General features: G+C 42.2%; 91 protein-coding genes and 1 pseudogene (1 of these 92 cut by a window edge). 37 read left to right on the top strand and 55 right to left on the bottom strand.

From position 1 onward, the window contains the following. Positions 1–119: 119 nt before the first annotated feature. From R7P74_RS13300 to R7P74_RS13255, 10 genes are all read right to left on the bottom strand, one after another. Positions 120–875 (bottom strand): glycosyltransferase family 2 protein, encoded by a 756-nt coding sequence (locus tag R7P74_RS13300; RefSeq protein ID WP_225473546.1) that lies wholly within the window; start codon positions 873–875, stop codon positions 120–122. Between the two features lie 44 nt (positions 876–919). Beyond that, the gene (locus tag R7P74_RS13295; RefSeq protein WP_187568384.1) at positions 920–1675 is read right to left on the bottom strand and encodes a hypothetical protein; all 756 of its coding nucleotides are present in this window, start codon (positions 1673–1675) and stop codon (positions 920–922) included. Further along, on the bottom strand, positions 1672–2790 hold the full coding sequence (locus tag R7P74_RS13290) for a glycosyltransferase (protein WP_225473543.1): 1119 nt from the start codon (positions 2788–2790) through the stop codon (positions 1672–1674). The genes R7P74_RS13295 and R7P74_RS13290 overlap by 4 nt, the downstream gene beginning before the upstream one ends. After that, complete coding sequence (locus R7P74_RS13285) at positions 2791–3933, bottom strand: EpsG family protein (protein WP_225473541.1); 1143 nt, start codon at positions 3931–3933, stop codon at positions 2791–2793. A 2-nt stretch (positions 3934–3935) separates the two neighbouring features. Continuing rightward, complete coding sequence (locus R7P74_RS13280; RefSeq protein WP_318122905.1) at positions 3936–5162, bottom strand: lipopolysaccharide biosynthesis protein; 1227 nt, start codon at positions 5160–5162, stop codon at positions 3936–3938. A gap of 11 nt (positions 5163–5173) precedes the next feature. Continuing rightward, positions 5174–6256, bottom strand: a complete 1083-nt coding sequence (locus tag R7P74_RS13275; RefSeq protein ID WP_225473539.1) for a glycosyltransferase — start codon at positions 6254–6256, stop codon at positions 5174–5176. Next, the gene (locus R7P74_RS13270; RefSeq protein WP_225473538.1) at positions 6253–7131 is read right to left on the bottom strand and encodes a glycosyltransferase family 2 protein; all 879 of its coding nucleotides are present in this window, start codon (positions 7129–7131) and stop codon (positions 6253–6255) included. The genes R7P74_RS13275 and R7P74_RS13270 overlap by 4 nt, the downstream gene beginning before the upstream one ends. Before the next feature lie 22 nt (positions 7132–7153). Next, positions 7154–8116, bottom strand: coding sequence for a Wzz/FepE/Etk N-terminal domain-containing protein (locus R7P74_RS13265; RefSeq protein WP_225473536.1), 963 nt, complete (start codon positions 8114–8116; stop codon positions 7154–7156). Positions 8117–8417: 301 nt separating this feature from the next. Next, on the bottom strand, positions 8418–11120 hold the full coding sequence (locus R7P74_RS13260; RefSeq protein WP_318122904.1) for an SLBB domain-containing protein: 2703 nt from the start codon (positions 11118–11120) through the stop codon (positions 8418–8420). Between the two features lie 64 nt (positions 11121–11184). Continuing rightward, positions 11185–11703 carry a porin family protein gene (locus tag R7P74_RS13255; protein ID WP_225473534.1) on the bottom strand — a complete coding sequence of 173 codons (519 nt, stop codon included), beginning with the start codon at positions 11701–11703 and terminating at the stop codon, positions 11185–11187. 405 nt (positions 11704–12108) lie between these two features. On the opposite strand from R7P74_RS13255, the gene R7P74_RS13250 reads away from it, so the two are divergent. The 9 genes from R7P74_RS13250 to waaA all read left to right on the top strand — a co-directional run bounded on the left by R7P74_RS13250 (position 12109) and on the right by waaA (position 21257). Then, on the top strand, positions 12109–12327 hold the full coding sequence (locus R7P74_RS13250) for a hypothetical protein (RefSeq protein ID WP_225473533.1): 219 nt from the start codon (positions 12109–12111) through the stop codon (positions 12325–12327). A 69-nt stretch (positions 12328–12396) separates the two neighbouring features. Beyond that, positions 12397–13077, top strand: coding sequence for a YjbF family lipoprotein (locus R7P74_RS13245; RefSeq protein ID WP_064368922.1), 681 nt, complete (start codon positions 12397–12399; stop codon positions 13075–13077). Continuing rightward, a complete protein-coding gene (locus tag R7P74_RS13240) occupies positions 13074–13832 on the top strand; it encodes a capsule biosynthesis GfcC family protein (RefSeq protein WP_225473531.1) in 759 nt (252 codons plus the stop codon). Before R7P74_RS13245 ends, R7P74_RS13240 begins: the two co-directional genes overlap by 4 nt. After that, positions 13829–16021: a YjbH domain-containing protein gene (locus R7P74_RS13235; protein ID WP_225473528.1), complete on the top strand. Its 2193-nt coding sequence runs from the start codon at positions 13829–13831 to the stop codon at positions 16019–16021. The genes R7P74_RS13240 and R7P74_RS13235 overlap by 4 nt, the downstream gene beginning before the upstream one ends. Positions 16022–16169: 148 nt before the next feature. Then, on the top strand, positions 16170–17111 hold the full coding sequence (gene rfaD / locus R7P74_RS13230) for an ADP-glyceromanno-heptose 6-epimerase (RefSeq protein ID WP_017634969.1): 942 nt from the start codon (positions 16170–16172) through the stop codon (positions 17109–17111). Positions 17112–17237: 126 nt separating this feature from the next. Continuing rightward, on the top strand, positions 17238–18224 hold the full coding sequence (gene lpxM / locus R7P74_RS13225) for a lauroyl-Kdo(2)-lipid IV(A) myristoyltransferase (protein ID WP_132936695.1): 987 nt from the start codon (positions 17238–17240) through the stop codon (positions 18222–18224). After that, positions 18221–18943: a glycosyltransferase family 25 protein gene (locus R7P74_RS13220; protein ID WP_186584527.1), complete on the top strand. Its 723-nt coding sequence runs from the start codon at positions 18221–18223 to the stop codon at positions 18941–18943. Before lpxM ends, R7P74_RS13220 begins: the two co-directional genes overlap by 4 nt. Continuing rightward, entirely contained in the window at positions 18940–19995 is a 1056-nt protein-coding gene (waaF, locus tag R7P74_RS13215; protein ID WP_225473527.1) for a lipopolysaccharide heptosyltransferase II, read from the top strand. Before R7P74_RS13220 ends, waaF begins: the two co-directional genes overlap by 4 nt. Beyond that, positions 19989–21257: a lipid IV(A) 3-deoxy-D-manno-octulosonic acid transferase gene (gene waaA, locus R7P74_RS13210; RefSeq protein ID WP_318122903.1), complete on the top strand. Its 1269-nt coding sequence runs from the start codon at positions 19989–19991 to the stop codon at positions 21255–21257. The genes waaF and waaA overlap by 7 nt, the downstream gene beginning before the upstream one ends. A gap of 28 nt (positions 21258–21285) precedes the next feature. Here waaA and R7P74_RS13205 read toward each other — a convergent pair whose 3' ends face one another. From R7P74_RS13205 to R7P74_RS13145, 13 genes are all read right to left on the bottom strand, one after another. Next, the gene (locus tag R7P74_RS13205; protein WP_225473525.1) at positions 21286–22146 is read right to left on the bottom strand and encodes a glycosyltransferase family 2 protein; all 861 of its coding nucleotides are present in this window, start codon (positions 22144–22146) and stop codon (positions 21286–21288) included. A gap of 39 nt (positions 22147–22185) precedes the next feature. Beyond that, positions 22186–22815, bottom strand: coding sequence for a NeuD/PglB/VioB family sugar acetyltransferase (locus tag R7P74_RS13200; protein WP_033905966.1), 630 nt, complete (start codon positions 22813–22815; stop codon positions 22186–22188). Positions 22816–22818: 3 nt separating this feature from the next. After that, positions 22819–23694, bottom strand: a complete 876-nt coding sequence (locus tag R7P74_RS13195) for a formyltransferase family protein (RefSeq protein ID WP_198556783.1) — start codon at positions 23692–23694, stop codon at positions 22819–22821. Beyond that, positions 23687–24427 carry an SDR family NAD(P)-dependent oxidoreductase gene (locus R7P74_RS13190; protein ID WP_033905964.1) on the bottom strand — a complete coding sequence of 247 codons (741 nt, stop codon included), beginning with the start codon at positions 24425–24427 and terminating at the stop codon, positions 23687–23689. The genes R7P74_RS13195 and R7P74_RS13190 overlap by 8 nt, the downstream gene beginning before the upstream one ends. 5 nt (positions 24428–24432) lie before the next feature. Beyond that, on the bottom strand, positions 24433–24648 hold the full coding sequence (locus R7P74_RS13185) for a phosphopantetheine-binding protein (RefSeq protein WP_021453150.1): 216 nt from the start codon (positions 24646–24648) through the stop codon (positions 24433–24435). Beyond that, complete coding sequence (locus R7P74_RS13180; RefSeq protein ID WP_136976548.1) at positions 24649–25716, bottom strand: ketoacyl-ACP synthase III; 1068 nt, start codon at positions 25714–25716, stop codon at positions 24649–24651. Positions 25717–25719: 3 nt separating this feature from the next. After that, positions 25720–25914, bottom strand: coding sequence for a phosphopantetheine-binding protein (locus R7P74_RS13175; RefSeq protein WP_161782023.1), 195 nt, complete (start codon positions 25912–25914; stop codon positions 25720–25722). 37 nt (positions 25915–25951) lie between these two features. Beyond that, entirely contained in the window at positions 25952–27448 is a 1497-nt protein-coding gene (locus R7P74_RS13170) for an amino acid adenylation domain-containing protein (protein WP_198556784.1), read from the bottom strand. A gap of 63 nt (positions 27449–27511) precedes the next feature. Next, positions 27512–28600 (bottom strand): DegT/DnrJ/EryC1/StrS family aminotransferase, encoded by a 1089-nt coding sequence (locus R7P74_RS13165; RefSeq protein WP_206170716.1) that lies wholly within the window; start codon positions 28598–28600, stop codon positions 27512–27514. Between the two features lie 30 nt (positions 28601–28630). Further along, the gene (rfbA, locus tag R7P74_RS13160; RefSeq protein WP_136976546.1) at positions 28631–29503 is read right to left on the bottom strand and encodes a glucose-1-phosphate thymidylyltransferase RfbA; all 873 of its coding nucleotides are present in this window, start codon (positions 29501–29503) and stop codon (positions 28631–28633) included. Beyond that, complete coding sequence (gene rfbB, locus R7P74_RS13155) at positions 29503–30567, bottom strand: dTDP-glucose 4,6-dehydratase (RefSeq protein ID WP_213896270.1); 1065 nt, start codon at positions 30565–30567, stop codon at positions 29503–29505. Before rfbB ends, rfbA begins: the two co-directional genes overlap by 1 nt. 144 nt (positions 30568–30711) lie before the next feature. Next, positions 30712–31422 (bottom strand): 3-deoxy-D-manno-octulosonic acid kinase, encoded by a 711-nt coding sequence (locus R7P74_RS13150; RefSeq protein WP_132936687.1) that lies wholly within the window; start codon positions 31420–31422, stop codon positions 30712–30714. 11 nt (positions 31423–31433) lie between these two features. Then, complete coding sequence (locus tag R7P74_RS13145; protein WP_005395798.1) at positions 31434–31841, bottom strand: diacylglycerol kinase; 408 nt, start codon at positions 31839–31841, stop codon at positions 31434–31436. 107 nt (positions 31842–31948) lie between these two features. On the opposite strand from R7P74_RS13145, the gene R7P74_RS13140 reads away from it, so the two are divergent. Genes R7P74_RS13140 through R7P74_RS13130 form a run of 3 tightly spaced genes read left to right on the top strand, consistent with a single transcriptional unit; the run spans position 31949 to position 34592 of the window. Then, positions 31949–33004, top strand: coding sequence for a glycosyltransferase family 9 protein (locus R7P74_RS13140; RefSeq protein ID WP_017820712.1), 1056 nt, complete (start codon positions 31949–31951; stop codon positions 33002–33004). Positions 33005–33039: 35 nt separating this feature from the next. Then, positions 33040–33807: a glycosyltransferase family 2 protein gene (locus R7P74_RS13135; RefSeq protein WP_005395793.1), complete on the top strand. Its 768-nt coding sequence runs from the start codon at positions 33040–33042 to the stop codon at positions 33805–33807. Continuing rightward, positions 33804–34592: a glycosyltransferase family 2 protein gene (locus tag R7P74_RS13130; RefSeq protein ID WP_005379421.1), complete on the top strand. Its 789-nt coding sequence runs from the start codon at positions 33804–33806 to the stop codon at positions 34590–34592. The genes R7P74_RS13135 and R7P74_RS13130 overlap by 4 nt, the downstream gene beginning before the upstream one ends. A gap of 30 nt (positions 34593–34622) precedes the next feature. Here the strand turns inward: R7P74_RS13130 and R7P74_RS13125 are convergent, their stop codons facing one another. The 8 genes from R7P74_RS13125 to R7P74_RS13090 all read right to left on the bottom strand — a co-directional run bounded on the left by R7P74_RS13125 (position 34623) and on the right by R7P74_RS13090 (position 40963). After that, complete coding sequence (locus R7P74_RS13125; protein ID WP_136976544.1) at positions 34623–35558, bottom strand: glycosyl transferase family 90; 936 nt, start codon at positions 35556–35558, stop codon at positions 34623–34625. Beyond that, a complete protein-coding gene (gene coaD, locus R7P74_RS13120; protein ID WP_005379411.1) occupies positions 35545–36027 on the bottom strand; it encodes a pantetheine-phosphate adenylyltransferase in 483 nt (160 codons plus the stop codon). The genes R7P74_RS13125 and coaD overlap by 14 nt, the downstream gene beginning before the upstream one ends. An 86-nt stretch (positions 36028–36113) precedes the next feature. Next, entirely contained in the window at positions 36114–36923 is an 810-nt protein-coding gene (mutM, locus tag R7P74_RS13115) for a bifunctional DNA-formamidopyrimidine glycosylase/DNA-(apurinic or apyrimidinic site) lyase (RefSeq protein ID WP_053349744.1), read from the bottom strand. Positions 36924–37025: 102 nt separating this feature from the next. Then, the gene (locus R7P74_RS13110; RefSeq protein WP_031780919.1) at positions 37026–37502 is read right to left on the bottom strand and encodes a hypothetical protein; all 477 of its coding nucleotides are present in this window, start codon (positions 37500–37502) and stop codon (positions 37026–37028) included. 275 nt (positions 37503–37777) lie between these two features. After that, positions 37778–37948 (bottom strand): 50S ribosomal protein L33, encoded by a 171-nt coding sequence (gene rpmG / locus R7P74_RS13105; protein WP_004410866.1) that lies wholly within the window; start codon positions 37946–37948, stop codon positions 37778–37780. Between the two features lie 13 nt (positions 37949–37961). After that, complete coding sequence (gene rpmB, locus R7P74_RS13100; RefSeq protein WP_005384783.1) at positions 37962–38198, bottom strand: 50S ribosomal protein L28; 237 nt, start codon at positions 38196–38198, stop codon at positions 37962–37964. A gap of 302 nt (positions 38199–38500) precedes the next feature. Beyond that, positions 38501–39175, bottom strand: a complete 675-nt coding sequence (radC, locus tag R7P74_RS13095) for a RadC family protein (protein ID WP_025768320.1) — start codon at positions 39173–39175, stop codon at positions 38501–38503. A 114-nt stretch (positions 39176–39289) separates the two neighbouring features. Then, entirely contained in the window at positions 39290–40963 is a 1674-nt protein-coding gene (locus R7P74_RS13090; RefSeq protein ID WP_017820706.1) for a methyl-accepting chemotaxis protein, read from the bottom strand. A 193-nt stretch (positions 40964–41156) separates the two neighbouring features. Here R7P74_RS13090 and coaBC point away from each other — a divergent pair, with 193 nt between their 5' ends. The 3 genes from coaBC to R7P74_RS13075 all read left to right on the top strand — a co-directional run bounded on the left by coaBC (position 41157) and on the right by R7P74_RS13075 (position 44075). After that, on the top strand, positions 41157–42356 hold the full coding sequence (gene coaBC, locus R7P74_RS13085) for a bifunctional phosphopantothenoylcysteine decarboxylase/phosphopantothenate--cysteine ligase CoaBC (RefSeq protein WP_225473524.1): 1200 nt from the start codon (positions 41157–41159) through the stop codon (positions 42354–42356). A 171-nt stretch (positions 42357–42527) separates the two neighbouring features. Then, positions 42528–43118: a nucleoid occlusion factor SlmA gene (gene slmA / locus R7P74_RS13080; RefSeq protein ID WP_005379386.1), complete on the top strand. Its 591-nt coding sequence runs from the start codon at positions 42528–42530 to the stop codon at positions 43116–43118. 6 nt (positions 43119–43124) lie between these two features. Further along, positions 43125–44075 (top strand): Kdo(2)-lipid IV(A) acyltransferase, encoded by a 951-nt coding sequence (locus R7P74_RS13075; protein ID WP_033905948.1) that lies wholly within the window; start codon positions 43125–43127, stop codon positions 44073–44075. Between the two features lie 84 nt (positions 44076–44159). Here the strand turns inward: R7P74_RS13075 and pyrE are convergent, their stop codons facing one another. Then, entirely contained in the window at positions 44160–44801 is a 642-nt protein-coding gene (gene pyrE, locus R7P74_RS13070; protein WP_026000307.1) for an orotate phosphoribosyltransferase, read from the bottom strand. Positions 44802–44905: 104 nt separating this feature from the next. Then, positions 44906–45622 (bottom strand): ribonuclease PH, encoded by a 717-nt coding sequence (gene rph / locus R7P74_RS13065; protein ID WP_017634994.1) that lies wholly within the window; start codon positions 45620–45622, stop codon positions 44906–44908. A 184-nt stretch (positions 45623–45806) separates the two neighbouring features. On the opposite strand from rph, the gene R7P74_RS13060 reads away from it, so the two are divergent. Further along, the gene (locus tag R7P74_RS13060) at positions 45807–46673 is read left to right on the top strand and encodes a YicC/YloC family endoribonuclease (protein ID WP_225473523.1); all 867 of its coding nucleotides are present in this window, start codon (positions 45807–45809) and stop codon (positions 46671–46673) included. 170 nt (positions 46674–46843) lie between these two features. Next, the gene (locus R7P74_RS13055) at positions 46844–48061 is read left to right on the top strand and encodes a tyrosine-type recombinase/integrase (RefSeq protein ID WP_017789005.1); all 1218 of its coding nucleotides are present in this window, start codon (positions 46844–46846) and stop codon (positions 48059–48061) included. A 145-nt stretch (positions 48062–48206) separates the two neighbouring features. Here R7P74_RS13055 and R7P74_RS13050 read toward each other — a convergent pair whose 3' ends face one another. Continuing rightward, positions 48207–49013, bottom strand: a complete 807-nt coding sequence (locus R7P74_RS13050) for a hypothetical protein (protein ID WP_017789006.1) — start codon at positions 49011–49013, stop codon at positions 48207–48209. Between the two features lie 489 nt (positions 49014–49502). On the opposite strand from R7P74_RS13050, the gene R7P74_RS13045 reads away from it, so the two are divergent. The 5 genes from R7P74_RS13045 (at position 49503) to R7P74_RS13025 (ending at position 52626) form a co-directional block, all read left to right on the top strand. Then, on the top strand, positions 49503–49889 hold the full coding sequence (locus tag R7P74_RS13045) for a hypothetical protein (protein WP_017789008.1): 387 nt from the start codon (positions 49503–49505) through the stop codon (positions 49887–49889). Then, a complete protein-coding gene (locus tag R7P74_RS13040) occupies positions 49879–50514 on the top strand; it encodes a hypothetical protein (protein WP_318122902.1) in 636 nt (211 codons plus the stop codon). Before R7P74_RS13045 ends, R7P74_RS13040 begins: the two co-directional genes overlap by 11 nt. A 171-nt stretch (positions 50515–50685) precedes the next feature. After that, a complete protein-coding gene (locus tag R7P74_RS13035) occupies positions 50686–51852 on the top strand; it encodes a hypothetical protein (protein WP_017789010.1) in 1167 nt (388 codons plus the stop codon). A gap of 2 nt (positions 51853–51854) precedes the next feature. Continuing rightward, positions 51855–52232 (top strand): hypothetical protein, encoded by a 378-nt coding sequence (locus R7P74_RS13030; protein ID WP_318122901.1) that lies wholly within the window; start codon positions 51855–51857, stop codon positions 52230–52232. A 94-nt stretch (positions 52233–52326) separates the two neighbouring features. Beyond that, on the top strand, positions 52327–52626 hold the full coding sequence (locus R7P74_RS13025) for a hypothetical protein (protein WP_017789012.1): 300 nt from the start codon (positions 52327–52329) through the stop codon (positions 52624–52626). A gap of 237 nt (positions 52627–52863) precedes the next feature. Here R7P74_RS13025 and R7P74_RS13020 read toward each other — a convergent pair. The 11 genes and pseudogenes from R7P74_RS13020 to R7P74_RS12970 form a co-directional block, all read right to left on the bottom strand. Further along, a pseudogene (locus R7P74_RS13020) lies at positions 52864–53361 on the bottom strand (IS3 family transposase); the annotation flags it as partial. Between the two features lie 114 nt (positions 53362–53475). Next, positions 53476–54021, bottom strand: a complete 546-nt coding sequence (locus tag R7P74_RS13015; RefSeq protein WP_017789014.1) for a hypothetical protein — start codon at positions 54019–54021, stop codon at positions 53476–53478. Position 54022: 1 nt separating this feature from the next. Next, entirely contained in the window at positions 54023–54406 is a 384-nt protein-coding gene (locus R7P74_RS13010) for an STAS-like domain-containing protein (protein ID WP_017789015.1), read from the bottom strand. 13 nt (positions 54407–54419) lie between these two features. Next, complete coding sequence (locus R7P74_RS13005) at positions 54420–55403, bottom strand: hypothetical protein (protein ID WP_318122900.1); 984 nt, start codon at positions 55401–55403, stop codon at positions 54420–54422. An 800-nt stretch (positions 55404–56203) separates the two neighbouring features. After that, positions 56204–57019 carry a hypothetical protein gene (locus R7P74_RS13000; protein ID WP_065870253.1) on the bottom strand — a complete coding sequence of 272 codons (816 nt, stop codon included), beginning with the start codon at positions 57017–57019 and terminating at the stop codon, positions 56204–56206. Positions 57020–57030: 11 nt separating this feature from the next. Next, complete coding sequence (locus tag R7P74_RS12995) at positions 57031–57258, bottom strand: hypothetical protein (RefSeq protein ID WP_017789510.1); 228 nt, start codon at positions 57256–57258, stop codon at positions 57031–57033. A 125-nt stretch (positions 57259–57383) separates the two neighbouring features. Then, a complete protein-coding gene (locus R7P74_RS12990; RefSeq protein WP_237283196.1) occupies positions 57384–58916 on the bottom strand; it encodes a hypothetical protein in 1533 nt (510 codons plus the stop codon). A gap of 99 nt (positions 58917–59015) precedes the next feature. Next, on the bottom strand, positions 59016–62129 hold the full coding sequence (gene mobF / locus R7P74_RS12985) for a MobF family relaxase (RefSeq protein WP_318122898.1): 3114 nt from the start codon (positions 62127–62129) through the stop codon (positions 59016–59018). Further along, complete coding sequence (locus tag R7P74_RS12980; protein ID WP_318122897.1) at positions 62126–64102, bottom strand: type IV secretion system DNA-binding domain-containing protein; 1977 nt, start codon at positions 64100–64102, stop codon at positions 62126–62128. The genes mobF and R7P74_RS12980 overlap by 4 nt, the downstream gene beginning before the upstream one ends. Beyond that, positions 64089–64445 (bottom strand): hypothetical protein, encoded by a 357-nt coding sequence (locus tag R7P74_RS12975; RefSeq protein WP_025550503.1) that lies wholly within the window; start codon positions 64443–64445, stop codon positions 64089–64091. Before R7P74_RS12975 ends, R7P74_RS12980 begins: the two co-directional genes overlap by 14 nt. Positions 64446–64456: 11 nt before the next feature. Then, the gene (locus R7P74_RS12970) at positions 64457–64678 is read right to left on the bottom strand and encodes a hypothetical protein (RefSeq protein ID WP_258457972.1); all 222 of its coding nucleotides are present in this window, start codon (positions 64676–64678) and stop codon (positions 64457–64459) included. A 639-nt stretch (positions 64679–65317) separates the two neighbouring features. Here R7P74_RS12970 and R7P74_RS12965 point away from each other — a divergent pair. Both R7P74_RS12965 and R7P74_RS12960 read left to right on the top strand, forming a co-directional pair. Then, the gene (locus R7P74_RS12965) at positions 65318–66715 is read left to right on the top strand and encodes an SIR2 family protein (protein ID WP_318122896.1); all 1398 of its coding nucleotides are present in this window, start codon (positions 65318–65320) and stop codon (positions 66713–66715) included. Then, positions 66712–68775 carry an ATP-binding protein gene (locus tag R7P74_RS12960; RefSeq protein ID WP_318122895.1) on the top strand — a complete coding sequence of 688 codons (2064 nt, stop codon included), beginning with the start codon at positions 66712–66714 and terminating at the stop codon, positions 68773–68775. Before R7P74_RS12965 ends, R7P74_RS12960 begins: the two co-directional genes overlap by 4 nt. Positions 68776–68890: 115 nt before the next feature. On the opposite strand, the gene R7P74_RS12955 is transcribed toward R7P74_RS12960, so the two are convergent. The 4 genes from R7P74_RS12955 to R7P74_RS12940 all read right to left on the bottom strand — a co-directional run bounded on the left by R7P74_RS12955 (position 68891) and on the right by R7P74_RS12940 (position 71562). After that, complete coding sequence (locus tag R7P74_RS12955) at positions 68891–69604, bottom strand: replication protein P (RefSeq protein ID WP_318122894.1); 714 nt, start codon at positions 69602–69604, stop codon at positions 68891–68893. Next, entirely contained in the window at positions 69604–70350 is a 747-nt protein-coding gene (locus R7P74_RS12950) for a hypothetical protein (RefSeq protein ID WP_318122893.1), read from the bottom strand. The genes R7P74_RS12955 and R7P74_RS12950 overlap by 1 nt, the downstream gene beginning before the upstream one ends. Beyond that, complete coding sequence (locus R7P74_RS12945; RefSeq protein ID WP_318122892.1) at positions 70347–70580, bottom strand: hypothetical protein; 234 nt, start codon at positions 70578–70580, stop codon at positions 70347–70349. Before R7P74_RS12945 ends, R7P74_RS12950 begins: the two co-directional genes overlap by 4 nt. Before the next feature lie 412 nt (positions 70581–70992). Beyond that, positions 70993–71562: a hypothetical protein gene (locus R7P74_RS12940; protein ID WP_318122891.1), complete on the bottom strand. Its 570-nt coding sequence runs from the start codon at positions 71560–71562 to the stop codon at positions 70993–70995. A 378-nt stretch (positions 71563–71940) separates the two neighbouring features. On the opposite strand from R7P74_RS12940, the gene R7P74_RS12935 reads away from it, so the two are divergent. From R7P74_RS12935 to R7P74_RS12910, 6 genes are all read left to right on the top strand, one after another. Next, positions 71941–72525, top strand: a complete 585-nt coding sequence (locus tag R7P74_RS12935; RefSeq protein WP_318122890.1) for a hypothetical protein — start codon at positions 71941–71943, stop codon at positions 72523–72525. Positions 72526–72587: 62 nt separating this feature from the next. After that, positions 72588–72965 (top strand): hypothetical protein, encoded by a 378-nt coding sequence (locus R7P74_RS12930; protein WP_025550518.1) that lies wholly within the window; start codon positions 72588–72590, stop codon positions 72963–72965. After that, on the top strand, positions 72962–75073 hold the full coding sequence (locus tag R7P74_RS12925) for a hypothetical protein (protein ID WP_318122889.1): 2112 nt from the start codon (positions 72962–72964) through the stop codon (positions 75071–75073). Before R7P74_RS12930 ends, R7P74_RS12925 begins: the two co-directional genes overlap by 4 nt. Positions 75074–75227: 154 nt before the next feature. After that, entirely contained in the window at positions 75228–75479 is a 252-nt protein-coding gene (locus R7P74_RS12920) for a helix-turn-helix transcriptional regulator (RefSeq protein ID WP_318122888.1), read from the top strand. Next, a complete protein-coding gene (locus R7P74_RS12915) occupies positions 75463–75696 on the top strand; it encodes a helix-turn-helix transcriptional regulator (protein WP_140071257.1) in 234 nt (77 codons plus the stop codon). The genes R7P74_RS12920 and R7P74_RS12915 overlap by 17 nt, the downstream gene beginning before the upstream one ends. 52 nt (positions 75697–75748) lie before the next feature. After that, entirely contained in the window at positions 75749–76492 is a 744-nt protein-coding gene (locus tag R7P74_RS12910; RefSeq protein ID WP_318122887.1) for a hypothetical protein, read from the top strand. A gap of 230 nt (positions 76493–76722) precedes the next feature. Here R7P74_RS12910 and R7P74_RS12905 read toward each other — a convergent pair whose 3' ends face one another. From R7P74_RS12905 to R7P74_RS12880, 6 genes are all read right to left on the bottom strand, one after another. Then, entirely contained in the window at positions 76723–77148 is a 426-nt protein-coding gene (locus R7P74_RS12905; RefSeq protein WP_025768316.1) for a phosphate-starvation-inducible protein PsiE, read from the bottom strand. 168 nt (positions 77149–77316) lie between these two features. Continuing rightward, positions 77317–78156, bottom strand: coding sequence for an ABC transporter ATP-binding protein (locus tag R7P74_RS12900; RefSeq protein ID WP_005379372.1), 840 nt, complete (start codon positions 78154–78156; stop codon positions 77317–77319). Between the two features lie 35 nt (positions 78157–78191). Next, complete coding sequence (locus R7P74_RS12895) at positions 78192–79049, bottom strand: ABC transporter ATP-binding protein (RefSeq protein ID WP_005379371.1); 858 nt, start codon at positions 79047–79049, stop codon at positions 78192–78194. Positions 79050–79058: 9 nt separating this feature from the next. Beyond that, positions 79059–80885: an extracellular solute-binding protein gene (locus R7P74_RS12890; RefSeq protein WP_225473522.1), complete on the bottom strand. Its 1827-nt coding sequence runs from the start codon at positions 80883–80885 to the stop codon at positions 79059–79061. Between the two features lie 38 nt (positions 80886–80923). Continuing rightward, positions 80924–81967, bottom strand: a complete 1044-nt coding sequence (locus tag R7P74_RS12885) for an ABC transporter permease (RefSeq protein WP_225473521.1) — start codon at positions 81965–81967, stop codon at positions 80924–80926. A 1-nt stretch (position 81968) separates the two neighbouring features. Beyond that, positions 81969–82994 carry an ABC transporter permease subunit gene (locus R7P74_RS12880; RefSeq protein WP_005384771.1) on the bottom strand — a complete coding sequence of 342 codons (1026 nt, stop codon included), beginning with the start codon at positions 82992–82994 and terminating at the stop codon, positions 81969–81971. An 820-nt stretch (positions 82995–83814) separates the two neighbouring features. On the opposite strand from R7P74_RS12880, the gene R7P74_RS12875 reads away from it, so the two are divergent. The 7 genes from R7P74_RS12875 to R7P74_RS12845 form a co-directional block, all read left to right on the top strand. After that, positions 83815–86415 carry a TonB-dependent receptor plug domain-containing protein gene (locus R7P74_RS12875; RefSeq protein WP_213893906.1) on the top strand — a complete coding sequence of 867 codons (2601 nt, stop codon included), beginning with the start codon at positions 83815–83817 and terminating at the stop codon, positions 86413–86415. 65 nt (positions 86416–86480) lie between these two features. Further along, the gene (locus R7P74_RS12870; RefSeq protein ID WP_005379365.1) at positions 86481–87245 is read left to right on the top strand and encodes a DUF3450 domain-containing protein; all 765 of its coding nucleotides are present in this window, start codon (positions 86481–86483) and stop codon (positions 87243–87245) included. Between the two features lie 3 nt (positions 87246–87248). Then, positions 87249–88610, top strand: coding sequence for a MotA/TolQ/ExbB proton channel family protein (locus tag R7P74_RS12865; protein WP_005384750.1), 1362 nt, complete (start codon positions 87249–87251; stop codon positions 88608–88610). A gap of 9 nt (positions 88611–88619) precedes the next feature. Beyond that, positions 88620–89147 carry a MotA/TolQ/ExbB proton channel family protein gene (locus tag R7P74_RS12860; RefSeq protein ID WP_005379363.1) on the top strand — a complete coding sequence of 176 codons (528 nt, stop codon included), beginning with the start codon at positions 88620–88622 and terminating at the stop codon, positions 89145–89147. 25 nt (positions 89148–89172) lie between these two features. Continuing rightward, a complete protein-coding gene (locus R7P74_RS12855; RefSeq protein WP_005379359.1) occupies positions 89173–89580 on the top strand; it encodes an ExbD/TolR family protein in 408 nt (135 codons plus the stop codon). Positions 89581–89584: 4 nt separating this feature from the next. Continuing rightward, positions 89585–90217, top strand: a complete 633-nt coding sequence (locus tag R7P74_RS12850; protein ID WP_005379353.1) for an energy transducer TonB — start codon at positions 89585–89587, stop codon at positions 90215–90217. A 9-nt stretch (positions 90218–90226) separates the two neighbouring features. Further along, positions 90227–90940, top strand: the 5' portion of a protein-coding gene (locus R7P74_RS12845; protein WP_005379348.1) for a tetratricopeptide repeat protein. The gene runs 510 nt beyond the window's last position; the window shows 714 of its 1224 coding nt (coding positions 1–714); it begins with the start codon at positions 90227–90229; its stop codon lies beyond the right edge, outside the window.

Raw genomic sequence — 90940 nt, 5'->3', positions numbered from 1 at the left:
CTTTAAAATACAAAACGCCCGATGAAGTACATCGAGCGTTTTAGTTAAAAAGTGTCAACCCATATCAGGACGGGTCAGTCATTTTATGATGATCGGCAACTTACTCGTCATATAGTTCACTATGACTTTCTTTTCGAGCGATGTTTCATCGTGCCTTTTACGGCATAGACTGAAAAGGTAAACATGCTTCTCGGTATGTTCAATCCCACAACGTCTCTGTAGAAGCGCCATTGATATGACAATACACTGAATTTATTTGATGTCATGCCAGTATCCATACGGTACTTCGCTAACGTCTTAGGTAAGCAATAAGCTTTTGGAGTATCTTTTAAGATTTCCAGCCATAGCCCCATATCCTGACGCTTTCGAATCAAGGGCATATAACGCTTACCTAATACCTTAGTATCATAAACCGCCGTCAGGCAGCCAATGACATTACTGTACATCAACTTCTTATAAGTCGTATACTCAGGTGCAGTGACGACATTCAATTCTTCGTCACTATTAAAACGACTATAGTGCGTGTAGGTCAGCGGATAATCATTTTCGAGCATGAACGCGATTTGCTCTGACAGTTTATCTTCTGTCCAGAGGTCATCCGAATCCAAAAAGGCAATAAAGCGGCCTTTTGCCTTTTCTATCGCGAAATTACGACTTGCGCCAGCCCCTTGGTTTTTTTCATTCTGGTAAACATGGATATTGTCGTATTGCGCTGCAAAGCCAGTGATCACTTCCCAAGTTTTATCCGATGATCGGTCATCTACGATTATCAACTCCCAATTTTTATACGCCTGAGCCAATACACTTTCGATACTTTCTTCAATCGTTGTTGACGAATTAAAGCTGGGCATAATCACAGATACTAAGGGTTGCATTTAGCCACTCCTTCTTTAAAGTTAGTACAGAAAGATTTTATAATTTAAAGTGACTTATCAAACTGTTCCAACTCTTCATTACTTCCATGTTGGAAATACATATACTGGCTTGAGAAGTCAATTGGTCGAGTTCTCCCATAACCGAAAGGAACGATATTAAAGCTAGGCCAATATCTAAGAACTTTACCTATACCTCGCAACTTAAAAATAAACTCAGGCAAAAGTGAAAGGAATCGACTTGAAGCAATTGCAAATTTATTTTCTGGTGCAATTTTATTACAGCTACTCTTTATTTTGCTCATTCGATTTATAAATGGGATATAACCATCTTTTCTAATTACGAAAAAAGACTGCTGGGTTGCATAAGGAGTGCCTTTTCCAGTGCCAAACATATACGGCTTGGTCATTTTGCTAATCGCGTACTCTACAATGCCATCCCCTTTTATTACTGCATCCTGCTCTATATATACGCAATAGTCTGCATCACATAAGTACGCGTAGTAAACTCCCATGAGATGAGCTCGAGTTACACCACACATCAACCCAGTATGATTAGTTGAATGTCCATAGTTTTTGTCTAGCGATAAAAACTCAATACCTTTGCCTTCATAGTTCGGCTTGACTGGTGATGCAGAGTCAATTATCAGCACTTTTTCTGGATTAGTGTAAGTGTCGATACATTGAAACCACTTATCATGAAATGCACTGGTTCGTAGAGTATCATCACCGAGATAAACATCTCTTTGGTCAGTTCGCGAACTCTCATCACACCACCACCCAGAATAAATAATATATTTCACCTTTCCCTCTCAATTACATTAATGATTTTTTCTATGGCAATCTCTCTACCATATACTTCAATAACCTTGTTCTTCAATTCATTTATATCGTTTAACTGCTTTTTATGTTCAGACTTTAAAATAATCTCAGATAACTCTTCTACAGCAATTTCCCGATTAAGGCTAGGATCAGAAAATGAGTTATCATCAGTCATTTCATTAAAATGACTAATTATCTCCGAAGGGCCATACTTGCATTTCGAGACACGGACCTGACAGCCATAAATCAACCCTTCTAAAACGACTAATCCAAACCCCTCTAAATAAGAAGGAACTATAAGATAGTCGGAATAATAGAAATACCTATCAACATCTTCTTTCTCCCCCCAAAACTCAACTAAATGGCTAACTTCTAACTCATGAGCTAATAACTCAAGATTTCTTCGTTCTTTTCCATCGCCGACAACCCAAAACTTCTTGTTTACTAATTTAGATTTTCTATTTGCAAGACCAATAGCATCAATGAAAACGTCTGCACCTTTAATTTTATTCAATCTACCAACAAAAGAGATTATTACCTTTGAGTCTAGGCTTAACATATCATCGTCGCCATACTCAACAACTTCCCTATCATTAATGTAGTTTTCAACTAAATGTACATTATTTAATTTATAGTGTTCCTCAAGCTCGTTTTTTACACCTTTAGAAACACAAATATATGGCAATTGCCTCATTTTTGAAATTAGCATTGAGATCTTTATTAGAAGTCTTGCGATAAAGCTTCTTGTTTTGTATGCTTCAGATGGAACCGTATGGATAGAGCAATATATATCCCATGTTCCAAAAAAAGATGATATTATATTAATAAAGTTCGCTCTCTCCATATAAGACAAAACCACATCTGGTCTTATCATTCTTAACTTTCGCAAACAGAATAGCACATCCGCAATAAGGTTCGAACAACTCCCAGTGATAAGCCGAACAGAAGGGTTAACTGTTTGCTTTATAATTTTCCCTTTAGGAACGATAAGGTAAACCTCATATCCGGCCGATGATAAATCATTAGCATTTTCAACTGCTACTTTCTCCCCCCCTCCGACTGTCAAGGTAGGTATAATTATCGATATCTTTTTCATTTAATAACCAATATTCAAAGGATTTAAATACATTAAACCTATTTTTTCAGGAGGTAAAGAATAGAAACAAAAAATTAAATAGCTAATTACCAAATATAGAGACAACATAAAGTATAGTTTTTTACTTGAGTAAATCATCACAAAGTATAGATACACTGTAAATATAAATGATGTTGCTAAATAAAATCTATAACTAAAAGCCACTCCAATCGTCAATGAGTAAATAAACACAGACAAAATATAAGCACGACGCCAGAAACTCACTACGTTATGTTTATTTAAATGTAATTTAGATAAAAAGAAGAAAACAAAGAACTGAATGAATATTTCAAGCGAAACTCTTGAGGTTTGTAACAAGTACACTGAGTCACTATTATTAAACTCAGTAACATCTGCCGTAAAATACCTTAGTGGTCTAGCCATAGCTTCTGGAATAAATGGCTTCAAGTAATCAACTACTAGAACTCTAATGATAGACTTGAAAAGATGAAAATCAAAAACAAACGATATAAGAATACTAACAGCACAAATTAAAATGAGTACTTTTTCTAACTTAACTTCCTTTTTAAAGATAGATAGATAAATCAAGACAGGATAGTAAATAATAGCAGAAGTATGAAACAAACAAGCAATTGTCACGGATGTAAATGACAATAATACATTTCTATTTGAAAGGGCATAAAAAGCTAAGATTAAAAATGGAATGCTAATTCCATTTTTGTAAATACCACTCCAAGTAAGCAATGCGAAAGAGTTGAATAGCAACAACATGAATGCCAGCAGTCTATTTTCTTTGCAGACATATGAGAATGTAAGAAGTTGAAGAATAAAGCAACTGAAAGATAAAATACTAACATAGGCGCTTGGAGAAAAGCCTAAAAATTTAATAAACTCAGTATACAAACCGAACAATGGTTCTAATCGATAGTAGTCAACTTGACTTAGATATCGATTAAAGTACTCTAATATGTCACCACCTGTAATTGGCTTATTAAATAAAAACACTAAAATAGCGAATAAATAAAACAGAACGTATAATAGTGAAAAAATCCTAAAATTTCTAATATTGATACAAAAAAACATTAAAAAATAAGGAACAATAAAGATCATCACATTATAAAAAGGCATCGCTAGATATGACATCGTTAAGCCCCGAACTGGCAAGTAACTTTAAGTCTATATGCAATTAAAACACCAACTTGCAAAAATAATGATAATGATGTGGCTAATATTAGGCTCTGTGTAAGATAACTCAACAGAGATAACATTATAAAAAATACAAAATTAGCCAATAGTACAGCCTTTCCATTTGTAACATTTTTACCAAAAGATACTAAAAGATAGTTCAATATACTGAATGTTAGAGCTAAGACCTCAATACCTAAAATAGACAAAAAGTAAAACTCAATGTTATTAAAGTCTGAATCTCTAATACTACTAAAGAAATCAAGATTAAAGCTGAATATACTAAGATATATAGAAATGCCAAGAGATACACATATCAAAAACGTTGCTAACATACATTTCAAAACAATATTTATTTTTCTATCAGACTTTACATTGACTATTTCAGGAAACATGACTTGATTAAGAGGAGAGACGACTCGTCCCAGTATTGATACGTACTTTCTTATCAACTTATATATCCCAACCGATTCTGCACCAAAGAAATAGTTTACAACATATGTATCTAACGTACTGACAGGTAGATCAAAAACAGTTGTTAAATTAATTTCAGCTCCCTTTTTAATTGTAGAGCTATCAAATTTAAACAATGAAATATAACCTCCAGAAAGATAGCTAGAATATAAATTGAGGAAAATAAAATATATCATTTCACTTATAACAAAAACACAGACAACATCTATAAACTTCATGTCAAGATAACTATTCATTAAATAAATAGCCAATAACCTTGAAGCTGATAGAGCCACATTAAACATAGATAGCGTGCCATACATGTCTCGTTGTCTTAACACAACATATGCTGAGTCATAATTTCTAAATAGAATTAAAGAGAGATATATAATGATACCGACGTATAACTCAAAGTCTAACCCCACCGATAAGTAGCTTATATAAGCAAGGCTAGTAGAAAATAAAAATGCGATAATATTAATCGAATTGTTAATTCCGTAAAGTTTTTTTATGTCATTAACTTCATATTTAGACTGCGAAATATAATATTGCCATCCTCTTATATTAAAAACTTGTTCAACTAACAAATAGGCAGTTTGACATAAAATAAAATAACCAAACCCTTCTAGACCAATATATCGAGATATGATGGACAAATTAACCAGAGATAATATTGATGCTAGTGTATTACCACTCAAAAATTTAGTGAAACTTTTTAGTACTTTAAAATTCATTAGTTTAAGATCTATCTAAGCTTGTCAAAATAAACGCTTATACCGGAAGCTATAGATTTAACTCTTTTTTTTACCACTCCCTTATTGCCGAAGTAGATATGATCCATCCATTCATCGAATATGTTATCAATCGATAGTTCTTGTCTTTTTTTGTGGTTATCAAAGATATGTGCTTCAAGTTTTGTTACATTAGGAAAAGACTTCGACCCATCAATGAATAATGATTCGCTTTGTCCCCCTCGATTTAGAGTTAAAACTGGTGTTTTTACACTCTGCGCTTCCAGAAACGCAATAGAAAAGCATTCAGCTGCGCCTTTTTCGTTCAAACCGGAAATAAAGTAATCACATTTTTCTATAACTGGGAGCATTTTGCTTTTTTCAGTTAAACCATAAAATTTAACTTTTTTATCTATATTGCCATTTTCATCCAAAATACAATCAATAAAACTAGCCTCGTATTCTTTATCTACAACCTTAGTGATACCAATATCATTTGACTCTTTCCCATAAATGTTACCACTTCCAAAAATATGCAAATTAATATCAAGTCCCTTATCTGATAACCGCTTCCACATATATATTAGATTATGTAATCCTTTTTCTTTTTTTAACGCACCAGAGAATGCTACATTTAATTCATTTGAAAAGTTAAAAGGATTATGAATATATGTTGAATTAAAAAATGTATTAGACTTCAGCATAGTAAACATTTGATAGGCAGAAACACAAACAATACCATTTAATTTTTTTTCTTTAATTAGCTCCAACATATTATTCGTTCTTTCGTAGTTATGAAGCCAATAATAACTCTTTGAAAATTTCATCGCATTAGATTTAATCAACTTCCCGGCCGCACCGACAAATATTGACACACAGTCTCTAAAGTCAACTTTATTCAGTTCTTGAATGTTTTCATAGTTCACATTATCTCTGCAGTCAGCATTTCCTTTGTGATACACCGTGACTTTATGAGAATTGTTAAATTTATCAACTAGCTTTAATGCTGAGTATAATGTACCAGAGCATGGTTTTTTTAAAACTTCATCATGGAATACAACATTATCTTCATTTAAAATAAATGCAATCTCTCTCATTTCAATACCTTAATTATAGATGCTACAAGTCTTTTAGGTGTTGCGTAAACTAACATTGGTAACTCTTTGACTATAGATAAGATAGCTTTTGTTTTATTCCCCGAGTTAAACACATCGTTGATAGCACCAATTCTAGCATTAGCTAAATATCGTTTTTGAGAAATAGGACTTTTATGATTAAAACGTCTTTTTATGAACTTTAATTCTTGAAATCTTTTATAGTTATCACAGACTCTTTCGGTTTCATCTAAAATATATAAAGCACAAACTTTATTTGAAAATGCTACAACAACATCTTTTGAGAATATACGGTACCAATAGTCTTGATCAGCCCCTAATTTATCGCCAAAATAAAACAACCCAACTTTAGATATCGCACTTTTTTTTATACAAACAGATGATGAAGTTAAAATCATATCACCTAATGTCTCATTCACTTGTTCAAAATAATTATCAATCAAGCCATGACGTTCATTCCAAATTGAGTGTACGGGTTCGTCATAATGATTCTCTTTTACTCTAGCATACTTCGTACAAAAAACTTCAGCAGCTGGATATTTGGTTGATAGGTTATACACCGTAGATAAGAAGTCGCTCTTCCACAAATCATCTGCATCTAAAAAAGCAACACTCTCATATCTAGAGTTTAAAATACCTATATTTCGTGCATCTGATTCGCCGCCATTTTTTTTCCTAATTAATCTAACTCTATCATCTTGTACTTCTAGAACACGTTGGACACTATCATCGGTGGAACCATCATCTACAACCACAACTTCAAAAGGAAACTTATAGTCCTGATCCAGTATGCTTGATATTGTTTTATTTATTGATTGTTCTTTATTGTACATTGGAATTACAACAGAGATATTCAAACTACACCACCTAAACTCAGATTTACTTTTTAAAAATAAAAGGAACTGTCAAAAATAATATCGAAAACAAAATACCAAGCATAGTTCCTAGTATACAAATTATCGCTCTCTTAGGCTTTGCTTTATTTTCTGGCACAACTGAAGGATCTATAATTTTAAAAACATATTCTTCTTGAGCCTCAGCTAACATCAAACTTTTCATTTGCTCTTCGATTAGTTTATAAAATGTACTTTTCATTTCAGAATATGAAGTCCGATTTAGCTGCTCGTTTAGGTATTTTAAGTTTCTTGACGACTCGTCGATTGCTCTTTTTCTCATATCAATATTAATATCTTCAATCAACCAATCCACCCATTCCTTTGCTATATTAGGCGAATAATGCATTACTGATATCTGATATAAACCACTATCTTTATCCTGCTTTATTTCTAGAACGTGCTCAATAAAGTAGTCATAAGCTTCAAGATATGATGGTTTAGACTTGCGTAGTCCTGTTGGTTTTCTTAACCATTCTTTTGATTGAACATTATAAATTTCTTCATCGTAAATTAGCTCATCATTAGATATATCCCATGCTTTCGTTGCCATCAAAGTTATAAGTAAGTCATGTTTAATGATAAAATTTTCAATGAATTTTCTTGACTTTAGTACTTGAACAGCAATGTCAGTTTGAGACAACTCTGATGCCCCTAAATTAACTCCTGCTAAATTTGCAAGCCCTCCTAATTGACTTGCCATACTAGATAATCCACCGCCATTTGAACTTTCTGCAGGCGCTAACAAAGCATCGGCTTTGTAAATATTTGGCAAACTTAGTGCGTATAGTACAGAGCCAATAGCAAAAACAAATGTAGTGACAATGATGATCCACTTGCCTTTCCATAAGACTTTAAAGAGCTCACGCAAGTCGATTTCATCACTTACGTTTTGCGGTTGGAGTGGATATGGTAAGGTGTTTGGGTTGGGTTCTTTTTGTGGTTCCATGGAAGTTCTGGGTCCTAGGATCCTAGGTTCTAGGTTAGACGTTTAATCTAGAGCCAAGAGTAGGATCGGTGAAAATGTGTATGGATTAATGAATACTGAATATTAATTCGATTGCAGACACGCGAATCTTCCGCTTTTGCTTTCAAACGCAGTCGACGTTTTATGAGAACAAATTCCTAGTCTCGCTTCTTTTCGTGGAATGAGGTTTTAAGCTCTCGTCATCGGTAAGTGAAGCGCTCCATAATCAGTATTCTCAAAATACTAGGTCCTAGGAGCTATTATTCCCTAGGACCTTTTACCTTTACTTCAACGCGTTTATCGCTACACCTGTTTGATAAAGAATCTGAGTGGCTGCAGTCCAAGTACTTAGTGCATCGCGGTAGTCGGTATCAATCGGTACAACAATTGTGTCGCCCGCTTTTAGCTCTTCATGATTGTTGCCGAACCAATAGCCTGATGTTGGCTTATAAACCGAACCGTCTGCGCGAACGACAAAGATACGGTCTTCGTCCGCTTGCTTCTTAGCGCCTCCGGCTTTATTTAGGTAGTCGTTCACATCTAACTTATTATCTAGTAAGTAAGTAATTGGAACCTGAACTTCACCCATAATTGAAACAGTGTTTCGGAAAGTTGGAACGAAGAGGAAATCACCGTCCTCAAGCATAAAGTCTGCTGAGCGCTCGCCTTTTAAAATACGGTTTAACTGTACTACCATACGGCCAAGTGCTTTGCTTCGACTTGCTTCCTCTACAAACGCTAAAGTTTTCTCTGGGTCTGAAATTACAGAGCCCATATTACTATCGGCTCGGAACGTCTTCTTCGCGGTTTCTTTGCGCATATCTGCTGCATATTGGTTTAAAAGCTTCTGCTCTTGTAAACGCAATGCTTCACGCGTAAATATCGCTCCTTGAGGATGAGCAAACTCTGTGAGACCACCTGCTCGGTCCAATAACTCACTTAAGGTTTCACCTTGACGCACGGTATAGGTTCCTGGGAAACGAACTTCACCCTGTAAAGTGACTGTGCTTTGTAGCTTCACATTTGGCTTTTCTAAGATGTTCAAACGATCTCGCCCCACGATAACTGCATCGTCTGAAGCACTGCCTTGAATTGCTTTACGCAGATCAATACGTTCAACATCAATATAAGCACGTTCATCCGCACTATTAATCGCAGTTCGTGCTAGTTCTGCATTAATTGTAAATGCGTTGTAAGTCAAACCACCAGCTGCTTCAATAAGCGTTGATACCGTCATTCTTGGAGTAATCGGATAACGCCCTGGGTGCTTGACTTCACCAAAGACTTCAGCAATTTGAGGGGCTAGTCCCAAACGAGACTGTTGCTGAAGTTGTAACAACACAGGGGCAAGTAAAGTGCGACGAGTATTTTGCTTCAGCTTTTCAAAGTCTTCCTCTGTAATCTCTTTACCACGGAAAATGATTTTAGCTGGTTTCGCCTGCTCTGTGGTGCTCGGGTTGTTCAGCGTACCGTTTGCTGAATGCGAAACGGCAACAGAAGAGCTCATCACTTCTTGCTCTTGCTGTTGTTCCAGCTCAGCTTGCTCTTGCGCTTGCTCCAATGTTTTTGCTTTTGAAACAGCCTCTTGTGTTGCCAATGTATCCAAGTCTTCGTTATTAAAGCGGTTGAAAACCAATATACGATCTCGTGATTGTAACTGGAGGTTGTCTTGGCTACCTGGTGATAGAATTGCGTTGGCTAAGCTTAGTTGGAACACTTCAATATCACGTTGCGGATTAATCTCTCTAACCACAACCGCATAGTTAACATCAGCTGTAGAATTAAAAGCTGAGTCAACAGATTTGAAAAGATCAGCAACACGAAGACCATTGCGCCATTCCACATAGCTAGGATGACGAACATCTCCCTCTATCTGTACGTAACGAGTAAGCTCTTCGCTTTTTTTCAAGATCTTGATGGCATCGCCATTTTTAACTTTACTCTGTCGATCTTGCGTTTTATTGAAATCAAGCGTCAGAGCCTCACGAGCGCCATGTGAAGCGTAGCGTTTTATCTCCAATTGCTCGACATGGGCATTCGCAGTAAAACCACCAGCCATCTGAATAAGTTGCTGGTATGTTTCACCTTGCTTGACTTCATAAATTGCAGGGCGGTTGATTTCGCCTTCTATAGACACTGTATCGTTAACAGAACCAATTAAAACAACATCATCCGGTAGCAAGCGCACATCATTACTTGCATCACCTTTTAGTAAAAGGTCATACATATCCAACTTACGAATGATTTTACCATCACGCTTTAGCTGGATATCTCTCAGCGCCCCACTTTCACCAAAACCGCCGCTGTAATAAATAGCTTGTGAAATTGTCGTTAATGCGCTAACCGTGTAGGCACCAGGCTTATATGCATCCCCCATTACAAACACTTGCATGGTGCGTAATTCACCCAATGAGATATCACTGCGCACACCAATCATTTGCTCTTTTACACGTTGCGTTAGAGAGTCACGAACATCAGAAAAGTGCATGCCAGCAACATTTACCGGCCCAAGTGAGGGGAAGTTGATTGTGCCCGCACGATTTACGCGTAAACGATGCGTTTCATTCTCCTTACCAAACAACTGCACAATGATTTCATCACCTGCACCCACGGTGTAATTTGCTGGCACAGGAACATCACTGATCGGAGCAAAGGTGCTTGGAGAACCAGCAAAAAGATCTAAACCAAAGCGTTTAAGCTCTCCCTGCTCACCTTTTTTGAGCCATTGTTCTTCGATATTGGAAGATACAGCGCTACTAGCTTCAGTTCTAGGTTGGATTACTTGCGGATTTTCGTAAGGAGACTTGTTTGAAGATGAACTAGAAGGAATGGAGAAACCATACTTACTCGCCAAGGCCTTTTGTTGGTCGGCGGGTAGGTTTTGAAACATTTTCATTTGTTCTGGAGTGGGTGTTTGTGCCATTGAATAAGACGCAAACGTACTTGCCAATATAAAAGCGGCAATAGAGAAATATCCTTTAAACATGGTATGTCACTATAATAATTGAATAAAAGACCCTAGCCCCAAGTTTGAGCTCTAGGTATTTAAATTAGAATCGGTGCTGAAAACCCAGTGTAATCGAGTTAAGGCGAACTTGGTCTTCAGAGACGTTATCAACGAACTCAAATATCACCGCGCTTTGGTTATTTAAAGCGTAGTGCATACCTAACCCAAAACTAAATCCTTGTTCTTTGTGAGAACCTACATTTTGTAGATCAAGCTGAACGCTTGAATATCCAGCTAAACCATAAAGTGCAACTCGCTCTGAAACTGGCATATTCAGCTTAACAAAGCCGCTCAAAGCGCTATCAACAGCAAGACCACTGTCACGTTGAACTGATGTCCCGTAACGCCCTTCTAAACCAATGTAGTCATTAAAGAAGTATCCTGCTTGAGCACTAAGAAGAAAGGGGCTTCCCTCTTTCACGGACTCAGAAGGTGAGCTTTTCAATTCTGCATTTGAGTAGCTCACTAGAGCGCCTGCGTAAAAATCGGCTGACGCTGAAAAAGAACTCAGGCTCAAGCCCAGTGCACCAAGTATTCCCAAACAATGCTGCTTTCTTATCACGTAAAAGTTCCTAGTACTGGTAATAATATTGCCTGACAAGGCAAAGTTAAATTTTGCTATGCAGATCATTAAATACTGAAAAGCTTGCACGCTACCGCCCTGAGGCATGGAGCGTAAGCCACTGTATCGCTTTCTATATGGTCTAAGTAAAAACGACCTATTGACTTCAAGCCTCTAGTGCTGAAGGAAATAGGCAGACAAATTATGCACTCTTGATAGTTTATCAGCAAGCAAGGGAGCAAGATAACCGTGCAATGTCACGCTGGTGTTAGAAATGAGATCGAAAGCCATGGCAAAATAAGAAACTATTTACATGCTAAGGCTTTTTTATCTAGAATATAATTTGGAGCATTTTTTATGCTACCAAACATCGATGTTTTTATACCGGATACACAAGGATTAATAATGAAGAATACAGCTCTAGCTATTCTTATGGCTCTAAGCGCAACATCTGCATTTGCAGCAGAAGAAGCAGGCTCAACAGGCGCAGCTTCTGCGTCAGCAACTGGCACGACAGCTGTAGGTGTAGGCGCAGCAGCAGCAGTAACTGTAGTAGCAGTTGCAGCGTCAGATAGCGACTCAACATCTACTTCAACATCTACTTCTACTTCTACTTCTAACTAATTTCGTTTTGTAGAACAGAAGCCAATCGCCCTGATTAAGTCAGGGCGATTTTATTTGTAAGAGGGATCAATGAATATCTTCCGAATACCTAAATGGATACGCCAACTCCTCATTCTTCCATTACTCCTTGTACTCTTTGGCTGCACACAGAAATTCAATGATGTTTCAGCAACCGTCCAAGAAGCCTACGGTAACTACATTGATGTAGAGATGACACCAGAAGAAATCAATGCTATTCCATATGCCAGTGCCTATTTGAAACTTGGAAATCAGAAGCAGGTGTTTGTCGTTTTAGCTTTCGCGGAACGAAATCCGCAAAATGGAAAAACACAATTGAAATGGGTAAGCGCCGATAAAGCCATGATCGTTACAGAAAATGGGCACATCGTCAAAACGATTGGACTACAGAGTGGCGACTTAGCGGGTGTTTACGGTGACGTTCCAGATTTTTCTTTAGACTCAACCTCTGTCAACTACGCACTCTCATACGATTGGGCAACACAATACCGTTATGGCTTTCCTGCAAACATAACGCGTTCTTACTCAGGCCAAGAAACGTTAACAACACCTATTTCTAGCACTATGACCAACGTATATAAAGAAGCTGTTGAGTTTAGAAGTCTTTCTCAATCGGTCGAAAACTACTATTGGGTCAATGAACAGGGTCAGGTCGTTAAAACCTTGCAACACCTAGGGCCAAATATGATTCCGGTTGAGTTAACTATTTTGAAGGGATATAGCAAATCATGAGCAAGCAACTACTCACATTATTCGGTTTGGTCATGCCGCTTTTGAGCATGCCTAGCTTCGCTCAAACAGAAACCTCTGCTATGCAACCATTAAATGTTGAATTGCTAGAAGCAGGCAAACGGCTACAATTTCAAGGGACGGCTCGTTTAGAAAGTGTGTTAGCACTTGCTAGGGAGCAAAGCGTCTCTCTGCAATATTCTCTTGGTACCACTTTGTTTGATAAATCGGAACACGCCGAGAAAACCTCTACCGCTTTAAAGAACTCGGTGCTCAATCAAATGATTCAACACAATTTGGTCGCACATCCATTCTACAAGTTCATTCAGAAGCAAAGCTTTGCACCACGCTTACTGTCTGCGATCGATGTTGATAAAATTCGACTAGATAAAATCGACAACCCACTGTTGAGCGGCGATTACCTGCTCGCTAGCCCTCTACGCGAAGAAAAAGTGTATTACTTAGGAAACCTAAGTAGCGTGTATTCCGTTAAGGCGCAAGCAGGCATCCCTTTGCAAAGACAAATAGAGAATTTGAAAAATAACATTGGTGCGTTATCAACACAGCCAGTGTTGATCTACCCAGATGGTCACGTAGTTAAGCCGCATCACGGAGCTTGGTTAACGACACAATATTACTTACCACCTCTGACATTGGTATATATTCCGTTTGGTAATCTTGAATACTCCGAAATGGACCAAGATATTGTCCGTCTACTCACTCAATTGATACCAAATTCCACAAAGAGACCACAATGATGCCAATTAGAAAAAGCTTAACCCTTTCTTTAATGGGCCCAGCATTGGTTTGGGCTCAAGACATGCCCTTTGAGGCCCCCTCTTTACAACCTTCTCAATCTGACTTTGGTGGTGTTGGCTTAATGCAGATGCCAACCGGACGTATGGCTCCTGAAGGGGAATTCAACTTTTCGGTAACAGGTAGTGATGAGTACCTTTTTTACAATGTAACTCTGCAACTCATGCCTTGGTTAGAAACAACCATCCGTTACACTCAAGTTAAGGACCTGCCTTACTCATCATCCTTCCCCGATGTTGATAATGAATACACAGACAAAGGGATAGATTTTAAATTTAGATTATGGGAAGAATCTGAATACATACCAGAAATCGCCCTGGGAGTACGAGACTTTGCTGGTACCGGCCTTTTTGATGCTGAGTTTATTGCAGCGACAAAACGATATTCTAATTCGAAATTAGGTACTTTTGATTTTACTTTGGGTATGGGTTGGGGCTACTTGGGAACCAGAGACAATATAACCAATCCATTTTGCAAAGCATCAGACAAATTCTGTGAACGTTCTGAAGAGTTTCTTGATTCTGGAGGAACAACTAATTTTGACAGAGCTTTCAAAGGGCCCGCGGCTTTATTTGGTGGTATAGAGTTCCAGACGTTGCACGCTCCTTTACGATTTAAAGTTGAGTACGACAGCAATGATTATTCTACAGACTATGCAGTTGTGGGGGCAGATGTTGATATGAAGCCCCACACACCATGGAACTTTGGTGTCCTCTACCGTCTAGGCATGGCCGATTTTCGTTTAAGTTATGAACGCGGCGATACTTTAGTAGCAGGCTTAACGCTAAACACTAATTTCAATGACATGCCATCATTCTGGCGAGATACACCAACACCAGAAATCGAAGATAGCCAGCCTGAAGAACTGTCTGATGTTGATTGGGAACGTGTAACAGAAGATTTAGACAAAATTGCTGGTTACCAAAACACGCGTATTTATGTTGATGACAATACAGTAACTGTCGTTGGTGAGCAGAAAAAGTATCGTGATCGCAATGAAGCTCATGAAAAAGCAGCGGCAGTCCTTTACAACGAAGTGCCAGACAACATTGATACCTTTACTATCAATGAACGCAGTCGTGGTCTGATCGGCGATCAAACGGTTATCTCCAAAGAGAAATATCGCGACTTTGCCCAAGTTAATTACATCAATCCGAAAATAGAAGATGCAACCTCAAGGGCTACTACTCAGCCAATGGGAGAATCTGTCTACGATGGTTTTGAACGTTTTGATTGGGGCTTTGCACCTAAACTAGTTCAAACTCTCGGAAACGCTGAAGATTTCTATCTCTTTAGTGTAGGGCTAAGCGGTAATGCCTCATATTGGCTGACGGACAACCTTGAAATTGGCGGTTCGTTATACTGGGATTGGTATAACAACTACGATAAGTTTATTTATGTCACTCCACCTGATGGCACTACTGTTCCTCGTGTTCGCACCATGTTCCGCGCTTACCAAAATGAACATGCTGTAACCATGTCAAACTTACAATTGACTTGGTTCCAAGAGTATTCCGATACGATGGATCAGCAATTCTACGCGGGCTATCTGGAGAGTATGTTTGCTGGAGTCGGTACCGAGTTTCTTTACCGTCCACAAGGAGCTAACTGGGCGATTGGCGCTGACGTCAACGTAATTTCTCAACGTGATCCACAAAGTTACTTCGGTGTTTACGATGAGAAATGGCAAAACGTGCCAGAATATGGACGTCCGTTCCAAGTTATTGATAAAGGCTTCACTGGTTTTGTATCTGGTTACTACTACCCTCAATGGGAATTCCTACAAGATTTGATGATCCAATTCGATGTTGGTCAGTTCCTAGCTGGTGATGTTGGTACACAAATCAACGTTTCTAAGCAGTTCAAGAGTGGCGTAATTGCTGGTGCCTTTGCGTCATTTACAGACTTGTCTGCGGATGAATTTGGTGAAGGTAGCTTTACCAAAGGTTTCTACTTGTCGATTCCATTTGACATCATGACCGTTAAGCCAAGCAACAATCGTGCGAACTTTAGTTGGCAGCCTCTTACTCGTGACGGAGGACAGAAACTCGGACGTAAATACAGCTTGATTGAGTTGACCGATGAGCGAAATCCTTGGTATCAAAGGCCTAACCGTTCGGATGTGGAATAATAAAGTAATCAAGGGAGCTGCGGCTCCCTTTTTCATATCTAGATACAGAGTCATAGAAGACTCAAACCTATCTTCCTGCTTCCAATAGCGCTACTTTTCGTTTCTTGCTAGAATTCCTGAGAAAATTTTAATCTATGGTGGAAGTTCTATGATCATCGTAACTGGTGGCGCTGGCATGATCGGCAGCAACATTGTTAAAGCACTAAACGAAGCTGGTATTAACGATATCCTGGTTGTCGACAACCTAAAAAATGGCAAAAAGTTTAAGAACTTAGTTGATCTGGACATCACAGATTACATGGATCGTGACGACTTTCTGACCCAAATTATGGCGGGCGATGATTTTGGTCCGATTGAGGCAATTTTCCACGAAGGTGCTTGCTCTGCAACGACTGAGTGGGATGGTAAGTACATGATGCTAAACAATTACGAGTACTCTAAAGAGCTGCTGCATTACTGTTTAGATCGCGAGATTCCATTCCTATACGCTTCTTCCGCAGCCACTTACGGCGATACCGATACTTTCGTTGAAGAACGCGAATACGAAGGCGCACTGAATGTATACGGTTACTCGAAACAGCAGTTTGATAACTACGTTCGTCGCCTATGGCAAGACGCTGAAGAGCATGGTGAGACCCTTTCTCAAATCACCGGCTTCCGCTACTTCAACGTCTATGGCCCACGTGAAGACCACAAAGGTAGCATGGCATCAGTTGCGTTCCACCTAAACAACCAACTTAACGCAGGTGAAAATCCTAAATTGTTCGCGGGCAGCGAATCATTCAAACGCGACTTCGTTTACGTTGGTGATGTATGTAAAGTAAACCTGTGGTTCTTAGAAAACGGCGTATCAGGTATTTTTAACTGTGGTACTGGCCGTGCTGAATCTTTTGAAGAGGTAGCAAAAGCAGTTATCAAGCATCATGGCAAAGGCCAAATTGAAACCATCCCATTCCCTGAACACCTAAAAGGCGCTTACCAAGAATTCACACAAGCGGATCTGACCAAACTGCGCACCGCAGGTTGTGATGTTGAATTCAAGACAGTTGCAGAAGGCGTTGCCGAATACTTGACTATCCAAAACAGTTAAGCACCACAAGGTGGTAGAACCATAACCTGCCACCTTTACTCAAGTGCAATAGCCTGTATCATTCCTAACTATCTTTTTCTCATTTAAACCACTTCGCCCACACACGAATAGGTAACTAGACACGCCATGACCATAAAACGTGATGACTTCGACCCTAAAGCATATAACCCTGAGTTTAAGCGCCACTTTCTGTCGCCTAAGTACTGGGGCACGTGGTTAGGTGTTATCTTATTTTTACCGTTATCATTAATGCCTCTGGGTTTACAAAAGTGGTTAGCGAAAACCATAGCCAAAAAACTGTGTAAATCCCACAAAGGTCCAGCTCACCGAGCGAGGGTTAACTTTGAGCTGTGTTTTCCGGAAAAGTCGTTCCAAGAACGTGAAACTTTGATAGAAAAAACACTCTACACAGCAGCCATGTTCTTTTTTCGCTTCGGGTTACTAAGTTTACGCTCACCAAAATGGCTTCAGAACCGTTGCCAAATTCGCGGCCTAGACATTTTACGACAGCACATTGATAACAACGAAAATGTGATTTTAATGGTTCCCCACTCTTGGGCAATTGATGTGCCTGCTATCTTGCTCGCTTCAATGGGAATGCCAGTTTCTGCAATGGCGAAGAAACAAAAGAATGATGTTGCTGACTGGCTGATGCACAAGCAAAGAGTCCAATACGGTGGCCGTGTTTATGAACGCTCAGGTGGCATTAAGCCTTTTCTGAAATCCATTCGAGATGGCTATGTAGGGTATTATCTACCTGATCAAGATCACGGCCCAGAGCATAGTGTGTTTGTGGATTTTTTTGCAACACGTAAAGCAACGCTACCTGGTTTAGGCAAAATTGCGAAACTATCACGCTCAAAAGTACTGCCTCTATTTGCGTCGATGAACACTGAAGATGGTACGTTTGATATTGAGATTTTACCAGCGTTTGAGCTGGATAAAGGCGAAGAGCAAGACGCTCGTACCTGTAATGAAGCCATTGAATATTTTGTCGGTGATAAACCCGAACAATATATGTGGGTACTACAGTTGCTGCACTCTCAAGAAGACGGCAATAACTATTACAATTTGTTTAAACCAAGATATAACAGCGACTGGAAAGTGCAGTGAAAGTATTTGTCGTAAGCTTGGCTCGATCACTAGATCGCCGAGAACGTATTGAAGAAAAGTTAAAACAACAAGGCATTACGTTTGAATTTTTTGATGCAGTAGATGGCTCTGTTGACCGTTTTCTTCATTCAGAAAAAAGTCGTCCAACCATTACTCTACGCCGCAAAGGGTATCAATTAAAAACCAGTGAAGTCGCCTGTTTTGCAAGCCATTACGAGTTGTGGGTTCGATGTGTTGAGCTTGATGAACCGATCGTCATCTTAGAAGACAACGTCGACCCCGTAGAAGGGCTGAAGCAAGTACTCGAACATACCCTTCCATTGACTTCTAATTATGACTACATCAAATTGTCTGCCACTCAGAAGCGTGTATTCACCCCAATCGTACCTATTGATGATAATCATATGCTAGGGGGATACTCAGCAGGCACTTGTGGTACCACCGCTTATATCGTCACACCTAAAGCAGCATCAAAGTTTGTTATGCATGCTCAAAAGTTTATTGAACCAGTCGATGACTACATGGAAAAACCATGGAGACATGGTGTTCAAGTTTACAGCGTGTCTCCAGATCTCTTTACTAGAGCAGAGATTGCTTCGACGATTGGTGGTAAAAGAAAAGATAAATCCAAAATGACTCTTGCGAATAAAATATACGCTGAACTTTTTAGAACTTATGAGTCAATTTTGAAATTCCTATACTGGAAAAACAAAGCATGAAGATTTTAGTCATTGGCCCTGCATGGGTCGGCGATATGGTAATGTCGCAATCGTTATATATCGTATTAAAGCAACGCCATCCAGATAGCCAAATTGACGTTATCGCTCCAGGATGGTGTAAACCGATTCTTGAGCGTATGCCAGAAATCCATCAAGCGATTGAAATGCCTATCGGTCATGGTGAGTTTAACTTATTAGGCCGCAGGGAAATTGGCAAATCGTTACGTGAAAAGCAATATGACCACGCCTATATCTTGCCTAAATCAGCGAAATCGGCACTGATCCCATGGTTTGCCAACATTCCTCTTCGTACTGGCTGGAAAGGAGAAATGCGCTATGGTTTATTGAATGATTTACGCCCTAACATGAAGTCTTTTCAGTACATGGTAGAGCGCTATGTAGCGTTAGCTTATCCAAAAGCAGAAATGGTGGATTCTAACTCTCTCGGCGGGCTTGAAACCTTGCCTCGCCCACGCCTTGAAATCAACGCGGCAGAGCAACAAGCCACGATCAAAAAGTTCAACTTAGCCCAAGACCTACCAATTATCGGACTGTGCCCAGGAGCAGAGTTTGGTCCTGCCAAAAAATGGCCCGAAACACACTACGCTGAAGTTGCGACACAAATGGCTCGTTCTGGGCATCAAATCTGGTTGTTTGGTTCTCAAAAGGACTTAGAGACTTGTAACAATATTCGCGCACTTGTTCCGACGCAATTCCATGAGCACATTCATGTTCTGGCAGGCCAAACCAGCTTAATTGAAGCGGTCGACCTACTTGCTGCATGTAAGACTGTTGTCGCGAATGACTCAGGCTTAATGCATGTGGCAGCTGCGGTTGGTTGTAATGTTGTTGCAGTGTATGGCTCAACTTCACCGAAGTACACCCCCCCACTCGCAGAAAAAGTGGAGATTGTTCATACCGATATTGATTGTCGCCCTTGTTTCCAGCGTGAATGTCAATACAAACACCTTAAGTGTTTGACAGAACTTTCGCCTAAGCAAGTGCTAGATAGTATCCAAAAACTTGACGCCATTACGATAAGCTCATGTTAGTTCGTATTGTTTATACCTTACTACTCGCCCTAGCGTCACCGCTGCTTTTATTTGGTTTGTACAAGAGCAAACCAAATAAGCCTCAGTTTGGCTCTCGCTGGAAAGAGCACTTTGGCATAACTCCCAAGCTAAAAAGCAACGACAAACCTATTTGGATACATGCCGTATCTGTTGGTGAAAGCATAGCAGCAACACCTTTAATTAAAGCCCTTAAGGAACAAAACCCCGAACAATCTATTCTAGTTACTACAACAACAAGTACCGGAGCTGAACAGATTGCTAAGTTGGGTGATTTAATTGAACACCGCTATATGCCAATTGACTTTGGTTTTGCTATCAAAGGTTTTCTTAAATCAGTACAACCAAAACAAATGTTGATCATTGAGACTGAGCTGTGGCCAAACACGCTTCACCATGTTTACAAAGCGGGTATCCCTATAACAGTCGTGAATGCTCGCCTATCTGAAAAATCGTGTCAGAACTACGCCAAAATACAGCGGCTTTTTAACCAGCTTCATCCATGCCTAACTCAAGTACTCTGCCAAACGGATTCAGATGCAGAGCGCTTCGAACGCTTAGGCGTTGAGAAAAAGAAACTATCCGTTACTGGCTCGATTAAGTTCGATATTCAAATATCAGAGCAAGTGAAACAGCAAGGACAGCAGCTTCGAGCCCAACTTGGAAACGATCGTCCGATTTGGATTGCAGCTAGCACCCACAAAGGCGAGGACGAACAGGTATTAGATGCACATAGACAAGTTTTAAAATCTCATCCAAATGCTTTACTCGTTTTGGTTCCTCGCCATCCAGAACGATTTGATGATGTATTCACGCTTTGCCAACAGCAAGGCTTTAACACTGTGCGTCGCACTTCAACTCATGCAGTAGAGACGAATACTCAAGTATATCTCGGCGATACTATGGGTGAGATGCTAACGTTGATGGGTGCAGCGGACATCTGCTTTATGGGCGGTAGCCTAATTGGAGATAAGGTTGGTGGGCACAATGTATTGGAGCCTGCTGCTTTGGGCGTCCCTATTATAAATGGTCCAAGCTTCTTTAACTTCAAAGAAATCGTACATGAAATGAAGCAGAACAACCTCATCAAAATTGTGAAAAATGAGGATGAACTGGCAAGAGCTATCGTGGCTCTAATTAAAGACGTCGCAGCTCATGAGCGCATCACGTCAGAGCTTGCTCATTTTATGTTAGCAAACTCAGGCTCCTTACAACGTACCACCACAGCCACCTCTTCTATCTAAAAAAGCCGAGTATTAACTCGGCTTTATTTTAAGCTTTAGTTTTAAACCAACGCTTTATTTTCTTTAGGTAATGTTTTTTCGATTTTTTCAGATATATACTTAAAAAGCATATCCAATACTTATAGCGATAGATCTTGTTCAAACCAAGAATACGGATTTTATATTGCTCAAACTCTCGGTCTTCTGCCGTTGGGTCTTTTGCTTGCTGGAGACTCCAAGAGCCCTCATGCATGCTACGATAAACCGACATTTTTTCAGGGAGGTACCAGGCGCCTTGCTCGATACTATTGATAATCTGCAACACAGAGTGCTCGCCATAAAGCTTGAAAAAGTCTTCATGTTGATAAATTAGGTCAAAAAACGGCTCTTTTCTAATAAACATCGATGCCATAGGCATAGTGTCTCCGCCCTTCTTAATGACGTACTGATAAGGTATTTTCTTTTCTAAATCGCCTTGGTATCCGTATTTCTTGTCAACCAACTGGTCTTTTAGCAAAGTCAAAGAAGGATGAAAACAAGCATTAATATCCTTATGGTTTGCCAAAGCTTCAAGCTGTTTTTGAAGCTTGTTGTCATCAACCCAATAGTCATCACCTTCACAAAAAGCGATGAACTCCCCATCAACATGAGGCAACATGTTAAAAAGTACAGCTGATGACCCTTTAGAGTATATATTCTCCTCTGGATAAATTCTCTTTATTTGGCATTTCCCAGAATACTCATTAAAAACTCTATCGATAATTTTTCGACTATTGTCAGGAGAACAATCATCATGTATAAGCAACTCGTATTCAAAGTCTACTGTCTGATTAAGTATAGATAAAAGTGTCTGCTCAATATATTTTTCGTGATTATAGCAAGTACAAATAACCGAGACTTTGGTGGACATTTTATTCCTCTGTCTTCTATTTTATTTAATTAAGAAGAGTTATATCTTTTTAGCAGGATTACCTAGAACGGTGGTATTTGACCTCACTTTGGTAAATACGACAGCTCCCATGCCAACTGTCGCATCATCTGCTACTTTAACTTTAGGGTGGATAGTTGCTCCGGAGCCAATCAATACTCTCTCACCAATTTCTACATGACCATTGATGGTATTGCTTCCTAGTAAAGAGGTATAGCGACCAATTTTGACATCATGTCCAATAGCACAATTACAGTTGATGAGCGAAAAGTCACCAATAGCTGCACCAGGAGAGATGCTGCAGTTTGGGTTAATAATTACACCTTCACCTATTAAAGAGAATGGGCTCAACACAACACTAGGGTGAATAAATGAGATAGCATTACCGCCTTTATCTTTTAGCATTTCGGCAATACTAGCGCGAGCATAACCTTCCCCTCCAAATGCCAAAATAAAATCAAACTGTTCAAGATCATCTAGCATGGAGATTGATTTTACTTCGTGGCCATAAAATGTTGTTCCTGATACAAAATATTCGTCAGTCACACAAAAACACAAGAAACGTTCACGAATATCATTTACATCTTGTATCCAGCTGTACACTTCCGCAGCTAGACCACTAGCTCCAAATATAATAATTGGATTAGACATTATTTACCCCTGCTCAATCTCGGTTTTTTCAACGTGTATTTTTAATAAGCCAAACTCATCATTTATCACGATGCTATTTTCGCTACTATTTACAGATTTATCGCTTGGTTCATCAATAAACTGATAAGCACGTACAGAGTATCTATCACCATCATTATCAATTAGAGCCTTAGGAAAAACTTTAAATGGTCCATAATCTAATGCTCTCAATATGCGATAGTTCTCAAGCGTTGATTGTTTTATATCTAGCCAGCCATTTCCGGGGATATCTTTGGACAGATACAGATAGTCGTATCTCAATGGCTGTTTAGTCAAGCAAGGAGTACTGCCTGTTTGCAACAATTCATCAATTACGTTTGAAAAGGCTTCTAATCCGGCATGCATACATTTATGAGCGACCTGATATGCTTTGTCATGCTTATCAACTAATACGTCGGAAAAAGCAATAGCCTCACCAGTGTCTACACCTTCATCAACATAATGCCAAGTGACACCGGTTTTTTCTAATTGATGAAAAATAGCCCAACTAGGTGCGTTTCTTCCTCGTAAATTTGGTAAAAGTGCATTATGAAAATTGATAATAGTTACATTCTTTAAAGTCAGTAACTTCCCTTTAAAAAGGTAGTTATTATTCGCACTGATGATTAATGTATTACCAGACAGCCACCTGAGTAACGAAGACTCGATATCTTCTTTCGTATGCTTAAATTGATATGCGACGTCGTGTTTTTGAGCAAATGACTCAAGAGTAGAAAAAGGTTGCATCTCTGTCTGTAACAATTTCAGCGTCACATCATATTGAAGAAGCTTGGAAGCAACGTCTTGAGCTATCTTACCAAAACCGATCACGATTACGGTTTCAAACTTTAATTTAGACACTGCGCCCTCCATCAATCACAAGATCTAAACCAGTCACCCAGCGAGACGCTCTGCTACTCAAAAAATAACAGGCCTCTGCAACATCTTCAGGTTTGCCTAAACCTAAAGGATATAGGTTATGTAACTTTTCAAGTGCTGCTTCGCCCAAATCAACCGCTACATCTTTTGTGTGCTTGGTCTCAACCCATCCAGGCGAAACGGTATTTACTCTGATTTTACGCGGAGCTAATTCTCTAGCCATTGATTTACTTGCAGAAATCAAAGCCCCTTTTGCTGCAGAATAAGCAACTAATCCTGGCTCACCAACGAAATGGGCAATGCTAGAAATCAGTGTAATACTTCTATCCTGAGACTTATCTGAATATAAAGCGTTCGAAAAAAGCTGGCAAAGGATCAAGTGACTATTTACGTTCGTTTGCATAGTCAAAAGAAGCTCTTCATCCGATACTAACTTCAACGGCAAGATTTTATGGTAGCCCGCAGCACAGATAAGATCTGTAACTTTACCTTGCTCAGTAACGATCTTTTTCAGCAGCGGTTTTAATGATGAAGGAGACTTCAAATCCCAAACATAAGCGGCTGAGGAATCTTTTCCTAAAGATTCCTCAGCGGTTTTAAGGCTCTCTTCATTACGTCCAAGAAGGATCACAAAGTTTCCCTTTTGAACATGTTTGTGAGCAATACTCAAGCCAATGTCTGAAGTCGCTCCTGTGATAAGAACTTTTCTTTTCATCGAAATTACTGAGGAAGTAGCTCGAGCAATTGACCCACAGTTTTTCGTTCGATTAAATCACCGTGTCCAATTTCTACTTGATATTCATCTGCGAATAAAGTGATAAGAGATAATTGGGCTAAAGAGTCCCACTCTTCCGTTTCTTGATATTCAAAATCAGGAGTTAGCTCTTCTACTTCCAACTCTAGGATCTCAGCTAGTTCTTCCAAAAAAACAGTCATTTATACATCCAACTTAATTAGTTTACATAGTGTAAGTTCATTGACATCAATCAAGGTCGCCCCCCAACTCAGACCTACACCAAAGCCTGATAATAGTGCTTTTTTACCCTCAAAGCCCGAATTCTTCATCCAAGATGATAAAATCGACATTGGGACAGTTGCGGACGAAGAGTTACCATAAATAGTCACTACCTCTGAAGGTAACTGCTCTTCCGTTACCTTCAGTGCTGAACGGAAACGATCCAAGATAAACTTATTTGCTTGATGAAAGAAAAAGTAGTCAATCTCTTCTGGTTTTGTGTTCGTTTCAATAAACTCTTTAATAAAATTGATTACCGTTGTTTGAGTAAACGTAAAAACATCTCTACCTTGCATGACCAAATGCTCAGAACAACGCCAATTTCCTTCTTCGTCCTCAGCAAGAGCGGCAGTATCAGAGGTACAAGGGTTTACCATACCACCTGATGGGATCATTAAAGCTTTTGCTCCTTTACCATCATGTTTGATCTCAAGAGGGGCCTTCACATTTTCCGCTCTTCTTTCTATTAAAGTGATAGTAACTGCATCCCCAATAAGAGGGTATGAGTTACGATCTTTTAAAGAAACCTTACGGCTTAAAACATCACCAGCAATTAGCAACACTTTTTGCGCATCACTATTACGAACTAGGCTCGAAGCTTCAAACAAACCTCGAATATAGCCATTGCAACCATCGTTGATGTCCATGCAATAACAATCGGTTTTAAAGTCAAAAGCGCCATGTACTATCGAAGCCGTTGACGGAATTGGGTAATCAGGAGTTTGAGTTACCACCAAAATTCCATCCACATCCTGATAGTCGCACCCAAGAGTGGTTGACAGGTCCTCAAGCAAAGGAAAAATCATATCAGTGAGCGCCGTTTCTTTTGAAACAACATGATGTTGATTGTATCCCATTAGCTTCTTCAGCTTTTTAGAACTCTGCTCTGTGTGTGAGTAGTTTTTTATCTCATCATCAAAGTAAGAAATATGCTTTGGAACGGCTGCGACTATCCCTTTCAGCGAGATATTGCCAATATCACTTTTCATAAATTAACCTTGAATCGTTTTAAGATACTCACCAATAACATGCGGCGAAACAAAATTCTCAGGAACCAAACCTTCACCAGGAATTGAAATAGCTAGCTGAGCTTCGATCTCACTTACTAGGACTAACAAATCAAAAGAGTCCAACAGACCTGATTCAAAAAGTTCAGTATCTTTAGCAAACTCATGTTCTGGTTTCATTGTGGTTAAGATTGCTATAATTTTTTCACACATACTACTATTTAACCTTTACAAATTCTTGTAGTGCTTTCTCTGAAAAAGCTTTTCTATTTAACTTACCATTTGGCGTAAAAAGCATTTCTTGTACAAAGCCAATCTTGCTTGGAATCATGTACTTTGGTAAACGTTTCGTCAGTGCAACTTTAAGCTCAACTTCACTCATCGAACTACTGCATTGAACAAAAGAATAAAGCACTTTATCTTCTGATAAATAACCAACAACACACTGTTCGACAGCATCTAGCTCCATGATCTGAGACTCAATTTCACCAAGTTCTATACGATAGCCATTGTGCTTAATCTGGAAGTCTTTTCTACCAATATAATAAATTAAACCATCAACAAGTCTAACCAAGTCTCCGGTACGATAGATCATATCAATGTATTTATCTTGAAGTGGGTTTTGACAAAATACCTCTTCTGTTTTTTCTGAGTTAGCCCAATACCCAAGCGCTAAGCTAGAGCCTCGAACGCACAATTCACCTTCATCATTACGTTGGTCGTTTTCATCTAGGATTAGAATTCCTGAGTTATGGCAAGGGATCCCTATAGGTAAGCTATCCCCATCCCAGTCTGACGGCACATCATAGTAGGTGCAATCAACGGTAATTTCTGTTGGTCCGTACAAGTTAGAGTAATGAGCATTAGGATGCTTATCTAACCAGTACTTAATCGTCTTCGCTGGCATTACTTCCCCAGCAAACAATACATTCTTCAAGCATGGCAATTGAAACTGATCAAGTAACTTAAGGTTCGCAATATTTACAAGCAATGAAGGAACCCAGAAGATCGTTGTTATTGCTTTTTCTTTCAGGTATTCAAGTGTTTTCTGAGGAAAAATAAACACGCTTTCAGGAATAACATGCAATTCTGCCGCATTAGACAACGCCAAATAGATGTCTAAAGTCGAGTTATCAAAGAATAGTGGTGCTTGACTACCAATAATATCAGCCTTGCTCACTTCATAGGCTGAATTAGCCCAATCAATATAATCAATAACACTAGAATGGCAAATAGTGACACCTTTTGGTGTGCCTGTAGAGCCTGAAGTAAAAATTATATAACATGGATCTTTATCAATAACGGTTTGATTAAACTTTTCGATATCAGCCCAAATATCTTGCATAGGTAGCTTAGATGTTGGTATTTCATCGATATTAATAGTTGAAATTGGACTATCTAATTCTAATGAATTTAATAAATTTCGAGACGTTTCATCATAAAGAACAAGACAATCTTGAAGGTTAGATAAGATCTTTAATAGTCGTTCTTTAGGTGAGTTAATGTCTACGGGGCAGTAAATCCCTCCAGCCATTGTCGCAGAAAAGATCATGGAGAGTGCATTTACAGATTTTTTCGCAAACACAACAATCGGCTTGTTTAAACTTCCCTGCTGTCTTAGTTGCAATGAGATAGCATATGACTTTGCTGTACTTTCTGCATAAGTCAAAGAGTGGATCGAATCCGAAACACAAATATTTTCTGGATGTTTCATCGACGATGCTTGTAGATATTTCAGGATGCTGTTTCTCATCTTATACTCTCTTTTTGCAACCAATCATGATTTTTTAAGTATTTGTTTTATCTTGTTTACCATTGATTCACACAAATCAAAATATATAGGCAAGCATAAGATCCTTTTACTAGTCGAGCGACTAACTTCACATGGAGTTCCTTCATGACCATAACTATCGACAAGATCTAAACTTGGATAAAAGTACCTTCTTGGAAAAATGTTATTCGCTTCCAAGTTAGCCTTAGCTCTAAGTAATGACTGCTCCGAGTCAAACACGATTGGTACGTACGCACCATTAGGTTTTGAGCTATCCGACCAATATTGCATTTGGAAAACATCAGAAAGGTGGGTTTGATAACTTTGCCATAAGCCTCTTCGCTTGGTCATGATACTTTCTATATCATCTAGAACACAGTGACCCATAGCGGCTTCAAACTCATTCATCTTGGCATTGGTTCCAACACCTTCTATTGAATCCGGTCCTGTTATTCCAAAGTTAATCATAGAGCGTACTTTAGCTGCTAGCTCATCACATTGTGTAATCACAGCTCCACCCTCTATCGTGTGGAATAACTTTGTGGCATGGAAACTTAATGTACTTATATCACCGTACGTTAATACACTTTTTTTATTTAGGTCCACACCAAAAGCATGAGCGGCATCATAGATAACTTTTAGACCGTGCTTGTTTGCTATAGCTTGAATCTCATTTACTTTACATGGGTTACCAAACACGTGCACCGGTACTATTGCAGACGTTTTTTCTGTAATAAGATCTTCAATTAAATCAGGATTGATATTAAAGGTATCACTTTCAATATCACAAAAAACAGGGGTTAAATTTTCCCAATTAAGCGTGCTTGTGGTCGCAGCGAAAGAGAAAGGTGTTGTGACCACCTCTCCAGCTAGATTAAGTGCTTTGTAAGCAACTTGAAGTGCCAATGAGCCATTTGCAACCAATATAACATGCTTAACACCAAGATACTCAGCTAGTCGAGATTCTAAATCCTTAACGAGAGGACCACTATTGGTCAACCAACCGCTCTCGTACACACGATCAACATATTGTTTATACTTATCTTTTGACGGTAGATATGGTTTTGTTACAGGAACAATTTCATTGCTCATCATTTAATATCTCATTGCAACTAACGAGTAGTGCTATTTTTGTTCGGTGACTAACTCGGAAAGGTAACGTCCGTAATCATTTTTTTGCATCGGTTTTGCAATGGATAGTATCTGGTCTCTTGTTAACCACCCATTGCGCCACGCAATCTCTTCTAAACAGGCAACTTTAAGACCTTGAACATTTTCAATGGTTTGAACAAACGAAGAAGCTTCATGTAGGCTTTCATGCGTTCCAGTATCTAACCAAGCAAAGCCGCGCCCTAGTAATTGAACATTCAGGTCACCTTGCTCAAGGTACATTTGGTTTAGCGTCGAAATCTCTAATTCACCACGAGCTGAAGGTTTGACTTTTTTTGCCAATTCGACGACTCGGTTATCATAAAAATACAGCCCAGTGACAGCATAATTGGATTTAGGCTTTACTGGTTTTTCTTCAATCGAAATCGCCTGCATATTGGCATCAAATTCTACAACGCCAAATCGCTCAGGATCTTTAACCTGATAACCGAATACCGTCGCGCCACGGGTCTTCATCGCAGCTTGCTGAAGGATAGGTGTGAACCCTTGCCCATAAAAGATGTTGTCACCCAGCACCAAACATACTGAGTCATCGCCAATGAATTCTTCACCAATGATGAAGGCTTGAGCTAAGCCATCTGGGCTTGGTTGAATCGCGTATTGCAACTCAATGCCAAACTCTGAGCCATCACCTAATAGACGCTGAAAACCCTCCTGGTCTTCTGGCGTGGTGATGATCAAGATTTCACGAATGCCCGCAAGCATAAGTACTGACAACGGGTAGTAAATCATTGGTTTGTCATAAACCGGCAGTAACTGCTTAGAGACACCGCGTGTAATAGGGTAAAGGCGAGTGCCCGAGCCACCTGCTAAAATAATGCCTTTCATTATTCGCCCGCTCCTAATCGCTCTAAACTGTATGAACCATCAAGCACACGTTGCCACCATTGTGGGTTGTTTAGGTACCATTCGACGGTTTTGCGAATACCGCTTTCAAACGTTTCTTCTGGCGTCCAGCCAAGCTCTTGAGCAATCTTGGTGGCATCAATTGCGTAGCGCACATCATGACCAGGGCGATCTTTCACATACGTGATCAAAGATTCATAAGACTCAACACCTGCAGGTTTGTTTGGTCGCAGCTCTTCAAGTAGCGAGCAAATGGTTTTCACCACTTCAATATTCGCTTTTTCATTGTGACCACCAATGTTGTAGGTTTCACCGACTTCACCTTCGTTGACCACTTTGTAAAGCGCGCGAGCATGGTCTTCCACAAACAGCCAATCTCGGATCTGCATACCATCACCATACACAGGCAACGGCTTGCCATCGAGGGCATTTAGAATCATCAGAGGGATCAACTTCTCTGGAAAGTGATACGGGCCATAATTGTTGGAGCAATTAGTGATAAGTGTTGGTAAGCCATAAGTACGTTGCCAAGCGCGAACCAGGTGATCGCTCGAAGCTTTAGATGCAGAATATGGGCTGCTCGGCGCGTATGAGGTGGTTTCGGTGAACAAATCGTCCGTACCCTCTAAATCGCCATACACTTCATCCGTAGAAATATGATGAAAACGGAATGCCGATTGGCGCGCTTCATCTAGGTTCGACCAATATTGACGGGCCGCTTCGAGCAGATGGTAAGTGCCCATCACGTTGGTCTCAATAAAAGCAGCAGGACCATCAATAGAACGATCGACATGAGACTCAGCCGCCAAATGCATCACCCTATCGGGTTGATGCTCTGAAAACACGCGATCTAGTTCAGCTCGGTCACAGATATCCACTTGCTCGAAGTAGTAACGTTCACTCTCTGAGACATCAACCAGTGATTCTAGATTCCCTGCGTAGGTCAGTTTATCTAAATTGATGACGGTATCTTGGGTGTCACGAATGATATGTCGGACAACAGCTGACCCAATGAAGCCTGCTCCACCGGTTACTAATATTTTCATTACAAATGTTACCTACGTTAATTTTTGTGCCATCAGATACACATGAATACTTTATGATTATTGTAGTTTATAGACTCACTCGAGCATCGTTAGACTCAAGAAGGCTTACTTAGAGCAATCAATATAAAATGATAAAAAACTCAATTAAGATTGAGAAGCATAACCGTCCTGAAAATGTTCAAAATCGGATTCTTGCCAAATAATCTGTCGCTTTAAACGCTCTTTATTAAATGAACGCAGAAGTCTATTTAGATTTTGATGCTTCCAGTCACCAGAAGTTTCAAAACGACACTTATCAAAATCGATAATCCATACCTTATCTTTGTCGTCGATCAAGATATTGTGGATATTCAAATCGGTATGGTTAACGCCAACCTGATGCATCTTGGCAATTTCTTGCCCTATTTTCTGATACATTTCTACCGATAAAGACTGTTCTTGCAAGATACTAACCAGATCTCTGGCGTTTGGGATTCGCTCACTTAATAAATCAGCTTGATAGAAGAGTCCTGACTTTACGGCTCTTGCTGCAATAGGACGAGGAACGTGCACCCCAGCCTCAATTAGCGCCAACAAAAGCTGAAACTCTTGCGCACAACGGGTGTTATCCCAGCCAGAGAACCAATAATGATCGTTAACTAACTTCCCAAACAAACCGCCACGACGGTAATGACGTAGTGCCGCTTGCATGTTCTCTAGTTGGATAAACCATGTCGTGCCTCGCCCCGTCGCACTGCCAACCACCTTGTCTAAGGACTGCCAGTATTCCGCATCAAATATCGGTTGGCTAGGGTCTGTAATGATCTCGTCATCAAACCAGATCACTTGGTTGTTGTTTTTATACTGTTGAGTCATGCGCTCACCCTCTAGCCTAAATACCGGCTGGCTAATATATACAACCAAGTAAATGCAGCAAACGCCAAAGCAACCATAACGGCAGCAGAGCCTATATCTTTAGCTCGCCCACTGAGTTCATGCCGTTCAATACCGATACGATCCACTACCGCCTCAATCGCTGAGTTTACAAGCTCTACAATCAAGACTAATACCACGACCCCGATCATTAAGATACGCTCAACCATGCCGACATCCACTAGCCAAGCCAAAATCACAGCAATACTCAACAGAGCCAACTCTTGTCGAATGGCAGCTTCATGCTTAAAAGCCGCTTTTAATCCTTGGATCGAATAACCCGTCGCTTTAACGATGCGCTTTAGCCCGGTGTTACCCGGCTTGCCAGATTCTTGCGATTGATGTGGTGTTGTCTTTGACATTGCAGAACACTTATCAGTACTTAGCTATATTCGAGCCGTGTATTTTACATTTATTGGGGATGTCTGCATAATTTACCTGCCTCTATTCATCGAATCAGACAATAATTATGTTCACTTCTGCCCCATCGTCACTATGCGTCTTGCGTTTGTCCGCTATCGGAGACGTTTGCAATACTATCGCCAGCATTCAAGCTATTCAGAAACACTGGCCTTCGACCCAGATTACTTGGATAACGGGTAAACTTGAAGCCCAGTTATTAGCCGCCATCGATGGTGTAGAAGTGATTGTTTTTGATAAAAAAGCGGGACTTGATGGCTACAAATCACTTTGGCGACAGCTGAAAGGCAGAGAGTTTGATGCGCTATTGCATATGCAGTACGCGATTCGAGCGAGTGTCGCAACGTTGGGCATTAAAGCAAAATACAAACTTGGTTTCTCTTCTGATAGAAGCCAGGACTTTCAAACACTATTTACCAATGTCAAAGTGCCTTCCCCGCAATCTCTGCATGTCGCAGATGGCTTAATGGCCTTTGCCCATCAAATTGGGGTACCAAAGGCAGGACTAGACTGGGTACTTTCTTATTCAGACCACGATCAAGCTTGGGCAGAGTCTCATATTTCTCGTAGTAAACCTAACCTGCTGATTGTGCCTGGTGCGAGCAAAGCTTATAAAAACTGGAACGCGGAAGGTTATGTGGATGTGATTCATCACGCCAGAGCAAAAGGCTGGAACGTGATTCTGGCAGGCAGCCCTGCTCAGGTAGAATTGGATCTGGCAGAGGCCATTCAATCTCGCTTGGAAGAACCGTGTCTAAATTTAGTTGGACAAAGTTCAATTCTGCAAATGCTTGCGTTAATAGATAAGGTTGAAATGGTCATCGCCCCCGATACCGGACCAGCACACATGGCGAATGCAATGAAAACACCAATCATCGGGCTCTATGCACACCATAATCCGCTGCGAGTGGGACCTTACCGTTATCTAAAATACGTTGTCTCAGTGTATGAAGAAACGATCTTTGCGGAAACAGGTAAAAACAGTCACGAGTTAAGCTGGCGAACTCGCGCTAAAGATGAAACGGCAATGAACCGCATTACCAGCACTCAAGTAATGAGCATGTTCGATCAAGTCTTAGAAGATTTGTATCCTCAATACCAGTAAACTTACTGTCTTGATTTGTTAAGAAGGAAATGACCTTGTCCAAACCAACCTTAGCCGTTGCCTTAATTGTAAAAAATGAAGAGAAGCACTTACAAGCTTGTCTAGACACAGTAAAAGATTGGGTCGATGAGATTGTCCTTCTAGACTCGGGCAGCACTGATCGCACCGAAGAAATCGCCCGACAATACACAGATAAGTTTTACACCAACCTAGATTGGCCAGGATTCGGTAAACAGCGCCAACTGGCGCAGCAATACGTTACGGCAGACTACGTTTTGTGGCTTGATGCGGACGAACAAGTCACTCCAGAGCTAAAAGAAAGTATCTTACACGCGGTATCAGCCAATAAGCCGAACGTTTTATACAAACTTAATCGACTAAGCTCAGCGTTTGGTAAGTTCATCTACCATTCTGGTTGGTCTCCAGACTGGATTGTGCGCTTATATCGCACCGAATATACACAATATAATGATTCGCTCGTTCATGAAAAAGTTGATGAGAAAAACTATCAAACTGAAAAACTGGATGGTCGACTGCATCACTACACTTACGAGCACCTTCATCATTACATCAATAAAACCACTGGCTACCTCAAGGCCTGGACGGATGAACGTGAAGGTAAAAAGAAAGCGGGTTTAACGACCGCTATCGTTCACGCTCTTGCTAGCTTTTTGAAGATGTATGTGCTCAAACGAGGCTTCCTTGATGGCAAGCATGGCTTCATTCTAGCTTGGCTAAGCATGCACTCTACTTTTGTAAAATATATCGATCTCTACTTACGTGAACAGGCAAAAAAATCATGAAAACGACTTTAATTATCACCACTTACAACTGGAAAGAAGCATTAAAAGCGGTGTTAGAAAGCGTGAAACGTCAAACCGTTTTGCCTGACGAAGTCATTGTTGCAGATGATGGCTCTCGAGAAGACACCAAAGCAATGGTTGACCAAATGCGTGAAGGTTTTCCGGTTCCACTGATTCATAGTTGGCACGAGGATAATGGCTTTCAGCTTTCAATGAGCCGCAACCGTGCGATCGCCAAAGCATCAGGTGACTACCTCATCATGATTGATGGCGACATGGTGCTGTCCCAAACGTTTATTGAATCACATAAGCAAGTCGCAAAACCAAATTGGTTTGTGCAGGGTGGACGTGTGTTAACGGATGAAAGCTGCAGCAAGGCCATCATGGAAAACGGCTTAGTGCCTTCCATTTTCAGCAAAGGCATTCGCAATCGTAAAAACTGCATCACCAACGCCTTGCTATCGAAATGGTTCTCTTACGAGCGTAATAACGATAAAGCCACTCGCGGCTGCAACATGGCGTTTTGGCGACAAGATGTCATCGAGGTGAATGGCTTCAACCAAGATTTTGTTGGATGGGGACGCGAAGACAGCGAGTTTGTTCATCGCATGTTGAATGCGGGTAAGTCACGTCTTTACCTAAAATTTGCAGGTGTAGGCTACCACTTGTACCACGTAGAAAACTCTCGCGCGTCACTCGGACAAAATGACGAGATTTTAGAAAACACAATTAAAAACAAGCTTAAACGCTGTGAGAATGGTGTTGATCAATTTCTAGAAGCTTAAGATTATAAAAAAGGGGCGTTTCGCCCCTTTTTATTGTTGCTGAGATAAAGCGAAGTACTTATCGGCAACCATCAATGAGATCAAACGCTCTTTACGTTTATCTTTGAACTGCTCAACCCACTGGTGCGCATTTTCAATGATCGCTAATGCTTCTTGCTCATTCGCTAGGTAATAATCCATCTTTTCGGGCAAATCCGAATAGTCATCCTTCACTTCAACATAGTGGACGCCTGCCTCTAACTTACCTTCCATAAACCAAGTCTCATATTTTGGCTTTGACATAATAACCAAGGAGTTAGACGACATAGCCCACTTAAGGTTGGTGGCCACATCATTGCCTTCTATACAGAGCAAAAACTTATACTGCAGTTGCTCTTCAATACTCATAAAGCCCTTTTCCCATGGTTTCCCTTCTACCGGGCGGGTCTGGCCAATATTGCATTGCGGATGGTTGTAAAACGCATGAATCACCTTTTTACGATGCGGCTGAAAACCCACGCCGCGCCACGCTACCATGTCCTTTTTATCTTGATAGCGAACAGGATCGTCAATAAATTTAAAATGACGAACTTGATTAAGTTTCAACACCACTGAATTTTGGTTGTTACCAAAAATAGGGCGGCTTTTTATAAAGCTCGGTACATTGGGGATGTGTGTAACATCGCCATTGATGTAGTTAAACGCAAAACTGGAAGGGAAATAGCGTACAACTTGGCGAAGATCGAAAAAATACGTCCAGCCTTTCGTTTTTTTGAATGTATCGATGGTCGAGTAACTTTGTTCTCGGCTATCGACTGAAAACGGCGTTTCACACTTATTGTAATAGTTCACCCGCTCAAGACAGCGTTGCAGCTCTGCCTCGGTCAGATTCGAAAGTAAACGCTTGGCTTGTGCTCGATATACAAAGCGAGGGATAAGTGTCGAGAGAGCGTTTGAGAAATAATAAGGGAACTTACTGTCTTTCATTCAGTTTTTCCCCAATCGCGATGGCTACTGGCTTGGGAACGAATTGTTCGATACTTCCGCCATGAATCGCTACTTCTCTCACGATAGTCGACGATAAAAACGCAAACTCTTCTTCAGGAGTTAAAAATACGCTCTCGATTCCTGGTAATAGCTTTCGGTACATGTTGGTCAGTCCAAACTCGTATTCAAAGTCTACCGTTGTTCGTAAACCACGAATAAGAACCTTAGCTTTCTCATCTCTCGCGAAATCCACTAATAACCCGGAGAACCCCTTTACCGTCACACCAGGTAAATGCGCTACAACGTCCTGCATCAGTGCAACGCGCTCTTCCAATGAAAACATAGTGTTCTTCGATGGGCTTGCGGCTACGCCAATCACAACCTCATCAAACATTTCGTGAGTACGTTCTATTAGATTGAGGTGACCATTAGTCACTGGATCAAAAGTGCCCGGATAAATGACTTTCATATAATTTACTAAGTTATTCGAAACTGATTGAATTATTGAGGCTCGAACGCAAGATTACAACAACTTAAGCTCGATAATAGCTCGACTTACTTCTGACACTCACTACAAAAGAAGGTATTACGTTGGCCAATCTTTAGCTCTTGAAGTCGTTCGCCGCACTCTGGGCATGGCTCTCCTGCTTTTCCGTAAACCAATAACTCTTGTGCAAAGTAACCCGGCTTTCCATCGGCTTGCGCAAAGTCTTTCAGCGTAGTCCCACCTTGCGTAATGGCAATCTCAAGTGTCATTTTGATATTTTCAACAAGTAACCCCCACTCTTGAGAAGTCAACTTACCTGCGGGCCTTGAAGGGTGAATTCGAGATTTAAACAACGACTCATTCGCGTAGATATTTCCGACACCAACCACGACTTTGTTGTCCATGATGAACTGCTTGACGGCAACACGCTTATTTTTAGCTTTCTCCGCTACATATTCCGCATTGAACTCTTCAGTTAAAGGCTCAGGCCCCATGTTTGCTAGCACAGCATGTGACTCGCCAGGAGCACACCACAGCCATGCCCCAAAACGACGCGGATCGTTATAACGCAGTATTTTTCCACTGCTTAGTTTGAGATCCACATGATCGTGCTTTGCTGGCGGAAAGTCAGCATCTAGAACACGTAAAGACCCCGACATGCCCAAGTGAACAATGGCTGTACCTGTGTTTGTCTCGATCAGTAAGTATTTCGCACGACGGCTAATCGCACGGATCACCTGCCCTTCCAATTTTTTAAGCTCTGTAGGAATATCCCAGCGCAATTTAGGCGTTCGAAAAGTAAACGACTGGATCGTTTGTCCAACCATGTGAGGGCTAATCCCCATACGGCTCACTTCAACTTCTGGCAACTCAGGCATTAGATTCTCCAATTCACCGGCTAATAGTTCTCGCTGCTAGCATAATCGAAAAGAAAAACGATAAATAGGGAGGCTTATTAGGGGTATAGACGCAAAAAGGCTCTACTCTGGCATAAGGTAGTTTTCATCGACGGAGATAGCGACCCATTTGTCTTGCCAGGTTTTAAATAGCCAAAAATCAGGTAAACGAAAGAAAGTCACCCGCTGCGGCTCTTCGAGATCCTGATACCAAACTTCTACCGTTTCAGGTACCGTCAGGTTAGGTTTTAAATGATCGTACTGTTCTGAGGTGAGCTCGGTCCCTTCCAATGATTGCCAGTGTGATACAAGTTCACTGATCGGTGCATCAACTTTGATGTTGGATTGCCATCGTCCATCATGCAGTTCAAACTCCCAGCCACTATAGTACAAAGACTCCACCGTATAGTCGGAGCGAAGTACATTTGGGTAAGGGTCTGCTTGGTCTGTTAATAGGTAAGTTTTGATCCACATCGGCGCATTTAAGATCACTATAAACGCGATAATGCCCAGAATAAGAATATTGTTCCATCGGCGGCGACGAGCCGGACTCACACGCATAACCATCTCTACTCTCTTATCGTTATGAGTAAATTACCAAAGAGTATTGAGCTTGACTAGAACAACGGTGTGCAAGTGAGTAGGGAGTGGTGACTAAGCGGCAGAGAGCGATCAATCAAAAATTCGAGTATAGAGTCGGACCAGTAAAATAACTTCAGCAGTACTTTATAATCCGATGACGTACTGAACACTTTATCTTCAGCACTTTTATTCAGGTAATAAAAAACCCAACTCGAAAGTTGGGTTTTTCAATTCATCAAAGAGACTGAAACCAATTATTTGATTTTTGCTTCTTTGTACATAACGTGCTGGCGAACTACTGGATCAAACTTTTTGATCTCAAATTTGCCTGGCATGTTACGCTTGTTCTTATCAGTTGTGTAGAAGTGGCCTGTACCTGCAGAAGATACTAGACGGATTTTCTCACGAACGCCTTTCTTTGCCATTGCTTATTTCCTCTTAAACGTTTTCGCCACGTGCACGCATGTCTGCAAGAACAGTATCAATACCTTTCTTGTCGATGATGCGCATACCTTTAGCAGATAGACGTAGTTTAACAAAACGTTTTTCGCTCTCTACCCAGAAACGATGAGTTTGTAGGTTCGGCAGAAAACGACGCTTAGTAGCATTTCGTGCGTGTGAACGGTTGTTACCCGTTACTGGACGCTTACCAGTTACTTGGCATACTCGTGACATGAATGTCTTCTCCAAAATCGTTTCAGCTCGATATCAACCTTGGTGGCCGAACCTCTCTATCTCTCGAAAAGAAGTTAGAGGTTAAGAACCGCTATGGAAAATCCATACAAGGCTATCAAAGGTCGCGCATTATACTAACTTGATATGCATTGCTCAAGACCCGAACAGATCCTTTTTACAGGTTTTCGTGATCTTTTTTTAGACAGCAGATTTTTTTAGCAGTCCAAGCTGAATTCAGTTAAAAATTTAGTGGCGTGGATGATAGCAGATTTTTAGCAACTAACAACCTAAAAAACGCACAGTTATATCCAGCCTCTTTCAGCAAAAGAGACACTTTCCCCATCTCCGATGACGAAATGGTCCAAAATACGAATATCCACCAATGCTAATGCGTCGGTGAGACGCCTTGTAATCCTTCTGTCAGCTTGGCTCGGCTCAGCAACGCCTGAAGGGTGATTGTGCGCCAAAATCAAAGCCGCCGCGTTATGATGCAGAGCACGCTTAACAACTTCTCTCGGATACACCGACGCTGCATCCAACGTTCCTTCAAATAAAATTTCATCTTTTATCACTCGGTGCTGGTTATCGAGAAAAAGAATATAAAAAGCCTCTCTTTGCCGATCCCTTAAAATAGAAGACAGATATAACTTAGTTTGGTCGGGGCTGGTTAAGGCATCACCACGCTTTAGCGTCTCCGCCAAGTAACGTTGTGTCATTTCTAGTACCGCTTGCAACTGAACATACTTGGCTTGCCCTAATCCTTTGTGACGACAAAACTCTTCTTCTGATGCTGAAAATAGTTGTCTGAGCGAACCAAAGTCTTGAATAAGGAAGTCTGCAAGCTCAATCACGTTCATTCCGCGGGTGCCTGTGCGCAAGAAGATGGCCAGCAGTTCGGCATCGGTCAAAGCTTGCGGCCCTCGTTGCAGTAGCTTCTCTCTGGGCATGGACTCATTTGGCAAAGCTTTCAGTATCATCTGATGTCTCTTTATATGGAAAGTGTCCCTATTCCACAAAACAAAAAGCGAAAGTCGAGTATGACTTTCGCTTTCTTCGTACCATCAGTGCTTTCCATGCAACTTAACAGTTCATCAGAGTTTAAAGTTGCCAACCAAGCCGTGAATTTCCGTTCCAGACTGTGATAGCTGCGTGCTGATTGACTCGGCATGCTGCAACGTCTCATTAATGTTGTTCACGATCTGTTGAATAGCCACTAAGTTTTGGTTGATGTCTTCTGCAACCGCACTTTGTTCTTCTGCGGCAGACGCGGTTTGAATACCCATATCTCGAATTGTTCCGATAGAATGATGAACACCAGAAAGAGATTGCTGAATGAGCGCAGATTCTTCCGCCGTTTTGACACCTCGTTTTTGGCTCACCGACATCGTACTGACCGCTCTTGATACACCATTTTGTAGCTGCTTGAGCATGTCGCCAATTTCATGAGTACTATTTTGCGTACGACTGGCTAACGAGCGCACTTCATCCGCAACGACGGCAAACCCTCGACCTTGCTCACCGGCTCTAGCCGCTTCAATCGCCGCATTTAGGGCCAACAAATTCGTTTGCTCGGCTATCTCGCCAATCACATCCAGCACTTTGGTTATTTTTTCGGTCTGTAAACTCAACTCAGAAATTGCATCTGACGTGCTGTCTATCTCCGTCACGAGTTCGGTAATGCCTTCTATTGCTTGCTCGACCTCATGCTGAGCGGCGGTGACTTGACTGTTGGCATCGTCAATTGCCTGCGCGGTCGCATTGGTATTGCTGGCTACTTCTTTGGCAGTCATGCTCATTTGCGTCACTGCCGTCACGACTTTGTCCGTCTCTAAACAGTGATCCTGCATTTGACCGCTCGCTTGGCTGGTCTGAGTGTTCAGGCTTTGAGAAACGGTCTGTACTGTCGTCGCAGAGCGATGAATGTCCTGCATCAGTGGGTGCAGCTTATCCATAAACTCATTAAACGCGGCCGCCACTTCACCGACTTCATCCTGACTTTCGACTTTTAAACGAGCCGTTAAGTCACCGCCGCCTGCGGCAACATCTTTTAATGAAGCCGCGACATGTTGTAATGGCTGAATGCCTTTAGACACCACGATACTGGTGAGAACACTGGTAATGATCAATCCAATAACGGAAATCAACACGGCAGATAATGTATGCTCTTTTAGCTCTTGAGTCTTTAACTCTCTGTGCATCGCAACTTGCTGGTCGATGTCATCAATATAAACGCCAGTACCTAAAACCCAGTCCCATTTCGATAGATATTCTGCATAGCCCAACTTAGGCGCTTGTGCGTCAATGGTCGGTTTGTGCCACGAGAAATAGAGGAACCCATCCCCTTTTTGAGAAGCGTCAATCAAGCCCGCAATAACTGCGACCCCATTTTCATCTTTTAAGTCGTAAAGGTTTTTACCCTCTAATGCAGGTTTGATGGCGTGCAACGTATTCACACCTTGAGAGTCGTAGGCAAAAAAGTAGCCATCGCTTTCAAAGCGCATGGCTTTCAGAATTTCTTTTGCTGCCTCTTTATTACTTCCATTTACATCCGCGTCGTATAACGGTTTTATCGCCGTCACGCCCATCATCATGTAGGCTTGTAACTCTTTCTTTTTCGTTTCGATGAGCTCTTGCCTGTCTCTTGCCAGCTCCGCTTCCAAACTTTTACTGCTGTTGATGTAATACACCACTGAGATCAACGTAGTGATCAACAACAGCGGAATTAGGGTTATCAGCAGCAATTTGTTTCGACTTTTCAACACCATGGTTTCCACTACCTCTTTTTCTTTTCAGACTTGCAAACTCCGCGCAACTTGTCTGTGAGGTAGGCGAGAATTTTCCCTTCCTCGGTCAGATTAATACTCTGGAGTTTGATGTGAATTATCTTCTCGTTATATATGCTCGGGCGGTCAGACTTTGAATTGTGTTAAAATCCGGTCATCAAATTGGAGATCTCACATGCAAACACTAGCAGGAAAGAAAATTCTACTCGGCATCAGTGGCGGTATTGCCGCGTATAAATGTGCGGAGCTAACCCGTCGCCTCATAGAGAGAGGAGCGCAAGTTCAAGTTGTAATGACGAAAGCCGCAAAAGAGTTCATTACCCCTTTAACCATGCAAGCCGTTTCGGGCCGTCCTGTCTCGGACAGTTTACTAGACCCAGCAGCGGAAGCCTCTATGGGCCATATTGAATTGGCCAAATGGGCAGATTTAGTGCTATTAGCGCCCGCGACCGCGGACTTAATCGCGCGCATGTCCGCAGGCATGGGGAACGATTTACTTACTACGCTCGTGCTCGCGACGGATTCCCCTGTTGCTGTTTCTCCTGCGATGAATCAACAGATGTATCGCAATATCGCAACCCAAGAGAACATCGCTACGTTAGCGCGTCGTGGTATGCACATCTGGGGTCCTGCGGCAGGAGAGCAAGCCTGTGGTGATGTAGGACCAGGTCGAATGCTGGAACCAATGCAGCTAGTACATCTATGTGAACAGTTCTTTCAACCAAAATTGCTAGAAGGTAAGTCGATACTCATTACCGCCGGACCAACTCGCGAAGCGATTGATCCAGTGCGTTACATTACGAACCATAGCTCCGGGAAAATGGGCTATGCATTGGCGAGCGCCGCAGCGCAGATGGGAGCAAAAGTCACCCTCGTGAGCGGTCCTGTCAGTTTAAATACGCCCGTAGGTGTTGAGCGCATAAATGTTTCCAGCGCACAAGAGATGCAAGAAGCCGTTATGACACATGCAAGCCAGCATGATGCCTTTATTAGCTGCGCTGCCGTTGCCGACTACCGCCCACAAACGATCGCGTCTCAAAAGTTGAAAAAGACAGAAGACAACGACGAAATGGTCATTAATATGGTTAAAAATCCTGATATTGTTGCATCTGTGGCAGCAATGACGGAGAAGCGTCCGTTTACCGTCGGTTTTGCGGCTGAAACCAATGATGTAGCGACCTATGCTCGAGGCAAGTTAACAAAGAAAAACCTCGATATGATCTGTGCAAACGACGTTTCGGTTGCAGGGCAAGGATTTAACAGCAACGACAACGCAATTACCCTTTACTGGCCTGAAGGTGAACTTGCGCTCGCTTTAGAATCAAAAGAAGCATTGAGCTTTAAAATTCTCGAAAAAATGCATCAATTGATGTAACTAACGTTTGAAAACCCTGCCAATTTTTTACAAAAGCTGGCATAAATTTGGTACAAAAATGACAACTAAGGGTGTTAAATCTCCCATTCCACCCTTAGTGGTCTAGTTTGAGGCGAAATAGCGTCTTATAATCCCCTCCGCTCAACTTTGTATTTTGAAAGGAAGTAACTAATGGCCGGCAGTAAAAAATCCAACCGTCGTGAAGAGATCTTACAAGCATTGGCAGAAATGCTTGAATCAACAGATGGCGCTTCACGTATTACTACGGCAAAACTGGCCAAGCAAGTCGGCGTTTCAGAAGCCGCGCTGTATCGTCATTTCCCAAGTAAAGCGCGCATGTTCGAAGGGTTGATTGAGTTCATTGAAGAAGCCTTGATGACACGCATCAACCGTATTCTAGACGACGAAAAAGATACACTAGAGCGTATTCGTATGGTGATGCACCTTATTTTGGCGTTCTCTGAACGTAACCCAGGTCTGACACGCATTTTGTCGGGTCATGCTCTAATGTTTGAAAATGAACGTCTACGTGAACGCATCAATCAACTCTTTGAGCGTATAGAAACACAATTGCGCCAAATCCTGCGTGAACGTAAGATTCGTGAAGGGAAGTCTTTCCCTGTCGAAGAGCGCATCCTAGCTGCGCAAATTCTGGGACAAGTTGAGGGGAGCCTAAACCGCTTTGTGCGTAGCGACTTTAAATACCAGCCGACTGCAAACTTTGACGAGTACTGGGCGCTTTTAAGTGCACAAATAAAGTAAAAGACTATGAGTAAAGACAAATACACGCAGCCCGAGTTTTCTCTTTCACTTCTTCACCCTCGTAACTGGGGCGTATGGCTTGGTTTTGGTCTGTTGGCCATCCTCGTCAATATTCTTCCTTATCGGCTGCTGCTTTCATTAGGTCGTTCACTCGGTAAACTTGGCATGCGCTACGGTAAAAAGCGTGTCCACGTTGCTCAGCGTAACTTAGAATTGGCCTTTCCAGACAAAACACCTGAAGAGATTCAACATATTGTTGAAGAGAACTTCAAAAATACCGGTATGGCACTGATAGAAACCGGAATCACTTGGTTCTGGCCGACTTGGCGCTTTAAAAACCTGATCGTCGAGAAAGATCTCGGCGCACTGCGTGAAAAAGCCAAAGAAGGTAAAGGCGTCCTACTTTGTTGTGTCCATGCTCTTAATCTAGAGATCACTGCGCGTGCTTTCGCCGTGTTAGGCGTGGCCGGGTACGGCGCGTTTCGTCCGCATAATAATCCTGCTTATAACTTTATCCAGTATTGGGGACGGACACATAACGGCAATAAACTGATTGATCGTAAAGATGTAAAAAAGATGATTCGTGTTTTACGCAGCGGTGAGCGTCTGTTCTATTTACCGGATCACGATTACGGTCGCAAAAAATCAGTATTTGTGCCCTTCTTTGCCGTAGACGATGCGTGTACGACAACAGGCACGAGCATTCTGGCGTATACCTCAAAATGTGCGATCATCCCAGGCTCAGGGTTTCGCAATGACGAAGGAAAGTACGACATCATCGCCGATAAGTGCATTGAAGCCGATTATCCACAAAAAGACGAAGTCGCCGCTGCCGCTTATATGAACAAGTATGTGGAAGAAGTCATTCTACGCGCTCCAGAGCAATGGATGTGGCTCCATAAACGCTATAAAACCATGCAAGATGAGCATGTCGAGAAAGGCATTCGCTATAAGTAAGTGGTCAAGGCGATGAATCCAAAAACAAAAAAGGGCAGATGAATATCCATCTGCCCTTTTTACTTTTTCGGAAAAAGTAACCAATTAAATGCCGTATTCTGCGCGGTACGCTTTAACTGCTTCTAGATGCTCTTTGTCTGTGCCTTTCTCTTCAAGGAAAGTCACAAGGTCAGTCAGGCTAACGATTGAGATGATTGCACAACCAAAGTCACGCTCCACTTCTTGGATCGCAGACAACTCACCTTTGCCTTTTTCTTGGCGGTCAATCGCAACCAACACACCAGCAAGGTCTGCGCCATTTGCTTGAATGATTTCCATCGATTCACGAATCGCAGTACCTGCTGTGATTACGTCATCTACTAGCATGATACGGCCTTCAAGCGCAGAGCCTACAAGGTTACCGCCTTCGCCGTGATCTTTCGCTTCTTTACGGTTGAAGCAGTAAGGCGTGTCGACGTCATGATGATCCGCCAGCGCGACTGCTGTTGTCGTCGCGATTGGAATCCCTTTGTACGCAGGGCCAAACAGCACATCAAACTCAATGCCTGAATCAGCGAGCGCGGCTGCGTAAAAACGACCAAGACGCGCTAGGTCACGACCAGTATTGAAAAGACCAGCGTTAAAGAAGTACGGGCTTTTACGGCCAGATTTCAAAGTAAACTCACCAAACTTAAGAACTTCTTTCTCAAGTGCAAACTCAATAAATTCACGCTGGTATGCTTTCATTATTTTCTCTCTATGTCCTTGGTTTCTTGTGTCTCTTCTCGACAATCATTCATTTCTCTATTGTCGAGATAAAAAAATAGCCCCCATAATGGGAGCTATTTAAATCAATTGGCTAACGCCGCCTTCTGCGCTGCGACAATTTCCGTAATGCCGACTTTCGCCGACTCTAGCAGAGCCATCAGCTGCTCGTGACTGAACGGTTCACCTTCTGCGGTGCCCTGAATTTCAATCATCTTGCCTTCTTCTGTCATTACCACGTTCATGTCTGTGTCTGCCGCTGAATCTTCAACGTACTCAAGGTCACACAGAACATCATCACCTAGCAAACCAACTGAAACTGCCGCTACGTGGCCTTTCATTGGGTTTGCTTTTAGCTTGCCGCTATCTACTAGGTGTTGGAATGCATCGGCCATTGCAACACTTGCGCCGCTGATGGATGCAGTACGCGTACCACCGTCAGCTTGGATAACGTCACAGTCAACGGTGATCATGAACTCACCCATGGCTTTTAGATCGACAACTGCACGTAGGCTTCGCGCGATAAGACGCTGAATTTCCATCGTACGGCCGCCTTGCTTTCCACTTGCCGCTTCACGACGAGTACGCGAATGTGTTGCTCGAGGTAGCATGCCGTATTCAGCTGTAACCCAGCCTTTACCTTGACCTTTTAGCCAACGTGGCACAGATTCTTCGACGGTCGCATTACACAACACTTTGGTGTTACCGAACTCAACTAGCACTGACCCTTCAGCATAAGCAGTGTAGTTACGAGTAATTTTGATAGGGCGAACTTGATCCGCCTTGCGATCGTTTGGACGCATGGGCATCTACCTTAAATATGAGGAGAAGACGATTTGGTTGGGCGAAGATTATAACGGAATCGATTCCGGATTCATAGGTTACGCATCTGGCACAACATAAACAATCCATACATCCCGCGCACCTATCGACGCAGCGTGATACACTCTTGAAGTAATTTTCAAAAAATGAAGACAGGAAAATTCGATGATTTACAGTATGACAGCGTATGCACGCAAAGAAGTAAAAGGCGATTGGGGTTCTGCGGTATGGGAAATCCGCAGCGTGAACCAGCGTTATTTAGAAACATACTTCCGCATGCCAGAGCAATTTCGCGGGTTAGAGCCCGTTTTACGTGAGCGTTTTCGTAAGCGCTTAGCGCGAGGCAAAGTAGAATGTAATCTACGTTTTGAAGCAAACCCTGCCGCAAAAGGTGAGCTTAGCATCAATGAAGCGCTTGCTAGCCAGGTAATTAAAGCCGCTGAACAAGTCATGCACATGACTGGTGAACTGAGCCGAATCAATCCATTTCAAGTTATGCAATGGCCGGGGGTAATGGAAACGCCAGAGCAAGACATGGATGCGGTAAATAAAGTGCTACTAGAAGCGTTTGATGGCGCAATGGATGAATTTATTGAAGCGCGCGCTCGTGAAGGCGAGAACATGAAGGCGCTGATTGAGCAACGCCTCGAAGCGATCACATCAGAAGTTGCGAAAGTGCGCGCACGCATGCCAGAAATACTAGAGTGGCAACGTGAGCGTCTGTTCTCTAAATTTGAAGATGCAAAAGTAGAGCTAGACCCATCTCGCGTTGAGCAAGAGCTTATCCTTCTGGCACAGAAATCAGACGTAGCAGAAGAGCTAGACCGTCTTGATTCTCACGTAAAAGAAACCACGAACATTCTGAAAAAAGGCGGCGCAGTGGGTCGTCGTCTAGATTTCATGATGCAAGAGTTCAACCGTGAATCGAACACGCTAGCGTCGAAATCCATCAGCACCGACATCACCGCATCGGGCGTTGAACTGAAAGTTCTAATTGAACAGATGCGTGAGCAGATCCAGAATATCGAATAATTTTCCCTCTCTTTCCAATACCTTCCTTTTTATTATAAAGCCCTGATTATTCAGGGCTTTTATTTTTCATTATGAACCACCCTGTTTCAACATGTTCCAAAAAAGCGGTGAGTTAAATGGTGAGTAATAGCTCGCTATACTTAGTTCAAATGGTGAGTATTGGAGGTATCATGGCATCAATGACAGCAAAGCAGGTAGCCGCGCTTGCAAAATCAGGTGAACCGACCAGAAAGTCCGACGGAAAAGGGCTCTACTTTGTCGTTCCAGATTCAGGAGCGCCCTACTGGGCCCTTCGATATAGTGGAAACTGTGGTAAACGTAAACAAATGACTCTGGGCCAGTACCCTGGGATGTCTTTGGCAGATGCAAGATCAGAAGCCGAAGTTTTCAAGCGTGACTTAAGGCAAGGAGTAGATCCCCTCATTGCAAAACAGCGTCAAAAGTGGACTGGAATAACATCGGTCGATGATTTATTTGAGGATTGGTATAAAAACGATTTAGCCTCAAGGTTAAAGCATCACCACATTCCAGCTCGAATATATCGGAAAGAGATTAAGCCAGTAATTGGCGAGTTCAAAATTCAGGACGTAACGGCTCTGGATGTTCGAGAGATAATTCAAAGAGTTAGGGATAGTGGTCGTCTAACCGTTGCAAATGACACGCTTGGCTATATGAAGCAGCTTTTCAAGCACGCATTAAAGCTTGAATTAACCTCTAATAATCCCGCTGCACCTTTCACAATAAACGATGCTGGAGGGCTCGAAAAAACTCGTAAGCGAGCATTGGACCTAAATGAAATAGAGAAAGTATTTGAAGTATTTCGCAGCAATCTAAACAGCTTTGGTAGAGATAACTATTTGTTGTGCTGCCTTTTCTTGGTTCTAGGTAATAGGAAGAGTGAACTATGTGAGGCACCTTGGTCAGAGTTTGACCTTGAGGAATCTGTCTGGCATATCCCAGAGTGGCGAGTAAAGACAGGAATCGCTATATCTATTCCCCTGCCACGCCAGGCAATGACATGGCTCAGTGAGCTAAAAGTAAGGTCAATGGGGTCTGAGTTTGTTTTTCCAGCCAGACGCAGAAGTAATCTATTACATATGGGACCTGATACCCTGAATAGCGCAATCTCAAAGTTGTTTGGACGAGAAGCAGGGAGGAAGGTTCAGCCACCTAACGTGATGGGTGATATAAAGCATTTTACAGTGCATGACCTACGGCGAACATTCAGGAGTCTAGCTGCATCGGTAGGAACGCCAAATCACGTCGCTCGGCTGTGCATAAATCATCGACAGGGAGGTGTTGACGGTATTTATGATAGATATGAGTACTTTGATGAACGAAAAATCGCACATCAGAAAGTTGCAGATCTAGTTTCTCCCTTGGTTTGAAGAAGCTATTAATTGAATTGGCCATATCTAAGGAAACCCGAAGCTATTAGCTATTTTTAAAGACTTCGGGTTTTTGTACCGCACGTAAAGTCGCTTCCCCCTCAAACTTAACCACGAAACATACTTTAAACCTTCTTTTGGCAATCTATGTCATTGATTTCGTAAACGAATAGCGATTTCTCACAACCCTAACCGCATCACCTGTTGCCAGCTTATCAACCGGTAAGTCGAGAATAACATTGATAATGCCAGCCATAGAATTGTTAGTAAACCTGAACCCGGTTGGGAGTCCATTGGGTTCATCAATAGCTGCATCAAAGGCAAGGACGAAGTTTTTAATATCTGACGCTCTACCTTTTAAAACTGCTTCAGGATACTCAGAATGCAATGGTTCTGGCTGTACACTCTCAAACTCTGCAATAGACCTAACTACATCAGCTCTACTAGGCCAATACTTCAAGTCATACTGATATTGGAGAGAACGTAGCTTGTCCGCAACATGGCTACGAAACAAGTAGTTATCCTCATTGGCTGCAAAAATCATATCTATAGATGATTGATAATCATTTTTACAGAACCCAGAGCGATTATAGATTTCGCTTTGACGCTCCAGAGCATAAGCAAGCTTTGATGCCAAAGCTTCAATCTCAGAGCTAAGGCTATTGAGCTCTACCAATTCATACCGAGCATTTTCAACCTCACCTCTAGAGAAGTCAGAACTTGACCATATCAATTCGAGTAACAACCACACAGAAGAGCACTGTTGCTTACTGGAATAACCAAAGGCCTTAATTATCTCGTCATAGGCAGAACTTAACTCGTTAGCACGCTCAATCATTCTAGACATTGCCGACCAACTACTCATGTAAATTTCTTTTTGCCGATAGTCAGAGAGCTCATCTTTAACGAAAGCTGTGCAAAAAGTCGTTGGGCTTTTCTCAGGTAGTGACATATTACTATTCCTTTTGCTTCTTGTTAGTTGAATGATAACTACCTGTGTTTTTTGTGCCGTATCTGAACAAAGAAAGTTATATCACCTTAAGATCGGTTCTGAAGAAGCTGAGCCTAGAAACTACTACCTAAGTCATTTATTTGAACCAGCTAATACACAACCAGGAAAGTATCTTATGTGTATCATGATACAGGCGTAGCTCTTTTAAGACCTAACTGAATCCTTAATTAAATCAATCATCTAAATCCAGCTTATCTTTCAAGCTCCCTGCATACCAGTAAATCGCGCCAACACAAGCAACTGTAGCTAACAGTCCTGCTAACCAAATCCATAGCTCCATAATCTTCTCTCATATTAGTGGGGGAACTTAGGTCAAAATCTAGCATTTCTTGAGAGCATTTGTCCAAATCGGGCCAATTGACGTGCCTGGATACGCTTTGCATTGCAGCAGAATCATATCGTGCTCAACGACATAAATCGGAGTGTTATATGAAGCTTAATAATATAGAACTGCTAACGCGAGAATTAGCACAACACATTGAAGCTACTTGGATAGTTCAGATCGAGTTTCCAGAGCAAAATGGAAATAAGGGACCCGACGGCGATTTGTTGTGGCCGGAGGTTCTCTTATGCAAGAGCGAAAAGGATGCCATAGATTTGGCTCATTTTCTTAACAAAGCGTCACATGAAGACTTTGAGCGTTTCATGGCTTCAGAGGCCTCAGTTCCGATTGTTATACCAAATAGAAGCGAACATCACTTCGTCATTTCATGTAGAAACATAGAGGCATATCGTTATGCATATCTAATTGAGCCGAGCATAGAAAGTATCTCTCAGGCTGAGATCTTGATGGAGGTCTTTCAATATGAAGACTAGGCTATCGGCAAGATCATGTTTTTTTTTCTGTCTAGTACTGAATGCTATTCCATCTTGGGCTCATGAGATATCAAAGAACCTAGTGATACAAACATCCCCACTTTCATCTTGGAATGACAGCTTTAAAAAAAACAAAAAAGATTGGGAAATACAATTAAAAGTTGGAGGATGGTCTCACCATAAATATAAGTCAGATGTAAAAGTAGATTTTAATCAAAGCCATAATGGGTTAGGGATAGGACTCTACAAAAAGGTTGAAGAATCAAATATTCTTTCAAAAGTTTTTGATGCCTATAGTTATGAATTATTTTACATGAAAGACTCTTTTAGAATGGGGCAGGTTCAAGCATCAACAACTTTATATAAGAGGTTCGATCCTAACCTACCGTTCATGCGAAGAGTTGAGCTAGATTTAATGTTTGGCGTAATGTCTCGGTCTAATGGAATAGCCGACCTTCAAACCGGAGAGATATATTCAAGAGAAAGAATCACTTTTCCATTCGCATTGCCTGGGCTTACATGGTACGTCGATGACATTATGCACTTTGATCTTACCCACATTCCTAGAGTCAAAGGAATTAATAACTTTCCAACAACCTTTGTCCGCGCTGGATTCTCTTTCTAGTGATTTGCTCTCTTGATCGGGTAACAACAAATCCCGAGAAGCGGCAGTAAAGTAGATCATCAGCAAGACTATTTAAATGTCCAAAATGGGCAGTTTCGCATACCTATCCTAACGGCGATCAGAGACAAAATCATTCCATACCCATAATAGAGTGGATGGAGGGGTTTCATCATGAGAATTAAACATATATTGAGCATCGTTGCGATTACGTTAACTCCTTACCCTAGTAGCTCACTGGCTCAGGAAAGCGCTACCGTAGGGCAAAAGTCAACGCAGGAGAAACGTACACAGAAGGAAACTGCAATCAACGATGAAGCCAGTATGGAATTACAACGACAAAAGGGGGCGGAACAACGTGATGGAAAGGAGACACGGAATAGTACCTCAACTTCTGTACGAGACTCGGATGAAACGTCATCTCGGCAGCAAAATCAAACAACTAACCGTCTGGCGGTTAAAACGGCACCTCTTGCAATACTCAATGAACTTTTTACATACATAGAGAAAGGCCGTTCGACTAGAGGGCGAACTGCAAATGTAATAAAGCATTGTGCGCTCGTTACAAAACCAAAAGCACCACAATTTCCAGATCTTGAACCTAAACCCCTAATGACTAGCGTTCAAGCATGCATGGCCTGGAACAAGGAAAAAACTTTGGGACAGTGCCAAGTTGAGTTACATCAAGCAAACTTTAATTGGGCAACAACAGGTATGCCATCCTTCATTCGGGTTCCATCAGAAAGACTCATTGAAGATGGTATATGTTGGGCTCTATATGGCCTTGTTTCCGAAGCAACACTTGAAGAGACCTCCAAGGGAATTCCGCTCAAAGAAAATAGCACCTCTGGAATTAAATTAGCTCTAGCAAACGCAATGAGTAAACAATTGGTGAGAAATGACTTGCCAGATAAGGCTAGAAAAATTGTGGAGAGGCAATTTGGTCAGAACTGTGTAATACCGTCAAGTCGTGGATATCGTTATGAAGGAAAGTACGAGTGGTCCTGCGGCTCATTTTCTGTTGATCCTAAAGCCATCTCTGCCTCAGTTGGTGAATTCACTTTGTTTGGGAGGGGAAACTCTCTATTTGGTGAAACTTGGGAGATGGAAACATCTCAAAGTCAGGATGCCCTCTTTTCAGTATCGACGACTCGCTCAACTTCAAGAGAAGCTTCAACCTCTGAAGCTCAGTATGCAAGCACTGACAACCGCTCATCTAAATCACGCAATTTATCAATGAGAACGTCTGAGCGTTTACAGACAGAAGAAGCATCCAATCTCAGCAACTCCACAGAAACAAGTTTTACAGTATCTCAGCCTGGCATCAAAGGAGGTAACTAAGAATGAAGTCTGTAATTTATGGCATCATCATTGCCTGCCCACTCACTGCGCTTGTTATCTATTTTGCCCTGTCTGGCAGACAGGAAGTACTTATCCAACAGAAAAAGCATGAAGTTCAACAGCAGCTTCGCTCAGAAGAATTTCAGCGTAATTTTTCCAGAGCTTGGTCTGAATTTGACCAACCCAGTCAGCATGAAATGGCTCTCTTGTTATCAGAAGCTGCCGAGAGAGAAGCCCGGATAGAAAAGTTAAAGCAACTTCGCTCAAACATTGAAGCCTTCGACAATGAGTCATTCGGAAACCTTCAGGACGACTTGCGTGAGATGAAGAAAGCTCTACAAGAGCAGCAGCCATCACAAGTTCAAGAGTTACCGAATTAATTTAACCCAAGGGCTTCAGCGACCTCTCGGCCGCCTAGCCCTCCTAAAAAGGAAGAAAAAATGGACACTACTACATTTAAAAGGAAACGAAGCCATGTCAAAAAACCTCATTCTTGCAACAGCTTTGACTGTAACTTTAACTGCATGCACTACAACAGAAGACCTTGCGCAAACCATGACAGTAGTTAGTGGCAGCGCAGGGAACGGCAGCACATGCCTAGTTCTTGTCGATACTACAAAGTACAACAGTAAGCCGAAGCTGAGCGAGGATTTGCTGTATATGCTGAATAACGCAGCATGTGAGCATGAAGGTATACAGAACGTGAGAGTTTGTTCTATCGAATTCCCTTGCCCATCACTGCCAACGCTAGAACCACAGGAAAGTAAATATTAATGGTTCAATTTAAGCTTAAAATGAGGAAATCGCCATCGAAAAGCTACTAGATACCAAGCGATTCCTGTTTTTAAGCTTAGTTTTAGGAAATAGATAACAAGATTGACACTAAAACTCTCAGTTTCCTAACTTTAAGCTTAAAAACGCACCTGCGAACGAAGCTGCCCGAAAAGTTCTCGGGCAGGCTTTACGTTATAACGAGTGACTTACTATGCTATAACGTATTCGCTCGCTTCAGATCCGTTGGGATTGGTCGAGATGCACCTGCTCTTTCTCGATACGCCTCGCACCATCTCGGACTTTGTTTCTGTCAAAGCCTCCTTGACCTTAGTCTCAAGCTCTTGGTGATTAGCCTCGCGTAGAATGAAATTGTGGCCGCGTTTTCTAGTAATAAAAACCACTTCGAGATAGCCCGAACACCTTAGCTTAGCTATACGGACAACACTGAAACACAGCAGGTGGTGTTCTAGCATAAGTTCATAACAATCTACTTTAGCTTTTTCGCGAGGTAACTATATCTAGCTCTTTAGCCTGCTCAACCAATTGTCTTCTGAGCTTGGCGACTTCAGCGACTAGATCTTTTTTTTGACTGTCTTGCACCAACCGTGGAGCTGAAACTCATGCAACCCGAGCTGGTTAGCTGCCTCAGCAACTCTCATTCTCTGCTATCTTCAGGTTTTCTACTTTAAATACAAAAGAATGGATAATACATTTTTCTGGCTTGTAATGGTTCACCTCGTTAGTGGTTGTCTTTCCTTGGCTAAGTAACCCAAATTACTGGTGCGGATTAACGCTTACCAAAAGAATGAAGGAGCCAATTGGCTCCTTCATTCTTTTATTCCTCGATGATTAGCTAACGAACTGGTAGGCTAAACAGAGTTTTTTGTATTGCAAATTCAACATTGCAAGACGATTCTCTTCAGTTAAATCACCCTCATCGTCAGTAAGTGTCTGGCGTATGGTTGAAGCGTGATCATCAATATCAAAATTCGCATAATGATTTGAACTTGCTGCGTGTGATTGAGGTACCAACCAGCTCCGAACAAACTCTTTAATACCACGAAAGGATTCATGCTCTAACAGAAGCTTCAACTTTGAACTCGGAACACTAAAAGCTCTTATATGCATGAAGTAAGATACCCGATAAGACTCGTACAACTTATCAAGCTCTTGCACAGAGACTATATATGTCTGCATTTTTACAAAGTCTTCGCCCATCGGTTTCAAGGGTAATTCGCAATCATCACTAGAACAAGAAACAATGAGGTCATGCAGCTTTGAACGCAATTCTTTTATCTCTTGATTAATCAGGGTGCGCGCACTGTTCTTGGCGTTTAAGCGAGCTGTGAAGTACCAACCAGCAATTGCTATAGTAAAAGCGATCCACCAAGTCATCTTACGCACCCTTTAACTGTTCGGTTTGACGCAAAATATAGTCTCTAATCTCATTCTTTACAGATGGATCATCATTGGAAACCAAATTGTTCTTAATGAAGTTAATCATTTCAACAGTAATAAAAGAGTGTTTAACCACAGGGTCGCCATTTGGGTGCTCCGTAGCAGGGTGTTCGGGCATTGCACGCACGACTCCACCAAAGATTTCTTCTAAGAACGACGAGCCATAACCGAGAACCCCATCTAGATTAACAACGACCTCAGGATCCTGTTTTAGTTTCTTTATCAAATATTCTTCACGAAACTCTTCCCCACTATTTGAACCAAGTTTTATGTACCTTGGACCTGGGTACTTTGTGAAGTCAGTAACATTCAATTTCAACATGTAATTACTCATTTTAATCTTTTAGTGGGATAGACATGGAAATTAGGGTTCCATTTAGGCCTATATCAAAGTCTTTAGGCTGTACGACTAAATCGCCAGAGTTTGATGCATCGAGCAACAATGATCCCGTCCCTGACATAACCAAAAGCTTACCGCCCAGTCCTTTGATGGCATTTTTTAGGTCTACACCACCCCAGCCACGGTAATCATGCTTTTTATGTCGACTTTTTCTGTCACGAACATTTCGAATGTTAATCATACCTTCCAAATATTCACTATCTTTAGATGAAAACAACTTGTTCTTGTTGAACATTCGTTCCCATCGTTTGATGACTTCCCATGAGTTTTTTGCCTTTCCGTTGTCTAAAGTGTAGCGGATACCTACACCTAAATCACCAACTACAACAACAAGACGATCTTCGATAATCGCGAATAGACAGCGTGTTTTGTTAAAGGTTAGCCCTTTAGCAGCCATAAACAGCTCATCGTATGCATGTTCAGGGCAGTTATTAACAGCCTCAATCAGTATCTTGTATATCTGCCTAACTTGCTCGTTAGACACCGTTGGCATTTTTTTACAAACACTTTTAAGAATTTCACCCACCAGAGTTGAATCACTATTGGTGAATGAGTCTGTTGCCCACACGCTCACTTGGGGAGGCGGCAGTGTATGACAAAGAGGAGCCTTAGGGCTACCTAATTGTTTGTATAACCCCAAGTGGTTAAATATATGATTAGGCTGAATGGTGCTAATGTTTGTTCCAGTGTGACCCTTAATTTTGTTCGGGTACTTTATTTTGAACTGCACAGTCGGGTATAGTTCCTGAAACATCTCAAGATAAGAAAATAAAAAGGCACAACCAGTCGGATCAACCTTTTCTACGTTCTCAAGTCTTAAGCACACTTCTCCTCGAAAGCCCTCATTCTCTGGTTTAGCCAAGAATGTGCAAATGGAATCAAAAAAACTCAACACTTTAGCCCTATCGTCTTCAAACACATGACCTACTGTTAGCATCTTTGCATTGAGCTTAAACTTTACTGGCTTTGGCTTCGCGTAACTAGGCGTATAAGTTCGTGCTTTTTTAACATGAACTCTCGAGCACGATTGCTTTCGCGTTTTTAACTTTCGAGATTTACGCTTAAATTTTGTGTATTTGGAATAAACTTTCCTAGACCAACGCTGCTTTTTGACCTTGTGGTCCTTTGATTTCATAAAACCTACCTTGGGGTTTGACGCTCGATTTATTTGATCAATAAAGAAGTATCAATAGTAAACTAAGTGCTTAACAGAAAGCTAGAAAGCCTGTTTGATACGTTGCTCTTGTTTCAACGTCTAAGCTATCAGATTGACTACCGAGAGGTGCTTTTCTATTCCTTCAGCTAAATAACGAGTAAAGAAGCTAGTTCGCTCCCCTTTAACGTCTTAAAAGCATAGGCTTTGAGGAGAGGTAGAGGTGTATAATACAGGTTCGAACTTAGAAGTTACCCTTCCAATAGATAGAAAGTTAGTAAGCCTTACGCTTCTTAGCATACCGCTCATAACGTAAGCCTTAAATAGACTGTGCTAAATATCTATTTTTAAACTGCTTTGGTCACTTTTGTTAAACAAACTACCACAAACAGTGTTTGTGGTAAGTTTTTTACCACAACTTACCACAAATAAAAAACGCCTAGAATTTAACTACCCTAGGCGTCCTTAAGTAAGCATCCAGAAATAGAAGTAAAACGACTCGTGACTCTTCTGGCAAGCATCTATGTACCATTACGTCTAAGTGCGTTTCTAGGCGTAATAGTGTTTCAGCGTTCGATGGATTTACTCTTATCACGCTCTTTCACTTGATCACTGTTCAACTGATTCTGAGTTCTTGCTTCTGCTTCATGACGGAGTTTTTCTCTAGACTGAGCCTGGAAGATAATTTTTTGATGTTCTGGCCTAGGTTCATACAAGCCGTATTCTTTTTTAGCAGTCGAAGATAGATTGTTATAAGCATTAACAATCAACTTATCAGCCTCTTTCTGCTGTCCACGTTGTTCCAATTGTTGTGCTTTTCCAATCGCTTGAGACATCTGTTCATGGCGCTGTTCTAATTTGGTATCCTGATGAAGGCGAGATAACTCAACTCCCAAGACCTTTGTCATTTTTCCAATATCTTTTTTTAGTTGATGCGCTTCTTGTTGTTGCTTATCCTTATCTGACTCAAAAAATATTTTTTGAACAGCTTTTGCAGCTATCCAGACTAAAGCACCTGCCGCTTCAGTGAAAATATCATTCTCTAAATATCCTCTCTGATAGTTCGATAGAGTCTTGGATAACCAGTTATCTTGACTTGGCTTCTCATACCCTAGGCTTTCTACCTTTTTGGCAAGCATTTGAACAGAATCCACTATTTTCACCTGCTGCTGAGAAAGCCTCCTATATTGTTCATTCATATGACTAAAATTAAAAACGCTAGTTTTAATATGTTCATCATTTGATGTATGGTTGTTTATGGTTTTAACCGCTAATTTGGCCGAGTTTTCGAGCGTAGAAACCAACTTGTTAGGCTCAGAAGCATCAACTTTACTAAGCTCTTGATAAATTGCTGTAACTTTTGCTTTTTCATTGAGTTCCATACCACTCCCCTTTAATAATGATGTTTTATATGCAGATTCCCATTAACCCATTCTGCACTTATAAAATTATTTGATTCCAAAATATGCTCAAAATGACTAGCCGACACTGCTATATCTACATGGAAGCGTTCAAACTCAGCTTGATATGACTCCATTTCAGCTACAAGACTGGATAGTTGATGACGCAAATCTGATGCAGAGTCTTCCCTAAATAACTTCTTAAAAATTCCAGTAATCATTGAGTGCCTCCCGGATGTTCTAAATCCTATTCTTTCAGAGCATGGACCAATAGATAGCACGTCAAATCGCCCAATTGAGACAAAAAAGGAGCCCAAGAGGCTCCTAAATTAGTAATGAAAGAGTTTCAATACTTGTGTTCACCAGCTTCTATTTGCTTTCGTGTGAAGACTGTTGGGCAGCGTGACAAGTCTGGTTGACCGTAGCCGTTTTCAGCCTCTGCACTGCTACATATATAAGCATCCAATCTACCAGCAGCTTGCGTCATGCTCTCCTTATTCCTCATTGATAAACTTGCCTTTTCCAAGTAATCACAAGCAGGGTAGGACCATGTCGCTAAACTAGAATGGGATGCCGCGTATGTCGAACAGGTTTCTTTCTCTCTTACTCGCTCGGTATAACTTGCAACACCACTTCCTTTTTTAAGGTTCCTTGTCTGAAAAATAGAATAATTTTGGTAAGGACCAGGGTAGCTCCAATAAGGCACCGAATAGCTATTGAATGCTGGAGAATAAACCGACATAAATCTACGAAGCCCTTCACTTTCGCCAGCCACATAGTCAGCTACACGCTTCCAGTTACCATCCGTCCAATTCAAGCAGTGATAGCCTCTATCCCGTTGACGAGGTTGTGCACCCAGAGCAATTGCTATTTCGTCGATTTCGATACCACTATCGTTATTATTTCCTGCTATTGTCTCTGCACCAAACGCTGCACACATTCCACCGACATGCATTACCGATATCACATTCGCTCGGGAAATTCTGAAAGGCCGAATATCGAAAGCATCAAAGTATCCCGTTCTTTGATAGTTATAGAAATTAGATGCAATCATATTCATGACCCCAGATCGGGATTGAATATCCACCAAGTCATGAGCCATTTTGAGCGCAGATTCCCACCCAACTCGCGGAGCACTCGCAGCTATCAAGCTACCTATAACATCATTATCATGAGCCGAAATGGTATAATGAACGAAGGATACCGGAGTAGGAACCGAGCAGCCTTCATAGTATTGGTTGAAGGCTAGAGCTTTCATATTTTCTGGTGCGGTTTTATTGTATTTGACTAGAAAACTTTCCAAATCCAGCTCTTGGCCGTTTTCCGTACATTCCACACCTCCATTAATCAAGCAACGCTCATACAACTCAGCCTGTATTCCAAAAGAAGCAACATTACTTCGAGCATAGCGGTTGATATAAGCATGAGCAGAACGCAGTTGACCAGAATCATCGAAACAATCCGAAAACGAATATTTCATAGCCAGATCAGCTTTCTCAGAATATCGCTCTTTTTTTGAAAAGTTTATCGTCCTTGCTTCTTTTCGTCTCTTATCATTAGCGATACGAATAGAATCCAAAGCTTTCTTTTGATTTCTTGGGTCTAGCAAGTCTTCCGTCCAAAGATTAAACATTTGCCATTCAGCCCCTAACTCGGCAACCATCTTAGCTGCCGAATTGAACGAAGCATCACTACCAAAGTCTTCCAACTTGTACCCAACAGCCTTCATATTATCCAGTGCAGCTTGAACATCAGGCTCCACTTCATCGTTTGTTTGAGTTGCCGTATCTGACAGAATGTTACTTGTGTTATCAGAGGTAGTCGTAGAACACCCCACTAATAAAGCAACCGTAATTATTGGCAAAAAAAACACTTTCACGTTGATATCTCCATTCACGTTTTATGTTCATTCCATTTTGAAATAAGAGAGCAGCCTAAGCAGCACGCCAAAATGACTAATTTGGACAACAGACAGTTATTATCTTGTTAAAGTGCGCTCTATATCACCTCTTGCTGTCTCTTTACCTTGGTCTCTATCAGGTGAATGCTCTGGCAAAACTTCTCGATCTGTTGTTTGATGCCATAGCTTTTCTAACAAATGGTCAAGCCGTTCCAATGGTTGGTAGCGGCTTTCTTTAGCAGCCTGCTTCTGCCCTGAGCGCTGCTCAACAGCCCTAATAAGTCCCTCTTTAGAGTTGGTGTAGAGATACACGCGGTCCTTTGCTCTCGATATTTGCACGTAGAACTGCTCTGTGTTCAATAATGCATCTCGGTTCGCTTCAGCATGAACAAATACATTTTGAGCAGTCTTACCTTGAGCTGCATGGACAGTCATTGCGTATCCATAATCCCAATGAGAATTCGCCATTGTGGACATATCAAACTCACTGAGTTTCCCATTTGAAAGCCTGAAGGTTACGTTCGTGGATTCTATTTTCTCAACTATGGCCGTGTCGTTGTTTAATCGCCCAGAAGTTTTATCATTATCACGCCATACGATCTTCTCGCCAACGGCGAGGCCACTTTTAGTCAAATTAAACAACTGAATATTCTTGGCAGCATAGCGTTCAGGTGAAAATCGAATCGGTTCGGACTGTTCATTGCTCCCAAACTTCTTGAGTAAGATATCGTGACTCTCTCGGCCAACGATCTCGTAATACAAGCCCTGCTTGATACCCTCACGTTTGAAGCTACGGGCAAATCGGACGATTTGTCCATTTTGATACGATGTCACCACACGTCTTTCAGCTTCGGTTGTATCGACTGGTGATAGTTGGTTAGTTTGAATCTCTTCGCTCAAAGCGCCTTCTCTTTTTAGGGCGTCGCGAACTAACTTATTAGTGCTCCTCCTACCCTCGCGGCTTGGTTCAAGGATAATACTTTTAGTTCGCTCATCTGGCGAAAGACCCATATAGTCTTTCACTAGCTCTTGCCTACGAATCTCTCCACTTTTTACATTATCAATTCTTCCGTTTTGTTTATGGTGAACCAGTTCCTTAATGGTACTACCACTTTCTTGTAATCGAGCTAAGGCATCTGAAGCCCTTTTCATTAAAGAGAGATACACCGCATCCCTCGTACCTCGATTAGTCTGTCGAACGATCTCTTCTAGTCGATAGGTTTCCATACCATGAGCCTGAAGCTGACGAAAAGCAGCCCCAGCCTCCACAGAGGCAAGCTGGCGAACGTCTCCAGTTAATACAACTCTAGCTCCCACCTGGCTAGCTCTTTGAAGTAGATCGTGCATCAGCTTTGTACCAACCATCGATGCCTCATCAACAATCCAAAGTTGAGGGGATCGTTGCAATCCCTTCGTTAATTCTTCACGCTGACTCTTTAACTCGGCTTTTTCACAACAAAGCTCATCAATTCTCTTTTGATAAATGGGAGAAGTTTCGGGGATCTGAGTACCTGTTTTGAGGTCTACTCCAGGGCTTTTTAGTGCATTGATGATACGCTCCAGCCGCCTGTCAATTTTCTCTATTTGTGAGAGCAGCCTTTTTTCTTCTACCCATTCGTTGCGGCTTCGACCTAGAAAACTTTGAATTGTACTAGAAGAAATATTCGCGCCCTCGGATAGACTCTGAGCTGCCGAGTTGGTTGGAGCAAGACCTTTTACTTCGTATCCCATATCTCGTGCTGTATTGGCAATTGTGCTGAGTACGCTGTTTGTTTTAGCAGTACCAGCGAGCCCTTGCACTCCGACGATCCTGTTCTCAGAGAGCAAAATCCCCTCTGTGGCTTTTCTTTGGTCAGTATTCCATTCATATCCAATTTCGTTTGCCTTCTCCTCGGCATTGGAAATAGCCTCAACCGCCTGCTCTCGGCTGCAAAGCCTCTGAACTCGGTCTCGACCTAGATATTCCTCTCTAAGAAGCTCATCCTCAATGGCGATGGCTGCGTGCGATGTATATCCTCGAACATCAACCTCTTGCTTACTGACCTTATCAAAAGTTCTAACCGACTTCTCTATGAGCTGACCACTGCCAATTGCAGCATCAATCGCATTATTTACATCAGAAAGTAGTACTCGCGATCCAGCATAGCGGCTAGCCTCTTTGACTAGATCGTGATGAGTCCAAGATGTATCACGCTCTCCAAGGTGTTCAGTCGCCCACATGACGGCTTCGTTGGCTAATTGAACCCGTGCCAAAATCGCCTCGGATTGCAACTCCAGAGATGGGATTTTTTCCCGAGACTGAGCGATAACCTCTTCCAATTCTTCCAACTTCTCTTTCCCCAATTCGGCATGCCAGCGATTCAGAAGCTCACCTCGCTCAGCGGCAACCTTTCGATCCCGCGTGTCGAGCGTGGCGGTCTCCTTTTCCACAGCCGTGGCCGTCTCACGAGTCTTTCCCCTAGTCTCCAGCGCATCTCCGATTGCCTCTGATCGTTTCGAAAGTTCACGCACAGTCTCTTTACTTACCCCAGCAACTTCCCAGGTCCCATCTTTACCCTGGTGCTCTAGTCGAAAGCCCAGAGAACCAACCTCTTGAGCGAGAGATTGACGGTAGACCAGACCAAGATGCTTTTGGTCAATGAAGATTGGTTTATTCTCCGTTGAGCGCCACTGGCCGTCATTTCGCTGTGTTAAGTTCATTACCACGCAGTGTGTGTGAAGCTGAGGATCAAGGGCACGACTGGTTGTGTGTTTGAAAGTGGCTGCGACCAGCGAACCTGTTTTCTCATATTCAACGGTATCCTTAGTACGGTTGCGATTCCTTGTGACAATATATTCGCTCTCTATATATTGAAGTACCGCTTGGACAGCCCGGTCATGGGCTTCGAGAAGCCGTTTGTCGCCTGCTACCTCTGCCAGAATAGAAACACTCTTAGGTGCCGAAAACGTAAGGTCGGTTCCTGGTTGGTGTTTCCATTCGCCGTCACGGAAAGTGCCGACCTGTTGTCCGTCAGGGAGCCGTCCCTCCAAAAGTGATTTAAAGGTTTCTCTATCCACCTCACCAGCAAGGCCAAGAGTCTTAGAACCAGAACCTATCCATGTGGAAGGAGATAGTCCGTCTACATAGTAGTCATCATGCTCAAAGTAATGACCGGCAGCTCCGGCATTTTTAATAGAAGACGCAGACATCATGATTTTTTGCCTCCTTTTCCAAGCAGACCAAATACCAAATCATCATCCACTCCATCCGTACCCAACACTGAATGTACTTCCTGTTCTATATCACTTAGGGCTGGTAATTGCCCTTTAGACCCCTCAGTACCATGCTTATTGGAAAGTTCTTTCGGAACTAAGTCAGTATCAGCTTCCATTTTCATTGCTCTTGCAGCATTGAGCAGACGCATACCAACCGTCTCATTCTCATCACCTTGAATAAAACCGTCAGCGATCTTCGGAAGTCTCAAGAAAGGAATATCAATACGCGCTTTACTCTCTACGCCCCAAATTTTGGCAAAACAAGACAAATCTGGCAGGTCCATGATTTCACTGGGAAGAACAATTTTTCGGCTTTGGCGTTTGGAACTGACCCGGACGCCATCTCGAATGTCATCGGCGGAGTAGTTTAAGTCTTCATCAACTTCCTCACGTTCAGCTTCACCAAGTACTTTGGAGACCCACTCAGCAGTGTCGGCATTATTCAAACGAAAATGAAACTGTGTGGAGCACAGGCCAAGTATGGTTTTAGAGGTGTTTTTCCCGAACTCTTCCTCTAATTGGTTTATTTCCTGAATACCCAAAACAACAGCCGCACCGAAGCCCCGCCCTTCGGCCATCAACATTGAAAGAGCAGGAATCTTTTTGAGGCTTGGTAGCTCATCGACAACAATCCAAAGAGTCCGCTCGTTATTAACCCCGCGTGCCATCAACCCTTTGGCCGCAGCTTGTATCCAGGTCGAGATAAGAGGTTTCTGTATTTCTATTTCAGATTCTCGTACTGGTAAGAATAACCAACTATCATCGGCATTAGGTTCATCGCCTTCTACTATCCAATCCCTTATAGAAAAGAATCCCTTTTTATTCTCTTCTTTCAACAGGCGAAGTGGACGAACACCATCTACGATGGTTGAACGGATACTTTCGAGAGTTCTCTCGTTATCTTCATTGAAATATGTCTCTGCTGGAGTACCTGCAACCAGCTCTTTGAGTAACTCAAGATCATTCCACGCTGTCGCCCGAAGAAGTGAAAGCAATGACTTCGGTCCGTCTAGATATAAATTCTGAAGTGCGGCAGAAACAACTGCTCTGGCAGCGGATGTAAAGAATTTCTCAGAACCGCTATTACTATTAGAACTAGGTAAAAGTGTCTCAGATATCCAGTCTGCATCAAATGGTGACTCCATTTCTTCCCATGGAGTCCATTGGTGTGAGCGGCTATCTGCCGGATTGAGTATGTGATCAACTCCGTCCCGGTAGAACATCTCTACGAACTCGCCTTTCTTGTCATATACCACGGCTCGGTCTCCACGAGCGCGAATGGCTTTAAGCAAATGAGTTAGTGCTGTAGATTTACCAGCCCCGGTGGTGCCACTAATCAAGGTATGCTTTTTTGAAAATCCTGTGGGTATAGGGAAATCGCCGAGGGTTAAATCAGAAACACCATGCTTTTCTACGATTTCACCTTTTAACTTTTCGGCTGAAACAAGTTTCGCCCCTCGAATATATTTGTCTTCTTTGATTTCCTTACCTCGTTTAACGGCCTTAACAACAAGATAAACACCAATAGGCAAGTACAATACAAAGAGCGAACTGAAAGCCCATCCAAAGGATTTGAGAAGATTAACAGCAGCTTCCTGGAATAGTGGCTCATTTATCACCACAGAGGATGGCAGAGAGTCGCGCCCATCTAGGGCAACACAGGTTCCTATAGCCAGGCTTGAAAATGGTTGTACTAGTGCCTTCAATTGTGCCCAAAGATATGTACTAGCGTTTTGCAAGACACATTTATCGGCGTCTATCCCGATGTATAACAGGCCACCGACAATCGCCAACAAAACACCAGGCAGAAAGATCCAAATTCCGCTGAATAACAACATCTGCTGGCTATGAAGCCATGTGTCCGCACCACGAACAAAGTCACCGACTCGACCTTTTCTAATCGTTGCCATTATCGTCCCCTCCAATAAAGTGAGAACGCAGAGCATTTGTGCGCGCTGAAATGACCTGTTTAGCCTCAGCCATTTCATCCTCAGAGCAGGTCTTTTTGAGCAGAAAGTCTGTCGTTGCCACGTTGATCGACAGCAAGTTAATTAGCTGCTGATAAATCTCCTTCTGATCCACTTGTACGTTTCTGATTTCGTGCAGTGTTGAGTCATTATTTAATGCCTGCTCAATCAAAGACACAGCCGTTTTACTAACCGTTTGTCCTGATTCTTTAGCTAATTCCTTCAACAATATATGTACTTGTCTGGGTGGATATATTTGTACGCGATACGCCTTAGAAACTCCCATTATAGTCCCCCTTATCCCTGATTCTCTTGTGTGTAACTCCCTTGCAACTCTGCATGTGCAGAGGCGCAGGGAGTCCCCTCAGAAGGCGCTACTGCGCCGGATGAGACAGACCACTCGCGGTGAGTGGGGTGTGGAGAAAAATCCGGGCAAAGCACGGAATTTTCTTGTGCTAATTTGGGGTCCCCGCTCGATAGAGTGGGGTGACTGGCTTCTGCGATTCGAAGAAAAGACATAGCCAATTTCCGTGTCTCATACTCATGGTTTCTCCTTGCCATAAACATCAGGCCGTTGGCGATCGATGTGATAGCTTGCTCTACAGAATTTGAATCAGATGCATTCTCAAGGATTGAGAGAATTAAAGCGCCAGAACATTGCTGACATTGTCGAGGGTGAAGTTTCATTCATTATCTCCTGAGTAATCGTCTCAGTGAGATTCTGGCCTGTAGTCGTTTGAACTTCGGCACGCAAAACTGCCCAATTTGGACAAATAAAAACAGGGTTCAAACTAGCAGACATCATCTAAAAGCAATCTAAAGATTGCTTTTAGATTTGAGGCACCAGAAGCCATTCATGATAATCATCAAAAAGTGCTCTATTGGTAGTGTTTCGATAGAGTTTCGAAAGTTACAGATACCCCTTCCTCTTTGAACTCATCAGAAGACCACCTGTTGAGATTGTTTCAGTGGCTTTTTAGGTGAGCAATGAATGTCGAATTTTCTTGTTCCTTCAAAAATAAGCAAACAGTTTTGTCCTGCTCGATTGATCATTCTCTAACTAGGATATGTGCATCTCTGTTAGTATGAAGATTGCTAGTAGGTGGATGACGTTTTAGTGTTAGTCTCCATTATGTCGGTCCATACGGAGGTGTAAAATTGAGTCAGTACATAAAGGTAGGAGATGATCATTCTCCAATACAACTAAAAAAGAATGGTACCACTGATACATTTCAACTTGATGGGAGCTGTAGTTGGGCAAAGTCAGATGACGAAATTACACCTGATTTTCTTCGTTCTCGGATAGAACCATGGTTAACTGCACTTTTTCAGTCTGAACACCTTAACTTACTAGTTGGGGCTGGACTCAGTACCGCAATTCAACAGTCAGCGACTGGCTCTACCCCTCAAGGCATGGGTTGGATCAAAGACCTAAAAATATATAAACCAGAAATAGATGCTTATGTTGAAAAAACTGCAAAAGCTGCGGGAAGAGAAGAAGGGAACATTGAAGATCAGATACGCTCTCTTAATGAGTTAATAAAAGGATTAGAAATTTTAACCGTATTAAATCCAGATCCAATTGCTCCGCCTCCTCCACCCAACCCAGTATATAGAAATTTAGTGGCTGAATTGGAGACATTACGAACGGAATTATCTCGCTGCTTAGAGCTTTTTGCACAATCTATCAGCTCTGGCGAAAAACTGATTCGAAACTCTGATACAAAGTTGAAAACAGAAACGTTTAACTACCTAGTGAACTTTCTAATGAGCTTTTCTAGCCGTACTGCCACACGAGACAGGCTACATATATTCACCACGAATTATGATCGAATCATTGAAACTGGTGCAGAGTTGGCAGGGCTTAGATTGATAGACAGATTTGTTGGTAATATTGCCCCTATTTTTCGTTCGTCTCGTTTAGAAGTTGATTATCATTACAACCCTCCTGGAATAAGAGGAGAACCAAGGTATCTAGAGGGAGTAGCTAGATTTACTAAATTACATGGTTCATTGGATTGGTATGAAAATGAAGGAACAATAAGACGATTTGGTTTGCCATTTGGTGCAGAATCAGTTGCTCCTTTTTTACAGACAGAAGGAACAGGTGAAGTTAACTACAAACAACTAATGATCTACCCAAACTCTGTCAAAGACCGCGAAACCTCAGAATATCCCTATGTTGAATTGTTTAGAGATCTAGCATCAGCAACATGTAGACCTAATAGTACGCTTGTAACTTATGGGTATAGCTTTGGCGATGAGCATATAAATCGTGTATTGCTTGATATGCTTACAATTCCGTCGGCTCACATCGTAATTATTGCCTATGGTGATCCTCTCGGGAGAATAATGGATTTCATAAATAATTGTGGTCGAAAAGCTCAAATAACTCTTTTATTAGGTGATCATTTCGGCGATCTTAAAACGCTTGTTGATTACTATTTACCCAAAGCAGCAATAGATCGTACATCTATTCGCATGACAGAGCTTCTTAAGTCTAGAGGATTAAATCCAGCTATAAATCAAGCGACTTCAGACGGAGGTGAGAAATGAGTTCAATGCCTATAGAACAAGGAGAGCAATTACGAGTTGGTACAGTAGATTTTGTCTCGCCTAACGAAATCAGAGCCTTACTTGACAATGACTCACCAGACTCAGTTGCTCTAAACGCAGGAACGCCAAGAAATTTTCCTAGGGTTAATAGCTATGTTCTAGTTTCATGTGATAGTGGTTTTTTAGTTGGCCAAATAGAATGGCTTGCAGTTGAACAATCCTCTTACTTTAAGCAAAGAGATATTCAGGACTTTGGCCTTGTAAATTTACCTTATCCTCAAAAGAAGATCAGTTTGAACCCTATTGGTACTCTTAAGCGAGTTTCAAACGGTGGTATTGATTCCTTTAAGTTTAACCGAGGAACAGAAACATTCCCCTCGATGGGTGCAGCAGTACTTCTGCCAACAGACTTGCAATTAAAATCGATAGTGGAATCTGGAAATAATCGAAGAGTAGTTATAGGGAAAAGCCCACTTGCAAATAATGCAAATGTAGCAATAGACCCAGATCGATTATTTGGAAGGCATATTGCTGTTCTAGGTAACACAGGAAGCGGAAAGTCATGCTCAGTAGCAGGGCTTATTCAATGGTCACTAGAATCTGTTTTAAGAACTGAAAGTAAACCCAATGCTAGATTTATCATTCTCGACCCCAATGGAGAATATAATCGAGCTTTTGGACCTGATACAAAGTTTAGAGGGCGTATATTTAAAGTTGAAGCCAACGAAAAAGAGCACCAACTAAAGGTGCCATCTTGGTTTTGGAATAGTTCTGAATGGGCTTCATTTACACAAGCGAGTCCCAAAGCACAGCTTCCATTGCTAAAGCGCTCATTGAGGGCAATGCGGAATGAAAACTTTGAGCTTGAAACAGATTCAAATCTTGAAGTTAAGCGGTTTCTAGGTAATGTCCTTATAACTTTGAAACATGATAAAAGCTCAGGCAAACCATTTGGAGGGTATGGTCCAGCAAAAGGCTTCAATGAATTGATGGCAAAATGGATAGAGAGCTTCGAAACATATCGAGATATGCTGGGAAATAGTAAGCTTACAAATGTTATCTCCGTTATGTCTGACTATAGAAAAAATAGAAGCGAAAAATATGCGACTATGCAGGCAACAGTATCTGAAATTGACAATATTATTGAAAAGGTAACTGCTGCATTTCAAGATTTTGGTGGGAAAGAATATGATCTATTGCCAAAAAGTGAAGATATACCATTACCATTTGAAGGGAGTAATTTCGTCGCGTACTTAGAGGCCTTAGCTCAAGAGAATGGTAGTGAGCAATACGTAGAGTACCTAGTCGCAAGAATTCGAACTATGCTCTCTGATACTCGAATGAAGCCGATCACCAATGATGCTGAACAGCGTGTTGATTTATCTGAGTGGCTGGAAAGCTATATTGGTGGTGATACTTCAGAAGATGAACATAGTTGTGTTTCTGTTATAGATCTTTCTTTAGTTCCTAATGAAATAACCCATTTAGTTACTGCGGTTATTTCTAGAGTTATTTTTGAATCATTACAACGATATAGAAGAATAAATAATAAGTCTTTACCAACAGTCTTAGTAGCCGAAGAAGCTCATACTTTCATCAAGAGGTATCGTGACGATGCCGAAAATCAAGATGTAGCGGCAGTATGTTGTCAAGTATTTGAAAAGATAGCTCGTGAAGGAAGGAAATTTGGCTTAGGCATGGTTATTTCTTCTCAAAGACCTTCAGAACTGTCACCTACAGTCTTGTCTCAATGTAATTCTTTCTTATTGCACAGAATTAGTAACGATAGAGACCAAGAACAAGTTCATAAAATGGTACCTGACAACTTAAGGGGGCTGCTACGTGAACTGCCATCATTACCTTCACAACATGCTATTCTTATGGGATGGGCGTCTGAGCTTCCAGTATTAGTAAAAATGAATAACTTGTCGAAATTACAGCAGCCACATTCTGACGACCCAGATTTTTGGGATGTTTGGACTAAAACAGATTCGCAAGGCAATCCCGTTGAACGTAAGACAGACTGGAAGAAAATTGTCGATGAATGGCAGCAGAGATAACAAGATTGCAACGTATTTTTATAACTCCAGCCAACAGAGCTAGAGCAATAAATCTAGCTCATTTTTGTTTAATAATAGGTTAATGACTGGTCAAGCTTTATCGTTATTCAAGCGCCTATTTACAGCTCTTCAACATCCTTTTCAGCCGTTCTATGTGCTGCTTGGCTACTTCTGGTTTTACTGGTCGTGGTACGGGTTGACTCGAGATAGATTTAGGAAACTCTTTGTTTAAGTCCTCACCATAGAGAACGCGCCTGACAGCAATCTCATAGTTCCGTTCAAAAATCGGCCACGTTTCAGCCTCAGTTCGACTTCGGATGTCAAAAGCACCAGTGTTTTTTAAAGCAACATAAACAGCAGGATGGCTCCACTCTTCAGTTGTCATATCTGAGATGCAATGTGCATTTCGACAAGCTTCCAAATACGCTTTTCTCGTGTCTGGTAGTCCAAATTCAGTAGGATCTGGTTGGCACCACTTGATGAATTGCCCAAGTGATGGCCAAAATGGAGATTCTGACCGTCTTGCTTTTGCCAAGCCCCAGTCTAACTGCTTCTGTGTAGTGATCTTTGCTTCAAATAGACCACGAGCCCATGATCGTTTAGCTGCATCGATTTCAGCTCTAGATGTAAACGTCTGCCGCCATGCTGGAAAACAAGCTTGCAATTCAAGGAAAAGCTTGTTGATAGTTTTCGCAGCGGTTTGCAATGGATTATTTTCGTTTTGATGTTCTACATAATGTGGTGATGATATGGTGCCAGATTGCCGGAAGTTGACACTGCGGTCTTGGTTATCCAAAGAAATAATCTCGGCGATTCTTCGCGCAGTCATTACCAACCTCCATCAGCCCAGCTTGTATCAGTAAGGTCATCCATTAACGAGTGTGAACAGCTCTTTGCTACTTGCCCTTTTTGACGTTCAGCATACTTTTGACCACGTAGCATCCAGGTTCGCCAAGCACCTTGGAGAGCAGCAAGTGAAGAGTAGGTTTGAGATTGCCCGCTTGGATGGTCAATAAAGATCTGGCTTTCCCATTCAAGATCTACCAATGGAGTCACAGAGGCAGCCCAAAGTCGCATTTCATCGGTGATAGACAAATCGTAACGAGACAACTTGAGAGAGCTCTCTCTTTTTTTTGTTTTTTGTGATTCTGTATTTTCTAAGATTTTCTTTTGTAAATCGCCGTGTTTACCGACGGTGGATAAACCATCTGCGGTTGAACCATCGACGGGAAATACGTCCTTGGCTGAACCATGCCCTGAAAACCCGCCAGTCGAACTATCTAGTTGAGATTCCTGGTATACCTCAGAGATCCAATGCCATGTTCCATCCGGATTACGACATTTCTTGCGTACGAGATATCCACAAGACTCCAGTTCTTTGAGCAATCTTCTTAATCTGTCGCGACCAATGCCGCACTCATTTTGGAGTTGGTGTGGACGAACCTCCCAGTTTGGCGGTCTTGAAATCAACTTAACTAGAAGACCAAGCGCATCAATCGAGAGGCGAGAATCTCTAATTGTACTGTTTGGAAGAACTGTAAACTCTTGACCTTGAGCACGACGAATCACACTCATTCTGTACCTCCTGAAACTCGAGCAGAACGAGCAATTGAGCGACTATTAATCTCTTCATCAAGTGCTTTTTTAACACTTGTCACTGGTAGTTTCACAGCGCGTGCAATCGCGATAGCGACATAAACACGATGAGATGAGTAACCTGTCCTGGCTGCTACATCAATCATCAATGAAAATGGTTCAGATAAACTAATTTTTTGAAAAAAGGCAGGATGTATTTGTACATTCATAGAAAACCTCAACAATTATTAAAGTCGAGGCACTGCGCTCGCGGCTGTTAAAACAGCACTCAGCCCCACCCGTGCCTAGATGATGATGGGGGTTAATGACGATACGCAAAAGCACAAACAAGCTATAAACCTGTGAGGCCGCTCATGCCAATTAAGCATGAACTCGCAGCGGAAATTTCAAAATTAAGAGTTTGAGAATTTTCTGCTAACCAAATAAATTTTTAATAAATAACATGCTATTTATTTATAGAGGCCAGCTACCTCATTTTTGACTAAAAACTTGATAATATAATTGAACCGAGAATTGAGCTTAATACTCTGATAATATCTACACCAAAAAATAAGAATATTAAAGCCAGAGCCAATGTAATTTCAATCTTGCTTATTTTCTTGTACATAAACTCACCAAAACTTAGAATAGTGATTGTTGTTGACCTTTTTCAAATGATCGTGATATATGTCCAGTTTTATGAGAAAAACTTGGGCCTTTCCACTTTGTTTTTTTACAAGCTGGGCACCTATGAATAACCAATTTATCTCTCAACCCTTCGCCTGTGAATATTTCAACATTGCAGTGGACACATTCAACAAATAATTTTTCACCATATGCTTCTTCACAAGCAGTATAAAAACCAGAGATATCAATATCTTTTTTATTTTTAAAATAAATATTATAAGCATCTATAACTGACTCAAGATGGTTTGATTTCTGACGAAGCTCACAATATATAGTCAAGGCAGCTGAATACTGAATTAAATCAGAACCAGAAGTAATATCCTGCCCGTAGTTTGAACGACGATGCGCTTTAATTTTTAAATCAGCTCTAATTCTTCTCACTTGTTTATAGCTCAAGCTTGTTTCTGCTTGAACGATTGAATTGCAAAATCCAATTTTAACAAGATAATATCCAAGCGCCCATCGTTTAAGATGGTGGCGCTCGGGCAAAAAACTCAGCTGTTTTAATAGTAGACTAAATTGCATGGCTGTAACCTCCTGTTCAAATGCTTAAAGAAAATAAAACAATGAACAGGAAGGCACCATTGCGATCCTGATGTCTTGTACATACAAAAATATATACAAGCTAAGATGTGAAAAACTGAAATATTGCCACTTCAGCTTGGAATGAAATGCTATTCAAAGGCTAGCTACCAAATAAAAATATATACTCACACATTTTAAAAGTCAACTACTGAAATATTAATTTATTTGCTTTGTACCGACGAAACAAAGCAATAGATATTTCTAGAAAACAAACCACAAAACTTGTCTAAATCGGGCAGTTTGGCGTGCCTATTTTCATCTTAATAAGCTGCAAAATCTCCATGAAATCAAAAATGGCATATATAAATGGAGATAAAAATGAAATTTAAGTCTATTACAGCTTCACTTATCCTTTCCTTTTCACTATCACCAGCCTTTGCTGGTATTGGAACCGGAACTGCTGAAATCTCAGCAACCCCGCCATCTTTATCGGTGGTCGAAGTTCAACCGTACACGATGACGTTGGAGCGCTTGCCCGGAGCCGCCCCAACTGGAGGTTTCTCTCTAAAAAGTTGGGCGACTTACCTTGCGAAAAATCCGGAGGACACCGTACAACCTGGCTGCCTAAAAGTGTCGGGAGACATGAACAAATCGGTTGGAATTTCCATAACTAACCTATCCAACCCAACAGCGCCGGGGGGAGCAACTCTTAGCTTTAGTGGCACACCTAAAATCGATCTTCGTACCTCAAATGTGGATTGCTCGGATGCGATCGCGCAAACATCAACAGGAGTCGGTTTAAACGCTGCACCTTTAACAACAACCACTTCATCCTCTGGCGAGCTTTACATCGCCTGGTCGTATCGTCAACCCGCCACAGCCTCATCTGGATTCATGCAGCTCAGCGCATGGGAAGAAGGGATCTTTTCTGGAACCGTCGATATCGCCGTCGACTACCAATAATTCCAGAGTGTCAGGGCCAGCAAAACGTTGGCCCTGACCATTGCCAATTCACAGAGGTTCCGATGAAGTCCCTTATTAATTCAGGTTTGATGGTAGCAATGGTAGCGCTTCTATCTCTATCTAGACCAGCATCAGCCTTCCAACTCAAGATCCACGAAGTGGACATCGTTCACAAGGCGGTTGCTGAAATCCCCGTTGCAAATACCTTAAATTCACCAATAGTCGTGAGAATTACCCCCCCGGATGGAGTGCAAGTATTCCCCCGTAGTTTCCAACTTCTTCCAGGAGAGCGGCAAGTAGTAAAAGCACGTGAGAGTAATGGAAAAGCATTAAAACCAGACGCGAAGATGGCATTCTCATATGCCGTACAAAGCGAAGAAAAACAAGGCGTTCACTCAAGAATCACGCTCAGACTCCCGGTCAGGGAGGAGTCTCGATGATGAAGAAAAAACTTTCACATGTGAAAGTTTTTGTGCCCACAGTCTTGGCCGCAGCTTTCACACTTACAGCCTCACCAACACGTGCGGATGACTACTTGATGCAGCTTGTCGTGAACGGACAAAACAAGGGGGAATATCTTGTTTCTCGTGAAGCAGATAGCACCATTGCTGAACCAGCTCTATGGCAAGCCGCTGGTGTAAACGCAAAAGAGCAACTACCCTTGGAAAGGCTAAATAACCTTGGTCATGTCAAAATTGTTTGGTCAGAGCAAACCATCTACTTTTACCCACGTAATAACACAGCCAAGCCCCAAACGATCACACCAGAGGTTACAATTGAACCAAATGTATCCAATCTGGATGTAAAATCCTTTGACTACTTTCTCACCTATCAAAACAAAGGTGATATTGCGGGTAGTATCACGGGAACAGGCCGAGTCGCAGATCTCGATGTTGATGTTAGAGCGGGGATAGGAGGACAAGAGTCATATTTCTCATCACAATGGCATAGCGAAGAGAATCGCTATATAAAAGACGTTGAGCTGGGACGAGTGCAGCGATATGGATTAGATGGTTTTGCCGTAACAAACGAAAACTATTTGGCTACAGGTTCATTTTCTAGTGACCAGATAGAGTTGTACTGGCCTATTGGAACAAGGGTAGATGTATACCGTGACGGAACCTATCTAGAATCTCTGGTTCTGGATAGTGAGCCGTTCTCTTACAAAATCGAGCTGGATTACAACACTAATCTATATAAGTTTGACGCTGTATTGCCCGATGGCACAACGGACACCAAAACAGTAGAAAGAGCCATTTCGGGACGACTTGCGCCAGTAGGAGGTTTAAACTACCAGGCAGCTATAGGCAAGTCTCCAATCTCAAATGAAAGCAAACTAATTGGACACTTAGCCTACGGAGTGACTAACGAATTGTCGCTTTTCGTTGGTCAGGATGAACAGGAAAGACATTATTTTTCCGCTTTATACGCACAAGATGATTTTTCATTTGAACCCGCCTGGTATGGTAATAGTGGATACGCTATGAATGGATCCTGGCAAAGTGACAATTTGTCTATTTTTGGCCGTTTTAGTGATTTGGATAACTATAAACTACGCTCTTTTAGCATTTCATCTCGCTCTCTGTTCCAGCCAACCGTTCAGTATTCTTCTCGAAAGCACAATGGCTATCAAACCGAAGATGCAACTCTTCGAACATATCACAGTACTCGTATTGATACTCTGAGCTCTTCCCTTTCTCTATCTCCATACTACTCTCGAAGTTTAAACAATGGAGTTAGATCAGATACCTTTGGCGGACGAATGCTCGCGAATATAAAGGATGGCTGGCAGCTTCAGGCATCTTATGAGTATGAACACAACGATATTGATAGCCTTGGGGATGTGGAGCGTTTCAATGGAGAGCTATCTAAACGGTTCAACCTGGGACGGCTCACTTATCGCTTCACTGCTAACAAGTATGGTCATGGGTGGGAAAGCCAGCAACAAAGCCTACGCGTCGATCTTTGGAACTGGAAAGCCGCGACTGTGTCAGCATCGTTCAATCATTCACCAACTGGTGATAACAACATTGGAATATCCATCAGTGGTAGCTTTGGCCGCTCCGGATTCTCAAAAACCCCTCAACGTAACCAAGCACAGTTAGAGCTCTCAGCCTGCAAAGATTTAAATTTTAATGGGGTCTGTGAACCATCTGAACCTGACGTTGAAGGCATAACTGCAACAGTGGCGGGAAGAGAAGTTGTAACACCAGCTATTGTGGACTCACTCACCCCCTATAAACGTTACACAATTCAAGTAGGTGATAGTTTCGGCTTGTCTCCTCGTCACAAGGTAGTGGAATCAACAAGGTTGATAAGAGGAGGAATAAATCGGCTACGTTTACCGTTAACTGAAATTCGTGAAATTGAGGGACAACTGGATCGTGATGGGATTAGAGTTGCTCTCATTGATACAGAAACGGGAGATGTTATGGACGAGCAAACCACCAATTTTGGAGGCTGGTACCTGTTTTACGCATCATCTGAACGCAAGGTTAAAGTTGTGGTGCGACCAGAGACAAGACTAGCTAATAACTTTCACATGTGAAAGTTTGATGTATCAATTGTCCATATGAAACAACCCAGTTGATATTCATTTTCAAAAAAACGCTCTATTTGTCCATGATGGGCAATTCCAGAGGACATCACCGGAAAGGAGAAATGGGATAATAACAACAAATAAAGTAAGAGAAGGTAAAAAAATGACTGAGAAACAAATCGCTGAGTTATTAGCTAGTATCAAATCTCTGACTAATCAGACAAAAGAGATTATGACCATTTCAGAGTGCTCATTATATACCGGGCTTTCAAAGTCCTACCTCTACAAATTGACACATAAAGAAAAGATCCCATTCTCTAAACCTTTGGGTAAAAGAGTCTACTTTGAACGTTCAAAAATTGACCAGTGGCTGTTGCGTAATAATAAAGGAGGTTTCGATGAAGCAAGCCAATAGATACTCTCCTCCACCTATAGATAAGCGCGGAGCGCTTCTCTGTGCCTACCGCGAATCTGAACGCTTTGTAAAAGAGAGCGAACGAGAGCGCATAACATCGATCAGCAGAACAACCTGGTGGAGACTAGAAAAAGCGGGTCAAGTACCCAAAAGGAAAAGAGTTGGCGGCAGCACAGTCTGGCTGCTGTCAGACATTCTAGCTTGGATGCAAAAGTAGTTACTGTTATATATAAAGCATAGCTTTCATCATGTAACAATCCGGATGACATATGGTTAATAGTTTAAGAACAAATCTCCAAGAACTAAATGAGAAAACCCCGGCCCCATTCACCAATGATGTCATCCTTAACTACTCAGATTATTTAAAAAGTAAGGGGATCACACTGTTCCCTAACTACCAAAAGATTATTGAGGATGTACCCTTAGAAAAAATCATCGGTATTGACCAAATGTATGGAGATATGAAATGGGGAGATTGTCTTGATGGCCGCTACTTAAAAAGGATCAATCGAAATCTTCAAGAACTTGAGAGAAATCCTGATTACTATCTTTCCGATATCGAAAAATCAGGCCTATCTCTAAAAAAAATCGGGGATGAGTACTTCATTAATACTGGAAAGCATCGGGTAGTGATAGCTCGATTTCTTGAACATTTTAATCCTCATGCTTTCCAAAACCTTTCTCCCCTTCGTAATGTAGAAATATATGAGTATTTCTTGGATTACGAATTCATGGACATACAATCGTCAGTTAAAGAGATAGAAAAAGATTTTCCAGAGTTGCACTTTAGTCTGACGTATACCGATAAGGCCGATGAAGTCTGCTTGACGATAGTTAGAACTGACTCTTATAACGGCTCGGAGAGGTATACACGCTCAGAGGTTCCCTGCTGTCTGGAAAAGCTCAAAAACCCCAGCATTGTGCAGAAATTTAGAACCGAAAAAACTCACAATCTGCTAAGTTTTAAACAATGTTTGGCTGTTCTTAAGAAAAATTTTTGTCTCATGGTATAATTCGTAGTAACTAATATAAGGCAACTCTAGGGTGTGAGTAAGAAATCATGTTTCAGCCAAGTGGTGAGTAAACTGGTAAGTGGAAGCATATTGCCCAACCGAAAAACATCATAAGGAATTGATTTTTATAAGAATACAAATATCACTCCACGAGCAGATCCAAAACATTGAATGATCTAAAAGTCATCGAGTATTGAAACAAAAAAGCCCCGCTAATACGGGGTTTTCTTTTATTCGTCTTTTTCTAAGGTACTGTTATCAACGTAGGGCCAATAATGGTGCCCAATTCTGATCAGCAAAGTAGCCGCAGCCAAAATAAACGCAGCCAGAGATAACCACACAACCAAAACTGCATCCAGCTCTTTCATTCCGAGTGTGATGTAGCGGGCGATGGCCATCATCGCGATGTAGATAGGATAGCGTACCGGAATTTTACCGTTCATCACGAATTGCTGCACCATGGCGAGCACTTCCAGATAGATAAACATCAACAGAATATCCGTGAGTAAGACACGCTTCTCTACAAATACGTGCACAAACTCTTGCATCATGGCGTACAACGTCGCCAAGGTAATAGAGACTAATAACACCGCCTCCAAAATATGGAAGATTTTCAGGAAAGGTCGACTAAAGGATTTCGGTAAATTCGACGGCATGGTCCATTATCCAAACAAAGAAAATAGGCCTTGAGTTTAGCATGCAACGATCTTCAATCAATCAGAATAAACATCAGTGCGAATCGACTCCAAGTTCTGGTATTTACTCATAAAAACACTCCGCTTATTTGGCGGAGCGTTTTTGTGTTATAGGACCTGTGGCATCACTTACGCCACTTGCTGCTTTTTTTCAGCTACGCGCTTTTTCTTCCGATATTTAGGGTGAGTGATCGGAATCGCAGATAGGAGTTTTTTGGTGTATTCGTTTTGCGGGTTTGCATAAATTTCTTTAGCGCTGCCTGCTTCTACCACTTTGCCAAAATACATCACGGCAACTTTGTCAGAAACATGTTTCACCACCGAGAGATCGTGAGAGATAAATATGATCGCCAAGTTCATTTCTTGTTGCAGTTGTAGCAATAGGTTCAAGATTTGCGCCTGTACCGACACATCTAACGCAGATACCGATTCATCACAAATCAGCAGTTTAGGCTTCAATGCAATCGCGCGAGCGATACCGATACGCTGCCGTTGTCCGCCTGAAAATTCATGTGGATAACGGTTTACTGCCGTTTCTGGTAATCCCACTTTGATTAAAAGTTCTTTTACCCACTGTTTACGCTCTGTTGGCGTGCCAATTTTATGAATAACAAACGGTTCTTCCAGAATCATACCGATGGTATGACGCTGATTGAGTGACTCCATTGGGTCTTGAAAGACGATTTGCATGTCTTTACGCAGCGAGCGCATCTCTTTAACAGACAATTTAGTGATGTCTTTACCTTCAAAGAAAATCTTACCTTCTGTTGGCTCGTATAACTTTAAGATCGTGCGACCAAGGGTGCTTTTACCACAACCTGACTCACCAACTAGCCCCAGTGTTTCACCTTCAGAAACAGACAGTGAAACTCCGTCTACCGCTTTGATGGTGTAGCCTTTCTTGAACAGCCCTTTACCAGAAACAAAGTGCTGCTTAAGATTTTCAATTCTTAATACTTCTTTTGCCATAACATCCTCTTTTATGACTGGTTCACTTTGCTCAGTTAACTGGCAAACATACTGGCATCAATAGGCTTGATATCGATCATCTGCTTTGGCTCATTATCTAAGCTCGGCATCAACCCCATCAAACGCTCTGTATATGGGTGCTGTGGGTTATCAAACAACTCAAAAATTTCTGCTTTTTCGACAATACGCCCGCCATACATCACGGCAACATCATCACACACTTCTGCCACAACCCCGAGATCGTGAGTGATGAAGATCATCGCCATGCCCGTTTCTTCCTGAAGCTCGTTCATCAGTTCAAGGATAGACGCCTGAACCGTAACATCCAACGCTGTAGTCGGTTCATCACAAATCAGAATATCCGGCTTACAGGCCAATGCCATCGCGATCATGACACGCTGGCGCATACCACCAGATAGATTATGGGGATACTCATTCAATCGCTTCTCTGGCATTGGAATTTTTACTTTTGCCAGCATTTCAATCGAGTACGCCTCCCGCTCCTTTTTGTCGAGCTCAGGTCGATGGAGCTCAAGCACTTCACATATTTGACGACCAATGGTGTGCACTGGGTTGAGCGCCGTCATTGGGTCTTGGAAGATGATCGAAATGCGATCGCCACGCATGGCGTACATCTCTTCCGCAGGCAAATCAACTAGGTTGGTGCCGCGATAATTCACTTCACCTTTAATGATGTTGCCATATGGCTTAGGTAATAGCCCCATGATCGACATTGAGGTTACGCTCTTACCACTACCTGACTCTCCCACCAGACCGAGTGTACGTCCAGCTCGCACATCAAAGTTCACACCATGCAGAACCTTCACTGGCCCATCATCGGTGGTAAATTCAACTTCGAGATCTTTAACACTTAGGATTACATCGTTTTCCATAACCAATCCTTACAGCTTATAAGTGTCATCTACGACAACAACAGGTTCAAAAGCTTTGCCTGACTTCATCGCTTGTTTCGTTTCTTTTTTGATATCACTATCAATCCAGTAAGTGCCATCGCCTATGATTGAACCACTGAACAGCGCCTCTGTCATGCGATTCATTGGCTTATCTGGAAACTTTAACCAGCGCCAGTGACCATAGCGGACATAAGGAACCATGTAGCCTGGGACGATAACGTGAGCATCAATGATGTCACGCTGAATCTCATGACCTAGCTGAATCTTTTTATCCATATCCATGCCAAAACGATACTCGATGATCTTTTCATCCAGTTCAGGCGTGCTGTAGTTTGTGAAAGAGTTAGTTTGCGGCTTGTTCGCATTGACTGAATGGAAATACTCCCAATACGTTGGGATCTCAGACGTACCCATATCTAAGAAAGCCAAATCGTGCTTTTTCTCACGTACGTATTTGAACATGGATGAGCCATCAACTAACTTGAGCTCAATATCCAGCCCTGCTAGCTTGGCTTGCTCACGCAAAAAGGCAATACGAGGAGTATGAACAGGTGTTCCGTAGGTCAGCTCGAAGCTTAAGCGCTCACCTTTATCATTAACACGAATACCATCAGAACCAATTTTGTTAAAGCCTGCGGCTTCGAATGCCTCAGCCGCTTTTGCGGGATCAAACTTCGGTGCCTTAGCATCTGGTAGGGTGTATTTACCATGACCATAACCGGTCGGGTTCGGTTTACGGGAGTAGTCGCCACGCATGACATTCTCTATCATGCCATCAAAGTCAATCGCGTAAGTAATGCCCTTGCGAATGTTTAAATCATCCAGCAAAGGCATCGCGGTGTTCATCCATACACCACCAGCCCCAACTGGGAATTGGTTGTAACCCCAGAACTTTTGAATGTATCCCTTTTGGTAAGGTTCCGTATTCGATTTATCATGCCATAAGCTTGGTAAAACAAGACCAAATGCGTCCAGCTTCCCTTTCTCAAAGTGCTTCATCGCGATATCACTGTCGCGAATCACTGTGATGCGGATTTTGTCGACATTATAACGATGTTGATAATACTTATTGCTGTAACCCCACCAGTCTTCACCGACATGTTTGAAGGTAACACTTTTACCTTTTTTAATGTCATCTAGGTAGTATGCACTGGTCGTTGGTTCACTTTTAAAATTGTAGTAGCGGACAAAGTTGTCATGTATACCGTCACCATTTTCATCTTTTGAAGGATTAGCATAAAAATGTGCGGGACGTGGGCGCAGCGCCCCCATTCGTAACAGCAATTCTTCCGGATTGAACTCTTTCGCCGCCTTAACAGCAAACGTATGAGTGTCGTACTTGATAACATCCGCAATCGTTTTGTTGTAGTAATCGTTGTACCAAGGTTCCAAGATGTCTTTGGAACGATAAAATTTCAGCATGAAAACGAAATCGTCGGCAGTCACAGGTTTGCCGTCCGACCATTTGGCTTCAGGGTTGAGTTTAAAATAGACCGTTTTGTTGTCACCTGCTAACGCCCACTCGTTAGCAAGCTCAGGGATGAACTCTAAAGTATCTGGGTGGCGGACCACCAAGCCTGGTGTTTCATCTAAGATAAAAGAACGTAGCCCTGCATTAGCATCTGGGCCAACACTACGTAACGTCTGCGGGAAACTTGACATAAAGGTGCGATAAGTCCCTCCACGTTTCGCTTCTGGCGAACCATATTGAGGCTCATCCCAGTTTGTTTGCCAGTCTAAGTCGGTCGGAAGCGTTGCTGACATTGCACCAAAACTCAGGGCGCTCAGCGTGGACGCTAAAAATAATTTCTTCATAAAACTTCCCTTTTTTATGTTTTGCTCACAATGCTCGCTTAAACATAGCGTGTGAATTTTTTCGGGTCGAAAGCCGCTCGAATGGCTTCACCAATAAAGGTCACCATTACCAGAACCAGAACAATAGAAGTCACTACTGACGCAACAATCCATGGCGAATCTAAGTTTGACTTACCTTGTTGCAGTAGTTCACCCCAACTTGGCGTTGGTGGCATCAAGCCTAAGCCTAGGTAATCGAGAGCAGTCAGTGCTGTGATGTTAGCTGCAATAGTGAAAGGCGCTAGGGTTACAATCATCACCATCGTATTTGGCAAGATGTGATTAAACAAGATACGTCCGGTCGATGCCCCTAAAGCACGAGCCGCCATTACATATTCTCGTGCCGCTTCTTTATAGGTCATGGTCCGCATGTACCAAGTCATCCCCATCCAAGTGAAAAGCACGTTAATAGCGACAAAGAGAGCGAACGTCGGTTGAACGATTGAGACAAGAATCATAATGACGTACAAAAACGGGACCATTGACCAGATTTCGATAAGTCGCTGTACAAACAAGTCAAATTTACCGCCCCAAAAGCCCATAGCACAACCGACTGCAGTACCGATCGCGTAGGAGATGGCCATCGTAAGCAACGCAAATCCCATCGCCGTTCTGAATCCGTAGACAAGTCGCGCCAAAATATCGCGACCTATCACATCTGTACCTAAATAATGCTTATTTTCGGCGCTAGGTGCTGTTGGCGGGAAATCACCACTAAAATCTTGTTCATATGGGTTCCATGGCACAAGCGGCAAAATAACAAAGTTGTCGCCCCCTTCGGCCTCAAACGCTTTTTGCAGTACGCGATAATCCGCTTCGCTGGATGACTCTTGGCCGAATTCGCTACCTAAACGTACGTCACTGACAACAGGAAAATAGTAGCTACCATCGAACTTGACGACTAGCGCTTTACTGTTAATCAAAAGTTCGGCGAATAGAGAAAGGATCAACATGATAGAAAGAGCAACAAACGACCAATAGCCTCGTTTGATCTCTTTAAAGTGACGAATTTTCTTTTGAGTTAATGGACTAACTTTAATCATGTTACGCTCCAAACTTCACACGTGGGTCGACTAAAGCAACACAAATATCTGAAATGATGTTACCAATGAGCAGTAACAACGCATTAATGGCGACAATACCCATAACAACAGGGTAATCACGCTCCATGATTGATTCGTAACCCAATAAGCCAATGCCATCAATATTGAAGATAACTTCAATCAGGAAGGCACCGGTCATGAAGAACAACAAAGAGTTACCAAAGTGACTCGCGATTGGAATTAAGCTGTTACGCAACGCGTGCTTACGAACTGCTTTTTTGAAAGGTAATCCTTTCGCAATTGCGGTGCGGATGTAATCTGAGGAAAGGTTTTCCATCAGGTTATTTTTCATTGTCATCGTCAGCGTGGCAAAATCACCAATGAGGTAACAGATCAAAGGCAACACCGCATGCCACATAATGTCTTTAGCGCGTTCAAAGAAGGTTTCGTAATCGTCGAAGTCATCGCCGACAAAGCCTCCCATCGGAAACCATTCCAAGTGATAACTAAATAACGTGATCAGCAATACACCCACCACATAACCTGGTAGCGCGTAGCCTACGAAAATGAGTACTGAAGAAGCGGAATCAAACACAGAACCGTGCTTGAGCGCCTTATAGTAACCAAGAGGAATCGAGATAAAATAACTAATAAAGAAGGTCATGCCGCCATAAAACAACGACACTGGCAAACGCTCTGCGATCATGTCCGAGACAGGCTCGTAGTAACGCGTCGACTCGCCAAGATCTAGCATTACCAAACGACTTAACCACTCGACGTACGCTTCCGTTACAGGTTTATCCAGGCCATAAAACGCATTCAGCTCCGCGATTTGATCGTCAGAAAGGGCCGTATTACCACCCGCAGACGTCATTGATGCGGCGCCGTCCCCCTGGGACTGCATTTGTGACAACATGCGTTCAACAGGTCCGCCAGGCACGAAACGAGTGATAGCAAAGATGAGAATAGTTATCCCGAGAAACGTTGGGATAACCAACGCCAAACGGCGTAAAAAGTACGACAGCATATACAACTTGCTCCTTGTCTACTGTCCAGTTCAAACGGAGTGAAAGAGGATATTTTCCGCCCAAAATGGTGCATATTTATCTCGTAGTAACTAAAACTGTTGAAGCACACTCCCTGCGCCTCAAGAGCTAGACTTTTCTACTACTGCAATAATTTCAGCGTCATATTTATCTTGAATCCACATCAGCTTCAAGTGTTTGAAACCAAAACATGACAAACTTCCTTCGATGTCGAAAAACAGAAATGTTTTTGTAAAAAATTATAAAAAACCACAAAAATAATTCATACAGAATATCAATCTAGGCTGTTTAGAGCCAAAACCCTACATAAAAATGCACCCTACACACATAAATAGACACATAATCCAAGGTTATATTTGACCTAAAAATACGAGTGAGCCCTTTAACCGCAATGGGTATCATATTTTGATACCACCTAATAAGTTCGAGCTAACAAAGTATGGATTCGATATAAAACTCATCTCAGAACAATTCACTGGAAAAATATCTTTTTCCAGATTCAATTACCCACTAAAAAACCATAGGCAAGATAAGTCATTAAAGTTTATAAGAAACACAAAATACGGTGTTTTATTGAAATTTAATATCGATTCATAAACATTATTCGGTTTTTTATTCCGCCTTTTAAATGAAGCCTGGTTATTTACATCTTTTTTACATTTAAGCATCCCCGTTTACCACTGGTTTGACTTCCTTTTTTCATCTCGGTTATACATTGGCCGAACGTTAACGAAATATTAACGTCACATTTGGCCGCTATGCGGCCAGACATAGGAAATAATAATAATCGGAGCAACAAGGATGTATAAAAACACAACCGCTTTATCTGTTGCGATAAGCCTTGCTTTGGGGACAGCAGCAGTTGCAGCCCCAGCAACAGCACTGGCAGAAGAGCAGCAAGTTGAAAAACTTCAAAAGATGAAAGTTACTGGTTCGCGTATCTCCACGACGGATATGGAAGGTCCTTCACCAGTTACTGTTATTAATAGTAAAGACATTGAGTCTAAAGGCTTTAACAGCGCGCAAGACGTATTGAACAGTTTGACCCAAAACACAGGTGGTGTAATGGCTCAAACAGACTCTTTCTCGTTTACACCAGCAGCGCAGTCAGTCAACTTACGTGGCCTTGGCGCGTCGCGCACATTGATTCTTATTGATGGCCGTCGTCTTCCTCAATACCCGCTAGCACAAAATGGTACATCTAACTTCCAAGATATCGGCCAAATCCCTGTCGCCGCCATTGAGCGTGTTGAAGTAATGACCGACTCAGGTTCTGCTATCTACGGCTCCGACGCAATCGGTGGTGTCGTAAACTTCATTTTAAAGAAAGACTTTGATGGCGTTTCTGTAAAAGTACGCGCGGGTGACGCGACGGATGGTGGTTACCAAAATGGTCGTTTAGACGTTGTAGCTGGCAAAAACTTTGACGACAAACGTATTCTCTTCGTTGGCCAATTTGCGGGCAACGAAATGCTAAAGCAATCTGACCGAGATGATTGGGCTGGCGATGACGGTTCTAGCCGTTCTCAGCTAAGTGGCTACTCTAGCTACGGTGCAAACTTTGAAGGCGCCAACGGAACACTCCTAACACCAGCTGATGCTGGTTCTTCATGTAAAGAAGTCGTTGGTGATGCCGCGATTGAACGAGCGGATGGAAAGTGTGGTGTTAACCGCTCTGCGTACCGAACATTAAAACCAGAAAACAAACAAGTAGACCTACTTTTACGTGGTGAAATGGACATTAACGACAATGTCACTGCCATGGCAGAAGCCCGTTTTGGCTACAAGTCTACAGAATCTGAATTCGAACCTAACCCTTACAGCGTAGAAGTTGATGCCACTCACTTCCGCGGCGAAGGCGAATACACTCGCCGTATGGTCGAATTTGGACCACGCGAAAGTAACACTGAAGCCGATTCTTTTGGCTTAACCTTAGGCTTGAACGGCCTGCTTGCTGATACGTATGATTGGGACCTATCCGCTGGTTACTCTGAGCAAAGCGTTGAAACAAGCAACCCAGCAATCTTCCTAACTCTCGACCAAGCTGTACAAAATGGTGATGTCGATCTTCTAGGGCCTATCTCTCAAGACGTTGTAGACAAATACAGCGGCACTTCAAGCAAAGAAGCTTACTCAAAGCTTTACTCTGTTAACGGCTCACTGGCTGGTGATTTGGTTGAACTTCCTGCAGGTATGTCTGGCTTTGCTGTCTATGGTGAATGGAACCGTACTGACTACAATGAGACGATTGATGCTACAACAGCAGCTGGTGGTTTCTCTGGCCTAGGTGGAACATCAGGCGGCGGTGACCGTGATCAGATTGGTCTTGGTGTTGAAGCTCTTATTCCCATCATTGAAGATTTAGAAATGACTGTCGCTGGTCGTTACGACCACTACTTCGACGACTCGGCAACTGGTGGCGCATTCACTCCTAAAGTAGCCCTAGCATACCGTCCTACTGACACCCTATTGCTACGTGGTAGCTACGGTCTAGGCTTCCGAGCTCCAGACTTGAAGCGACTATTTGGTGATCAAACTCGAGGCTTTGGTTCTGGCTTTGACCCAGAGCTTTGTACCAATGCTGGTGGTAGCGGCCCACAAGATAAAGATAAGTACCCAGAGTGTGATACTCAGTACTTCGATACGCTTAATGGCCCTAACTCAGAGCTGAAAGAAGAAACAAGTACAAACATTAACTTGGGCCTAGCGTGGGAGCCTGTGGATGATCTTGGTGTAACCGTTGACTGGTACCACATCAAAATGGAAGACGTCGTAACTGCACCAACTTACCAAGATGTAATTAACGATCCAGGTAAATACCCAGGTACTGAAGTCGTTCGTAACCCAGATGGCACCATCAAGTCGGTATCCTATGGTCCAGTGAACCAGTCGTATGAAGAGCGTTCTGGTATTGACCTAGCGATCAAATACGCATACGACACTAATGAGTTCGGTTCATTTAACACGCGTGTTGCTGTAACGAAGATCTTGATTGCTGAATATCAAGAAAACGACAGCGAACCTGTAACGGATGAAAGAGATTTCATGCCTGAATACACCGCAACGTTAAATCTTGGCTGGGCATATGAAGATGTCGCTATCAACCTATTTGGTAAATACCGCGACCGTATGTGTTCAAGCTACGCAAACCGTTACTACTTTGATGACTGTGATTCTGCTAAAAAAGCGGGTTACAAAGCAGAAATCGCTAGTATGACAACGTGGAACCTAACGGCTTCTTACCAATTCAACGAGAGTGGTCGTGTAACTCTTGGTGCTATCAACATGTTTGACAAAGTACCGCCTGCAGATCCTCTAAGCGATACCTCTCCATTCTATGCAACTGGGTATGACGATCCAATCGGACGTCAGCTATACGTCGAGGCATCATACGACTTCTAAAAAATATTTGGCGCGGGTTTTCCGCGCCCTTTTCGACTGACTAAAACACTGACAAGGATGCAACCATGAAATTCAAGGAATTTGGTCTCAGTGCCATAGCTGCAGCATTGCTTACTATCAGTAGTAGCTCTATAGCGGCCAACTCTGGTGCTGTCGTTTCCACACAAGCAAAAGCAAATCAATCTTCAGAAGCTTCGCAACAAAAAATCGACAATTATGCCGAAAGTACTGAAGGCATGTTGGCAGAATACAAAGGCTTGCTACGTCAAATCGACAGCATGAAAGTCTACAACGAGCAAATTAATCGTATGGTTCAATCACAGCAAGGTGAATTGGACTCATTAAATAACCAAATAGCTCAGATCGATCAAACGGCAACAGAAGTAGTGCCACTAACACTTAAAATGATCGATGCACTCGATGAGTTTGTGACTCTCGATCTGCCTTTCCAGAAAAAAGAACGTAATAAACGTGTCCAAGAACTGCGTCGTCTCATGGATCGCGCCGACGTAACGACTTCTGAGAAATTCCGTAAAGTGATGGAAGCCTACCAAATTGAAGAAGGCTTCTCTCGCTCAATTGAATCTTACAAAGCTAGCCTAGATAGAAATGGGGAAACCGTGACTTACGACTTCCTACGTATTGGTCGCACGGCGCTTTTATTCCAATCTCCAGACGGTGGTGAGACAGGTATGTGGAACCAACAAACACGTCAATGGGAAACATTACCGGAAAGCTACCGCATAGCGGTACAGCAAGGCCTTCGTATCGCGAAGAAGCAAGCGCCACCAGCGCTAATCAAATTGCCTGTATATGCTGGGGAGGAATAAGAGATGAAAGGATTCAAAACTCTAGCCGCTGGTCTACTAGCGAGCTTATTTATGGTTTCAGGCGTACAAGCAGAAACGCCTAAAAACCTATCTGAACTACTCAAAAACGTAAAATCAGAAAGCATCGTTGAGTCAAAAGAGAACAAAGCCCGTGAAGCTGAGTTCAAGAACAACCGAGATAAGCAAGCGGCATTATTGCAACAGGCTCGTGAAGAGCTAGCTTCACAGCAAGCACTGGGCGATCAACTTAAAGCGACATTTGATGAAAACGATAAGCAGCTGACTGAACTAACAGAAACCTTACGTGTTCGCTCTGGTACTTTGGGCGAAATGTTTGGTGTGGTCCGCCAATATGCGGGCGAGTTTAAGGGCTTATTTGCTGCTTCTCAAAACGCTGTTCAGTTCCCAGAGCGTGACGCTCTACTAACGAAACTGGCTGAAAGCAAAGAACTGCCATCAACACAAGAGCTAGAAGCATTCTGGCATACCATTCTTCAACAAGTGGTTGCCTCAGGCGAGACAGCAACAACCCAAGCAACGGTTGTTTATGGCGAAGGTAAAGAAGCGGTTCGCGATGTTACTCTTGTCGGTGAATTTAACGCGATTGCCGATGGTAAGTACGTTACTTATGTACCTCAAACAGGTAAGTTCGAAGAACTCTCTCGACAGCCTCGCACCAATATTACACGTCATGTTGCGGGCTTTGAGTCAGCGTCAAACAGCTATGAGCCACTGTTTATTGACCCATCCCGTGGTGTAATTCTGTCTCTACTTGTACAAAGCCCTACCGTTCAAGAACGTATTGATCAAGGTGGCATTGTAGGTTACGTCATCCTTGGTATGGGTGCAGTTGGCGCTATCATTGCTCTAGTTTGCTTCCTACGCCTTCAAGTGATTGGCGGTAAAATGCGTAAGCAAGCGAAATCAGAAACCGTGATTCCTGGTAACCCTCTGGGTGAAGTTATCCAGGCTTACCAAGAGCACAAAGGTGACAACCTTGAAGATCTTGAAGCGAAACTGGACGAAATCATCCTACGTAACGCACCGAGCATTGAACGCTTTATCAGCTCAATCAAACTGTTCGCTTCTGTAGCACCACTTCTAGGTCTACTGGGTACGGTTATGGGTATGATCGGTACGTTCCAAGCAATCACACTATTTGGTACAGGTGATCCTAAGCTAATGGCTGGCGGTATCTCTGAAGCACTTGTTACTACGATGCTTGGTCTAGTTGTCGCAATTCCTCTACTGTTCCTGTACACCATCGTACACAGTAAAGGTCGTCGTTTGGTTCAAACTCTTGAAGAACAGAGTGCAGGCTTCATCGCTCGCTATCAGGAAAAACTACATAAAGCCGAAAGCTAAGGAGGCGTTATGTGGTGGTTAGTTGGAGAACTTGAATCAATTAGGCGCTTCTTGGGAATGGGTGGCGATGTACTCGTCGCCATCTTCATCCTCAGCTTTATGCTTTGGGCAGTATTGTTAGAACGTTGGTTCTATTTTGCTGCCGTCGCTCCAAAAGCCATGAAAAAAGCCGTTGGCTCATGGCAGGGGCGATCAGAGCACCAGAGCTGGAACGCTAAGATGATCCGACAAGAAATTGTTTCTCGTCAGGACATTGAGAATAAAAAGGGCCTGCCAATCGTGAAAGTATTGATTGCGCTTTGTCCCCTACTGGGTTTGCTCGGCACCGTTGTTGGCATGATCCAAGTATTCGACATCTTAGCGGTAACAGGAACAGGAAGCCCTCGAGCAATGGCCTCGGGGATCTCAAAGGCAACAATCCCAACTTTAGCCGGGATGGTGGCTTCTCTATCAGGACTGTTCTTTAGTTCACGTCTTGATCATTTAGCCAAAGTCACAACGCAAAAGCTGGAAGATAAGCTAAAGCATATTGCCTGAGTAAATGGAATTAGAGGTATAGGTCATGAAAAGACGCTATAGCAGTGATAGCAGTGATGAAACCGCTATCGATATGACACCGATGCTCGACATCGTATTCATCATGTTGATCTTCTTTATCGTAACAACATCGTTCGTCAAAGAAGCTGGTCTAGAAGTAAACCGCCCTACGGCAAGCTCTGCGCAAACCGTGAAAAAAGGTAACATCATGGTCGCAGTTGGTGCGGCGGGTGATGTTTGGGTTGATAAACGCCGCATCGAAGTGGACGCAGTTCGCGCGAATATTGAACGTCTTCGTGCAGAAAGCCCTGATGGCGCAGTTGTTATCCAAGCCGACACTGAAGCAAATGCTGGCGTAGTCGTGAAGGTTATGGACCAGATCAAAATGGCAGGTGTAGAAAGCATCTCCATTGCCGCAACCAATAAGGATTAAGCTTATGCGGTATCTGGCCTCAATTGCACTGGCGCTCATTGTCTCCCTCGGGTTGTTCTGGGGGATGGACAAGCTAGTAAACAAAGAGCGCCACGAGTTAGTGTCGAATGATGACCTGCGTATGGTCGAGTTTATTCGCATTAAACCAGACGAAAAAATACAGGAGAAAAAACGCGAACTTCCAAAGCCACCACCGCCTAAGCGTCCGCCGCCGCCGCCAGAAATGAAAGTGACAGCGACAGTAAAACCGGTGATGGAGCAGACACCAATGGATATGCCAAAGCTTGACCTACCCGTAAATGTTACAGGTGGTTCGGTGCTTGGACATTATAGCCAGGGTGGAGGTGCGCAACTCGCGGGTAGCGGAGGTCCAACACCTCTAGCGACATTCCAACCTCAAATGCCTAGGAAGGCTGCGAAAGCAGGAATAGAAAAAGGGGTCGTCTTATTAGAGTTTACCGTCAACGCACGTGGTGCCGTAGAGGACATCAAAGTTCTTAAAGAGCAACCACGACGCTTAGGCCTCGGTCGAGCGGCAAGAAAAACAGTCTCTAAATGGACATTTAAACCAAAATTGGTTGACGGGAAACCTGTTAGCTCGCGCCTATCGCAAGAAATAGAGTTCTCAACCAATTAAGGAGTCACGATGAAAAGTTTATGGAAAAGCAAAGTGGCTTCTTTAATTCTCTTCGCAGGAGTGGCAATGGCCGCTCCTACGATGGCAAAAGAAGCTCCTCAGTTATCAGATCGGACATTTCGAACCGTTAACAAAGTGCAAGAGTTGATCGCAACTGAAAAATATTCAGCAGCGAAAGAAAAACTAGCAAGCGCTTTAGAAAGCACAAGTTCGAAAAAATACGACCGAGCAGTTTTACTTCAGCAGACTGGCTTTTTGTATTCGCTACAAGACAATTATGTGCAAGCAGCAAAATACTTTGCCGAAGCATTACAGCTCGACGCACTTCCCGTTCCTGTTGCTCAACAAGTTCGCTACAGCTTGGCTCAGCTTTACCTAGCTGAAGAAAAGTATACGTTGTCTGTAAAAACGATGAAGGAATGGTTCAAGGTTGCAGAAACAACCAAAGAGAAGCCTCAAGCTCATGCTTATATCACGTTAGCGAGCGCTTATGTTCAGTTGGAAGATTACAAAAATGCAATCCCGCCAACCAAAAAAGCCATCGCGATGAGCAAGAGCCCAAGTGAGTCTTGGTACTTAATTCTCGTTGCATCTCACTACGAGTTAGGCCAGCTGAAAAGCGTTGCCAGTGTACTCAAAACTCTGACTTCAAAGTACCCTCAGAAAAAGCGTTACTGGATGCAACTTTCTGGTGTCTACATGGAGCTAGGTCAAGAGCGCAAC

The sequence above is a fragment of the Vibrio sp. 2033 genome (assembly GCF_033339735.1).
The sequence above is the reverse complement of the archived record's forward strand: the minus strand, read 5'-3'. Positions and strand labels throughout refer to the sequence as shown.

Coding starts and splice junctions, on each gene's coding strand:
- R7P74_RS13190 (WP_033905964.1), bottom strand. CDS start 24,427: ATGAAAAGAAAAGTTCTTATCACAGGAGCGACTTCAGACATTGGCTTG.
- rpmB (WP_005384783.1), bottom strand. CDS start 38,198: ATGTCACGAGTATGCCAAGTAACTGGTAAGCGTCCAGTAACGGGTAAC.
- R7P74_RS12900 (WP_005379372.1), bottom strand. CDS start 78,156: ATGGCAAAAGAAGTATTAAGAATTGAAAATCTTAAGCAGCACTTTGTT.
- pyrE (WP_026000307.1), bottom strand. CDS start 44,801: ATGAAAGCATACCAGCGTGAATTTATTGAGTTTGCACTTGAGAAAGAA.
- R7P74_RS12865 (WP_005384750.1), top strand. CDS start 87,249: ATGAAAGGATTCAAAACTCTAGCCGCTGGTCTACTAGCGAGCTTATTT.
- R7P74_RS13300 (WP_225473546.1), bottom strand. CDS start 875: ATGCAACCCTTAGTATCTGTGATTATGCCCAGCTTTAATTCGTCAACA.
- R7P74_RS12910 (WP_318122887.1), top strand. CDS start 75,749: ATGGTTAATAGTTTAAGAACAAATCTCCAAGAACTAAATGAGAAAACC.
- lpxM (WP_132936695.1), top strand. CDS start 17,238: ATGACCATAAAACGTGATGACTTCGACCCTAAAGCATATAACCCTGAG.
- rph (WP_017634994.1), bottom strand. CDS start 45,622: ATGCGTCCAAACGATCGCAAGGCGGATCAAGTTCGCCCTATCAAAATT.
- R7P74_RS13180 (WP_136976548.1), bottom strand. CDS start 25,716: ATGAAAAGTGATATTGGCAATATCTCGCTGAAAGGGATAGTCGCAGCC.
- R7P74_RS13145 (WP_005395798.1), bottom strand. CDS start 31,841: ATGTCAAAGACAACACCACATCAATCGCAAGAATCTGGCAAGCCGGGT.
- rfaD (WP_017634969.1), top strand. CDS start 16,170: ATGATCATCGTAACTGGTGGCGCTGGCATGATCGGCAGCAACATTGTT.
- R7P74_RS13130 (WP_005379421.1), top strand. CDS start 33,804: ATGAAAACGACTTTAATTATCACCACTTACAACTGGAAAGAAGCATTA.
- R7P74_RS13060 (WP_225473523.1), top strand. CDS start 45,807: ATGATTTACAGTATGACAGCGTATGCACGCAAAGAAGTAAAAGGCGAT.
- R7P74_RS13165 (WP_206170716.1), bottom strand. CDS start 28,600: ATGATGAGCAATGAAATTGTTCCTGTAACAAAACCATATCTACCGTCA.
- R7P74_RS12995 (WP_017789510.1), bottom strand. CDS start 57,258: ATGATTACTGGAATTTTTAAGAAGTTATTTAGGGAAGACTCTGCATCA.
- R7P74_RS12915 (WP_140071257.1), top strand. CDS start 75,463: ATGAAGCAAGCCAATAGATACTCTCCTCCACCTATAGATAAGCGCGGA.
- R7P74_RS13185 (WP_021453150.1), bottom strand. CDS start 24,648: ATGACTGTTTTTTTGGAAGAACTAGCTGAGATCCTAGAGTTGGAAGTA.
- R7P74_RS13290 (WP_225473543.1), bottom strand. CDS start 2,790: ATGAAAAAGATATCGATAATTATACCTACCTTGACAGTCGGAGGGGGG.
- R7P74_RS13170 (WP_198556784.1), bottom strand. CDS start 27,448: ATGAAACATCCAGAAAATATTTGTGTTTCGGATTCGATCCACTCTTTG.
- R7P74_RS13250 (WP_225473533.1), top strand. CDS start 12,109: ATGAAGAATACAGCTCTAGCTATTCTTATGGCTCTAAGCGCAACATCT.
- R7P74_RS13015 (WP_017789014.1), bottom strand. CDS start 54,021: ATGACTTGGTGGATCGCTTTTACTATAGCAATTGCTGGTTGGTACTTC.
- R7P74_RS13140 (WP_017820712.1), top strand. CDS start 31,949: ATGTTCACTTCTGCCCCATCGTCACTATGCGTCTTGCGTTTGTCCGCT.
- R7P74_RS13285 (WP_225473541.1), bottom strand. CDS start 3,933: ATGTCATATCTAGCGATGCCTTTTTATAATGTGATGATCTTTATTGTT.
- mutM (WP_053349744.1), bottom strand. CDS start 36,923: ATGCCTGAGTTGCCAGAAGTTGAAGTGAGCCGTATGGGGATTAGCCCT.
- R7P74_RS12980 (WP_318122897.1), bottom strand. CDS start 64,102: ATGGCAACGATTAGAAAAGGTCGAGTCGGTGACTTTGTTCGTGGTGCG.
- R7P74_RS13245 (WP_064368922.1), top strand. CDS start 12,397: ATGAATATCTTCCGAATACCTAAATGGATACGCCAACTCCTCATTCTT.
- R7P74_RS12935 (WP_318122890.1), top strand. CDS start 71,941: ATGAAATTTAAGTCTATTACAGCTTCACTTATCCTTTCCTTTTCACTA.
- R7P74_RS13175 (WP_161782023.1), bottom strand. CDS start 25,914: ATGAAACCAGAACATGAGTTTGCTAAAGATACTGAACTTTTTGAATCA.
- R7P74_RS12905 (WP_025768316.1), bottom strand. CDS start 77,148: ATGCCGTCGAATTTACCGAAATCCTTTAGTCGACCTTTCCTGAAAATC.
- R7P74_RS13055 (WP_017789005.1), top strand. CDS start 46,844: ATGGCATCAATGACAGCAAAGCAGGTAGCCGCGCTTGCAAAATCAGGT.
- waaF (WP_225473527.1), top strand. CDS start 18,940: ATGAAGATTTTAGTCATTGGCCCTGCATGGGTCGGCGATATGGTAATG.
- R7P74_RS12920 (WP_318122888.1), top strand. CDS start 75,228: ATGACTGAGAAACAAATCGCTGAGTTATTAGCTAGTATCAAATCTCTG.
- R7P74_RS13150 (WP_132936687.1), bottom strand. CDS start 31,422: ATGACTCAACAGTATAAAAACAACAACCAAGTGATCTGGTTTGATGAC.
- R7P74_RS13030 (WP_318122901.1), top strand. CDS start 51,855: ATGAAGTCTGTAATTTATGGCATCATCATTGCCTGCCCACTCACTGCG.
- R7P74_RS13235 (WP_225473528.1), top strand. CDS start 13,829: ATGATGCCAATTAGAAAAAGCTTAACCCTTTCTTTAATGGGCCCAGCA.
- R7P74_RS12855 (WP_005379359.1), top strand. CDS start 89,173: ATGAAAAGACGCTATAGCAGTGATAGCAGTGATGAAACCGCTATCGAT.
- R7P74_RS13200 (WP_033905966.1), bottom strand. CDS start 22,815: ATGTCTAATCCAATTATTATATTTGGAGCTAGTGGTCTAGCTGCGGAA.
- R7P74_RS13025 (WP_017789012.1), top strand. CDS start 52,327: ATGTCAAAAAACCTCATTCTTGCAACAGCTTTGACTGTAACTTTAACT.
- R7P74_RS12890 (WP_225473522.1), bottom strand. CDS start 80,885: ATGAAGAAATTATTTTTAGCGTCCACGCTGAGCGCCCTGAGTTTTGGT.
- R7P74_RS13075 (WP_033905948.1), top strand. CDS start 43,125: ATGAGTAAAGACAAATACACGCAGCCCGAGTTTTCTCTTTCACTTCTT.
- R7P74_RS13260 (WP_318122904.1), bottom strand. CDS start 11,120: ATGTTTAAAGGATATTTCTCTATTGCCGCTTTTATATTGGCAAGTACG.
- R7P74_RS13040 (WP_318122902.1), top strand. CDS start 49,879: ATGAAGACTAGGCTATCGGCAAGATCATGTTTTTTTTTCTGTCTAGTA.
- R7P74_RS12950 (WP_318122893.1), bottom strand. CDS start 70,350: ATGAGTGTGATTCGTCGTGCTCAAGGTCAAGAGTTTACAGTTCTTCCA.
- mobF (WP_318122898.1), bottom strand. CDS start 62,129: ATGATGTCTGCGTCTTCTATTAAAAATGCCGGAGCTGCCGGTCATTAC.
- R7P74_RS13090 (WP_017820706.1), bottom strand. CDS start 40,963: ATGGTGTTGAAAAGTCGAAACAAATTGCTGCTGATAACCCTAATTCCG.
- R7P74_RS12975 (WP_025550503.1), bottom strand. CDS start 64,445: ATGGGAGTTTCTAAGGCGTATCGCGTACAAATATATCCACCCAGACAA.
- R7P74_RS12870 (WP_005379365.1), top strand. CDS start 86,481: ATGAAATTCAAGGAATTTGGTCTCAGTGCCATAGCTGCAGCATTGCTT.
- R7P74_RS13045 (WP_017789008.1), top strand. CDS start 49,503: ATGAAGCTTAATAATATAGAACTGCTAACGCGAGAATTAGCACAACAC.
- R7P74_RS12955 (WP_318122894.1), bottom strand. CDS start 69,604: ATGACTGCGCGAAGAATCGCCGAGATTATTTCTTTGGATAACCAAGAC.
- rfbA (WP_136976546.1), bottom strand. CDS start 29,503: ATGAAAGGCATTATTTTAGCAGGTGGCTCGGGCACTCGCCTTTACCCT.
- R7P74_RS12895 (WP_005379371.1), bottom strand. CDS start 79,049: ATGGAAAACGATGTAATCCTAAGTGTTAAAGATCTCGAAGTTGAATTT.
- waaA (WP_318122903.1), top strand. CDS start 19,989: ATGTTAGTTCGTATTGTTTATACCTTACTACTCGCCCTAGCGTCACCG.
- R7P74_RS13205 (WP_225473525.1), bottom strand. CDS start 22,146: ATGTCCACCAAAGTCTCGGTTATTTGTACTTGCTATAATCACGAAAAA.
- R7P74_RS13110 (WP_031780919.1), bottom strand. CDS start 37,502: ATGCGTGTGAGTCCGGCTCGTCGCCGCCGATGGAACAATATTCTTATT.
- R7P74_RS12885 (WP_225473521.1), bottom strand. CDS start 81,967: ATGATTAAAGTTAGTCCATTAACTCAAAAGAAAATTCGTCACTTTAAA.
- R7P74_RS13265 (WP_225473536.1), bottom strand. CDS start 8,116: ATGGAACCACAAAAAGAACCCAACCCAAACACCTTACCATATCCACTC.
- R7P74_RS12860 (WP_005379363.1), top strand. CDS start 88,620: ATGTGGTGGTTAGTTGGAGAACTTGAATCAATTAGGCGCTTCTTGGGA.
- R7P74_RS12930 (WP_025550518.1), top strand. CDS start 72,588: ATGAAGTCCCTTATTAATTCAGGTTTGATGGTAGCAATGGTAGCGCTT.
- R7P74_RS13000 (WP_065870253.1), bottom strand. CDS start 57,019: ATGGAACTCAATGAAAAAGCAAAAGTTACAGCAATTTATCAAGAGCTT.
- R7P74_RS13280 (WP_318122905.1), bottom strand. CDS start 5,162: ATGAATTTTAAAGTACTAAAAAGTTTCACTAAATTTTTGAGTGGTAAT.
- coaBC (WP_225473524.1), top strand. CDS start 41,157: ATGCAAACACTAGCAGGAAAGAAAATTCTACTCGGCATCAGTGGCGGT.
- R7P74_RS12970 (WP_258457972.1), bottom strand. CDS start 64,678: ATGTCTTTTCTTCGAATCGCAGAAGCCAGTCACCCCACTCTATCGAGC.
- R7P74_RS12940 (WP_318122891.1), bottom strand. CDS start 71,562: ATGCAATTTAGTCTACTATTAAAACAGCTGAGTTTTTTGCCCGAGCGC.
- R7P74_RS12850 (WP_005379353.1), top strand. CDS start 89,585: ATGCGGTATCTGGCCTCAATTGCACTGGCGCTCATTGTCTCCCTCGGG.
- R7P74_RS12925 (WP_318122889.1), top strand. CDS start 72,962: ATGATGAAGAAAAAACTTTCACATGTGAAAGTTTTTGTGCCCACAGTC.
- R7P74_RS12960 (WP_318122895.1), top strand. CDS start 66,712: ATGAGTTCAATGCCTATAGAACAAGGAGAGCAATTACGAGTTGGTACA.
- coaD (WP_005379411.1), bottom strand. CDS start 36,027: ATGAAAGTCATTTATCCGGGCACTTTTGATCCAGTGACTAATGGTCAC.
- R7P74_RS12945 (WP_318122892.1), bottom strand. CDS start 70,580: ATGAATGTACAAATACATCCTGCCTTTTTTCAAAAAATTAGTTTATCT.
- rpmG (WP_004410866.1), bottom strand. CDS start 37,948: ATGGCAAAGAAAGGCGTTCGTGAGAAAATCCGTCTAGTATCTTCTGCA.
- radC (WP_025768320.1), bottom strand. CDS start 39,175: ATGATACTGAAAGCTTTGCCAAATGAGTCCATGCCCAGAGAGAAGCTA.
- R7P74_RS13035 (WP_017789010.1), top strand. CDS start 50,686: ATGAGAATTAAACATATATTGAGCATCGTTGCGATTACGTTAACTCCT.
- R7P74_RS13240 (WP_225473531.1), top strand. CDS start 13,074: ATGAGCAAGCAACTACTCACATTATTCGGTTTGGTCATGCCGCTTTTG.
- R7P74_RS13275 (WP_225473539.1), bottom strand. CDS start 6,256: ATGAGAGAGATTGCATTTATTTTAAATGAAGATAATGTTGTATTCCAT.
- R7P74_RS13010 (WP_017789015.1), bottom strand. CDS start 54,406: ATGTTGAAATTGAATGTTACTGACTTCACAAAGTACCCAGGTCCAAGG.
- R7P74_RS12880 (WP_005384771.1), bottom strand. CDS start 82,994: ATGCTGTCGTACTTTTTACGCCGTTTGGCGTTGGTTATCCCAACGTTT.
- R7P74_RS13050 (WP_017789006.1), bottom strand. CDS start 49,013: ATGTCACTACCTGAGAAAAGCCCAACGACTTTTTGCACAGCTTTCGTT.
- rfbB (WP_213896270.1), bottom strand. CDS start 30,567: ATGAAAATATTAGTAACCGGTGGAGCAGGCTTCATTGGGTCAGCTGTT.
- R7P74_RS13125 (WP_136976544.1), bottom strand. CDS start 35,558: ATGAAAGACAGTAAGTTCCCTTATTATTTCTCAAACGCTCTCTCGACA.
- R7P74_RS12875 (WP_213893906.1), top strand. CDS start 83,815: ATGTATAAAAACACAACCGCTTTATCTGTTGCGATAAGCCTTGCTTTG.
- slmA (WP_005379386.1), top strand. CDS start 42,528: ATGGCCGGCAGTAAAAAATCCAACCGTCGTGAAGAGATCTTACAAGCA.